This window comes from Haloarchaeobius amylolyticus, from assembly GCF_026616195.1.
In the GTDB taxonomy this organism is placed as follows: domain Archaea; phylum Halobacteriota; class Halobacteria; order Halobacteriales; family Natrialbaceae; genus Haloarchaeobius; species Haloarchaeobius amylolyticus.
In genome coordinates this window covers 827958-935550 of sequence record NZ_JANHDH010000002.1, presented here as the reverse complement: position 1 = coordinate 935550, position 107593 = coordinate 827958, and the positions used below count along the sequence as shown (strand labels likewise).

At 68.1% G+C, this 107593-nt stretch carries 120 protein-coding genes and 4 tRNA genes (2 of these 124 only partly in view); 65 read left to right on the top strand and 59 right to left on the bottom strand.

The genetic code is table 11. The annotated features are described in order from the left end of the window. The 3 genes from NOV86_RS17190 to NOV86_RS17180 all read right to left on the bottom strand — a co-directional run. Positions 1-372, bottom strand: the 5' portion of a protein-coding gene (locus tag NOV86_RS17190) for a DUF7313 family protein (RefSeq protein ID WP_267642917.1). It extends 87 nt beyond the left edge of the window; 372 of the gene's 459 nt are visible here — the first part of the coding sequence; the start codon lies at positions 370-372; the stop codon falls past the left edge of the window. A 45-nt stretch (positions 373-417) separates the two neighbouring features. Continuing rightward, positions 418-1185, bottom strand: coding sequence for an NAD(+)/NADH kinase (locus tag NOV86_RS17185; RefSeq protein ID WP_267642916.1), 768 nt, complete (start codon positions 1183-1185; stop codon positions 418-420). 72 nt (positions 1186-1257) lie between these two features. Next, a complete protein-coding gene (locus NOV86_RS17180; protein ID WP_267642914.1) occupies positions 1258-2586 on the bottom strand; it encodes a M28 family peptidase in 1329 nt (442 codons plus the stop codon). A gap of 243 nt (positions 2587-2829) precedes the next feature. On the opposite strand from NOV86_RS17180, the gene pdhA reads away from it, so the two are divergent. After that, positions 2830-3861 carry a pyruvate dehydrogenase (acetyl-transferring) E1 component subunit alpha gene (gene pdhA / locus NOV86_RS17175; RefSeq protein ID WP_267642913.1) on the top strand — a complete coding sequence of 344 codons (1032 nt, stop codon included), beginning with the start codon at positions 2830-2832 and terminating at the stop codon, positions 3859-3861. 22 nt (positions 3862-3883) lie between these two features. Here pdhA and NOV86_RS17170 read toward each other — a convergent pair whose 3' ends face one another. Further along, on the bottom strand, positions 3884-4147 hold the full coding sequence (locus NOV86_RS17170; protein ID WP_267642911.1) for an MTH865 family protein: 264 nt from the start codon (positions 4145-4147) through the stop codon (positions 3884-3886). 56 nt (positions 4148-4203) lie between these two features. Beyond that, positions 4204-4689, bottom strand: coding sequence for an Lrp/AsnC family transcriptional regulator (locus NOV86_RS17165; protein ID WP_267642910.1), 486 nt, complete (start codon positions 4687-4689; stop codon positions 4204-4206). Positions 4690-4881: 192 nt separating this feature from the next. Between NOV86_RS17165 and NOV86_RS17160 the strand changes: the two genes are divergently transcribed. From NOV86_RS17160 to NOV86_RS17140, 5 genes are all read left to right on the top strand, one after another. Then, complete coding sequence (locus NOV86_RS17160) at positions 4882-5823, top strand: DMT family transporter (protein WP_438266726.1); 942 nt, start codon at positions 4882-4884, stop codon at positions 5821-5823. A 104-nt stretch (positions 5824-5927) separates the two neighbouring features. Beyond that, positions 5928-6980, top strand: a complete 1053-nt coding sequence (locus tag NOV86_RS17155) for a M42 family metallopeptidase (RefSeq protein WP_267642908.1) — start codon at positions 5928-5930, stop codon at positions 6978-6980. 44 nt (positions 6981-7024) lie between these two features. Beyond that, the gene (locus NOV86_RS17150) at positions 7025-7573 is read left to right on the top strand and encodes a plastocyanin/azurin family copper-binding protein (protein ID WP_267642907.1); all 549 of its coding nucleotides are present in this window, start codon (positions 7025-7027) and stop codon (positions 7571-7573) included. Positions 7574-7618: 45 nt separating this feature from the next. Then, a complete protein-coding gene (locus tag NOV86_RS17145) occupies positions 7619-8308 on the top strand; it encodes a potassium channel family protein (protein ID WP_267642905.1) in 690 nt (229 codons plus the stop codon). After that, positions 8309-9982, top strand: a complete 1674-nt coding sequence (locus tag NOV86_RS17140; RefSeq protein ID WP_267642903.1) for a TrkH family potassium uptake protein — start codon at positions 8309-8311, stop codon at positions 9980-9982. Positions 9983-10138: 156 nt separating this feature from the next. On the opposite strand, the gene NOV86_RS17135 is transcribed toward NOV86_RS17140, so the two are convergent. Further along, positions 10139-10327, bottom strand: coding sequence for a hypothetical protein (locus NOV86_RS17135; protein ID WP_267642901.1), 189 nt, complete (start codon positions 10325-10327; stop codon positions 10139-10141). A gap of 108 nt (positions 10328-10435) precedes the next feature. Next, complete coding sequence (gene pan1, locus NOV86_RS17130) at positions 10436-11653, bottom strand: proteasome-activating nucleotidase Pan1 (RefSeq protein WP_267642900.1); 1218 nt, start codon at positions 11651-11653, stop codon at positions 10436-10438. Positions 11654-11846: 193 nt separating this feature from the next. On the opposite strand from pan1, the gene NOV86_RS17125 reads away from it, so the two are divergent. From NOV86_RS17125 to rad50, 3 genes are all read left to right on the top strand, one after another. After that, positions 11847-12110, top strand: coding sequence for a MarR family transcriptional regulator (locus NOV86_RS17125; protein ID WP_267642895.1), 264 nt, complete (start codon positions 11847-11849; stop codon positions 12108-12110). Positions 12111-12318: 208 nt separating this feature from the next. Continuing rightward, the gene (mre11, locus tag NOV86_RS17120; protein ID WP_267642894.1) at positions 12319-13683 is read left to right on the top strand and encodes a DNA double-strand break repair protein Mre11; all 1365 of its coding nucleotides are present in this window, start codon (positions 12319-12321) and stop codon (positions 13681-13683) included. Beyond that, the gene (rad50, locus tag NOV86_RS17115) at positions 13680-16352 is read left to right on the top strand and encodes a DNA double-strand break repair ATPase Rad50 (protein WP_267642892.1); all 2673 of its coding nucleotides are present in this window, start codon (positions 13680-13682) and stop codon (positions 16350-16352) included. The genes mre11 and rad50 overlap by 4 nt, the downstream gene beginning before the upstream one ends. On the opposite strand, the gene NOV86_RS17110 is transcribed toward rad50, so the two are convergent. The 3 genes from NOV86_RS17110 to NOV86_RS17100 form a co-directional block, all read right to left on the bottom strand. Then, positions 16349-16780 (bottom strand): DUF7346 family protein, encoded by a 432-nt coding sequence (locus NOV86_RS17110; RefSeq protein ID WP_267642890.1) that lies wholly within the window; start codon positions 16778-16780, stop codon positions 16349-16351. The genes rad50 and NOV86_RS17110 overlap by 4 nt on opposite strands. Positions 16781-16804: 24 nt before the next feature. Next, positions 16805-17260 carry a DUF7322 domain-containing protein gene (locus NOV86_RS17105; protein WP_267642889.1) on the bottom strand — a complete coding sequence of 152 codons (456 nt, stop codon included), beginning with the start codon at positions 17258-17260 and terminating at the stop codon, positions 16805-16807. A gap of 114 nt (positions 17261-17374) precedes the next feature. Then, on the bottom strand, positions 17375-17548 hold the full coding sequence (locus NOV86_RS17100; protein ID WP_438266723.1) for a DUF7331 family protein: 174 nt from the start codon (positions 17546-17548) through the stop codon (positions 17375-17377). A gap of 166 nt (positions 17549-17714) precedes the next feature. Here NOV86_RS17100 and NOV86_RS17095 point away from each other — a divergent pair, with 166 nt between their 5' ends. The 5 genes from NOV86_RS17095 (at position 17715) to NOV86_RS17075 (ending at position 24634) form a co-directional block, all read left to right on the top strand. After that, positions 17715-20495, top strand: coding sequence for a DNA-directed DNA polymerase (locus NOV86_RS17095; RefSeq protein WP_267642886.1), 2781 nt, complete (start codon positions 17715-17717; stop codon positions 20493-20495). Positions 20496-20649: 154 nt separating this feature from the next. Next, positions 20650-21564, top strand: coding sequence for an ABC transporter ATP-binding protein (locus tag NOV86_RS17090; protein WP_267642884.1), 915 nt, complete (start codon positions 20650-20652; stop codon positions 21562-21564). A gap of 59 nt (positions 21565-21623) precedes the next feature. Continuing rightward, on the top strand, positions 21624-23054 hold the full coding sequence (gene sufB, locus NOV86_RS17085; protein ID WP_267642882.1) for a Fe-S cluster assembly protein SufB: 1431 nt from the start codon (positions 21624-21626) through the stop codon (positions 23052-23054). 14 nt (positions 23055-23068) lie between these two features. Further along, positions 23069-24280, top strand: coding sequence for a Fe-S cluster assembly protein SufD (sufD, locus tag NOV86_RS17080; RefSeq protein ID WP_267642880.1), 1212 nt, complete (start codon positions 23069-23071; stop codon positions 24278-24280). A gap of 102 nt (positions 24281-24382) precedes the next feature. After that, on the top strand, positions 24383-24634 hold the full coding sequence (locus tag NOV86_RS17075; RefSeq protein ID WP_267642878.1) for a hypothetical protein: 252 nt from the start codon (positions 24383-24385) through the stop codon (positions 24632-24634). A 6-nt stretch (positions 24635-24640) separates the two neighbouring features. On the opposite strand, the gene NOV86_RS17070 is transcribed toward NOV86_RS17075, so the two are convergent. Further along, complete coding sequence (locus NOV86_RS17070) at positions 24641-26281, bottom strand: alpha-amylase family protein (protein WP_267642876.1); 1641 nt, start codon at positions 26279-26281, stop codon at positions 24641-24643. A gap of 149 nt (positions 26282-26430) precedes the next feature. Between NOV86_RS17070 and NOV86_RS17065 the strand changes: the two genes are divergently transcribed. Together NOV86_RS17065 and NOV86_RS17060 are read left to right on the top strand one after the other, a co-directional pair. Continuing rightward, positions 26431-26928 (top strand): ferritin-like domain-containing protein, encoded by a 498-nt coding sequence (locus NOV86_RS17065; RefSeq protein WP_267642874.1) that lies wholly within the window; start codon positions 26431-26433, stop codon positions 26926-26928. A 37-nt stretch (positions 26929-26965) separates the two neighbouring features. Further along, on the top strand, positions 26966-27400 hold the full coding sequence (locus NOV86_RS17060) for a metal-dependent transcriptional regulator (protein WP_267642873.1): 435 nt from the start codon (positions 26966-26968) through the stop codon (positions 27398-27400). Positions 27401-27412: 12 nt separating this feature from the next. Here NOV86_RS17060 and NOV86_RS17055 read toward each other — a convergent pair whose 3' ends face one another. Next, positions 27413-27820: a hypothetical protein gene (locus NOV86_RS17055; RefSeq protein WP_267642871.1), complete on the bottom strand. Its 408-nt coding sequence runs from the start codon at positions 27818-27820 to the stop codon at positions 27413-27415. Between the two features lie 234 nt (positions 27821-28054). On the opposite strand from NOV86_RS17055, the gene NOV86_RS17050 reads away from it, so the two are divergent. From NOV86_RS17050 to NOV86_RS17035, 4 genes are all read left to right on the top strand, one after another. Continuing rightward, complete coding sequence (locus NOV86_RS17050) at positions 28055-30478, top strand: methyl-accepting chemotaxis protein (protein ID WP_267642869.1); 2424 nt, start codon at positions 28055-28057, stop codon at positions 30476-30478. A gap of 48 nt (positions 30479-30526) precedes the next feature. Continuing rightward, a complete protein-coding gene (locus NOV86_RS17045) occupies positions 30527-31279 on the top strand; it encodes an HNH endonuclease (protein ID WP_267642867.1) in 753 nt (250 codons plus the stop codon). A 40-nt stretch (positions 31280-31319) separates the two neighbouring features. Then, positions 31320-31422 (top strand) — tRNA-Gln (locus NOV86_RS17040). A 300-nt stretch (positions 31423-31722) separates the two neighbouring features. Next, complete coding sequence (locus tag NOV86_RS17035) at positions 31723-31911, top strand: DUF5786 family protein (RefSeq protein ID WP_267642866.1); 189 nt, start codon at positions 31723-31725, stop codon at positions 31909-31911. 105 nt (positions 31912-32016) lie between these two features. Here NOV86_RS17035 and NOV86_RS17030 read toward each other — a convergent pair whose 3' ends face one another. Beyond that, positions 32017-32976, bottom strand: a complete 960-nt coding sequence (locus NOV86_RS17030; RefSeq protein WP_267642865.1) for a DUF3179 domain-containing protein — start codon at positions 32974-32976, stop codon at positions 32017-32019. Between the two features lie 92 nt (positions 32977-33068). Further along, on the bottom strand, positions 33069-33797 hold the full coding sequence (locus NOV86_RS17025) for an alanyl-tRNA editing protein (RefSeq protein ID WP_267642863.1): 729 nt from the start codon (positions 33795-33797) through the stop codon (positions 33069-33071). 116 nt (positions 33798-33913) lie between these two features. Between NOV86_RS17025 and NOV86_RS17020 the strand changes: the two genes are divergently transcribed. Further along, entirely contained in the window at positions 33914-34609 is a 696-nt protein-coding gene (locus NOV86_RS17020; protein WP_267642862.1) for an HD domain-containing protein, read from the top strand. 22 nt (positions 34610-34631) lie between these two features. Here the strand turns inward: NOV86_RS17020 and NOV86_RS17015 are convergent, their stop codons facing one another. The 3 genes from NOV86_RS17015 to NOV86_RS17005 all read right to left on the bottom strand — a co-directional run bounded on the left by NOV86_RS17015 (position 34632) and on the right by NOV86_RS17005 (position 36858). Next, positions 34632-35321: a LysE family translocator gene (locus tag NOV86_RS17015; protein ID WP_267642861.1), complete on the bottom strand. Its 690-nt coding sequence runs from the start codon at positions 35319-35321 to the stop codon at positions 34632-34634. A 67-nt stretch (positions 35322-35388) separates the two neighbouring features. Beyond that, positions 35389-36129 (bottom strand): TMEM165/GDT1 family protein, encoded by a 741-nt coding sequence (locus NOV86_RS17010; RefSeq protein WP_267642860.1) that lies wholly within the window; start codon positions 36127-36129, stop codon positions 35389-35391. A 39-nt stretch (positions 36130-36168) separates the two neighbouring features. Further along, positions 36169-36858: a metal-dependent transcriptional regulator gene (locus NOV86_RS17005; protein ID WP_267642859.1), complete on the bottom strand. Its 690-nt coding sequence runs from the start codon at positions 36856-36858 to the stop codon at positions 36169-36171. A 191-nt stretch (positions 36859-37049) separates the two neighbouring features. On the opposite strand from NOV86_RS17005, the gene NOV86_RS17000 reads away from it, so the two are divergent. Further along, positions 37050-37193, top strand: coding sequence for a DUF7560 family zinc ribbon protein (locus NOV86_RS17000; protein ID WP_267642857.1), 144 nt, complete (start codon positions 37050-37052; stop codon positions 37191-37193). Between the two features lie 19 nt (positions 37194-37212). Here NOV86_RS17000 and NOV86_RS16995 read toward each other — a convergent pair whose 3' ends face one another. Then, the gene (locus NOV86_RS16995; RefSeq protein ID WP_267642856.1) at positions 37213-37662 is read right to left on the bottom strand and encodes a pyridoxamine 5'-phosphate oxidase family protein; all 450 of its coding nucleotides are present in this window, start codon (positions 37660-37662) and stop codon (positions 37213-37215) included. Positions 37663-37723: 61 nt separating this feature from the next. Beyond that, positions 37724-38380 (bottom strand): helix-turn-helix domain-containing protein, encoded by a 657-nt coding sequence (locus NOV86_RS16990; RefSeq protein WP_267642855.1) that lies wholly within the window; start codon positions 38378-38380, stop codon positions 37724-37726. A 157-nt stretch (positions 38381-38537) separates the two neighbouring features. Between NOV86_RS16990 and NOV86_RS16985 the strand changes: the two genes are divergently transcribed. Continuing rightward, positions 38538-38900, top strand: coding sequence for an ArsR/SmtB family transcription factor (locus NOV86_RS16985; protein WP_267642853.1), 363 nt, complete (start codon positions 38538-38540; stop codon positions 38898-38900). A gap of 25 nt (positions 38901-38925) precedes the next feature. Here the strand turns inward: NOV86_RS16985 and NOV86_RS16980 are convergent, their stop codons facing one another. After that, positions 38926-40125, bottom strand: coding sequence for a threonine synthase (locus NOV86_RS16980; RefSeq protein WP_267642852.1), 1200 nt, complete (start codon positions 40123-40125; stop codon positions 38926-38928). A gap of 109 nt (positions 40126-40234) precedes the next feature. On the opposite strand from NOV86_RS16980, the gene NOV86_RS16975 reads away from it, so the two are divergent. Continuing rightward, positions 40235-41509 (top strand): NAD(P)/FAD-dependent oxidoreductase, encoded by a 1275-nt coding sequence (locus NOV86_RS16975; RefSeq protein ID WP_267642851.1) that lies wholly within the window; start codon positions 40235-40237, stop codon positions 41507-41509. Positions 41510-41525: 16 nt separating this feature from the next. Here NOV86_RS16975 and NOV86_RS16970 read toward each other — a convergent pair whose 3' ends face one another. The 3 genes from NOV86_RS16970 to NOV86_RS16960 all read right to left on the bottom strand — a co-directional run bounded on the left by NOV86_RS16970 (position 41526) and on the right by NOV86_RS16960 (position 43910). Beyond that, positions 41526-42233, bottom strand: a complete 708-nt coding sequence (locus NOV86_RS16970; RefSeq protein WP_267642849.1) for a metallophosphoesterase — start codon at positions 42231-42233, stop codon at positions 41526-41528. Next, entirely contained in the window at positions 42220-43167 is a 948-nt protein-coding gene (gene artA, locus NOV86_RS16965) for an archaeosortase A (RefSeq protein WP_267642848.1), read from the bottom strand. The genes NOV86_RS16970 and artA overlap by 14 nt, the downstream gene beginning before the upstream one ends. Before the next feature lie 110 nt (positions 43168-43277). Continuing rightward, on the bottom strand, positions 43278-43910 hold the full coding sequence (locus tag NOV86_RS16960) for a J domain-containing protein (RefSeq protein ID WP_267642846.1): 633 nt from the start codon (positions 43908-43910) through the stop codon (positions 43278-43280). 76 nt (positions 43911-43986) lie between these two features. Here NOV86_RS16960 and NOV86_RS16955 point away from each other — a divergent pair, with 76 nt between their 5' ends. Both NOV86_RS16955 and NOV86_RS16950 read left to right on the top strand, forming a co-directional pair. Then, a complete protein-coding gene (locus NOV86_RS16955; RefSeq protein WP_267642845.1) occupies positions 43987-44928 on the top strand; it encodes an alpha/beta fold hydrolase in 942 nt (313 codons plus the stop codon). A 53-nt stretch (positions 44929-44981) separates the two neighbouring features. Continuing rightward, positions 44982-45293 (top strand): hypothetical protein, encoded by a 312-nt coding sequence (locus tag NOV86_RS16950; RefSeq protein ID WP_267642844.1) that lies wholly within the window; start codon positions 44982-44984, stop codon positions 45291-45293. A gap of 54 nt (positions 45294-45347) precedes the next feature. On the opposite strand, the gene NOV86_RS16945 is transcribed toward NOV86_RS16950, so the two are convergent. The 6 genes from NOV86_RS16945 to NOV86_RS16920 all read right to left on the bottom strand — a co-directional run bounded on the left by NOV86_RS16945 (position 45348) and on the right by NOV86_RS16920 (position 48893). Next, the gene (locus NOV86_RS16945; protein WP_267642843.1) at positions 45348-46109 is read right to left on the bottom strand and encodes a proteasome assembly chaperone family protein; all 762 of its coding nucleotides are present in this window, start codon (positions 46107-46109) and stop codon (positions 45348-45350) included. 5 nt (positions 46110-46114) lie between these two features. Further along, the gene (locus NOV86_RS16940; protein WP_267642841.1) at positions 46115-46297 is read right to left on the bottom strand and encodes an RNA-protein complex protein Nop10; all 183 of its coding nucleotides are present in this window, start codon (positions 46295-46297) and stop codon (positions 46115-46117) included. Then, positions 46294-47094, bottom strand: a complete 801-nt coding sequence (locus tag NOV86_RS16935; RefSeq protein ID WP_267642839.1) for a translation initiation factor IF-2 subunit alpha — start codon at positions 47092-47094, stop codon at positions 46294-46296. Before NOV86_RS16935 ends, NOV86_RS16940 begins: the two co-directional genes overlap by 4 nt. Further along, entirely contained in the window at positions 47091-47264 is a 174-nt protein-coding gene (locus NOV86_RS16930; protein WP_267642838.1) for a 30S ribosomal protein S27e, read from the bottom strand. Before NOV86_RS16930 ends, NOV86_RS16935 begins: the two co-directional genes overlap by 4 nt. A gap of 4 nt (positions 47265-47268) precedes the next feature. After that, positions 47269-47550 (bottom strand): 50S ribosomal protein L44e, encoded by a 282-nt coding sequence (locus NOV86_RS16925; RefSeq protein ID WP_267642837.1) that lies wholly within the window; start codon positions 47548-47550, stop codon positions 47269-47271. Positions 47551-47630: 80 nt separating this feature from the next. Further along, positions 47631-48893, bottom strand: a complete 1263-nt coding sequence (locus NOV86_RS16920; RefSeq protein ID WP_267642835.1) for a coiled-coil domain-containing protein — start codon at positions 48891-48893, stop codon at positions 47631-47633. A 147-nt stretch (positions 48894-49040) separates the two neighbouring features. On the opposite strand from NOV86_RS16920, the gene NOV86_RS16915 reads away from it, so the two are divergent. Next, positions 49041-49310, top strand: a complete 270-nt coding sequence (locus NOV86_RS16915; RefSeq protein ID WP_267642834.1) for an HAH_0734 family protein — start codon at positions 49041-49043, stop codon at positions 49308-49310. Position 49311: 1 nt separating this feature from the next. On the opposite strand, the gene NOV86_RS16910 is transcribed toward NOV86_RS16915, so the two are convergent. Next, positions 49312-52023, bottom strand: a complete 2712-nt coding sequence (locus NOV86_RS16910) for a DUF2298 domain-containing protein (protein WP_267642833.1) — start codon at positions 52021-52023, stop codon at positions 49312-49314. 97 nt (positions 52024-52120) lie between these two features. Between NOV86_RS16910 and NOV86_RS16905 the strand changes: the two genes are divergently transcribed. From NOV86_RS16905 to NOV86_RS16895, 3 genes are all read left to right on the top strand, one after another. Beyond that, positions 52121-52903: a glycosyltransferase gene (locus tag NOV86_RS16905; RefSeq protein WP_267642831.1), complete on the top strand. Its 783-nt coding sequence runs from the start codon at positions 52121-52123 to the stop codon at positions 52901-52903. Then, the gene (locus tag NOV86_RS16900) at positions 52896-53372 is read left to right on the top strand and encodes a GtrA family protein (protein WP_267642829.1); all 477 of its coding nucleotides are present in this window, start codon (positions 52896-52898) and stop codon (positions 53370-53372) included. Before NOV86_RS16905 ends, NOV86_RS16900 begins: the two co-directional genes overlap by 8 nt. A gap of 116 nt (positions 53373-53488) precedes the next feature. Then, a tRNA-Met gene (locus NOV86_RS16895) sits at positions 53489-53563 on the top strand. A 246-nt stretch (positions 53564-53809) separates the two neighbouring features. Here NOV86_RS16895 and NOV86_RS16890 read toward each other — a convergent pair. Further along, positions 53810-54013 (bottom strand): hypothetical protein, encoded by a 204-nt coding sequence (locus tag NOV86_RS16890; protein WP_267642828.1) that lies wholly within the window; start codon positions 54011-54013, stop codon positions 53810-53812. 122 nt (positions 54014-54135) lie between these two features. Here NOV86_RS16890 and NOV86_RS16885 point away from each other — a divergent pair. After that, positions 54136-54210 (top strand) — tRNA-Met (locus tag NOV86_RS16885). Between the two features lie 118 nt (positions 54211-54328). Here the strand turns inward: NOV86_RS16885 and NOV86_RS16880 are convergent. From NOV86_RS16880 to NOV86_RS16870, 3 genes are read right to left on the bottom strand one after another with little or no spacing between them, the layout of a single operon-like run. Further along, a complete protein-coding gene (locus NOV86_RS16880) occupies positions 54329-55747 on the bottom strand; it encodes an ABC transporter ATP-binding protein (RefSeq protein ID WP_267642826.1) in 1419 nt (472 codons plus the stop codon). Continuing rightward, positions 55744-56886, bottom strand: coding sequence for an ABC transporter ATP-binding protein (locus tag NOV86_RS16875; RefSeq protein WP_267642825.1), 1143 nt, complete (start codon positions 56884-56886; stop codon positions 55744-55746). The genes NOV86_RS16880 and NOV86_RS16875 overlap by 4 nt, the downstream gene beginning before the upstream one ends. Beyond that, the gene (locus NOV86_RS16870) at positions 56886-58499 is read right to left on the bottom strand and encodes an ABC transporter permease (RefSeq protein ID WP_267642823.1); all 1614 of its coding nucleotides are present in this window, start codon (positions 58497-58499) and stop codon (positions 56886-56888) included. The genes NOV86_RS16875 and NOV86_RS16870 overlap by 1 nt, the downstream gene beginning before the upstream one ends. Before the next feature lie 262 nt (positions 58500-58761). Between NOV86_RS16870 and NOV86_RS16865 the strand changes: the two genes are divergently transcribed. Further along, positions 58762-59775: an ABC transporter permease gene (locus tag NOV86_RS16865; RefSeq protein WP_267643124.1), complete on the top strand. Its 1014-nt coding sequence runs from the start codon at positions 58762-58764 to the stop codon at positions 59773-59775. A gap of 77 nt (positions 59776-59852) precedes the next feature. Beyond that, entirely contained in the window at positions 59853-60743 is an 891-nt protein-coding gene (locus NOV86_RS16860) for an NAD-dependent epimerase/dehydratase family protein (protein ID WP_267642822.1), read from the top strand. A 39-nt stretch (positions 60744-60782) separates the two neighbouring features. Here the strand turns inward: NOV86_RS16860 and hpt are convergent, their stop codons facing one another. The 3 genes from hpt to NOV86_RS16845 form a co-directional block, all read right to left on the bottom strand. Beyond that, the gene (gene hpt, locus NOV86_RS16855) at positions 60783-61352 is read right to left on the bottom strand and encodes a hypoxanthine/guanine phosphoribosyltransferase (RefSeq protein WP_267642821.1); all 570 of its coding nucleotides are present in this window, start codon (positions 61350-61352) and stop codon (positions 60783-60785) included. Positions 61353-61403: 51 nt separating this feature from the next. Then, positions 61404-61868 (bottom strand): archaellin/type IV pilin N-terminal domain-containing protein, encoded by a 465-nt coding sequence (locus NOV86_RS16850; protein WP_267642820.1) that lies wholly within the window; start codon positions 61866-61868, stop codon positions 61404-61406. 106 nt (positions 61869-61974) lie between these two features. Beyond that, on the bottom strand, positions 61975-62541 hold the full coding sequence (locus NOV86_RS16845; RefSeq protein WP_267642819.1) for a DUF7344 domain-containing protein: 567 nt from the start codon (positions 62539-62541) through the stop codon (positions 61975-61977). Positions 62542-62707: 166 nt separating this feature from the next. Between NOV86_RS16845 and mbhE the strand changes: the two genes are divergently transcribed. The 8 genes from mbhE to NOV86_RS16805 all read left to right on the top strand — a co-directional run bounded on the left by mbhE (position 62708) and on the right by NOV86_RS16805 (position 70038). Then, positions 62708-65284 carry a hydrogen gas-evolving membrane-bound hydrogenase subunit E gene (gene mbhE / locus NOV86_RS16840; RefSeq protein WP_267642818.1) on the top strand — a complete coding sequence of 859 codons (2577 nt, stop codon included), beginning with the start codon at positions 62708-62710 and terminating at the stop codon, positions 65282-65284. Beyond that, entirely contained in the window at positions 65281-65790 is a 510-nt protein-coding gene (locus tag NOV86_RS16835; protein ID WP_267642816.1) for an MnhB domain-containing protein, read from the top strand. The genes mbhE and NOV86_RS16835 overlap by 4 nt, the downstream gene beginning before the upstream one ends. Beyond that, a complete protein-coding gene (locus NOV86_RS16830; protein WP_267642814.1) occupies positions 65787-66143 on the top strand; it encodes a sodium:proton antiporter in 357 nt (118 codons plus the stop codon). The genes NOV86_RS16835 and NOV86_RS16830 overlap by 4 nt, the downstream gene beginning before the upstream one ends. After that, positions 66136-67794, top strand: coding sequence for a complex I subunit 5 family protein (locus tag NOV86_RS16825; protein ID WP_267642812.1), 1659 nt, complete (start codon positions 66136-66138; stop codon positions 67792-67794). The genes NOV86_RS16830 and NOV86_RS16825 overlap by 8 nt, the downstream gene beginning before the upstream one ends. Continuing rightward, positions 67794-68444, top strand: a complete 651-nt coding sequence (locus tag NOV86_RS16820) for a Na+/H+ antiporter subunit E (protein ID WP_267642811.1) — start codon at positions 67794-67796, stop codon at positions 68442-68444. The genes NOV86_RS16825 and NOV86_RS16820 overlap by 1 nt, the downstream gene beginning before the upstream one ends. Continuing rightward, on the top strand, positions 68441-68743 hold the full coding sequence (locus tag NOV86_RS16815; RefSeq protein ID WP_267642809.1) for an MrpF/PhaF family protein: 303 nt from the start codon (positions 68441-68443) through the stop codon (positions 68741-68743). Before NOV86_RS16820 ends, NOV86_RS16815 begins: the two co-directional genes overlap by 4 nt. Positions 68744-68745: 2 nt before the next feature. Then, positions 68746-69150, top strand: coding sequence for a monovalent cation/H(+) antiporter subunit G (gene mnhG / locus NOV86_RS16810; protein WP_267642808.1), 405 nt, complete (start codon positions 68746-68748; stop codon positions 69148-69150). Between the two features lie 69 nt (positions 69151-69219). After that, positions 69220-70038: an Ig-like domain-containing protein gene (locus NOV86_RS16805; protein WP_267642806.1), complete on the top strand. Its 819-nt coding sequence runs from the start codon at positions 69220-69222 to the stop codon at positions 70036-70038. 22 nt (positions 70039-70060) lie between these two features. Here NOV86_RS16805 and NOV86_RS16800 read toward each other — a convergent pair whose 3' ends face one another. The 3 genes from NOV86_RS16800 to NOV86_RS16790 all read right to left on the bottom strand — a co-directional run bounded on the left by NOV86_RS16800 (position 70061) and on the right by NOV86_RS16790 (position 72589). Next, on the bottom strand, positions 70061-70516 hold the full coding sequence (locus NOV86_RS16800; RefSeq protein ID WP_267642804.1) for a hypothetical protein: 456 nt from the start codon (positions 70514-70516) through the stop codon (positions 70061-70063). 75 nt (positions 70517-70591) lie between these two features. Then, a complete protein-coding gene (gene coaBC / locus NOV86_RS16795; protein ID WP_267643123.1) occupies positions 70592-71785 on the bottom strand; it encodes a bifunctional phosphopantothenoylcysteine decarboxylase/phosphopantothenate--cysteine ligase CoaBC in 1194 nt (397 codons plus the stop codon). A 69-nt stretch (positions 71786-71854) separates the two neighbouring features. Continuing rightward, complete coding sequence (locus NOV86_RS16790) at positions 71855-72589, bottom strand: NAD(P)/FAD-dependent oxidoreductase (protein ID WP_267642803.1); 735 nt, start codon at positions 72587-72589, stop codon at positions 71855-71857. Between the two features lie 141 nt (positions 72590-72730). Between NOV86_RS16790 and NOV86_RS16785 the strand changes: the two genes are divergently transcribed. The 4 genes from NOV86_RS16785 to NOV86_RS16770 all read left to right on the top strand — a co-directional run bounded on the left by NOV86_RS16785 (position 72731) and on the right by NOV86_RS16770 (position 77225). Then, complete coding sequence (locus NOV86_RS16785; RefSeq protein ID WP_267642801.1) at positions 72731-73255, top strand: SRPBCC family protein; 525 nt, start codon at positions 72731-72733, stop codon at positions 73253-73255. A 63-nt stretch (positions 73256-73318) separates the two neighbouring features. Then, a complete protein-coding gene (gene trkA / locus NOV86_RS16780; protein ID WP_267642799.1) occupies positions 73319-74656 on the top strand; it encodes a Trk system potassium transporter TrkA in 1338 nt (445 codons plus the stop codon). Continuing rightward, positions 74653-76275, top strand: coding sequence for a TrkH family potassium uptake protein (locus tag NOV86_RS16775; RefSeq protein ID WP_267642798.1), 1623 nt, complete (start codon positions 74653-74655; stop codon positions 76273-76275). Before trkA ends, NOV86_RS16775 begins: the two co-directional genes overlap by 4 nt. A 50-nt stretch (positions 76276-76325) precedes the next feature. Next, on the top strand, positions 76326-77225 hold the full coding sequence (locus tag NOV86_RS16770) for an alpha/beta fold hydrolase (protein WP_267642796.1): 900 nt from the start codon (positions 76326-76328) through the stop codon (positions 77223-77225). On the opposite strand, the gene NOV86_RS16765 is transcribed toward NOV86_RS16770, so the two are convergent. Both NOV86_RS16765 and NOV86_RS16760 read right to left on the bottom strand, forming a co-directional pair. Next, positions 77222-77359, bottom strand: coding sequence for a hypothetical protein (locus tag NOV86_RS16765; protein ID WP_267642795.1), 138 nt, complete (start codon positions 77357-77359; stop codon positions 77222-77224). The genes NOV86_RS16770 and NOV86_RS16765 overlap by 4 nt on opposite strands. Before the next feature lie 58 nt (positions 77360-77417). Beyond that, the gene (locus tag NOV86_RS16760) at positions 77418-79253 is read right to left on the bottom strand and encodes an alkaline phosphatase D family protein (protein ID WP_267642794.1); all 1836 of its coding nucleotides are present in this window, start codon (positions 79251-79253) and stop codon (positions 77418-77420) included. Positions 79254-79404: 151 nt separating this feature from the next. On the opposite strand from NOV86_RS16760, the gene NOV86_RS16755 reads away from it, so the two are divergent. Next, positions 79405-79956 (top strand): GMP synthase subunit A, encoded by a 552-nt coding sequence (locus NOV86_RS16755; RefSeq protein WP_267642793.1) that lies wholly within the window; start codon positions 79405-79407, stop codon positions 79954-79956. Between the two features lie 154 nt (positions 79957-80110). Beyond that, positions 80111-81970 carry a DUF2070 family protein gene (locus NOV86_RS16750; protein ID WP_267642792.1) on the top strand — a complete coding sequence of 620 codons (1860 nt, stop codon included), beginning with the start codon at positions 80111-80113 and terminating at the stop codon, positions 81968-81970. Here the strand turns inward: NOV86_RS16750 and NOV86_RS16745 are convergent. Together NOV86_RS16745 and NOV86_RS16740 are read right to left on the bottom strand one after the other, a co-directional pair. Then, a complete protein-coding gene (locus NOV86_RS16745; RefSeq protein WP_267642790.1) occupies positions 81967-82212 on the bottom strand; it encodes a DUF3194 domain-containing protein in 246 nt (81 codons plus the stop codon). The genes NOV86_RS16750 and NOV86_RS16745 overlap by 4 nt on opposite strands. Positions 82213-82216: 4 nt before the next feature. Next, entirely contained in the window at positions 82217-82594 is a 378-nt protein-coding gene (locus NOV86_RS16740; protein WP_267642788.1) for a prefoldin subunit beta, read from the bottom strand. 327 nt (positions 82595-82921) lie between these two features. Here NOV86_RS16740 and NOV86_RS16735 point away from each other — a divergent pair, with 327 nt between their 5' ends. Then, positions 82922-84085, top strand: a complete 1164-nt coding sequence (locus NOV86_RS16735) for a hypothetical protein (RefSeq protein WP_267642786.1) — start codon at positions 82922-82924, stop codon at positions 84083-84085. Positions 84086-84104: 19 nt separating this feature from the next. Here NOV86_RS16735 and NOV86_RS16730 read toward each other — a convergent pair whose 3' ends face one another. The 7 genes from NOV86_RS16730 to NOV86_RS16700 form a co-directional block, all read right to left on the bottom strand. Further along, positions 84105-84371 carry a KEOPS complex subunit Pcc1 gene (locus NOV86_RS16730; RefSeq protein WP_267642784.1) on the bottom strand — a complete coding sequence of 89 codons (267 nt, stop codon included), beginning with the start codon at positions 84369-84371 and terminating at the stop codon, positions 84105-84107. A gap of 11 nt (positions 84372-84382) precedes the next feature. Further along, a complete protein-coding gene (locus NOV86_RS16725; protein WP_261650679.1) occupies positions 84383-84517 on the bottom strand; it encodes a DNA-directed RNA polymerase subunit P in 135 nt (44 codons plus the stop codon). Continuing rightward, entirely contained in the window at positions 84514-84780 is a 267-nt protein-coding gene (locus NOV86_RS16720; protein WP_261650678.1) for a 50S ribosomal protein L37ae, read from the bottom strand. Before NOV86_RS16720 ends, NOV86_RS16725 begins: the two co-directional genes overlap by 4 nt. Positions 84781-84834: 54 nt before the next feature. Further along, positions 84835-85032, bottom strand: a complete 198-nt coding sequence (locus NOV86_RS16715) for a hypothetical protein (RefSeq protein ID WP_267642782.1) — start codon at positions 85030-85032, stop codon at positions 84835-84837. A gap of 60 nt (positions 85033-85092) precedes the next feature. Beyond that, on the bottom strand, positions 85093-85719 hold the full coding sequence (locus tag NOV86_RS16710) for an ArsR/SmtB family transcription factor (RefSeq protein ID WP_267642780.1): 627 nt from the start codon (positions 85717-85719) through the stop codon (positions 85093-85095). A 210-nt stretch (positions 85720-85929) separates the two neighbouring features. Next, the gene (locus NOV86_RS16705) at positions 85930-86553 is read right to left on the bottom strand and encodes a hypothetical protein (protein WP_267642779.1); all 624 of its coding nucleotides are present in this window, start codon (positions 86551-86553) and stop codon (positions 85930-85932) included. 116 nt (positions 86554-86669) lie between these two features. Further along, on the bottom strand, positions 86670-87323 hold the full coding sequence (locus tag NOV86_RS16700; protein ID WP_267642777.1) for a TetR/AcrR family transcriptional regulator: 654 nt from the start codon (positions 87321-87323) through the stop codon (positions 86670-86672). Between the two features lie 107 nt (positions 87324-87430). On the opposite strand from NOV86_RS16700, the gene NOV86_RS16695 reads away from it, so the two are divergent. From NOV86_RS16695 to NOV86_RS16650, 10 genes are all read left to right on the top strand, one after another. After that, positions 87431-87832: an SHOCT domain-containing protein gene (locus NOV86_RS16695; RefSeq protein ID WP_267642776.1), complete on the top strand. Its 402-nt coding sequence runs from the start codon at positions 87431-87433 to the stop codon at positions 87830-87832. Between the two features lie 3 nt (positions 87833-87835). Continuing rightward, the gene (locus NOV86_RS16690) at positions 87836-88339 is read left to right on the top strand and encodes a DUF4188 domain-containing protein (protein WP_267642775.1); all 504 of its coding nucleotides are present in this window, start codon (positions 87836-87838) and stop codon (positions 88337-88339) included. Positions 88340-88434: 95 nt separating this feature from the next. Next, a complete protein-coding gene (locus tag NOV86_RS16685) occupies positions 88435-89565 on the top strand; it encodes a right-handed parallel beta-helix repeat-containing protein (RefSeq protein ID WP_267642773.1) in 1131 nt (376 codons plus the stop codon). A gap of 63 nt (positions 89566-89628) precedes the next feature. Beyond that, positions 89629-90537: a diacylglycerol/lipid kinase family protein gene (locus NOV86_RS16680; protein WP_267642771.1), complete on the top strand. Its 909-nt coding sequence runs from the start codon at positions 89629-89631 to the stop codon at positions 90535-90537. A 99-nt stretch (positions 90538-90636) separates the two neighbouring features. Beyond that, positions 90637-91509, top strand: a complete 873-nt coding sequence (locus NOV86_RS16675; RefSeq protein WP_267642770.1) for a class I SAM-dependent methyltransferase — start codon at positions 90637-90639, stop codon at positions 91507-91509. Between the two features lie 109 nt (positions 91510-91618). Further along, entirely contained in the window at positions 91619-92620 is a 1002-nt protein-coding gene (locus NOV86_RS23235) for a DUF4129 domain-containing protein (RefSeq protein ID WP_267642768.1), read from the top strand. 93 nt (positions 92621-92713) lie between these two features. Continuing rightward, positions 92714-93694: a DUF4129 domain-containing protein gene (locus NOV86_RS16665; protein WP_267642767.1), complete on the top strand. Its 981-nt coding sequence runs from the start codon at positions 92714-92716 to the stop codon at positions 93692-93694. Then, positions 93691-94254, top strand: a complete 564-nt coding sequence (locus NOV86_RS16660) for a DUF7269 family protein (protein ID WP_267642766.1) — start codon at positions 93691-93693, stop codon at positions 94252-94254. Before NOV86_RS16665 ends, NOV86_RS16660 begins: the two co-directional genes overlap by 4 nt. Beyond that, positions 94251-95657, top strand: coding sequence for a DUF58 domain-containing protein (locus tag NOV86_RS16655; protein WP_267642765.1), 1407 nt, complete (start codon positions 94251-94253; stop codon positions 95655-95657). Before NOV86_RS16660 ends, NOV86_RS16655 begins: the two co-directional genes overlap by 4 nt. Further along, on the top strand, positions 95657-96166 hold the full coding sequence (locus tag NOV86_RS16650) for a DUF7519 family protein (protein ID WP_267642764.1): 510 nt from the start codon (positions 95657-95659) through the stop codon (positions 96164-96166). Before NOV86_RS16655 ends, NOV86_RS16650 begins: the two co-directional genes overlap by 1 nt. 104 nt (positions 96167-96270) lie before the next feature. Here the strand turns inward: NOV86_RS16650 and NOV86_RS16645 are convergent, their stop codons facing one another. Beyond that, positions 96271-96747 carry a GNAT family N-acetyltransferase gene (locus NOV86_RS16645; RefSeq protein ID WP_267642762.1) on the bottom strand — a complete coding sequence of 159 codons (477 nt, stop codon included), beginning with the start codon at positions 96745-96747 and terminating at the stop codon, positions 96271-96273. Between the two features lie 46 nt (positions 96748-96793). Further along, the gene (locus NOV86_RS16640) at positions 96794-97675 is read right to left on the bottom strand and encodes a mechanosensitive ion channel family protein (RefSeq protein WP_267642761.1); all 882 of its coding nucleotides are present in this window, start codon (positions 97673-97675) and stop codon (positions 96794-96796) included. 176 nt (positions 97676-97851) lie between these two features. On the opposite strand from NOV86_RS16640, the gene NOV86_RS16635 reads away from it, so the two are divergent. Beyond that, the gene (locus NOV86_RS16635) at positions 97852-98808 is read left to right on the top strand and encodes a DUF8130 domain-containing protein (RefSeq protein ID WP_267642759.1); all 957 of its coding nucleotides are present in this window, start codon (positions 97852-97854) and stop codon (positions 98806-98808) included. A 48-nt stretch (positions 98809-98856) separates the two neighbouring features. Here NOV86_RS16635 and NOV86_RS16630 read toward each other — a convergent pair whose 3' ends face one another. Together NOV86_RS16630 and NOV86_RS16625 are read right to left on the bottom strand one after the other, a co-directional pair. Then, entirely contained in the window at positions 98857-99993 is a 1137-nt protein-coding gene (locus NOV86_RS16630; protein WP_267642758.1) for a hypothetical protein, read from the bottom strand. A 169-nt stretch (positions 99994-100162) separates the two neighbouring features. Further along, positions 100163-101113 (bottom strand): AAA family ATPase, encoded by a 951-nt coding sequence (locus tag NOV86_RS16625; RefSeq protein WP_267642756.1) that lies wholly within the window; start codon positions 101111-101113, stop codon positions 100163-100165. A gap of 101 nt (positions 101114-101214) precedes the next feature. On the opposite strand from NOV86_RS16625, the gene NOV86_RS16620 reads away from it, so the two are divergent. Both NOV86_RS16620 and NOV86_RS16615 read left to right on the top strand, forming a co-directional pair. Beyond that, a tRNA-Ser gene (locus NOV86_RS16620) sits at positions 101215-101299 on the top strand. A gap of 263 nt (positions 101300-101562) precedes the next feature. Then, on the top strand, positions 101563-101835 hold the full coding sequence (locus tag NOV86_RS16615) for a DUF7571 family protein (protein WP_267642755.1): 273 nt from the start codon (positions 101563-101565) through the stop codon (positions 101833-101835). A 19-nt stretch (positions 101836-101854) separates the two neighbouring features. On the opposite strand, the gene NOV86_RS16610 is transcribed toward NOV86_RS16615, so the two are convergent. After that, complete coding sequence (locus NOV86_RS16610) at positions 101855-102532, bottom strand: O-methyltransferase (RefSeq protein ID WP_267642753.1); 678 nt, start codon at positions 102530-102532, stop codon at positions 101855-101857. Positions 102533-102691: 159 nt separating this feature from the next. Between NOV86_RS16610 and NOV86_RS16605 the strand changes: the two genes are divergently transcribed. From NOV86_RS16605 to NOV86_RS16590, 4 genes are read left to right on the top strand one after another with little or no spacing between them, the layout of a single operon-like run. Then, positions 102692-103108 (top strand): hypothetical protein, encoded by a 417-nt coding sequence (locus NOV86_RS16605; protein ID WP_267642752.1) that lies wholly within the window; start codon positions 102692-102694, stop codon positions 103106-103108. Position 103109: 1 nt separating this feature from the next. Further along, the gene (locus NOV86_RS16600) at positions 103110-103802 is read left to right on the top strand and encodes a DUF7546 family protein (RefSeq protein ID WP_267642751.1); all 693 of its coding nucleotides are present in this window, start codon (positions 103110-103112) and stop codon (positions 103800-103802) included. Beyond that, entirely contained in the window at positions 103789-105186 is a 1398-nt protein-coding gene (locus NOV86_RS16595) for a hypothetical protein (RefSeq protein WP_267642750.1), read from the top strand. The genes NOV86_RS16600 and NOV86_RS16595 overlap by 14 nt, the downstream gene beginning before the upstream one ends. A gap of 2 nt (positions 105187-105188) precedes the next feature. After that, a complete protein-coding gene (locus NOV86_RS16590) occupies positions 105189-105527 on the top strand; it encodes a hypothetical protein (RefSeq protein ID WP_267642749.1) in 339 nt (112 codons plus the stop codon). Positions 105528-105552: 25 nt separating this feature from the next. Here NOV86_RS16590 and NOV86_RS16585 read toward each other — a convergent pair whose 3' ends face one another. The 3 genes in view from NOV86_RS16585 to NOV86_RS16575 are tightly spaced (at most 27 nt apart) and all read right to left on the bottom strand, a layout consistent with a single transcriptional unit that may run on beyond the window. Continuing rightward, on the bottom strand, positions 105553-106074 hold the full coding sequence (locus NOV86_RS16585) for a GNAT family N-acetyltransferase (RefSeq protein WP_267642748.1): 522 nt from the start codon (positions 106072-106074) through the stop codon (positions 105553-105555). A 27-nt stretch (positions 106075-106101) separates the two neighbouring features. Continuing rightward, positions 106102-106371 (bottom strand): cytochrome C oxidase subunit IV family protein, encoded by a 270-nt coding sequence (locus tag NOV86_RS16580; protein ID WP_267642747.1) that lies wholly within the window; start codon positions 106369-106371, stop codon positions 106102-106104. A gap of 11 nt (positions 106372-106382) precedes the next feature. After that, positions 106383-107593, bottom strand: partial view of a cbb3-type cytochrome c oxidase subunit I gene (locus tag NOV86_RS16575; RefSeq protein WP_267642746.1) — the 3' portion only. It continues 1414 nt past the right edge of the window; only the last 1211 of its 2625 coding nucleotides appear in the window; its start codon lies beyond the right edge, outside the window — the gene reads right to left on this strand; the stop codon is at positions 106383-106385.

Sequence of the window (107593 nt, the reverse complement as noted above, 5' to 3'; positions counted from 1 at the left end):
GGCGCCCTTCGGGGCACGGGGTTTCGCGTCCTTGCGGACGTCGACCTCGCGGACCTCGAACTCGAAGAAGTCGGCGAGGAACATGCCGATGATGAGCATCGAGAGGACGATGCCGCCGTGCTGTTCGACGGTGGTGTAGTAGAACGTCGCGAGGATGAGCACGACGTTCGTGGCCTCGTGGGGCAGGTAGCGCGAGAGCGATTCGGTGTCCTCGTCTTCGGCCTGCTTCACGTCGTTACGGTACGCGAGGAAGCGCGTGGCCATGTTGACCACGACGAGCACCAGCAACAGGTACTCGATCGCCAGGACCCCGCCGACGACCTCCTGGGCGAGCACCTGGTCGAGGGGTCCGAACATCGTATCTGGATCCATGTTCGTGTCTCGGTGGTGGTTCCATTAGAGTTTTTCCAAAGCGGCCTACCATCGGGCACCGCTCTCGGCCGTGCAGACGAGGGTGAGTTCGGGGCCCGCAGAGAGCGAGACGGTGACCGCGGGGCCGACCTCGCGGAGTGCGCGGTCGTCGACGCGCAGCGACACGGTCCCCTCGTCACGTTCGACGGAGAGCTGGAGGTCGTCGTCCGCGACGACCCAGTGGTCGGCCTGGATGGCGAAGGGCGCGATGGGGACGACGACGCCGGTTCCGGTCCCGGGTTCGAGCGTCGGGCCACCGGCCGCCTTCGCGTAGCCGTGGCTGCCCGTCGGGGTCGAGACGACGACGCCGTCGGCGCGGAACTGCGAGACGAGGTCGCCGCGGGACCGGACCGCGTACTCGGAGATGCGCGCAGGCTCTGCAGTCACGAGCGTCACGTCGAAGAGGGCGACCGCGTCCTCGCCGTCGATGGTCACGTCGAAGCAGCGGCGGGACTCGGTCGTGGCCTCGCCCCCGAGCGCGTGCTGGAGTGCCTCGGCGAGGGCGTGGTTCGGGACCGACCGGACGCCCCGCCCCGCGTCGACGGGCAGGACGGGCACGTCGATACCGGCGCGGACGAGGTCGAGCAGGGCCGACTCGCCGAGCGCGACGACGAACGACGGCGACGCGCCGACGAGGGTCGCCGGGTCGTCCACGAGCGGAACGCCACCGGCGTCGGCGACGGCTGACTCGGCCGCGGCGACGCGCGCAGCCTCCGGCTCACCTGCGACTCCCACCGACGGCGACGACTCCTCGTCACCCACCACGCTGTCCATGTGTCGTAGTGGCGCCCCCGCCGACAAAAAAGGCTCCACTCCGTCGTCGGGTCCGGGGTGACCCGTGTCGCCTCACTCGGACTCGTCGTAGGGCCAGTCGCCGGTGATGCGCATGCCCTCGGCCTGGTCCTCGTCCTCCAGCGCGGCCGCGATCTCGTCCGGCCGGCGGTGGGCGGCCGCGAACTCGTCGCTGGCGAGGTGGACCGCGAGGTCGCCGAGCAGGATGGCCTGTTCGCGCAGGTCGCGCTTCTCGAGTTTGTCGAGCGTGTCCGCGTGCGTGTGTCCCCAGCCGCGGCCGGTCCCGCTGGACTCGCCGTAGACGTGGTAGCCGGGGACGCCCCACTGGACGAAGGGCCAGTGGTCGCTGTGTGGGCCCTGTTTGGGGACCGCCTTGAGCGGGTGGTCGAGTCGGTCGCCGACGGTGTCGAGCGCGTCCGACAGCTCCGGGAAGCCGTGGGTGTAGAACGCGAGGTCGCGGGCCTGAACGACGCCGTCGTTGTTGAGGACCGCCTTGACGTCGTCGAAGTCGGTCTGGTCGGCCTCGTGTTCGGCCCCGACGAGCCCGACCTCCTCGGCGCCGAAGCAGACGAACCGGACGCGCGTGTCGAGTTCGTCCTCGCGGTCGGCGAGCAGGCGCGCGAGTTCGACGACCATGGCGGTGCCGGCGCCGTTGTCCATCGCGCCGGTCGAGATGTCGTGGGCGTCGACGTGGCTCGTCACGAGGACCGCCTCGTCCGTGTCGGGGCCGAGTTCGGCGTGGACGTTCTGGCTGGTCGCGTCGTCCGTGGTGGCCTCGACCGAGACGGTCACGGCCTCGCCGTCGTACTGCCGGGCGAGCTGTGCGCCGGTCTCGGCGGCGACGCCGACGGCCGGAATCTCGCCGATGGGGTCCTCCTGCGTGCCGACCGAGCCGGTCGGCGGGAGGTACCCTTCGACGTGGTTGCGGTAGACGAAGGCGGCGGCGCCCGCCTCGACGGCGTGGTAGTACTTCTCGCGTCGGTGGATGTAGCGGTCGTAGTGGTCGGGGATGTCGGACCGGACCATGACGACCTTGCCCTCGCAGTCGGCGTCCTCGAAGTCCTCGGGCAGGCCGTACCCGAGGTCGAGCAGGTCGCCGCTCGCCGACGCGCCCGGACTCCGGGGGAGCGCGATGCACTCGTGCTGTTGCGAGAAGGTCTCGTCGCCGGCGTCGACCGAACTGCTGCCCCGTTCCCAGCCCTGGATGTCGAACTCGTCGAGGTGCGCGTCGCGCGCGCCGGCCTCGGCGAGTGCGTCGCGCGTCAGCTCGGCCGCGTCCCGCTCTCCCGCGGACCCGGCCATCCGGTTGCCGACGTCGACGAGCCGCTCGAGGTGGTCCCATCCGGTGTCGCTGACGAACGTGCGGCCGATCCAGGTAGACATGGTCAGCCGTGTGGGCCCGCCACGCGTAAGGATTGCGACTCCGGCACATGGCTAACGATTTTTCATTGGAGAGTGTCGATTCGGCCGTTACTCGCAACATACTGCACCCGAGTTTAAATACTGAGTCTACTATTCCTCGCCGAAACCCTGCCGAGGCGATGTTTTATTACCTATTGGCCCTATCATCCGATAGACCCTCAGGTGGTCCTAATGTCAAGTGAGGCCCAAAATCTCGTTCGTGTTATGTCCCCGGGCGGCTCTGCCGTCGGTGACCGTCAGCTCTCGGAACAGGAGGCGAAGTCCCTCTACGAGACGATGGTGCTCGCCCGGACATTCGACGAGAAGGCCATCAGCCTCCACCGGCAGGGGCGTATCGGCACCTACGCCCCCATGCGCGGGCAGGAAGCCGCCCAGATCGGCGCGGCCGCCGCCCTCGCAGACCGGGACTACCTGTTCCCGACGTACCGCGACCACGCGATGTTCGTCCAGCGCGGTATCGACCTGCGCGAGGTCCTCCTGCACCTGCTCGGCGACGGGCAGTACATCGACCGCGAGGACCCGGCGGGCCTCACTACGTTCCCCATCACCATCCCCATCGCGACCCAGCTCCCCCACGCCGTCGGCATCGGGATGGCCGCCCAGCTCAAGGGCGACGACGTCGCCTCCCTCGTCTCCTTCGGTGACGGCGCGACCTCCGAAGGCGACTTCCACGAGGCGTTGAACTTCGCGGGCGTGTTCAACACCCCGACGGTGTTCTTCTGCCAGAACAACGGCTACGCCATCTCGGTGCCGCGCGAGCGCCAGACCGCCAGCGCGACCATCGCCCAGAAGGCCCAGGCCTACGGCTTCGAGGGCGTCCGCGTCGACGGGAACGACGTGTTCGCCGTCCACGAGGTCATCACCGAGGCGCTCGAGAAGGCCAGGAACGGCGGCGGGCCGACGCTCATCGAGGCCGTCACCTACCGCCGCGGCGCCCACACCACGACCGACGACCCCTCGAAATACCGCGACGAGGACGACGCCGCCGACTGGCTGCAGGAGGACCCTCTCGACCGGTCGCGCACCTACCTCGAGGAGGAGTTCGACTGGTCCGCAGAGGACGAGGAGGCTGTCCACCAGTGGGCGAAAGAGGAGGTCGCCGCGGCCGTCAGCGCGGCCGAGGAGCACACCGGGTACGAGCCCGAGGAGATGTTCGAGCACGCCTACGCCGAGATGCCGGACCACCTGCGGCGCCAGCGCCGCGAGATGGTCGACGAACCGCGCGTCGACCACTGACCGGCGCCGTTCCGACCGCGAGTCAGAGCAGCCCTTCTTCTCGCATCGCCGCGATCACGTCGTCGACGACCTCGTCAACCGACTCGTACGGGAACGACTGGTAGTCGGCGAGCCGGACCGCCAGCTCCATCGCGCTGTAGCGCTCCTCGCCCACCTCGAACCGCGTCTGTGGCCCGCCGGGAATCGCCGGTACGAGGTCGAAGGGGTCCGCGACGGGGTACTCCGCGGATTCCAGCGCGGCCGTGAGCTGGGCCCGGAGTTCGCGCTCGACCGCGTCGTCGTCCATACCTGCGGGTCGGGCGTGGGGGCGCAAAAACGTTCCCCGCGTGCCGAACTGGGGGGTCAGTCCTCGGTGAACTCATCCAGCAGCGTCTCCAGACTGTAGCTCTGGAGCCCGCGCGGGTCGTCCCACAGCGTGTCGATGACGTAGGTGGAGTTCGTGCGCTGGACCTCGGGGACCTCCTCGAAGTCCCGGATGATGCGGCCGACCATGTCGCTGTCGCGCAGGCGCGCGATGGCGATGAAGTCCGTCTCGCCCATCGTCGAGAACACCTGCGTGACGCCCTCGATGTCGCGCAACTGGTCGGAGACGACCTCGTGGGGGCCGCTGTAGTCGGCCAGCACCTCGACGATGACGGTGACGCTCAGGCCGAACGCCTCCTTGTCGATGTCGTAGAGGTCGTTCTCGACCACGCCGGCCTCCTTGAGGTTGTTCAGTCGGTAGTGGATGGTCGACACCGGGATACCCGTCTCCTCGTGGAGTTTCTCGGGACTGCCCGTCCCCAGTTCGGCGATGGCCTTGAGCAAGCGCACGTCGCGTTCGTCCATTGCGTGAGGGGTCGGTAGCCACCGTAATGAACGTTCGGCACATTCTGTTTCGAACCAGATTCGAATATAATCTAGATTCTCGTAGATACTGTTTACAAACCCGAATATTCTCACTATTCAGACCACTAATTCTGTTCCCCTTGCGCAACTCTTTAATATCGGCAATCGTCCGTAGTTGCAGATACGAACATGATTCACGCGAACCTTTGGAGAAGACTTTCAGATACGAGCGGAATGTTCCTGATTCTCGCAATCCTCTGGGGGACCTCGTTCGTCGCCATCGAGGTCGGTCTGCACCACTTCCCACCCATCCTCTTCGCCGCGTTGCGGTACGACGTGGCGGGGCTCATCGTCCTCGGGTACGCCCTGTACTCGACGGACCGCTGGCGTCCCCGGACCCGCCAGGAGTGGCTCCAGACGGCCGTCACCGCGGTCTTCGTCTTCGCGGCGTACCACGCCCTGCTCTACATCGGCGAACAGCACATCTCCGGGGCGGTCGCCGCGGTCGTCATCAGCCTCTCGCCCATCCTGACCGCGGGCTTCGGGAGCGTCCTCAAGGTCGACGACCCGCTCCAGCCACTCGGGGCCATCGGGTTCCTCTGTGGCATCGCGGGCGTCGTGGTCGTCGTCCAGCCGGAACCGGGTACCGCGCTCTCGAGCAGTCTCATCGGCGTCCTCCTCGTCTTCATCGCGGGGACCAGTTTCGCGCTGGGGAGCGTCCTCACCCGCCCCCTGCACACCGGCCTCCCCGTCCAGACGATGGAGGGCTGGTCGATGCTCCTCGGCGCCGGGCTGCTCCACGTCGTCAGCCTCGGGCGCGGCGAGTCGTTCGCCGCCATCGAGTGGACCGGGACCGCGGTCGTCTCGCTGGCGTACCTCACCCTCGTCTCGGGCGTCGTCGCCTTCCTGCTCTACTTCGAGCTGCTCGACCGGCTCGGCCCGACCGAGATCAACCTCGTCGGCTACCTCGAACCCGTCGTGGCGACCGCCGTGACCTGGCTCCTCTTCGGCGACCTCGTCGACAGCACGACCCTGTTCGGGTTCGCCGTCATCTTCGCCGGCTTCGCTCTCATCAAGCGTCACGCGCTCTCCGGGTTCCTCCGTGACCGGGTGCCGGTCGGCCGCCGGTTCTGACGGCGACACACCGGCAATCGCCGATACCTACCGGTAGTGGCTCTCTGCGGCGGAACGCGCGCGTTTCGGCCTGTTTTTACGTGTCCGGTCCGGGAGTCTCTCCCATGACCTCGTTCGACTTCGACTACGACCTGCTCGTCGAACTCACGGAGACCCACGGCGCCCCGGGGTACGAGGACACCGTCCGCGACATCGTCCGACGGGAACTCGAGCCCGAGGTAGACAGCATCGAGAGCGACGGCATGGGCAACCTCGTCGGGACCGTCGAGGGTGACAGCGACTACAGCGTCCTCGTCGCGGCCCACATGGACGAGATCGGCTTCATGGTCCGCCACGTCGACGAGAACGGCTTCGTCACCATCGACGCGCTCGGCGGCTGGGACCCGCAGATCCTCCGGGCGGAGCGCGTCAACGTCCGGACCGACGACGGCGACCTCCCCGGCGTCATCGGCTCGGTCCCGCCCCACACCGGCGGCGAGGACGACGACGAGGAGCGCACGGTCCACGACGTGAAGGTCGACCTCGGCCTCCCCGCGGCCGTCGTCGAGGAGCGCGTCTCCGTCGGCGACCTCGTGACGATGGCCCAGCGAACCGAGGCCCTCGGCGAGTGCGTCTCGGGGAAGGCCATCGACAACCGCGTCTCGGTGTTCATCATGCTCGAACTCGCCCGGCGCATCGAGGACCCCGACGTGACGGTCCACTTCGCCGCGACGGTCCAGGAGGAGGTCGGCCTCCGCGGGGCAGAGGCACTCGGCGTCGACGTGGACCCCGACCTCGCCATCGCGCTCGACACGACCGTCGCGAACGACATCACCGGCTTCGAGAAGTGGGACTACATCACCGAACTGGGTGAGGGCGCGGGTATCAAGCTCAAGGACTCCTCGGTCATCACGAACCCGAAGGTCCACCGCCGGCTCCGCGCCATCGCCGAGGACGAGGACATCCCCCACCAGTTCGAGGTGCTGCCCTCGGGCGGGACCGACACCGGCGGCCTCCAGTACTCCCACGGCGCGCTCCCGGTCGGCGCGGTCTCCATCCCCACTCGCTACCTCCACACGCCGACAGAGGTCGCCCACGGCGACGACATCGCCGCCTGCATCGACCTCACGGCGGCCTTCCTCGAGACGGAGGACGGTTCGCACGACTACACGCTGTGAGCCGTATCGAAGATTTCACTACAACCCACTCCCAAGCGCCCAGTATGAGCCGCGACACAGAGGACGCGCCCGTCTCTCGCCGGCAGTTTCTGCAGGGCGTCGCAGGGGCAGCAGCCGTCGCAGCGACGGCCGACTCGGCCAGTGCACAGTCGACCAAGACGGTGGAGGTCGGACCGGGCGGCAACTACGTCTACACCCCGGGTACCGAGGACCCGCTGTACGTCGCTCCAGGGACGACCGTCGAGTTCGTCTGGAAGTCCGACAACCACAACGTGAACCCCACGAGCGTCCCCGAGGGCGCGTCCTGGGAGGGCCACAAGCCCATCGAGAACAACGGCTTCTCGTTCGAGTCCACGTTCGAGACGATGGGGACCTACGAGTACCAGTGTGACCCCCACGCCGGACTCGGCATGAAGGGGACCATCATCGTGAACGAGAGCGGCCAGGCCCCCTCCAGCGGCGGTGGCGGCGGTCCGGTCCTGCCGGACTCCGCGAAGGCGATCGGCGTGGCGACCCTCGGTGCGATGCTGTCGGTCCTCTCGCTCGCCTTCGTCTTCCTCAAGTACGGCGGCGACTACGACACGCCCGAATAATCGAGAACGGTACCTTTTCGACGGCGGGTCCTGAACCCGCGCCTGATGTACATCATCATCGTCGGGGCGGGCAACATCGGGACGCCCCTCATCGAGATCGCGACCCGCGACGAGAACGAGGTCGTGGTCATCGAGCAGAACGAGGCGAAGGCGGACGCCGCCGCCCGCCAGTTCGACTGTCTCGTCATCAACGCCGACGCGACGGTCGCCGAGACGCTCGACGAGGCCGGCATCGACCGCGCCGATGCCATCATCTCGACGACAGACCAGGACGCCACCAACATCATGGTCTGCCTGCTGGCGAAAGAGCGCGAGGTCCCCGCGGTCGTCAGCGTCGTCCACAACCCCGACCACATGAACCTCTTCGAACGTGTCGGGGTGTCGACGATGGAGAACCCGCAGCGACTCATCTCGGAGTACCTCTACCGCGCGGTCAAGCGCCCCTCCATCAAGGACTACATGAAGGTCGGGGACACCGCCGAGGTGTTCGAGATCACCGTCGACGAGGGTGCGCCCATCGCGGGCTACACGCTCGAGGAGGCGAACCAGGAGGGCGTCATCGGGCACGGCATCCTCATCGTGGCCATCGAGCGGAACGGCGAGGGTGACCCGCTCACCCCCCGCGGCGACACCGTCGTCCAGCCGGGTGACCTCCTCACGGTGTACTCCCAGCGTGGGGCTGCACCCGACGTGACCGACGTGTTCGGGCACTACGAGGACCACGAGCTCAGATAGATGCCCCGTAGTCGAACCGTCGGCGGCGTCCCGACCGACCTCGCCATCATCGCCCGCGACGTGGGGACCCTGCTGTTGATGCAGGCGGGGCTGATGACCCTCACCGTCGGGGTCGCCCTCGTCTTCGGCGAGTTCTACCCGGCGCTCGGGTTCCTCACCGCGGGCGGTATCACGGCACTGCTCGGCGAGCTCGCCCGCCGGGCGTTCGCCGACGCACCCGAGCCGAAGATGAAACACGGGATGGTCATCGCCGCCGGGGGCTGGTTCGCGACGGCCGTCTTCGGCGCGCTCGCGTTCTTCCTGGTCGCCTGGATGACTCCGGAGAGCGTCATGAACGGCTTCGTCCCGGGCGGGACGGACACGAGCGACTGGTCGGTCGTCACGGCCGGCGGCCTCGCGACGAAGTCGAGCCTCGGCTACTTCCGGAACCCGCTGCACGCCATGTTCGAGTCGATGAGCGGCTGGACCGGGAGCGGACTCACGATGGCAATCCACGAGCCGTCGCTGCCCCGCTCCGTCCAGTGGTGGCGCTCGCTCATCCAGTACGTCGGCGGCGTGGGCGTCATCGTCCTCACCGTCTCCATCCTCTCGCGACCGGGGAGCGGGAGCTACGCGCTCTACCGGTCGGAGGCGCGCGAGGAGAAGATCCACCCGAGCGTGGTCTCGACCGTCAGGACCGTCTGGAAGATCTTCGTCGGGTACACCCTGCTGGCCGTCGCCGCGCTGTTCCTCGTCATCTGGCTGGCCGAGGGCTACCCGGTCGGCGAGGCGCTCTGGCACGCGCTGAACCACGCGATGACCGGCCTCTCGACCGGCGGGTTCTCCGTGACGGACAACTCGATGGAGACGTACAACTCGCCGCTCATCGAGACCGTGCTCCTGCCGGTGATGACACTCGGCGCCATCGCCTTCCCCATCCACTACGCCATCCTCTCGGACGGGCGCTGGCGCAAACTGTACGAGGACCTCCAGACGCGCTGGCTGTTCCTGCTACTCGGGGGCGGCATCGTCGCGCTCAGTGCGCAGAACGTGCTCGTCGGGCTGGCGTCGGCGGGCTACGGTGCGACCGTCCCCTCTCCGGTGTCGGGGCTCTCGACGGCCCAGTTCGACGCCATCCGAGACGGGACCTTCCAGTGGGTGAGCGCGCTCTCGTGTACCGGGTTCCAGTCCTCGCCCATCGGCCGGTGGTCCGACGGGGGGAAGTTGCTCGTCTCGGCGGCGATGACGATGGGCGGTGCTGCCGGGTCGACAGTCGGCGGCATCAAGATCATCCGCGGCTACACCGTCTCGAAGGGTATCCAGTGGCAGTTCTCCCGGGTGTTCCTGCCGGCGAACGCGGTGGTCAACGTGGACATCGGCGACCGGACGCTCGGCCGCGAGGAGATGGACCGGGAGTTCTCCGAGGCGGCGATCGTCAGCATGCTCTGGCTCATCCTGTTGCTCGCGACGAGCCTCGTCATGGTCAACGTCGCGGGCCCCGACTTCAGCTACGCTGACGCGCTGTTCGAGGTCGCGAGCGCCCAGGGGAACGTCGGCCTCTCGACGGGCATCACCGGTCCCGACATGCCGGTGGTCGCGGAGGCGATGTTCCTGCTGAACATGTGGGTCGGACGGCTGGAGATCATCCCCGTGCTGGTGTTCTTCCGGTCGGCGCTGAAGGGCCTGAACCCGTGAGCTGGGGGCGAACAGGTGGCACCGGTCGCGGTCGTTGGTCGGGTCGGCCGCCGCGGTGCCACACACCCGCGGGACGGCGGCCGGCGCTGTTCAGGTGATACCGGGGGTGGCCGCGGCTTCGCACAAGAAGGGTCGCCTGTCCGGTGCTCGGACGACTCAGTCCTCGGCGTACAGCAGCACGCGGCCGCACTCGGTGCAGATCTTCGCCGAGACGGTCTCCCAGCCGCCGACACCGAGGAACCCACCGTCGGCGTCCTCGGGCTTGACGACCAGTTCTTTCGTGCCGGTTCCGGCTCGTCCGTCGACGAGGTCTCCGTCGCAGTCGGGACACTGTGAGGGCGGCATCGTTCTCGGCTGGTAGGGGCGCGATATTCAAACTACCGTCGCGCCGTGGCGGTCGCTCTGCGGTCGTGAGAACGGAGAGAGGAAGTCTGTGACGAGGAGGCTGCGGCGTCAGGCGAACGTCTTGGAGACGTCCGGGTCGTCCTCTTCTTCGGCCTGGATCTTCTCCCACGCGGCCTCGAAGTCGGCCATCGTGATGGTGCGACGGTCGTCGCGGATGGCGAACATCCCGGCCTCGGTGCAGACCGCCTTGACGTCGGCACCGGAGGCGTTCTCGGCCATCCCGGCCAGTGCCCCGAAGTCGACGTCGTCGGAGACGTTCATGTCGCGGGTGTGGATCTGGAAGATGATCTCGCGGCCCTCGGCGTCGGGCTTGGGGACCTCGATGAGGCGGTCGAACCGGCCCGGCCGGAGGATGGCGCGGTCGAGCATGTCGAAGCGGTTCGTCGCCGCGATGATGCGGATCTCGCCGCGGTCCTCGAAGCCGTCCATCTCGGAGAGCAGCTGCATCATCGTGCGCTGGACCTCGGCGTCGCCGGAGGTCTTGGACTCGGTGCGCTTGCTCGCGATGGCGTCGATCTCGTCGATGAAGATGACGGCGGGCTCGTGGTCGCGAGCGACCTGGAACAGGTCCCGCACGAGCTTTGCGCCCTCGCCGATGAACTTGTGCACGAGCTCGGAGCCGGCCATCTTGATGAACGTCGCGTCGGTCTGGTTCGCGACGGCCTTGGCCAGCATCGTCTTCCCGGTACCCGGCGGGCCGTAGAGCAGGACGCCGGACGGCGGGTCGATGCCGACCTCCTTGAACGCCTCGGGCTTCTCGAGGGGCATCTCGACGGTCTCGCGGACCTCCTGCATCTGCTCTTCGAGCCCACCGATGTCCTCGTAGGTCACCTCGGGGCTCTTCGTTACCTCCATCACGCGGGCCCGCACGTCGGTCTCGTTGCTGAGGGTCTTGACGATGGAGAGCGAGTTGTTGACCGCGACCCGCATGTCGGGTTCGAGTTCGTCACGCATCTCCTCGGTGACCTCGGTGAGCGCCTCCTGGTTGTTGCCGTGTTGCTTGATGATGACGCCCTCGTCCGTGAGTTCCTGGACGGTGGCGACGAACAGCGGCGATTGCTTGAGCTTCTTGTTCTCGTGGGTGAGACGCTCCAGTTTCTGCTGGTACTTGTTGTTCTCTGCGTTGGCGTCGAGGAGCTTGTCGCGCATCTCGTCGTTCTGGGACTCGAGCACGTCAAGCCGCTCCTGGAGAGCTTCTATTTTCTCCTGCTGGGACGCCTCCTCCTCGTCATAGGGAAGGTCGACGTCGTCCACAGTGTCGGTCATCACAGTGGCATTAGGTTCTGATTCTTAAGAGGCTTCGGGTGGCTCACCGACAGGGTGAAGAACCTGTCGGTAGGCCTCGTGTCCGGTGATTCTGGCCGGTCGGTCGTCGCGAATCACCGGCACACAGAATTACCGATAGGAATAATTTGATACAGCAAGTATTATTAGAGAGTATCCAGAAGGGATGGATACGATGAGCGCAACCGAACTGGAAGGGACCGAACAGACGGCCGGGAGCTGGGACGACGTCCGCGACCTCCCGCCGAGTGCGAAGCTCGTGGCCAAGGTGCTGGAGTACAACGACACGCTGACCCAGAGTCAGCTCGCCGAGGAGACGCTCCTGCCGCCGCGGACCGTCCGCTACGCACTCAACCGTCTGGAGGAGGCGGACGTGGTCAACTCGCGGTTCTCGTTCTCCGACGCCCGCAAGCGACTCTACACCCTGAACATCGAGTAAGCCGACCGACGCGCCGGCGACACCCCCGCATCGTCGGCACCGACCGCGGCGCGGCACCGTCTACCCATCCGCCGCGCCGCGGAACTGCCGTTCCATTGCGAATCCTTCTCGCTCTCCTGCTTCGAGTGCTCCCGGCGAGCGCCGTCGCCGGTTTCACTTTCACCGCACTCGCGGAACGTCTTTAGGGCATGGGGCGATAGTCCCAGCCATGACACGAGTGATCCACACTGGGGACACCCACCTCGGGTATCGCCAGTACCACTCCCCGGCCCGTCGGCAGGATTTCCTCGACGCGTTCCGACGGGTCGTGGCCGACGCTATCGACGACGACGTCGACGCCGTGGTCCACGCGGGCGACCTCTTCCACGACCGCCGCCCCGGCCTCCAGGACCTCCAGGGGACGGTCGCCGCACTGCGTGACCTCGCCGACGCCGACATCCCCTTCCTCGCCGTGGTGGGGAACCACGAGGGCAAGCGCGACGGCCAGTGGCTCGACCTCTTCGCCGACATCGGCCTCGCGACCCGCCTGGGGCGCGAACCCCACGTCCTCGGTGACACCGCCTTCTACGGCCTCGACTTCGTGCCGCGCTCGCGGCGCGACGACCTCGAATACGACTTCGCGCCCCACGACGCCGAGTACGCGATGCTCGTCACCCACGGCCTGTTCGAGCCCTTCGCGCACGCCGACTGGGACACCGAGCGGCTGCTCGAGGAATCGTCCGTCGACTTCGACGCGCTCCTGCTCGGCGACAACCACGCGCCCGGCGTCGAGGAGGCCAGCGACACCTGGGTCACGTACTGCGGCTCGACCGAGCGCGTGAGCGCGAGCGAGCGCGACGACCGCGGCTACAACATCGTCACGACCGACGACGAGGTGACCATCACCCGTCGCGGCATCCCGGACAACCGCCCCTTCCGGTTCGTGGACGTGGACCTCGCGCCCGGCGAGGGCGTCGAGCGCGTGCGCGAGGCGGTCCGCGAGTACGACTGCGAGGACGCGGTCGTCATCGTCTCCGTGACCGGGGACGGCGAGCCGGTCTCGCCGGCCGCCATCGAGGAGTTCGCCATCGACCGCGGCGCGCTGGTCGCCCGCGTGAAAGACCGCCGCGAGTTCGAGGAGGACAGCAGCGTCGAGGTGTCCTTCGCCGACCCAGACGAGGCGGTTCGCGAGCGCGTGCGTGAACTCGGCCTGAGCCAGGCCGCCCGCGACGTGGACGAGACGGTCCGCGCGAGCAAGGTCGCCGACGCGAACGTCCGCGACGAGGTGAAAGACCGCGTGCAGTCGCTGGTCGACGACGAGGACCTCGGCGCGTTCGAGGCGGTCAACGATGGCGACGCGGCCGGGAACGACGCGGGTGACGACGACGGAGCCGAGGCGACCGACGCCACCACCGAGTCCGAGGAGACAACGGCCGAGACCGGCGCAGAGCCAGCCGATGGCGACGCGGAACCAGCCGACGCCGGTGCGGAGTCAACCGGCAACGACGCGGAACCAGCCGACACCGAGGCCGCTGCCGAGGCCGCCGCGACCGGGGACGACGCCGGGCAGACCTCCATGGGTGATTTCGAATGAGGGTCGACCGCGTCCGCCTCTCGAACTTCAAGTGCTACGGCGACGCCGACCTCACGCTCGACCGCGGGGTCACCGTCGTCCACGGCGTCAACGGGAGCGGGAAGTCGAGCCTGCTCGAGGCCTGCTTCTTCGCGCTCTACGGGTCGAAGGCGCTCTCGGGCACCCTCGACGACGTGGTCCGGACCGGCGCGGACGACGCCGAGGTCGAACTCTGGTTCTCCCACGCCGGGGAGGACTACCACATCGAGCGCCGTATCCGGTACACCAGCGACCGCGCCCAGACCGCGAAGTGCATCCTCGAAGCGCCCGAGGGCACCTTCGAGGGGGCCCGGTCGGTCCGCGGAAAGGTGACGGAACTTCTCCGGATGGACGCCGACGCGTTCGTCAACTGCGCGTACGTCCGCCAGGGAGAGGTCAACAAGCTCATCCACGCCACCCCATCCGAGCGCCAGGACATGATCGACGACCTCCTGCAGCTGGGCAAACTTGAGGACTACCGCGAGCGCGCCAGCGAGGCCCGCCTCGGCGTCAACGACGTGCTCGACAACGTCCGCGGGCGCTACGAGGGGCTGGCGGACCAGATCGCCGAGAAGGAGGCGAAGGACCTCCACGCGACCCTGAACGACATCGAGTCCGACCTCGCGGAGACGAAAGCGAACATCGAGAACTTCGAGCAGCAACTCGAGACGGCGAAGGAGACGAGACAGGAGGCCGAGGACATCCTCGAGGAGTACGAGGAGAAACGCGAGAAGCTCGCGACGGTCGAGGACGACATCGAGGACCTGCAAGAGAGCATCGCCGAGACCGAGCGCGAACGCGAGGAGCTGAAGGCGGACCGTCGCGACCTGCGCGAGGAGCTGTCCGCGGCGCGGGAGACGCGAGACGACCTGGTCGCCGACACCGACCTCGCGGCCGACGTGGACGCCGAGGCGGTCGAGGGGCGCCTGGCCGAGGTCGAATCGGACCTCGACGACCTCAAAGAGCGCGTGAACGACCTCGGGAACGAACTCTCGAACCACCGCGAGCGTGCCGACCGGCTCGAGGAGGAGGCCGACGACCTCGAATCGAAGGCCGAGGGGAAGCGCGAGGAGGCCGAGGCGCTCGCCGACGAGATCGAGTCCGACGAGGCGGCCATCGCGGACCGCCGCGAGAAGGTCGACAGTCTCGAGGACGAGGTCGAGGCCGCGAAGGCGACCTTCGACGACGCGCCGGTCGACTTCGGCGAGGCCGAGGCCCTGCAGGAAGAACTCGAAGGTGAACGCGAGGACCTGCGCGAGGAACGGGCCGACCTCCAGACCGCGGTGGAGCTGCTTCGCAGCAGCATCGAGGAGGCCGAGGAGCTGCTCGCCGAGGGCAAGTGCCCCGAGTGTGGCCAGCCCGTCGAGGACTCGCCCCACGTCGACACCATCGACGAGGACCGCGAAGAACTCGAGACGAAGCAGACCGAGCTCGAATCGGTGGAGGCCGACATCGAGGCCCTCGACGAGCGCATCGACCGGGCCGAGGAACTCGTCGACGCCGAGGACGAGGTCGAGCGACTGCGCGACCAGATATCGAACATGGAGCAGCTCCTCGACCAGAAGGAGTCCGCCCTCGAAGACAAGCGCGAGCGCCGCCAGCGCCTGCACGACGAGGCCGACGAGTTCGAGGCCGAGGCCGAGGCGAAGCGCGAGCAGGCGGCCGAGGAACGCGACGCGCTGGAGGACAGCCGCGAGGCCCTGGGCGAGGCGAACGCCGAGAAGGCCACCGTCGCCCAGCGCAAGGAGACTCTCGACTCGCTCGCTGACACCCTCGACCAGGTCGCCGAACTCGAAGCCGATATCGAACGCCTCGGGGAGAAGCGCGACCTGCTCGGCGAGCAGAACGACGAACGCCGCGACACCCTCGCGGACAAGCGCGAGCGCAAGGCCGAACTCGAGGCGGCCGTCGACGACTCGCAGGTCGAGAACGCCCGGACGGAGAAGAAGCGGGCCGCCGGCTACATCGAGAAGGTCGAAGCGAAGCTCGAGGACCTCGCCGAGACGCGCGACGACCTGCAGGACCGCGCCGGCAGGGTCCGCGGCGAGATATCCGAACTGGAGGAGTTACGCGAGCGGCGCGACGACCTCGGCGAGCGCCTCGACGCCCTCGAATCCCTCTACGCCGAGGCGCAGGACCTCCAGCAGATGTACAAGGACCTCCGGGCTGACCTGCGCCAGCGCAACGTCGAGACGCTGGAACGCATGCTCAACGAGACGTTCGACCTGGTGTACCAGAACGACTCCTACTCGCACATCGAGCTCTCGGGCGAGTACGAACTCACGGTGTACCAGAAGGACGGCGAGACGCTGGACCCCGAACAGCTCTCCGGCGGGGAGCGCGCCCTGTTCAACCTGAGCCTGCGGTGTGCCATCTACCGGCTGCTCTCCGAGGGCGTCGAGGGCGCGGCGCCGATGCCCCCGCTCATCCTCGACGAGCCGACGGTGTTCCTCGACTCGGGGCACGTCACGCAACTGCTGACGCTGGTCGAGACGATGCGCACCGAGTACGGCGTCGAGCAGATCGTCGTCGTCAGCCACGACGAGGAACTCGTCGGCGCGGCCGACTCGCTGGTCCACGTCGAGAAGGACCCGACGACCAACCGGTCGACGGTCAGCCGCGGCGAGCAACCGCTGGCGGAACTGTACTAGTCGCCGGCCTCGCGCAGGATATCGACTCCCTCACGCGCGAGGTCGGTCGCGTCGTAACCGCGTTCGCCCGCGAGCCGGGCCTCCTCGACCAGCCCCGCAGCCCGGAACTCCGTGAGCAGGCCGAGCAGGTCGCTCTCGCAGAGGTCGTAGCGCCCGAGCAGGTCCCGGACCGGGACGGGCCCGTCGTCGGCCAGTTCGACCAGCAGTCCGAGCGAGCGGTCGTCGTGGGTCGCGGAGACGATGCGCCGGACCGCCGGCGAGACGGCACTCGCGGCGGTCTCCAGTGGCGTCTCGCCCTCGGCGGGTTCGAGCCGGTCGTTCTCGACGTACCGTTCCTCGCCGGTCGCCGGGTCGCGCACGAGGCTGGCGTCCCCCGACTCCTTCACGAGGAGGTAGCGGTCGCCGGAGTCGTCGCGGACTGTTCGCATGGCTGCGCGTTGGCGAAGGAGAAGTTAGTCGTTGTCGGCTGCGGAGCCGTCGGGCTCGGTTTCGGTGGTGGCAGCGTCGGCGGTGACCTCGGTGCCGTCGTCCACGTCGTCACCAGCAGTACCGTCCTCGTCGGTCCCATCGTCGTCGTCGCGGCCGAACGTCCGCGTCTGGTAGCGATAGAGGCCGTAGAGGAAGAACACGACGCCGCCGAGGAAGATGCGGCCGCCGAGGTCCCAGTTCCCCCGGAAGAGGATGTACATCCCGCCGAGGCTCACGCCGAGGATGGCGGCGTTGAACACGAGCACCATCGTCCAGAACTCGTACTTCAGCTCGCTGGGCGCGTCGGATTCGTCGGGGACGGATGGTGCCTCGGGCGCCCTGGGGACACGGACCGACGGCGTGAACTCGCCCTCGTAGTCCCGGAGGTCCTCCTCGGGGTCGTACTCCTCCGGTTCGTGCTCGCTACGCTCGTTGAACACTACGTCCAGATAGGTCGGCTCGGATGAAAAGGGTTCTGCGATACGGTCGAGGAGAGCGATAGCAGCCCTCTGGTCTCTGGAGACTCTCGTCCCTACTCGGGGACTCTCGTCTCCCTACGCCACGTCTCGGAGCGCGAACGTCTTGCTTGCTTCGAGCCACGCGAGCGGGTTCTCGGCGTCGTAGAATACGACCCCACCGTCCGTCTCGTATGTCTCGATGGATTCCGTTCCATCTGCCGCGCTCTGGTCGGGCATCGATCCGTCACCGTCGGTTGCGTGGTCGGACAAGCCCAGTCACCTCGCCCCTTGCTAAGTCGTACCACTGTAAAGGTCTTTTTGCCGTGGCAACGACATCATCCGGAGACGGCGGTGGGATTGGACTCGCACGTTCGGTCGACCGAGCGCCGGCCACGATGAACCATCCTTTTAATCGGTGGCCGCTAACGCCCCTGCAATGACCCGACAACAGGCGTCCTTCGACGACTTCGGGGAGTCGTCCGGGGACGCGGACGCGCAGGCCGACGGTGGCGACGACGCGTACGACCTCGTCGCGGAGGCGGAGGCCGTCACGACACCGGGACTGGAGAACTCCGACATCGTCGAGAGCGACGAGGCCCTGTTCCCCGACCCCGAGGGAACGGTCGAACTCGCCGTGATGCAGGTGGACTACACCGTCGAGGGGTCGGGCGACCACGAGGAACCCGTCATCCACGTCTTCGGGCGGCGACCCGACGGCACCGCCGAGCACGTGATGGTACTCGGGTTCCAGCCGTACTTCTACGCCCCTACGGACTCGCTCGACGAGGAGGAACTCGAGTCCGAGGAGGTCATCACGGGCTGGGAAGAGACCGACGAGGACGGCGAGCCCTACGAGAGCATCCGCGGCGAGCACCTGACGAAGATCTTCGGGCGCACGCCCCGCGACGTCGGGAACATCCGCGACCGCTTCGACCACTACGAGGCCGACATCCTGTTCCCGAACCGCTTCCTCATCGACAAGGACGTCCAGAGCGGTATCCGCATCCCCGAGCGCCGCGGCCGCAGTGGCGCCCTCCGGGTCCCCCACCAGGAGGTCGAGGCGACCGCGGTCGACGCGGACCCGCGCGTGAACACCTTCGACATCGAGGTCGACGACCGCAACGGCTTCCCCGAGGACGGGGAGGAGCCCATCGTCTGCCTCACCTCGCACGACTCCGTGGACGACGAGTACGTCGTCTGGCTCAACGTCGCCCACGAGGGCGATGCCGCGGTCCCCGAAGACCTGCCGAACTACGAGCCCATCGAGGGCGAGTTGGACGTGCGCGTGGAGACCTTCGACGGCGAGAGCCAGCGCGAGGCCGAGATGGCCATGCTGGCGGCGTTCGTCGACTACATCGAGGCGACCGACCCGGACGTGCTGACGGGATGGAACTTCGAGGACTTCGACGCGCCGTACTTCCTCGACCGCCTCGAGGTGCTCGACTCCGCGATGCACGACCACGACCTCGACCCGGACCGCCTCTCGCGCGTGAACGAGGTCTGGCGCTCGGGCTGGGGCGGCCCGGACATCAAGGGTCGCGTCGTCTTCGACCTGCTGTACGCCTACAAGAGCCGCCAGTTCTCCGAACTGGAGTCCTACCGGCTGGACGCCGTCGGCGAACTCGAACTCGACGTGGGCAAGGAACGCTACACCGGCGACATCGGCGACCTCTGGGAGCAGGACCCCGAGAAGCTCCTTGAGTACAACCTGCGCGACGTGGAGATCTGCGTCGAACTCGACCGCAAGCAGGACATCGTCGCCTTCTGGGACGAGGTCCGCACCTTCGTCGGCTGTAAACTGGAGGACGCCCCCACGGCGGGCGACGCGGTCGACATGTACGTGCTGCACAAGGTCCACGGGGACTGGGCGCTCCCCTCGAAGGGCAAGCAGGAGTCCGAGGACTACGAGGGCGGGGCCGTCTTCGACCCCATCACCGGCGTCAAGGAGATGGTGACGGTGCTCGACCTGAAGTCGCTCTACCCGATGTGCATGGTGACCATCAACGCGAGCCCCGAGACGAAGGTCGACCCCGAGGCCTTCGACGGCCCGACCTACCGCGCCCCCAACGGGACCCACTTCCGGAAGGACGAGGACGGGATGATCCGGGAGATGGTCGACGAACTGCTCACGGAGCGCGAGCAGAAGAAATCGCTGCGTAACGAGCACGAGCCGGGTAGCCAGGACTACGAGCGCTACGACCAGCAGCAGGCCGCAGTCAAGGTCATCATGAACTCCCTCTATGGGGTCCTGGGCTGGGACCGGTTCCGCCTCTACGACAAGGAGATGGGCGCGGCCGTGACCGCAACAGGGCGCGAGGTCATCCGCCACACCGAGAAGGCAGCCAACGAGATAGACTACCAGGTCGCGTACGGTGACACCGACTCCGTCATGCTGGAACTCGGCAGCGACATCTCCGTCGAGGAGGCCATCGAGCAGTCCTTCGAGATAGAGGAGCACATCAACGCCTCGTACGACGACTTCGCCGCCGAGGAGCTGAACGTCGACATCGCGGGCGGCGAGGAACACCGCTTCCAGATCGAGTTCGAGAAGCTCTACCGCAGATTCTTCCAGGCGGGCAAGAAGAAGCGCTACGCCGGCCACATCGTCTGGAAGGAGGGCAAGGACGTCGACGACATCGACATCACGGGCTTCGAGTACAAGCGCTCGGACATCGCGGCCATCACGAAGGAGGTCCAGCACCACGTCATCGACCAGATCGTCCGCGGTGCCAGCGAGGACGACATCACGGAGTACCTCCACGGCATCATCGAGGACTTCCAGAGCGGGAACGTCAGCTACGACGACATCGCCATCCCGGGCGGTATCGGCAAGCGCCTCGACGACTACGACACCGACACCGCCCACGTCCGCGGCGCGAAGTACGCGAACATGCTGCTCGGGACGAACTTCGACCGCGGCTCGAAGCCGAAACGGCTCTACCTGCAGAAGGTCCACCCCGAGTACTTCCGTCAGCTCGAGGACGCCGGCGAGTTCGACCCGCAGCGCGACCACCTCTACGGCGAGTTCAAGCGCGACCCGGACGTCATCTGCTTCGAGTACGACGACCAGGTACCCGAGGCGTTCGAGGTCGACTACGACAAGATGCTGGAGAAGACGCTGAAGGGCCCCATCGCCCGCGTCATCGAGGCGCTCGGCATCTCCTGGGACGAGGTCAAGTCCGGCCAGCAGCAGACCGGTCTCGGGAACTTCATGTAGGGGCAAGGCTCGCCTGTTTTTCGGCCGACCGAAAACTGTGCCACAGTTTACCAAACGAGAAAATTATTTCTGCATTCGAGAATCCAAATCAGGGTATTACGCAAGTATTATGGGGCCGACCCCCTTTCGCTAGGACGATAAGAGGTAGCTCAGAATGGCACGACTCGAACTTACAAACCTTCACGCGAAGGTTGCAGAAGACGACGGTGAGAAGATTCTCGATGGTGTCGACCTGGAGGTCCGTTCGGGCGAGATCCACGCCCTGATGGGTCCCAACGGCTCCGGGAAGTCCACGACCGCCAAGGTAATCGCCGGCCACCCGGCCTACGAGGTGACCGACGGTGAGGTCCTCCTCCACCTCGAGGAGGGCGACTTCGGCGAGGACTTCGAGATCCCCGAGGACAAGCGTACCTGGAACCTGCTCGACCTGGAGCCGAACGAGCGTGCCGCACTCGGCATCTTCCTCGGCTTCCAGTACCCCGCAGAGATCGAGGGCGTCACGATGACGAACTTCCTCCGCACGGCCCTCAACGCCAAGCTCGAGGAGCGCGAGGAGCTCTTCGAGGACGACGACGAGGCCGACGACGAAGCAGAGGAGGAGGCGGGCTACGACACCTCCCCGATGGAGGGTCCCGCCGACGAGGGCGACATCGGCGTCGCCGAGTTCCAGCAGCTCCTCCAGGAGAAGATGGAGCAGCTGGACATGGACGAGAAGTTCGCCCAGCGCTACCTCAACGCCGGCTTCTCCGGCGGTGAGAAGAAGCAGAACGAGGTCCTCCAGGCCGCCATCCTCGAGCCGAGCATCGCCGTGCTCGACGAGATCGACTCCGGGCTGGACATCGACCGCCTGCAGGACGTCTCCCACGGCATCAACGCCCTGCGCGACGAGGTCGGCACGGGCATCCTGCAGATCACCCACTACCAGCGTATCCTCGGCTACGTCGAGCCCGACCACGTCCACATCATGCTGGACGGGCAGGTCGTCATGAGCGAGGGTCCCGAGCTCGCCGAGAAGCTCGAGGACAAGGGGTACGACTGGGTCCGCGAGGAGGTCTACGAGACCGCGTAACCGGTACTGGCTAGCACAGGGTAGATACGTACCCAACCGTAATCAACAACCATCAAACCATGAGTTCAGATCAAGACCACCTCAAAGAGACAGACACCGAGGCTCGCTTCGAGTTCAAGAAGGAGCAGAAGTCGGCGTTCCAGACGGAGAAGGGCCTCACGGAGGAGACCATCCGGCTCATCTCCGAGGACAAGGACGAGCCCGAGTGGATGCGCGAGCGCCGCGTTCGCGCACTGAAGCAGTACCAGAAGATGCCGATGCCGACGGACTGGCCCGGCCAGCCGGACCTGTCCGAGCTCGACATCGGCGAGATCGTCCCCTACATCCGCCCCGACGTGGAGACGCGTGGCGGCGCGGACAACTGGGACGACCTCCCGGACGACATCAAGGACACGTTCGAGAAGTTGGGCATCCCGGAGGCCGAGCGCAAGGCGCTCTCCGGCGTCGGTGCCCAGTACGAGTCCGAGATCGTCTACCAGAACATGCAGGAGCAGTGGGAGGAGAAGGGCGTCATCTTCTGTGACATGGACAAGGCCGTCCAGGAGCACGAAGACCTCGTCAAGGAGTACTTCATGACGAAGTGCGTCCCCCCGTCAGACAACAAGTTCGCCGCACTCCACGGCGCCGTCTGGTCCGGCGGCTCGTTCGTGTACGTCCCCGAGGACGTCACGGTCAACATGCCGGTGCAGGCGTACTTCCGCATGAACAGCGAGGGGATGGGCCAGTTCGAGCACACCCTCATCATCGCCGAGGAGGGCTCGGAGGTCCACTACATCGAGGGCTGTTCCGCCCCGAAGTACGGCAGCCACAACCTCCACTCCGGCTGTGTGGAGGTCTTCGTCGGCGAGGACGCCCACGTCCAGTACTCGACCGTCCAGAACTGGTCGAAGAACACCTTCAACCTCAACACGAAGCGTGCCATCGTCGAGGAGAACGGCACGATGGAGTGGGTCTCCGGCAGCATGGGCTCGAAGGCGACCATGCTCTACCCGGCGACCATCCTGAAGGGCCGCGGCGCGACGGACAACCACATCACCATCGCGTTCGCCGGCAAGGGCCAGAACATCGACACCGGCGCGAAGGTCTACCACAACGCGCCCGACACGAAGTCGACCATCGAGTCCAAGTCCATCTCGAAGGACGGCGGCCGCACCAACTACCGCGGCCTCGTCCACATCGCCAACGGCGCCGAGAACTCCTCGACGTCGGTCGAGTGTGACGCGCTGATGTTCGACAACGAGTCCACCTCCGACACCATGCCGTACATGGAGATCCAGGAGTCCAAGGTGGACGTCGCCCACGAGGCGACCGTCGGCAAGATCGGCGACGAGGACGTCTTCTACCTCCAGTCCCGCGGACTGGACGACGACGACGCCAAGCAGATGATCGTCGCCGGCTTCATCGAGCCCATCACGGAGGAACTGCCCATCGAGTACGCGGTCGAACTCAACCGCCTCATCGAACTTGAGATGGAGGGTAGCCTCGGGTAATCCCGAGAATTGACATGAGCACACAGGTACACGCCAACCTCACACGAGACCAGGTGGAGCAGATTTCGACCGAGCTGGACGAGCCCGAGTGGCTCCTCGAGACCCGTCTCGAGGCGCTCGCGGCGCTCGAGGACCTCGACATGCCGAGCGTCATCCGGACGCCCGGCCGCGACTGGACGAACCTCGCGAACCTCGACTTCGAGGGCTTCGTCGACCCGCTGAACGCCGCCCAGGACAAGGAGCGCGTCAGCGCCGAGGGCATCGAGGTCCTCGAGTGGTCCGAGGCCGTCGACCAGCACGAGGAACTCGTCGAGGAGCACTTCGGCAGCGTCATCGACCCGCAGGAGAACTACCTCACCGCGCTGTCGACCGCGCTCTTCACCGACGGGACCGTCGTCTACGTCCCCGAGAACGTCGACGCCGAGGACGTGAAGATCCGGACGCACATGAACAGCCAGTCGCTGTTCAACTACACGCTCGTCGTCACGGAGCAGAACGCCTCCGTCACCATCCTCGAGCGCCAGTCCACGGGCGAGGAACTCGAGGGCGAGCGCTACTACAGCGGGCTGGTCGAGGTCGCCGCCGGCGAGAACTCCCACGTCCAGTACGGGAGCCTCCAGAACCTCGACGAGGAGACGTACAACTACACGCTCAAGCGCGGCACCGCCGACACGTACGCCACGGTCAACTGGATCGAGGGCAACATCGGCTCGCGACTCACCAAGTCCAGCGTCGAGACGACGCTCGACGGTGACAGCTCCGAGACCCACATCGTCGGCGCGTTCTTCGGCCACGACGACCAGCACTTCGACGTGAACAGTCGGGTCTGGCACCGGGCCGAGCACACGACCGCCGACCTCGTCACCCGTGGCGTCCTCGACGACACCGCCCGCTCGGTGTACGAGGGCGTCCAGGACGTCGGCCGCGACGCCTGGGACACGTCGAGCTACCAGCGCGAGAACACGCTGATGCTCTCCGACGAGTCCGAGGCCGACGCCTCGCCGAAGCTCATCATCAACAACCACGACACCGAAGCGTCCCACTCGGCCACGGTCGGGCAGGTCGACGAACAGGACATGTTCTACATGACCTCCCGCGGTGTCGACCCGAAGTCCGCCAAGAACATGCTCGTCGAGGGCTTCTTCGTGCCGGTCCTCGAGGAGGTCGCCGTGGACGAACTCCGCGACGACCTCGAGGAGCTCATCTCCGAGCGCCTGCGCGGGTAAGACGGTCTTCGTTCTGCGGTTTTTCTCTCTCGTCTCCGGTCAGACAGTGACGACGCTGCCCGGCCGAACGCTTTTCACATCGGCAGAGACACAGGTACTGTCATGGGTCGACTCGTGACCGGGCTCGCCGTCTTCGTCGACGCCGCCCCGTTCGCCCTGTTGCTCGGGGCCGTGACGTACCTCGGCGGGCAGTCATCACTGGGAGCCACGCGGGCGGGTGCGATGGCGGTGGTCGTGACCCTCGTGGTCCTCCTCCTGTTCGGCCTCGTGAGCTACGTGAAGTATCGAGGCGCGAAGAAACGGTTCTGGCTGGTCAGGACGACCGTCGACACGGTCTGGCTCTGGGGCTGGTAGCGCAGTTCAGTCCCAGTGGCTCTTGTCGCCGCGCAGCCAGACGTAGTCGCAGGCGTCGAGGAGGAACGTCACACCGCCGTCCTCGACGTGGTAGTCACCGGGGCCGAGCTCCTGCGTGGTGTCGGCGTCGGGCACCTCCCACTGGAGCACCGACTCGCGGGACTCGTCCGCGAAGTTGTGCGCGAAGATGAACGCGGTGTCGTCGGTGTCGAGGCGGTGGACGAACACGTCCCTGTGGCCGGAGTCGGCGATGTGGAACGAGCCGTCGACCAGCTCGAGGTTGTCCTGGCGGGTCGCGACGATGCGCTGGATGCGCGAGAGCAGCGATTCGGGGTGCTCGCGCTGGTCGGCGACGTTGATGTGCTCGTAGCTGAAGCGGCCGTGGGCGATGGGCGGGTTGTAGCAGTCCTCGCGGTCGGCCTCGGAGAACCCGCCGTTCTCGCTGTCGTCCCACTGCATCGGGGTGCGGACGGACTCGCGCTCGTCGAGCCAGAGGTCCGACCCCATACCGATCTCGTCGCCCGAGAGGATGACGGGCGTACCGGGGTACGAGAAGAGAAGGCTGTGGGCCATCGCGATGCGGTCGTGGTCGCCGTCGTAGAGGTCCGCGAGGCGGAGGCGGTGGCCGCGGCCGAAGATCCACGAGGAGTCGTCGTCGGGGCCGAAGTACTCGCGGGCGTGCTGGAGCGCGTCGTCGGGGAGTTTGAGCAGGTTCCACTCGTCGTGGTTGCGCAGGAAGTTCGCCCAGTGGCCCACGTCGGAGATGTCCGGGAGGATCTCGTCCGCGCGGTGCAGCGGCCAGGTGTCCTTCACGCCGGCCGCGTAGGTCATGTGGGCGTTGAGGACGAAGTTGAACAGGAGGTCGAAGGTGTCGCCGTCGCCGAAGTAGTGGTCGAGGTGTTCGGGCTGGTCGTCGGCCTCCGCGAGCAGGATGGCGTGGTCCTTCTCGGCCTTGACGACGTCGCGCATCTCCTTGAACAGCCAGATACCCTCCTCGGTCCCGTTGTGGCCCTTCTGCATCAGCATCGGGTGGGCGGCGTCGATCCGGAAGCCGTCCGCACCTTTGTCGAGCCAGAACCGCAGGATGTCGTGCATCTCGTCGCGGACCTTCGGGTTCGCGACGTTCAGGTCCGGCTGGTGGTGGTAGAACTGGTGGAAGTAGTGCTTGCCGGCGACCTCGTCGTAGGACCAGACGCCGTCCTCGTACTCGGGGAAGATGTTGATGGTGTCGTAGGCGTCCTCGACGTGGCTCGTCCAGAGGTAGTAGTCGTGGTACTCCGATTCGGGGTCCTCCCGGGCCGCCTGGAACCAGCCGTGGTCCATGGAGGTGTGGTTGAAGACGACGTCGGTGAGCACCCTGATACCGCGCTCGTGGGCCCGGTCGGTGAACTCCTCGAAGTCCGAGAGCGAGCCGAGTCGGTCGTCGACGTCGCGGTAGTCGGCCACGTCGTAGCCGTTGTCACGGAGCGGACTCGGGTAGAACGGGCGCAGCCAGATGCAGTCGACGCCGAGGTCGTCGATGTAGTCCAGTTTCTCGATGAGACCCCGGAAGTCGCCCCAGCCGTCGCCGTTCGAGTCGTTGAACGTCTTCACGTCGAGCGTGTAGACGACCGCGTCCTCGTACCAGTCCTGTCCTGTTCCAGTCATTGTCCGTACTGACCGGAGCCTGCGGGTTGAGCGTTACGCTCGCGACAGTGTGGCTCTCTCACAGGCCACACACCGCCGGTCCGGGCGGCCGTCGGGACACGTTTCGAGAGTCAGCAAGAGTTAGGTAGCCACGCCCCCGCATGTCGGGTATGAGTCTGGGTCAGCGTGTCTCGACGGACCACCAGCTAGCGCGCCTCCTGCAGATCGGCGCGGTACTGGAGGAGGTCGTCGAGTCGCGTGCCTACCACCATCTCGACTCCTTCGGGGACGAGTCCGACCAGGTCGACGAGGAGATCAGAGACCTGCTCGAACACGCCGCCGAGGAGTCAGCAGAGCACCGTGACCGCCTCGAAGCACTCATCGAGGAACTCGAGGCCGAGACAGTCCCGTACGAGGAGATCAACACCCTCGTCGAGGCGAAGTACGCACAGACGAAGCCCGAGGACTTCGACGGCCTGCTGTACGACCAGCTCTGTAACGAGGAGACGGCGTACAAGTTCTACGACGACCTCATCGAGGCCATCGAGGCGAGCGACAGCGACTTCAGCATCGACCGCGACCGCGTCCTCGACACGCTCCGGAGCATCCGCGAGGAGGAGGCCGAGGGCGTCGAGGAGGTCGCGACCATCATGGAGGAGCGCGAATGACCGCCAGCAGCGGACAGCGAACGACGGGGGCTGACCGATGAACACTGCAGACCAATATCTCAAGGCGATCTACCTGGTGCAACGGATGAAAGACGGCCCGGCAGCGACCGGCGCGCTCGCCGACATGCTCGACGTCTCGCCCGCCAGCGTCAACGAGATGATCGGGAAACTCGAGGAGCGCGAACTCGTCGACCACGAGAAGTACAAGGGGGCGACGCTCACCGACGAGGGCATCCGGCGCGCCGAGGAGGCCCTGCAGACGTACTGCATCATCGAGCGCTTCCTCGCGAACGTCCTCGAGGTCGAGAACTTCCGCGAGGAGGCCCACGCGCTGGAAGCCGTCATCGACGACACCGTCGCAGAGCGCCTCGACACCATCATCGACCGTCGCTCGGAGTGTCCCGACTGCTTCGACGCCGAGGCGGACAAGTGCTGTCACCTCGAACTCGGCGTCAGCGAGACCGCGGACTGAGACCCGCGCTTTTCAGAGCCTGTCCATGTCGTCGGCGCCGCCGGGGACTGCCGCGCGGAGCGCCACGAGTCCCCGACGGACGCGAGCCGAGAGCGACGCGGAGGAGTCCCCCAGTGACGACCCGCCGACCGCCGACCGCTTCGACGACGACAGACCCGGCGAACCCCGGCGGCCGCCGTCTCCTTCTCGCCCCGTCGTTCCCAGGTGGTCGCGACCCACGACCGCCAGCGCGACCAGGGCGGTCGTGACCAGGTAGTACACCGCCGCGCCGGCCATCGAGTCGCCGAAGAACGTCAGCTGCACGCTTATCTTGAGCAGCAGCGCCCCGACCAGCAGGAGGAGTCTGTTGACCGGACCGTACAGTCCGGTGAACAGGTCTCCATCGTCCAGGTATCGGGGGCCATCAGAACGTGTTGCCATCTCTTTTCCGTTGACTCCGCGCTCACTTCAAAACCCGTCAGACGCCCGTGAGACGAGGTTTCAGCAGTTCTGAACGTCGCGGAACGTGGAACGTTTCGCCAGCGGACAGGTCGTGAACCGGGGGGTCGTCGCGAGGCCGTCGCTACTGTCAGGAGCGACGACAGGTTCGATTCGCTAAAATCGTGATGAAGTATTACACTATATTTTTGTACTAACAGCTATATCGTCATCGGTATGCTTGGGATGTTGCGACGTGTCATTCCGCGGTTCGTCCGTCGGAACTACGCGCTGAAGTTCGCAATCGCGCTGGTGGTGCTCGGCGTCTCCGTGGGCGGCGTGGGCATCGCGGCCACCGACCAGATGAGCGAACAGATACAGGCCGACGCGAACGAAGAGTACGCGACGCTCGCAGAACAGGAAGCACGCGCCCTGTACGCGTGGAACCAGCAGCAACGACAGATCGTCGAGTCGGTCGCCCGCGGGACGCCGACAGACGAGTCGACCGCCAACGTCACCGACTACCTCGAGGTCGAGAAGGAGGGATTCACGGGCTCCGGCGCCGGTGACTCCGCGAACCTCCACTACGTCGACCGCGCGTCCGGCGAGGTCGTCGCGAGCACGAAGTTCGGCCTCGCGGGAACCCCCGTCTCCGAACTCAACGGCTCGTGGACCGAACGGCTCTCCGGCGGGAGCGAGACCGTCATGACCGGCGCCTACTCCAGCGAGAGCACCTACGGGTCGAACGTCCCCCGGTACGCCTTCGTCACGACGAAGGACCTGCCCGAGGACATGGCGCTGGTGTACGCCGTCCCGCTCCAGGAGTACGTCGGCAACCTGCAGGGGAGCGACGGGAGCGGCACGACCCTCGTCGTCGACCGCTCCGGGTCGGTCGTCTTCGAGGAGACCGGCTCGCACCTGCTCACGCCCTACGGCGAGGACACGGACGCGCTCCAGAACGGCCTCGCGCTCGACCCCGGCCAGAGCGATGCACTCACCGCCGGGCCACCGACCGGGAGCGTCCTGACCGACGGCACCGCCTCCGGCGTCGACGGGACCGAGTACGTGGTCGGCTACTCGCCGGTCGCCAAGACCGACTGGGTCGTGCTCGTCCACACGCCGACCGAGGAGGCCTACGGCTTCGTCGGCACCGTCTCCCGGTACGGGAAGTACGCGACCGTCTTCGGCGTCGTCCTCATCGGCCTCGTCGGCGCGGTCCTCGGCCGCAACACCGCGAAGTCCGTCGACCGCCTCCGCGCGAAGGCCGAACAGATGGAGAACGGTGACCTCGACGTCGACTTCGAGACCGGTCGCATCGACAACATCGGTCGCCTCTACGACGGGTTCGCCGAGATGCGAGACGCCCTGCGCGAGCAGATCGCCGAAGCCAACGCCGCCCGGGAGGCCGCCGAGACCGCCCAGGCCGAAGCCGAGCGCATGAACACCCACCTAGAGCGCAAGGCCGACGCGTACAGCGCCGTCATGGCGAGCTGTGCCGCCGGCGACCTCACCGCCCGGATGGACCCCGAGAGCCAGAACGAGGCGATGACCGACATCGCCGTCGCCTTCAACGAGATGGTCGCCGAGATCGAGTCGACCACCGCCGAGGTCAAGACCTTCGCCCAGGAGGTCGCGACCGCCTCCGAGGAGGTCACCGCCAGCGCCGAGGAGGTCCGCGGCGCCAGCGAACAGGTGACCGAGTCCATCCAGGAGATCTCAGACGGCGCCGAGCGCCAGAACGAGGAGTTCCAGGCGGTCTCCCACGAGATGGACTCGCTGTCGACGACCACCGAGGAGATCGCCGCCTCCTCCAACGAGGTCGCCGACCTCGCCGAGCGCACCGCCGAGACCGGCCGCGACGGCCGCGAGGCCGCCCAGGCCGCCATCTCCGGCATGCACGACATCGAGTCCCAGTCCGCCGAGGCCGTCGACGACATCGCCGCCCTCGCCGACGAGATGGACGAGATCGACGAGCTCGCCGAGTTCATCTCCAGCCTCGCCAAGGAGACGAACATGCTGGCCCTCAACGCCAACATCGAGGCCTCCCGCGGCGGCGAGGAGTCCGGTGACGGCTTCGCGGTCGTCGCCCAGCAGGTCAAGGAACTCGCCGCCGACACGAAGGAGGCCGCCGAGGACATCGAGGAGCGTCTCGACCGCATCCAGACCCAGACCAGCCGCACCGTCGACGGGGTCGAGGCCACCCGGAGCCGCATCGTCGAGACCACCGAGGCCGTCGACAACGCCGTCGCGGCCCTCGACGAGATCGCCGGCTACGCGACCGAGACCAACACCGGCATCCAGGAGATATCCGCCGCCACCGAACAGCAGGCCGCCTCCACCGAGGAGGTCGTCGGGATGGTCGACGAGGCCGCCACCATCTCCGAGGAGACCACCGCCGAGGCCGAGAACGTCGCTGCCGCCGCCGAGGAACAGACGACCGCCCTCACCGAGGTCAGTGGCAGCGCCAGTTCCCTCAGCGAACAGGCCTCCCGCCTGAGCGAGGCCCTCGACCGCTTCGACACCGACGTCCCCGACGCGACCCCACCCGAGGCCGAGTCCCTCGATTCGGGCGAAGAGTTCGTCTTCGCGGAACCCACCGGGGACGGTCAGGACGACTCCTCCGCCGACGAAGCCCGGCCTGACCCCTCGGACGACGACTGACCCCCTCGCCGTCTCACCCTTCTTATCCGATATCGCCCCAGGGCCGGCATGGACTGCCCCACCTGCGGGAGATCCCTCGCCACCGAGGCCGGTATGCGCCAGCACCACACCAAGGTCCACGGCGACCCCCTCCCGAACCGCGACTGTTCGGGCTGTGGCGAACGGTTCTACGACCCGAAATCACGCCGCGAGTTCTGTGACGACTGCAACCCGAATCTGGGCGCGCACAACGGGAACTGGCGAGACGCGAGGGAGGAAGCAGCGTGTGTCCTCTGTGGGACGACGTTCGAGTACTACCCCTCGGAGAAGGAGGGCGTGTACTGTAGCGAGTGTGTCGCGGAGGCACCGGGGCTGCTCCCGGAGAACCCGATGGACGACGTAGAGCCTACCGTCGTGTCCTGTGAACGCTGCGACGATTCGGTCCGGGTCCCCCCGTCACGTACCACCGGGAAGTCCTACGGCACCTTCTGCTCGGTAGCCTGCTACGGCGACTGGCTCTCCGAGAACGTCGCCGGGGAGGCACACCACCAGTGGGAAGGTGGGGCGCTCGTGTACGGGGCTGGCTGGTGGCGGGTCAGACAGCAGGCGCTCGAACGCGACGAGTACACCTGCCAGCGATGCGGGACCGATGCCGACGACCTCGGACAGAATCCGGACGTTCACCACATCGACCCGGTCCGTTCGTTCGACGACCCGACCGATGCTCATTCGCTCGAGAACGTGGTCACGCTCTGTCGGCCCTGCCATCGACGCGTCGAAGACGGTGTGGTAGCCGTCCCCGGTCCGTCCGACGAAAAGTAATCTTATTGTACGCTGATTTCCAACTCACGAGCGCAGTCGCAGTCCCGTGGTGTAGTGGCCAATCATAATGGCCTTTGGAAGCGTCTGGATATTCCCATCGCTGAAGCGAGCCATTGACGGCGGTTCGAATCCGCCCGGGACTATAATAACAAATTTTACACTTATTCCCACCTCCCCGCTCCGTCAAGTGGGGACGCTACCTAGTCTCTGACGCTAACCACTCGGAAGTCTACTCTTCGCTGTTCTGGCACCTCACCGTCCCTGTTCGCGAAACTGGGCCCGATACTGTCCATCGTCGGGAGACTCCGCCTGTGGCGCTCTGGTCGGCCGCGAATCGGGGGCACCACCGTGATGACGGGACCCCGTCTCGTGGCACGAATTCGCACGCCAGCGAAGTCGATAACGGTCCTTTTTCATGGCTGCTTCCCGTCTCTTCGAATCCAATGGGATTCGGCAGCTACGACGAGTCCGAGCAACAGGACCAGGACAACGACATCGACGAGGACGACGCGGTCACCGTCCACGAGCACGACCACGACGGGTCGGTCGAGTTCGAGCCGAACATGTCGAACGAGGAGCTGGTGGACCAGCTCCAGCACATGAAGGGCGACGGCGACGACGACGACGACTGACTGGCCACCCGTTCCCCGGACGACGAGTGCCGGGCGGGTCGTGATTCCGGGGACGCGCTGATTCCGGTGCCATCTCTGTTCTCGACCGCGAGACGACGGTAGGGGCTACTGCTGGGGTTGGTAGAAACTGTCCGGGCCGTGGTCGTCCTGCCAGGCGAACGCAAAGAGCCGCCGGGCTGGCAGTCTGTCGAGGCTTCTGCCGTCGTCGCTCTCGCCGGTCGCGCCGTCCCAGGTCGTCCCGTCGGCGGCGAACGCGCCGTCGTCGGCCGGCTCGAAGGCGTAGCCGGGGTCCGCGAAGGCGTGGATTCCCTCGGGTGTGACGAAGACGACCGCGTCGGTCTCGCCGACGGTCGCCTGTGCCACACCGCCCGACTCCTCGATACGGTGGAGGGGGAACCCGAGGGCGTCGTCACCGTCCTCGACGCCGAGGACGACCGTCTTCGGGTCGATGTCGTCGTCGCGGTCCCACTCCCGGCCGCCGGTCCCGCGGTGGGCGCCGAGGCCGAAGCCGTCCATCTCGAAGTAGTGGTCGTATGGGTCGGCGTCGTACTCCGGTTCCGCGGCCTCGCCGCCCTTCTGCCCGGCCTCGGTCTCCCCGCCGGGACGCGCCAGCACCTCGCCGTCGGGGTGGGACTCCCGGAAGCGACGCACGGGGACCATCGCCGCCGGGAGGACCGTGAGGTCGGTGCCCTCGTACTCGCCGGCGATGGCGGTGCCGAGGCTCTGCTTCCACTCCGATTCGGTCTCGCGGTCGTACATCACGAGGTCGTCGTCCGCGAGCTTGCCGGAGACGCCGAAGGTCAGCCGCTGGCCGTCGACGACCCGGTCGTACACCACGGCGCTGCCACAGAGCGGGCACCAGGTGACGGCGATGGGGTCGCCGTCGCGGTCCGTGTTGACGATCTCGTGGTAGTGCAGGTACCGGATTGGGTACGCCCGGGGCGTGTCGCCGTCGACGACCACGACCTCGTCGTCGGGGTCACCGTCGTACTCGCTGGCGGGGCGGAACTCCGGGTCGTCGACGCTCGGGATGGCGTCGGGCGGGAGGACCTGTCTGACGTTCATACGGGGAGGGTGCGCAGGCAGGTTGCAAAAGCACACCGGGCGCGTGCGGGCGGGGCGTCAGTGCGGTCGCTGGCGCGGCCAGTCGGCCAGCCTCAGTCCGAGAGTTCGAAGTAGATACGCTCTTCCTCGCTCCCGCGCGTCTCGCGCCCGGTCACGGTGACGGTCCCGATGTCGCCGGTGGTCGGGACGTGGGTGCCGGCACAGGCCGTCCGGTCGAAGGGCTCGTCCGCCGGGGTCTCGCCGGCGATCTCCACGATGCGCAACTCGGTGATGGAGTCGGGCAGCAGGTCGATGCGGGTCCGCTGGGTGTCCAGACGCTCTTCGGCCACCTCGCGGTCGAGTTCGTACCACGTGACCTCGCGGTCGTCGTCGACCAGTTCGTTCAGCCGTGTCTCGATGTCCGCGAGGTCGGCCTCGTCGAAGCGGTCGTAGGCGCAGTCGAGTCGCGCCCGGTCGGCGTACACCTGGTTGCCTGTCGTCGCGGCGTCGAACTCCTCGAGCAGGAGCGCCGAGAGGAGGTGCTGGGCCGTGTGGTAGCGCATGTGGGCGAACCGGCGGTCCCAGTCGAGTTCGCCGGTGACGGTCGTGCCTGCTTCCGGCGGGGTGTCGGCCACGGTGTGGTAGATGGTGTCCTTCTTCTGGACGTCCGTGACCGCCCAGGTCTCGCCGTCGGCGGCGAGCGTGCCGGTGTCGTGTGGCTGGCCGCCACCTGTCGGGTAGAACGCGGTCCGGTCGAGGACGACCCGGTCGTCGAGGGTGCGCTCGACCGTCGCCTCGAACTGTCGGATAGACGAATCGTCGAGATGGAGCGGTTCCGTCATCGTGCGGTCCGAAGCACCCGAGAGACTTAATCTACGGTGTCGTAACGCCTAAGAGTCGAACAGACCTTTGTACGGGTAACAATGACTACGGAACGCTTTTCGCGGGGTGATTCTCTATGGGTGTCGAGATAAAGGAATCCCGCGTCACCGACCAGGAGTTCGAGGCGATGAAAGAGTTCGTCTACGACTACCTCCTCGCCAGCGTCGAGAACGAGGACGAGGGCGGCCGGATGCGCTGGTACCCGTGGCACTCTGCTGAATACCGCCACAACCACATCCTGAACGTCGTCGACCTCGCGACCAAGATCGCCCGCCGGGAGGGCGCGGACGTCGACGTGACCCGCGTCGCTGCCCTGTTTCACGACATCGCCAAACTCGACGCCGACCAGGACGTCCACGCCGAGGAGGGTGCCCGGGTCGCCCGGACCTACCTCGAATCCCAGGGCGAGTTCCCGGCGTCGTTCATCGACCAGGTGTGTCGCTCCGTCGAGCAGCATTCCTACCAGGGCGACCTCTCGGACCTGCCACTGGAGACGCAGTGTCTCATCGAGGCCGACATCCTCGACAAGGTCGGCGCCAACGGAACCGCGCTGATGCTCCTCCGGATGGGCTACGAGGCCCGGACGCACATGGACGCCGCCGAGATGGTCGAGCGCGTGCTCGAACGCGGCAAGGACGCCGCCAAGCGCATCGAGTCGGACGCCGCCGAGAGCATCGCCCACCAGCGCCTCAAGCGGGTGAAGTGGTTCCGCGAGTGGCTGGAGGAGGAGGTCTCGGAGATGGAGCGCGACGAGCACGACTTCGACATCTGAGGGCGGTTCCTTCTCGCCCGGGTCACAGCAGTGCGACCAGCGTCCCGCTCGCGTCGGCGAGGAAGTAGAGACCGAAGCCGGCCAGGACGAGAGCGCTGCCGCCGGCCACCACGGGGGCGAAGCGGTCGACCCGGCGCCCGATGGAGACGAGCGTCGCCGGGAACCCGGCGACCCAGACGAGGATGCCGAGGAAGAAGCCGACGATGAGCGTCGGGCTCCCCGCCTGCACGACCAGGGCCCCCGCCAGCTCCTGGCCGACGTAGGGGACGTTCGCGAACACGTCGATGGCCTCGTCGTCGAGCATGTGGACGCCGACGGTGAGCCAGAAGACGATTTGGTACGGGTTCGTGAGCGCGAGCACGAACGCCTTCTGGAAGCCCTTCTGGTCGTCGGCGGTGTCCGTCTCGACGAACGCGCTCGCGGAGCGAGCGTCCTCGAAGGCGCCGTAGGCGAAGTAGAGCATGAGGACGCCGCCGGCCGCGACCATCAGGCCCCGCAGCAGCGCCGACCGGTCGACGACCGCGACGACGCCGAGGTACGCCAGGACGAAGAAACAGGCGTCGGCCGTGAACGCGCCGAGGCCCGCGCGGACGCCGGCGACCCAGCCACGCACGACGCTCTCTTCGGCGATGATGGCGTTCATCGGTCCCGGCGGGGACGCGAGGGCGAACCCGAACACGAGGCCGATGAGCCCGGTCGTGAGGAGGGACATGCGGTTCCATCCGTCAGGCCGACACAAAAACACACCGTCTGCGGCGTCCCCTGCAGCCTTCGTGCGGTCACACCAGTGCCAGGACGGCGTCGAGGACCGCCGTGAGCTGGCTCGCGACCATCTCGACCAGCGTCTCCCAGACGGAGAAGCCGGTCACGACGCTCTGGAGCGTGTCGATGCCGAAGAACGCGAACAGCCCGGCCGAGAACAGGTGGGCCAGGCGCGCGTCGAAGGCGTTCGAGAACCGGTAGAACAGCAGGGCGTTGGCGATGCTGACCGGGATGATGGCGAGCATCTCGCCGACCCAGATGGCCGAGGTGGCGCCGTACTCGATGGCCAGCCCGATGGTGACGAGCTGGGTCTTGTCGCCGAACTCGCCGACGGCCATCATCCCGAAGATGGGGAGCCAGCCGCCGAAGTACTGGGGCACCTCGTGGCCGAAGACGTCGAACGTCTCGTCATCGTCCATGCCGGCGAAGCCGCCGTCGGTCTCGACGCTCTCGGGGTCCGCCGGCGACCCGGCGGCCTCGTCGCTGGCCGGCATCGACCGGTAGAGCAACACGGCGAACAGGCAGAACAGCAGGCCGCTGATGACGGTCAACACGACCGGCGGGAGCGCCTGCTTCACCGCGTTCCCGAACGCGATCTCCAGGGCTGTCCAGCCCGCGAAGGCGGTCCCGGCCGCCGAGACGACGACGGCGGGGTGATAGCGCGTCGAGAGCCCGGCGATGATGAACTGGACCTTCTCACCCGGCAGGACGGCGAGCTGTGCGACGAACGCGATGGCGACGATCTCGAGGTATTCCATCTGTATCGATGACTCTGGTGGGCCTCTCCGTGTCGGTGCTCAGGCGCCGCCGGTGGCGCGTTCCGGCTCCTGCCCGACCGGTTTGACCCGGATAGAACTCGCGACGGCGTCGGGCAGGCTCTGCTCGTGGCCCTCGACCGCGACGGTCACCATACCGAAGGGCGCCACGTCGACGACCTCGACGACGGTCCCCGGCACGATGCCGGCCTCCTTGAGGTACCGCAGTTCCTCCTCGTCGCGGTCGCTGACGCGGGCGATCTCGACTCGGGCCCCCTCCTCGTGTTCCGAGAGTGCGGTCAGGGTCCCCTCCTCGGGCGGCGAGAGGTCGGCGCCGGGGATGGGGTCGCCGTGGGGGTCGACGGACGGGTTGCCGAGCACCTCGGCGACCCGGCGCTCGAACTCCTCGGAGATGTGGTGTTCGAGCACGTCCGCCTCCTCGTGGACCTCGGACCAGTCGTAGTCGAGGTGCTCGGTGAGGTAGGCCTCGAGCAGGCGGTGGTGCCGGAGGACCTCGAGGGCGACGGTCTCGCCCTCCTCGGTGAGTTCGACGCCCTTGTACTTCTCGCGGTCGACGAGCCCACGGTCGTCGAGCTTCTCGATCATGCTCGTGACCGTCGGCGACGTCACGCCGAGGTACTCCGCGATCTGCGAGGTCGTGACGGGCGTCCCCTCGTGTTCCTGGAGGTGATAGATGGCCTTCAGGTAGTCCTCCATGACGTCGCTGAGCATTCCTACCCGGGATTAGAAGCGTCTAAACCTAAAGTTCTGCGGTAGGCTACTGGTAGGAAGCCACCATCGAGAGCGCGAGAAACGAGGTTCACGGGGCTCTCCTCGTCGTTTTCGCCGGGTGGCCGGAGCGTTCCTATACCCTCGATATGATGGGTACCTTTTATTGGGGGCCGGTCGCCAACGTACAGGTAATGAGTAGCACCGGCAACTACCGGTTCGAGTGTCCGGAGTGCGCCGAGAACATCGAGGTCAACGAGTCCATGAAGGAGGCCATCCAGGCCAGCGGCTGCATCATCTGTGGGACCTCGGTCTCCGACCAGGAGTTCGACCAGTAAGCCGCCGAGCCGTCGCTCTTTAGCCCTCGACCGTTCGCGTCCGCTTCCCGGTGAGCCGTATCGACTCCAACCGATTGATGTGGAACTCCAGTTCCTCCTTCGATTCGTCCCAGATGTCGAACTCCGGCGTCCGGGACTCGCCCAGCTGCTCGACGACCTCTGGCGTCAGGTCCGCACGGGGGATCTCGACGAGGTCACCCGTGGCGATGACGCTCTCCGAGCGCTCGCCGTCCTCGTCGTAGACGACCAGCCGTGCCGGACACGGCTCGTCGAGGTAGTCGGTCTTGGTGCTGCCCTCGCGGAACCCGAGCCTGAGATAGAACTCGCACGCCTCGGCGTCGTAGCCGTACGAGACAGGAAATGAGTACGGGACGTCATCGTCAGCGACGGAGAGGACGCCCGTTCCCTCGGGCCCGAGGAAGGCGTCCATCTCGTCGCGCGTCATATCGACGGTACGTTTGTCTGCCATCGCTCTCGTCGCTAACTCGGGGAGACGACTACGTAAATGTGCGGGACTGCGGCGCCTGCGGTCAGTTCGCCAGGATGGTGCCGAGGAGCTTCGACTGTGCGGCCGAGAGGTGTTCCGACAGCGTCGACCGGGAGATCCCGAGTTCGTCGGCGACCTCGCCGCCGTTGGCTCGTTTCGGGTGCTCGAAGTAGCCCATCTCGTGGGCCGTCTCCAGCACCTCCTGCTGGCGCGCCGTCAACTCGCCGCGGTCGACGAAGATCAGGTTCTCGTCCGAGGCGTCCCCCTCCGACCGGAGCAGTCGCTGGACGTCGAGGCTCGGGTAGGTCCCGCGCAGGTCGCCGACGACGTCCTGTAGCGTCTCCATGTCCGGCGCGTGGAACGTGACGAACAGTGATTCCTCGCGTGCGTGCACGTCGACGACCGGACAGTCGAAGCGCTCGATGCACTCGCACGGACAGAACCGTCCGAGCTCGCGCTGGAACCGGTACGCACTCTTGGATCCGTACGCGAACACCTCGGTCACCTCGTCCGTGAGGGCCACGTCGTCGAGTGTCGCCTCGTCGTCGAGCATGAACTCCTCGGTGACCCCCCCACCGTCGACCGGGTTCACCGACTTCGAGACCGAGTAACTGGCGCTGCCAGTCGCCTCGGTCGCACCCGCGACGGGGCACCCATCGGGTGACTCGATTCGGACCTCCGCACGGATGCCTTCACCCATGCATTCCCTCTGGGTGGGGGCCCTCTTAATGTCTATGTCCCACTGATTCGGGTCGCGGGTCGGATTCCAGCTATCCGAGGGTACTTAAACCACCCCTCATATCGTGGGTAGCTATCCGTACCCCTCCAGCAGGTATACACTGGTAGAGAGACACCCCATGTCCGTCGAGACTTCCACGTTCGAAGATGCCCGTGCCGCCGGTAGCGCAGACCCGATGAACGTCGACGCCGACTCGCTCCTGTCGGCGCTCAACGACGCCGACTGCCGCGCCATCCTCAAGGCGGTTCGCGAGGAGCCGCTGTCGGCCAGCGAACTGTCGGAGTCGTGTGACCTGCCGCTCTCGACGACGTACCGCAAGCTCGAACTCATGACCGACGGGGCCATCCTCCGTGAGCAGACGCGCATCCGGGCCGACGGTGCCCACGCCAAGGAGTACGAACCCCGGTTCGAGAACCTCACCCTCTCGGTCGGCTTCGACGACGAGGACGGGGTCGCGGTCGAGCCGGCTGCTGCGGACTGATTCTGCAGAGAAGGGGTTCGTCGCCTCAGATGCCCTTGCCCATCAGGTGCGAGCGCAGCACGTCGTCGTCCTTGTTCCCGGTGCCCGTGTTCATCAGGACGATGGTGTCGTCCTCGCCGAACTCGCCGCGCCGGGAGAGTTCCCAGGCGCCCGAGGCCGCGGCGGCACACGTCGCGCCCATCTCGAGGCCCTCGTTCTGGGCGACCGTGATGGCCGAGTCGAGGATGTCCGGGTCGCTCGTGGCGACCGCCCCACCGTCGGACTCGCGGATGGCCTCCAGGATCCACGGGCTCGCGCCCGGGTTCGGGATCTCGATGCCGCCACAGATGGTGTCCGGGTGCTCCCACGGCTCGTGTTCGTCCCGGCCGTCCTCGTAGGCGGTGACGATGGGCGCACAGCCCTCGGCCTGGGCGGCGTAGAAGCCGGGCACCTCGTCGGTCAGCTCGAGGTCGTGGAACTCCGTCGCGGCCTTGTACATCCCGACGAGGCCGACGCCGCCGCCGGTCGGGTAGACCACCGCGTCCGGCACGTCCCAGTCGAGTTGCTCGACGAGTTCGTAGTACATCGTCTTCTTGCCCTCGTGGCGGTAGGGCGTCTCGAACGTCTGCAGGGAGTACCAGTGGTCGTTCTCCTCGTCGTCCATGGCGGCCTCGAAGGCCTCACCGGCGTCGGAGATGCGCCCGCCGACGACCGTCATGTCGCCGCCGTGGACGTTCACCATCGCCTTGTTCGTGAAGCCGGCGCGGGCCGGGAGGAAGACGTGCGAGTCCATGTCCGCCCGGGCCGCGTAGGCCGAGGCGGCCTGCCCGGCGTTCCCCGCGGAGGCGAGTGCCACGTCGGTCGCCCCGTGCTGGGCGGCCGCGGTGACCGCGACCGTCTGGCCGCGGTCCTTGAACGTCCCCGTGGGGTTGCGGCCCTCGTCCTTGATGTAGACCATGCCGACGCCGAGTTCGTCCGCGAGGTCAGGACACTCGACGAGCGGGGTCGCGCCCTCGTCCATCGAGACGGCCGCCGAGCGCGGGAACGGGAGCAGTTCCTCGTAGCGCCACAGCGAGTCGAACCGGCGGGAGTCGAGGTCGTCCCGCCAGAGTTCGAGCGAGTCGTAGTCGTAGGCCGGGTCGAGGATGCCGCCGCAGTCGGGGCACCGGTGGGTGGCGGTCTCGGCGTCGAAGCGCTCGCCACACGACACACAGTCCAGCCCGACGAAGGCGTCGGTCGTCTCCATACGCCCGGCTTGGGGGGCGGGTGACTAATCGCTGTCCATCGCCCGCCGACGGCGAGCCAAAATACTGAGTCCCCGGGGGTTTTGACCCCCCACCCCCCTAGGAACGCGTATGGAAGACGACGACGAGGTTATCGTGGTCGGTGGGGGCCTCGCCGGACTGGTGGCGGCCCGTCACCTGGCCGACGCCGGCGCGTCAGTTCGGCTGTTCGAGCGAGCCGACTCGGTGGGTGGCCGGGTCCGGTCCACGCACGAGGAGGGGTTCATCTACGACCGGGGGTTCCAGGTCATGTTCACCGCCTACCCGGCGGCTCGCCGGGAACTCGACTACGACGCCCTCGACCTCCGGGCGTTCACCGCCGGGGCCTGCATCTGCCGGCCCGGCCACCGCTCCATCCTCTCGGACCCGTTCCGCGACCCCGGGTCGCTCACCGAGTCCATCTTCAACCGCGACGTGACGGTCACGGACAAGGTCAACACCCTGCGACTCAAGCGCGAGCTGACGAACCGTCCGACCGAGGCCCTCTTCCAGGGCCCGGACATGTCCATCCGGGAGTACCTGCAGTCCCGCGGGTTCTCCCGGAAGTACCTCGACAACTTCGCCGCCCCCTTCTACGGCGGCATCACGCTCGACCGCTCGCTATCGACCTCGAAGCGGGTCTTCGAGTACACGTTCAAGATGCTCTCGGCCGGCAAGACCGCCGTCCCGGCCAGCGGGATGGGCGAGATAACGGCCCAGCTGGCCGAGCACGCGACGGCGGCCGGCGCGACCGTCCAGACGGGACAGCAGGTCGAGACCGTCCAGCACGACGGGGAGGGCGCGACCGTCGACCTCGGCGGCGAGACCGTCTCGGCCGACGCCGTCGTCGTCGCCACCGACCCCGCCGAGGCCCGGTCGCTCACCGGCGTCGAGGCCATCCCGACCGACGCCCACAGCTGCGTCACGCAGTGGTACGCCATCGAGGATACCGGTGACCTCGACGCCGGCAAGCGCCTGATGCTCAACGCCGAACCCGAGGGACCGAACCAGCTGGTCGACCACACCATCGTCGCTCCGGAGTACGCGCCCGACGGCACCCGGCTCCTGAGTGGGACCTTCCTCGGCGAGCGCGAGGAGTCCGACGAGGAACTCGCCCGCATCGCCCACGAGACGCTGGCCTCGTGGTACCCCGAGCGCCAGTTCGGCGGCTTCGAGTTGCGCCACACCGACCGCATCCCGTTCGCGCAGTTCCAGCAGCCACCGGGCTTCTCCGAGACGCTGCCGGACGTGCGCGACCCTGCCGGGCCCGTCTACCTCGCTGGCGACTACACCCGCTGGTCGTCGATCCAGGGTGCCATGGAGAGCGGGACTGACGCGGCCGACGCGGTCCGGGCGGACCTCGGCTGATTCCTCGAATACCGTTCTACAGCAGTCGCCTGAACTCGCCCAGCGGCGGGAACCGCAGGGTCTCGTCGCCCGACTCGTCGCGGACGATGGGGTGGAACCGGTCCGGGTCCGTGACCAGTGGCGTCTGGAAGTCCGAGCCGCGCATCCGGTTGACCGTCATCCCCGCGGCGAGGGTGGTGAAGGCGGGGAGGACGAGCACGTCGCTCCCCCGGTAGGCGCCCGGCCCGTACAGGAAGCAGGGGTGGGTCCGCCCCTCGATGTCGATGGTCGGGTGGTCGTGGCCGACGACGTACCGGTCCGCACCCGGCTGAGGTTCCTCGTGGCCGTGACACACCACGGTCCCGTCGTCGAGTTCGACGGCGTCCGCGACCGGCAGGTCGGCGACCCGCTCCGCGACGCGTTCGAGTTGCGTGTCGTGGTTCCCAGACACCAGCCGGAGGTCGGCCTGTGCCGTCACGCGGTCGGCGAGGTCGGCGAGCGCCTCGCGTGCCGGGACCGGGACCGTGGTGAACGAGTGGAGCACGTCGCCGGCGAAGACGACCGTCGCGGGGTCGAACCGGTCGAGCAGGCCACCGAGCCGGTCGGCCATCCCGGCGCCCTCGTTCAGGGGGAACTCGACGCTGGAGGCGTGAGCCTTGCCGAGGTGGAGGTCCGCGAGGACGAGGGCGTCGGCGGCGGGGAGGTACGCCGCCCGGTCGGCGAACGAGCAGTCAGTCGCCGCCATCGACCTGCCCGCCGTCGGCGCGGACCGGGTCGTTCAGGTCGAGGGCGTCGGCGAGGTCGTACTCCTCGCCGGTCGCGACGAACAGCACCTCCTCCAGCACGCCGAGGAGTTCCGGCAGGACGTGGACGACGGCCCACGTGATGCCGACGAGAGCGAACACCGAGAGCGTCTGGGAGAGCACGCTGTGGGCGAACCAGAACGAGGTGTGGTTCTCGGGGACGCCGGCCGTCGTCGCCAGCCAGAGGATGGGCCCCTGGGTGAACCAGCCCTTCCCGGCGGCGATGGCGACGAACACGTTCCGGACGAAGTTGAGCACCCAGATGACGCCGATGGCCAGCGCGAAGGACTGGAGCTTGCGCCGGAGCGGTGCCTCGACCGCGACGATGAGGCCCGCGAAGATGGCCATCGAACCGATGCCGGTGCAGGCGTAGACGATGTACGTCGAGAACTCCGAGAAGACGAACATGTTGAGGTAGCCGTACTCCGGCCCGGTGGTGAACTCGGGGTTGTAACCCAGGAGCTGGATACCCCACAGCGTCTCCCGCGCGACCTCCTCGATGAGGGCGCGCCGGACGAACGGGATGGCCTGCGTCGGGTGGTAGATGAGGCCCATGACGCCGACGGCCTTCGAGAGGGTCACGAGCCGTTCGCGGCCCTGGAGGAGCAGGTAGCCGGTGTAGATCGACGCGGGGACCGCGAACAGCGCGAGACCGCCCTCGACGAAACTGCGCACCTCGAACGCGAAGTGGGGGAAGACGGCGAGCCAGAACACGCCGAAGAGGACCCACGTCCCGGCGAGCCAGTACGTGGCGACCCGACGGTCGAACCGGTCTGCGACCGCACCGACGAGGAACGCCGCGATGACGACCCACGCGAGCAGGTCCGGCGTGGACATCCCGAACACGGTCGGGAGTGCGGCGAGATGGGGGAACATGTCCGGGAGAACGGAGAGAACGCATAAAATCTTGTTGCCATCCTGTCGCGCAGTTACCGGTGCGTTACCGTCGCTACGGTCGTTTCTCGGCAGTCTTCACCGGTTCGTCGTCAATCGGCGGCGTGCTCTTTGGCCGTCGTGTACGCCTCGCGGACGCGCCTGAACGACTCCTCGCTCCCGCCGTGGTCCGGGTGGACCTCCATGACCTGCTCGCGGTAGGCCGACCGGACCTCGTCGCTCGACGCCGACGGTGGCAGGCCCAGCGCCCGGAACGCCTGCTCGATGACGTCGTCCTCGTCCGCCTCGACCTCCCAGTCGAGTTCGGGTACCTCGAAGGGGAGGCGCGCGCCGAGGTGGTGGCCGTGCATCTCGTGCTCGCAGAGCACGGCGTAGGTGTCGGTCTGCTGGATGCGGAAGAAGGCGTGGGCGTCGAAGGTCACGGCCACGTCCCGCGACGGCAGGTAGAAGGCGACGGTGTCGCCGGCGACGGGGTGGTCCTCGGCGTACTGCTCGCCGATGGCGTCGAGGTACCAGCGGATCTCCTGGCGGCGACGCGTCTCGCTCGAGACGCGCCGGCCGGCCTCGCGCGCGGTCTCGGCTGGCTCGGGGAAGAGGTACTCGCCCGCGACGAACATCGTCGCCGAGAGCACCGCGAACAGCGCCCCGAGCGACAGGCCGGCGAGCAACCACGACGGGAGCGTCGTCACCCAGCCGAACCCGGCGTCTACCACTGGCAGTGCCACGGGCCAGAGTATGTCGTGGTCGGTAAAGAGTTCGTTGGAGCAAGCGACTTCTTCACCGGCGACCTATCAGCTAGATATGGATTCAGCCGCCCCCGACGCCGCCACGACCGCCGACGAACCGACCACCACGACCGAACACGGCACCGCGTCGACCGACCGGGCCACCGGAACAGCCACCGAGACGCGTCCCCGGTCGCGGTACCTCGACCTCGCACACGTCCGCCTGCACTACCTCGCGGCCGGCGAGGAGACCGACCCGCCCGTCGTCCTCCTCCACGGCGGCGGCCTCGACGAGGCGCGCCTCTCGTGGCGTCACCTCCTGCCCGCCCTCGCCGACGAGCACCACGTCCTCGCCCCCGACTGGCCGGGCTACGGGTCGAGCGGCCCCGCCAGCCGGCAGCCGTCGCTCCGGTACTACGCCGACGTGCTCGCCGAGTTCTGCGACGAACTCGGGCTGGAGCGCGTCTCGCTGGTCGGCATCTCGATGGGGGGCGGCATCGCCCTCCAGTTCGCGACCGACCACACCGACCGCGTCGAGAGACTGGTCCTCGTCGACAGCTACGGCCTCGGGACGAGCGTCCCGGGTGGCCGGCTCGCCTACTGGTTCACCCGCGCCGAGCGGCTGAACCGGGCCCTCTGGTGGCTCTTCAGCCACAGCGACCGTCTGGGCCGGCGCTCCATCCGGAGCATGGTCGTCGAGGGCGACGACGACCTCGAGGCCGACGCCCTGGCCGCCCTCCAGCGCCCCGACGTGGGCGAGGCCTGGCACGCCTTCCAGCGCCACGAGGTGACGCCGACCGGGCTGCGGACCGCCTTCCTCGACCGACTCCCCGACCTCGACGTGCCGACGCTGGTCGTCCACGGCGAGCGCGACCCCCTCGTGCCGGTCGACTGGGCCATCCGCGCCCACGCCATGCTCCCCGATGCGGAGCTGTTCGTCCTCCCCGGCTGTGGCCACATGCCGCCCCGGGAGCGACCCGAGTCGTTCGCGGACCGGGTCCGGGCCTTCCTCGGGTAACCGAGTCCCCGGTTACTCCCGCCGTTATCGTCGTCGCGACCGTACCCTCACTGATGACGCTCGCCGAACAGCTCTACTCGCTCCTGCTGGTGGCCTGGCTCGCGTTCGCCCTGTACGGCCTGTTCGCCTACCAGCGGGGCAGCTGGGCCTGGACCGACATCCGCGTCGGCCTCGTTGGCACCGTCCTCTGGACCGCCTTCGCCGCGACCGAACTGGTCGACGGGCTGTTGCTCCAGGCGGTCCTCGTCTCGGCAGGGCTGGCGCTGCTGGCGCTGTACATCCGGAACAGCCGGGAGGCCGCGACCGCGGCCCCACCGGCGCTCGAGGCGGCACCCGAGGGCGAGTCGGACCCCGCCGCCGACTGAGTAACAAAGTGACTGGGCCGTCGCTGTGTGCGCGGTTCGCGAGCCGGGCCGACGCTACCCGATGTAGCGCAGGTCGTCGTCGCTCGGCACGCTCGCCTGCTGTTGTTGCTCCATCTCCTGTATCTTCCCGATGACCTCCTCCATCTCGTCGGCGCGCTCCTCCAGCGAGGCGTAGTCGAGGTCCATCTCGAAGCGCTCCTCGAGGATCTCGAGGACCGCCTGCGCGCTCTTGGGGTCGACGAGGTAGCCCGAGGTCTCGCCCATCAGGCAGGCTGCATCGAGGTCGCGGCGGCGGCCCAGCCCGAGGACGAGCCCGGAGACGCCGACGATGCCGCCGGCGGGTTCGTCCTCGCGGAACTCGACGCCGAGGTCCTCGAGGTCGCCCTTCAGCGACTCGTCCGTCGCGGCGCCGAGCACCGCGTACTCCTCGATGAGTTCGCCGGTCGGGACGCCGCCGAGGGCGTACGCCGACTCGCAGCCGAACTCCTCGGCGAGGTCAAGGACGGCCGAGGCGAGCCGGTAGTGGCCGTCGTTGCTCTGGGCCTGGTGGTCGCCGGTCAGGACGAGCAGGTCGCGCCCGTCCGTCTCGACCGCGTGGAACTCCAGGTGGGTGAGTTCGGCGATGCCCTCCTCGTCGACGTCGACCTGCGGCGGCAGGTCGTGCGAGTAGACGCGGCGGACGAGTTCGCCGTCGTGCTGGTCGAGGATGTGCTCGGCCGCGAGCTTGCCGACGTGGCCGACGCCGGGCAGTCCCTCGACGAACACCGGGTCCGAAAGCTCCGCTTCAGCGACGTGCTCGATGTCGAGTGGCTCCATACGGCCTACTCGCGGGCGGCGCGCTTAAGAGCGCGTCGGTACTCGCCGTATGGGTCCGCGGGGTCGAACGGGGCCGGCGCGCTGTTGACGGCGTCGGCTCCGCAGTCGGGACAGGTGTCAGAAAGCGTGTACACCGGGCGTTCGTGGCTGTCGCGCCACGCCGCACACACCCGGATGTCCGATTTCATTCGTCGTCGGACCGTCGCTCGCGGTGGTACTCGCCCGTGCCGCCGCGACTCTCGATCTCCGCTCTGGCGCGTGCTGCGGCCTCCTCGAGTTCGGATTCGGCCGTCTTGTAGTTCGGCGCCTTGACCTTGATGCGGTACTCCGGCGAGCCGACGTAGGTCACGTCGAGTTCGACCTCGTCGGGGACCTCGCCGTTGCCCTCGGCGGCCTGCAGGGCCTCCTTCACGTCGTCGACCCCGTCCGGGTTCGGACAGCGCAGGTCGATGTAGCCGGTGACGTTGACGTAGGGCACGGAGACGTTCTCGCGGGCCGTCTCGACGACCTTCTCGATCTCCTCGTCGGTCAGGTCGGCGTCCGCCAGCGCGTTCGGGCCGTGGATGGCCGCCTGCTCGAAGCCCTCGTAGAGGCTGCCGTACTCGCTCAGGAGTTCGTTCGCGACGGAGGCGTACTGCTCGTCGCTCACGTCCTCGCCGAACGCCAGCAGCATCCAGTTGTCGGCCTTCTGCTCGTTCTTCCACTCCTGGATCTTGTCGGAGCGCTGGTGGTTGTTGACGTCCTTGATGGAGAGGTCGATCTGCTGGGACCCCTCGTCGACGTCGAGTACCTTGCAGACGACGGTCTGGCCCTCGCGGACGTGGTCGCGGACGTTCTTGATCCATCCGCTGGCGACCTCGCTGATGTGGACGAGGCCACGCTTGTCCTCGTACTCCTCGAGGTCGACGAAGACGCCGAAGTCCTCTATCTCGTCGACCTTGCCGACGACGAGTTCACCGGAGTCGGGCCAGCCGCTGTACTTCATCGTGCTTCGACCGTCTCGATGACGTCGTGCGGGATGTCGGCCTTGCCGCCCGTGGGCGTGGCCAGCGTCGTGCCACAGACCGCACAGTTGACGTCGGTCGAGGCCTTCCCGAACACGACCTGTTCGTTCTCACAATCGCTGCACTTGACCTTGTAGAAGCTTCCTGCCATGGTTCTACTCCTGGAACTCCAGTCGACCGGTGCGCCATCCCTCGCGGAGGTGCGCCTTGCCGCACTCGCCGCAGCGGTACTTCAGGTCCGTCTTCTTGGTGGGCTTGTCGCCACCGGGGACCTTCGAGAAGCGACCGGCGTTACCGATGGTCTTCTTCCCCTCGCGCTGCTTGCGCTGGTCCCGCTTCATACCGGTGGTGCGACCGGTACGGACCTTCTCGACCTCGTGTTCGTGGTGCTCGTTACAATGTGGGCAGTACGTGTTGAAGCGTCGTGGCATCTGCATAGATATCGGCCTTACGGTCGATTTGGCCACGGTCCTTTAAAACGCATTTGGTTCGGGCCGGTCGGAGCCGTGGATGGGTCTCACTCGGCCGACCCGGCCGCGTCGCCGTCGGGTGACTCGCCGTCGGTATCGTCCGTCTGGCCGGCCGACGCCGACGCCCGGCCCTGGAACGCCTCGCCGAGCTGTGCGCGCCAGGCCTTCGTCTCTTCGAGCCCCGCCGCGAGGTCGTCGAGGCGCTCGTCCAGGGCGTCGATCTCCTCGGCGAGCGCGGTGGCCGTCTCCTCGACGTCGTCGTCCACGGCGTCGAGGCGTCCCTGCACCCGTTCGAGGTCGCCGGCGACGCCCACCAGCTGGTCCTCCATCGAACCCAGCCGGTCGTCGACCGTACTCAGCCGCCCGTCGACGGTCTGAAGCCGCTCCTCGACGGCGTCCAGCCGGCTCGTGACGGTCGCGAACTGGTCCTCCAGTGCGTCGAAGCGCGCCGCCACGTCGGCGTGGCCGCCGCTGGCGTGGTCGAGTTCTCCCTCCACGTCGTCGACCCTGTCCGCCGTGTCGTCGAGTCGCTCTTCCGCGTCGCGGACGCGGCCCGCCGTCCGGTCCAGCCGGTCCGCGGTCTCGGCCAGTTCGTCCGAGGCCGCCGCGAGGTCGTCGCGCACCCGGCTGATGTCCGCCTTGAGTTCGACCACCACGTCGCTGGCGGTCCCGTGCTCGTCGATGAGCGCCTCCAGTCCGTCCGCGTACGCGGCGAAGTCCTCGAGTCGGGACTGCAGGTGGCGAAACCGGACCTCGTCGCTCCGCGCGATGGCCGGCGCGATGTGGTCCCGGAGCGTCTCGAGCTGCTCGGCGTCGACCGCGCCCGACTCCAGAGCGGTCACGAGCGCGTCGACGACGGCCTCCTCGTCGGCATCTGTCGGGCGAACCGGACCGGGCCGCGAGGCCGCCGCCTCGGCCGCAGCGTCGTGCGACCCCGTCGGTTCGACCGGGTCGACCATGTCGATGACCGGCGGTTCGAACACGGACTCGACCGACCGCGGGTCCGCGGTGGTGACGACGTAGCTCGTCGTCACGCTCTCGCCCCCCTGGACGATGTCGACGAGGGCGACCCGCCTGCCGCCCTCCTCCAGTAGCCAGTCGCCGTGGCCCGCCCCGTCGAGGTTCAGGGACTCCAGCGGGAACCCCGGCCCGAGCGACTCGACCAGCCGGACCGCGGCCGCCCCCTCGCGCGTCGACGTGACGCGGTATCGCACCGTCATCGTCTCGTCCCCCGGTTCGATGCCCTTCTCGACCTCGATCCCGTCCTGTACAGCCGTCGTGGTGTTGCTCAGCCCATCTGTGTGCGTCATTCCCAACCCCGTGGTTGGCGTCGATTCGACGCGGACCCACTTTAATTTCACTACGGTTGGAACGTCAACATGTCTGCCGGGAACCGCCCGAGGGCCCGCATCGGCGGCTTCGATACGCTTAATTGGACGGTGTGCAAACGCCCGAGCATGAAGCGCCTCATCATCCACGGGGACCCCGGCATCCGGAAGGACGCCATCATCAGCTACGACGGTGGGGAGGAGGTCCGTTGTTTCTCCATCAGCCGCAACGGCGAATGGCACGGCCCGGACGAGGTCCAGCTGTGGTGCATCGTCGGCGACGAATCCGAGAGACAGGACTTCGACGAGCAGAACTACATCCCGCACCACCTCGAGGTCGACCGCGTCGACGCCGAGACGGTCGACGTCATCAAGGCGAAGGGCAAGCTCTCCGTCTGAATCAGCGACGCAGCCGCGATTCTTCTGCGCCGACCGCCAGCGACGACCGGTTCAGTGCCGACTGTTGCTGTGCCGATTGCTTCTGTGCCGACCTGTCCAGCGCCGACTGGTCGACCGCGTAGATGCGCACGTCGTCGAACGTCTGCACGAGCGTGAGTCCCTGCGCCTCTGACAGCCCCGACACGTCGTAGTGCTGGCGCTCGTGCGGGCCGACGTAGACGTACTGGGCGTCGTACTTCGCCAGCACCGCAGCGCGGGTGATGGTCTCACCCTGGTACTCGACCTGCCCCTCGTACACCGCCTCGACCTCGGCCATCCGGAGCTGCCACCCCGCCTCGGTGTGGTAGTTCGAGGCGTGGCCCCAGCCCGCGATGGTCGGGAGCCCGGTCAGGCTCGACACGCCACTCACGAGCGGCGTCGCGGGCGAGTTGATGCTGTAGATGTGGACCGTGGTCGGGCGCTCGACGACGACCGGCCGACCCTCCTTCTCGTCCAGCCACTCGATGGCGGCGTACTGGTCCGGGTAGTTCTCCTGGGTCCACTGCTTGGCGTCGAGCGTGTTCGCGTCGTGGCGGTCGAAGTGCGAGGCGAGCGCGAGCCCCCCGTAGAGACTCGTCGAGACCACGAGGACGACGGCGAAGAGGACCGCGCCGGCCCGGAGGAGCCGTGCCTTGTCCGAACCCCGTCGTGCCGCGAGGCGGTCGCCGATGCTCCACTCGGGCCACTGCCGGGCGACCACGTCGGTCAGCATGACGCCGACCGCGGTCCCCCACAGGATCCACACCTGCATGTAGAACTTGAACACGGTGTTGAACCGGCCGCTCCCGGCGCGCTCGGAGACGTAGACGAACTCGACCATCGTGACCAGCCCGATGGCCGCGACGACGAGCACCGTCTCGTAGCCGAGGTCGCGGTCGAGCCGGAGCAGTATCCAGCCCAGCACCAGTGCCGGGGTGACCGCGGCGAGCACCACGGCGTCGAGCAGCCACGCGATGCCGGCGAAGACCGCGAAGCCGACCGCGGTGAGTGCGACCATCCGGGTCTCCTCGTCGAGGTCGGCGACGACCGCCCCGACCGCGACGAACAGGGTCGCCCCGTAGACGCCGAGTCGCATGGCGGCGTCGCCCGCGGCGAAGGCGAGGACGACCGCGAGCCCGAACAGGACGCCACCCGGCAGCAGGTCGCCGTCGCGGAGTTGCGTGAGGGCGGCGACGCCGACGAGGGCGACGGCCACCGTCGGCACCGGGACCCAGCCGACGAGGGCGTTGGCGACCGCCGCCAGCGCGAGCAGGGCGACCGGCGCGCCGAAGCCGAGGTCCAGCGACCGGCCCGGCCTGATGCGCGGCGCGAGGTACGAGACCGTCACGAGCAGGAACGCGCCGTGGACGAGCAACAGGCCGGCGAGCCCACTGCGCTCGGGGAACAGCGCGAGCGACTGGCCGCTCGTCGCGCCGGTGAAGAACGGGAGCGCGAACAGGAAGCCGCCGACCCCGACCGCGATGCCGACGGTCCCCGCGGCCAGCAGCCGGGTCGCCTCGGCCGCGACGGACGACCCCTCGACGGCCGCCTCGACCCGGTCCCAGACGCGGGCCGGGTAGACGCTCGCCGGGTGCGGGGCGGCGAAGATGACCGCGAGCGTCGTGACGCCCGCGACCGAGGGATAGCTCCAGGTGTTCACGATGGCGAGCCAGCCCGCGAGGACGGGCGCGCACACGAAGAGGTACACGCGTCGGCGCCAGACCTGCGCCGCCGGCGTGAGCCAGTAGGCGAAGGCGACGGCGGCCGCGAGCATGAGCAGGTGCGTACTCGTCATGTGCGCGTGGAGGTCGCCGTTGAGGAACGAGAACAGCGGGAACTCGTTGATGGTGTTCGGGATGACCCGCGAGGCCGGCCAGTAGTTGAAACTGTCCGGACCCGAGGCGAGGCTGAACTTGCTCCAGGTCGCACCCAGCGCCTCGATGCCCTCCATCCCGGGCCGGTCCGGGTTCGTGTCGACGGGGGTCTTCATGCTCTCGGGGAGCAGCCAGACCACGAGCCGGGCGAGGGGGGTGAGGTTGCTCGCGAAGCCGACGAAGAACAGGGCCAGTGTCCCGGCCGCGAGCCGGGGCAGGTCGCGCTCGGCCGCGACGTTCCACGCCAGCCCGAAGGCCGCCGTGACGAGCGCACCGTAGAACGTCGCGAGCGCGAGGTTGTACGCGTACCGTGCCGCGATACCGGTCAGGGTCGCCAGCTGGGCGCTGACGAGGTGCCCGCCGTAGTAGTACTGGACGCGGTCGCCCGCGTACCAGAAGTCCTCCGGCGGGAGTTCGGTCGACCGGACGAGCGTCTTCAGCAGGCCGAAGTCGAGGTACTTCTCGCCGCCGCCGGCGACCACCGCCGGCTGGGCGTTCCGGACGAGCACGACGAGGCCGAAGCCGACCGTGAAGACGGCGAGGCCGGTCGCGACCCGGCGCCAGTCGGGCTCGAACCCGCGCGAGAGCGCGACCGCCGAGCCGCCGCCGAGGACGACCAGGGTCGCGACGACGCCGGGCCAGCCGAACGCCACCTGCCCGACCCAGTAGCTCGTGACCCCGAGCACCGCGAGCGCGACCGGGAGGGCGAGAGTTCCGCCGCGGTCCGAGAGTGGCGAGAGGAGGAGCGCGGAGAACGGGGCGGCGACGACTGTCAGGCCCGCCATCGCCGCGAGCCAGAGGACGACCAGCCCAATTTCCATACCGGTGAGTCGCGGGTGCGCCGGCTAAGGACTTTTCCCTTCGGTCGCTGTGGCGAAGCGAACCCTTTTACTCCCCCCGGCGACCCTTCACGAAGTAATGCAACGGTCAGTCGGAGTCGTCGTCCCCGCCTACGACCCCGTTGTCGACAGACTCGTCGACTACCTCCATGCCCTCCAGGACCGACTGGACCCCGACGCCCTCCTCGTCGAACTCGACTCGCCCGACGACGCGACGCTCGCCGCCCTCGAGGACGCCCCCTGCACCGTCCACGCGGTCGACGCGCGACGTGGCAAGGGCGCGGCCATCACCTGCGGCTTCGAGCACCTCGATACCGACGTGCTCGCGTTCGCCGACGCCGACGGGGCCACGCCCGCCGCCTCCATCGTGGACGTGGTCGACCCGGTGGTGGCCGAGCGCGCCGCCCTCGCGGTCGGCTCGCGACGCCACCCCGACGCGGACGTCCGGTCCCACCAGACGGTCGCCCGTCGCTACCTCGGCGACGGGTTCGCCTTCCTCGCCCGCACCCTCCTCGACGTCGACCTCTACGACTTCCAGTGCGGTGCGAAGGCCATCGACCGCGAGGCCTGGCAGCAGGTCCGCGGCCACCTCTACGAGGCCGGCTTCGCGTGGGACCTCGAACTCGTCGCGATGACGAACGCCCGCGGCTTCCGCATCGCGGAGGTCCCGGTCACCTGGGAGGACCAGCCAGAATCGACGGTCTCGCCGGTCGGGACGACCATCGAACTCGCGGTCTCGCTCGTGAAGTCGCGCCACCGCGCGAAACGGCTCACGGGGAACCCCATCCACTCGTTCATCTCGAACCGTCGCTCGAACACCCACCCGCTGGTGGAGCGCCTCGCCACGGAGTCCGATGAGTGACGACGCCGACCTCCGGGACACCGTCGACGACCACGTCGACTCGCTGACCTCGGGCGTCCGCTTCGGCAAGTTCGCCTCCGTCGGCGTCATCGGGGCCATGTTCGACGTGACGACCGCGACCGTCCTCAACGAGTTGAACGTCTTCCCCGAACTCGCCGTCTTCATCGGCATCGAGGTCGCCGTCGTCGTCATGTTCCTGCTCAACGACAACTGGACGTTCGCCGAGCAGGGTGCGGCCGGGGTGGTCCCGACCCTGAAGCGACTCGCGCGCTCGAACGTCGTCCGGGCCGGCGGTATCCTCGTCCAGCTCGGTACCTTCTGGGTCGTCTTCCGGGTCGTCGCACTGGACGTCGACCTCCTCGGGCTCGACCTCTGGTTCGTCTTCGCGAAGGTCACCGGCATCGGCGTCGGGATGCTCGTGAACTACGTCGCCGAGAGCCTGTTCACCTGGCGGGTTCAGCACGACTGAACCGGCCGTATTTTTCGGTGTCGAACGCCCGGAAATCACCGCAGAGCGGCAGGGAGAAACTCACACACGGCGCTGTAATCACAACCCTTAACTAGTGCACCGGGCTACGTGTTGGTAGCGGGATGGGATAGCCAGGAGATTCCGGCGGGCTCATAACCCGCAGATCGGTAGTTCAAATCTACCTCCCGCTACTTTTCAGAATTCAAACGGTGAGCGAGACGTACGTCGAGCGAACCCTGCATTCTGAAAGTAGAACTGTGGTAGTTTGAACCAGCGAGCGCCGCTACGTGGCGCGAGCGAGGTTCAAATCTACCTCCTTTCCTTCCATCGAGCTGCAACAGAGGAGTGCGGCGACTGCCGAGCAGGCATTCTGTTCAGCTGGAGAGGTTCAGTTCTCACACCAATTTTTCCCGATGCTGACCAGTCCACAGAGCCGGTCACTCCTCGCCCAGCATCGACACGGCGTACGCGATGAAGACGAGGGCGATGGCGAAGTCGACGCCTGCCGGCAAGGTCCAGTCCACGACACCGCTCCAGAGGGCGAGGCCGTGGGCGATCAGGGCGAGACTCAGCCCGAGTATCACGGCGACGCGCAGCCAGCCGGCGACCGCCCGGACCGTACTCGTGACGCTGGCTTGCATACTCGAGATTGGTCTCTCGAGAGACATAAATCCGGGTGTCGGGCCAGTCCCTCACGAATGTCGCTGATGGAACGGACTTCGAACTCATAACCCTTATCAGTGGGACGGCGGTACGAAGAGGTAGCGGGATGGGATAGCCAGGAGATTCCGGCGGGCTCATAACCCGCAGATCGGTAGTTCAAATCTACCTCCCGCTACTTCTACGACGAACAACGACGAGGAGCGAAGCGACGAGTCCGTGAGTCGTGAAGTCGTCACCGTAGTTTGAACCAGCGAGCGAGGTCCAAATCTCTCCCGCTACTTTCCCGGCCTCGGTCAGTCGTCCGCCGAGACCTCGTTCTCGACCGTCCGCTCGCCCTCGACGAGGTGGCAGGCCGCGGTGTGAGCCGCGCCGACGCGTTCGGTCGCCGGCGAGTCCTCCTCGCAGGGCGTCCAGAACTCATCGGCCAGAAGGTCGGTCGCAGCGTCGGTGTCCTCCGCGAGCACGAGGTCGATAGCCTCAGAGACCGTCGCTTCGGCCTCGCCGTCGCCGAGTTCGTCGGGGAGGTCGAACTCGTTTCGCAGCGCGTCCTGGAGTTCGGCCTGCGAGAGGCCGTCCTCGGAGTCTGCGCCGGTGCGGGCGACGGCCAGTTCGACCACGCCCTCGCGGTCGATGCCGCCGCTCTCGACCTGCTGGCGGAAGTCGAGGACGCGGCGCCACTGCTCCTGGGGGAGGTCCACGTCGTCGGGCTGGATGACGACGGGGCAGCGGGTGTGGAACCGGCAGCCGGAGGGCGGGTTCTCCGGGCTGGGCACGTCGCCGGTGAGTTCCATCCCGAGGCCGCGCTTGCGCGGGTCGGGTTCCGGAATCGAGCCGAGCAGGGCCTTCGTGTAGGGGTGCTGTGGGTTCTGGAACAGCTCCTCGGTGGGGGCGACCTCGACGATCTCGCCGAGGTACATCACGGCGACGCGGTCGCAGATCTCCCGGATGACGCCCATGTCGTGGCTGATGAACAGCATCGACAGGCCGAAGCGGTCCTGCAGGTCGCGCATGAGCGAGAGGATCTCGGCCTGGATGGACACGTCGAGCGCAGAGACGGGTTCGTCGGCGACGACGACCTCGGGGTTGACCACGAGCGCGCGGGCGAGAGCGATGCGCTGTTTCTGCCCGCCGGAGAACTCGTGTGGGTAGCGGTCGTAGTCGACCGCGTCGAGCCCGACGCGGTCGAGCAGGTCCTCGACGATGTCACGGCGGCGCTCTGCGTCGTCCATGCCGTGGACGATGAGCGGTTCGGCGACGGACTCGCCGACGGACATCCGCGGGTCGAACGAGCTCGTCGGGTCCTGGAAGATCATCTGGGCGGAGCGCCGGAACCGCTTGAGCTGGGTGTCCGAGAAGCCGAGCACGTCGCGCTCGTCGCGGTCGGCGTCGCTCTTGCCGCCGCCGAGCAGGCCGCCCAGCGAGGACCGGTCGCCACCGGCCGCCGGCACGTCGCCGTGGTAGAGCACCTCGCCGTCGATCGGCTCCTCCAGCCGGAGCAGGGAGGTGGCGGCGGTGGACTTCCCGCAGCCGGACTCGCCGACCAGCCCGAGGGTCTCGCCGCGGTAGAGCGTGAAGTCGATGCCGTCGACGGCCTTCACGCGGCCCACCTCGCGACGCAGCAGCCCCTTCGTGATGGGGTAGTGCTTCTTCAGCCCGCGGACGGTGAGCAGGGGCTCGCGGTCCTCGGGCGTGGATGGCGTGTCGTCGCTCATCGCGACTCACCTCCGTCGTCCGCGGCCGGTTCGGCGGGTGCGCCGCCCTCTGCGGTGTCCGTCCCGCCGTCGGTCCGGCCGGACCCCCAGCCGGTCGTGGCCTCGTCGTCCCAGCCCTCGGCGCCGCCGGTCTCGCCGACCGGGCCGTTCCGGACGGTGCTGGCGTCGTAGCCGGCCTGGTAGTAGATGCAGGCCGCCTCGTGGCTCTGGCTGCCGTCGGCGACCGGGACCAGCGGCGGGTGGTCGCCCTCGCGGCAGTCGTCGATGGCGTGCGGACAGCGGTTCGCGAACCGGCAGCCGTCGGGCGGGTGCTTCGGGTCCGGCAGGGTACCGGGGATGCCCTCCGCGCCGCTCCGTCGGCCGGGCAGGCACTCCAGCAGCGCCTTCGTGTAGGGATGGGACGGGCTCTCGAATATCTCGTACACGTCGCCGGTCTCCATGACCTTCCCGGCGTACATCACGACGACGCGGTCGGCGATCTCCGCGACGACGCCGAGGTCGTGCGTGATGAGCAGCATCGCCATCCCGTACTCGTCCTGCAGGTCGCGCAGCAGGCGGAGTATCTGGGCCTGGATGGTCACGTCGAGCGCGGTCGTGGGCTCGTCGGCGATGAGCAGGTCCGGGCTGGCCGCGATGGCCATCGCGATGACGACGCGCTGTTTCTGCCCGCCGGAGAACTCGTGGGGGTAGTCGTCGATGCGCTCGCCGGCCTTCGGGATGCCGACCCGGTCGAGCAGGTCGATGGCCCGCGTCCGGGCATCCGCTTTCGAGACGTCCTCGTGCAGCCGGATGGCCTCGATTATCTGTTTCCCGACCGTGTAGACCGGGTTGAGCGACCCCTGCGGGTTCTGGAACACGTGGGCGATGCGGTCGCCGCGGAGCGTGCGGAGTCGCTTCGCCGACAGCCGCGAGAGGTCCTCGCCCTCGAAGCTTACGCGGGACGCCTCGACCTTTCCCGGTGGCTCCCGGACGAGTCGCGTGATGGACTCGCTGGTGACGGTCTTCCCGGACCCGGACTCGCCGACGATGCAGACCGTCTCGCCGCGGTCCACGTCGAAGGAGACGCCATCGACCGCGTGGACCGTGCCGCCGTCGGTGTCGAACGTGACCGAGAGGTCACGCACCTCGAGCAGCGACATCAGGCACCACCTCGCGGGTCCAGCACGTCGCGAAGTGCGTCTCCCAGCACGCTGAACGAGAGCACCGTCACGGCGAGGAAGACGACCGGGATGGTCGACATCCACCAGCCGTCGGGGAGGAACTTCAGCGCGATGTTGATGGTCTCACCCCAGGAGATGAGCATGATGTTGTTCAGGTTCAGGAAGGCGATGGCCGCCTCCGCGAGGATGAGCTGGGGGATCTGGCGCGTCACCGACGTGAGGACGGTGTTCGAGACGTTGGGGAGGATGTGATGGAACATGATTCGGAAGGTACCGGCACCGGCGCTCTCTGCCGCGGTGATGTAGTCCTCCTCGCGTCGCTGGAGTACCTCCGAGCGCACGAGGCGGGCCGCCCCGCCCCACGAGAGCAGACCGAAGACGAGGACGAGGACGAACAGGCTGCGCCCGAACACGTGGACGGTGATCATGTAGACCACGATGGCGGGCACCGTCTGCTGGATGTCGACGTAGCTCATCAGGAGGTCGTCGACGACGCCCCCGACGTAGCCCGCGACCGTGCCGGTGAGGGTCGCGATGGGGACGATGAGGACCGACGAGATGAGCGCGACCTGCAGGGCGATGCGCATCCCGTCGAACACCAACTTGAGCATGCTCTTGCCCCAGCGGTTCGTGCCGAGGGGTTCGGCCCACGAGCCGTAGCAGCCCCCGGAGACGGCCGCCGCGCCCTTGCAGGTGGTGGCGACCACGCCGGTCGCCAGCGGGTCGAACCCGAGGAAGCCGTAGAGGACGGTCTGGACGAGGCCGAACCCGGCGAGGAACAGCACCGCGACGGCCGCCCCGACCACGCCGAGGCCACGGAGGGTCTCGCCGCCGAGGCCGAGGTCGGTAGAGGCGGCCCACCGGCCGACGGCGAGGACGCCCGCGAGGACGCCGGCACCGGCCGCGACCGTGGGCGAGGCGACCGGGAAGACCGAGAACAGCACCGCCAGCGGGGTCGCCACGAGGAGCGCGACGAGGCCGAACCGGGCGATGGCACCGGTGATGGGTGCGATGGCCGCCAGCTCGCGGTCGCGGTCGAACTTCGCCAGCAACACCCAGGCCGCCAGCAGGGACACGCTCGCGAGGACGAGCAGCGTGAACAGGTCGATGCGGCCCAGCGGCGTGGCGAACGAGACCGGCGGTTGCGAGGTCTTCGAGACGCGCGTGGACGGGCGCCCGACGATTATCGTCCCGACGACACCGAACACGAAGAAGAAGACGAGATAGCCGAGCGCGAACGTCGCCGACTTGTTCTTGCGCAGTTCGGCCGCGTACCGTTTCGCCCGGTCGAGGTCGGTCGCGAGGGGCAGGAGGACGTAGAACCCGAACACCAGCAACGACAGGACGAACAGCCAGTCGATGCCGCGGACGTCCCACGTGAAGGGGTCCTGCAGGCCCTCCTGCAGCCCGACGTTGTGGAACAGGGGTTCGGGCGCGACGACGAAGGCGTCGTAGAGCAGGAGAGCGAAGACCGCGGTCACGCTCAGCAGGAACAGCGCCGTCCGGCGGGTCACCAGCCCACCGGACGACTCGACTGCGTCCCAGTCGATGGTCTCGAACCGGGCGCGGTCGGAACTGCTACGTGTCGCCATCCGTGGGCACCTCCAGGGTCGCAACGAGAGGACGGAAGGTCATTCTTGGGCCATACGTCAGTCCCTCATCGTAAATAACTACCAAAATGTCAAACGAGCTTTTGACATTCGACCCCGCCCCCGTCGGTCGGTTTCGGGCCATCCGGGCCGGAACGGCACCCCCATTTAAGGGTTCGCTGGGTGACGAGAGACAACAGATGCGCTCCAGATCTACACGATACGCGACGGGCCCCACCCCGACAGGAGGTGTCCGGCCGTGAGCATGCGCCGGAAGCTCCTCCGCCGGGGGCTGTTCGCCATCTTCTCGGTGTACCTCGTCATCAGCGTCGCCTTCGGCGTCATCGCCCTCACCAACGACCCGAACGTCGGGTCGGTCGCCTACGGCGCGATGACGACCGGGGGAGACGTCAACGAGGCCATCGAGGCCTACCGCGAGGCGAGGAACCTGAACGACCCCCTCGTCCAGCGATGGGCGAACTGGATCGTCGGCATCTCGACCGGCGACTGGGGGATCTCCTACACCACCGGCGAACCGGTCCTCGACGTCATCGGTGACCGGGCGGGCATGACACTGGCGTACCTCGTCCCCTCCATCGTCCTCGCCGCCTTCTTCGGCATCAGTTTCGGCCTGTTCGCCGCGTTCCGCCAGCACACCTTCAGCGACAGGCTCGTCACCACGGTCGCCTACCTCGGGCTGGGGGTACCGAACTTCTGGCTGGCGTACATCCTCGTCGACGCCATCGTCAACCAGCACAGCGTCATCGGCTTCCCCTACCCGATACAGACCAGCGAACTGTTCCACCTCGGGTTCACGATGCACTGGGGACTGCTCCCCGGTCCCGAGGTCACGACCACGCAGGCGTACTTCCTGCTCCCCATCGCGACCCTGACGACCGCCCTGTTCGCCGGGCAGTTGCGCTACGCCCGCGCGGAGTCGCTGGAGTACATCGACACCGAGTTCGTGAAGATCGCCCGCGCCAAGGGCGCCGGCCCCATCCGCGTCGCCAGGCACGTCCTCCGGAACGCGGCCATCCCGCTGGTCTCGCTGTTCTTCACGGACATGCTCAGCGTCCTCGTCCTCAGCGTCTTCGTCATCGAATCGGTGTTCAACATCGACGGCCTCGCCGCCCTCATGCTCGAGGCGGTGAGCGCCCGCGACATGCCACTCATCCTCGGCGTGACGATGGTCGTCGCGTTCGTCGGCATCGCGGGCAACTTCGTCCAGGACCTCGCCTACACGGTGCTGGACCCGCGCGTCGGAAACGACGCGGACTGACCCCGTCCCGCCCCATCCCTCGGGTCGTCTCGCCGATGACACCGCTCCTTATCCGTCCCGGCGCGGACGTGTGACCCATGACCGAGACCGTCGCAGTCACCGGTGGCAACGGCCGGGTCGGACGCAACATCCTCCGGCACCTGAACGAGGCAGGGTACCGGACCGTCGACCTCTCGCGGGGGAAACGCGACGAGGAGCACTCGGACGCCTACCTCACGACGGACCTGCTCGACGCGGGCGAGGTCTACGGGTCGCTCGCGAAGGCCGACGCCGACGCCGTCGTCCACCTCGGGATGCTCCCGACGCCCGACGTGACGCCGGGGTACCGGACCTTCGAGAGCAACGCGATGTCCAGCTACCACGTGCTGGAGGCCGCCGGCGAACTCGGCCTCGAGACGGCGGTCCTGGCGTCGAGCTTCAGCGCCATCGGCGGCGGCTTCGAACCACACCCCATCACCGTGGACTACCTGCCCGTCGACGAGGCCCACCGCCTCACCCCCTCGAACCCATACGCCCTCGGGAAGCAGACGCTGGAGGTCATCGCCGACGGGTTCGCGCGTCGCCCCGCGGACCGCCCCCGGACCATCACCTCGGTCCGGTTCCCCTGGGTCGTCGACGACGAGATGGCCCGGGAGACGTTCGTCGAGGCCGACCGGACGCTGTCCGGCCTGCGCGACTCGGAGAACTTCCACACCCAGCGCAACACGCTGTTCACCTACGTCCACGTCTCGGACGCGGTCGACCTCGTCCGGCGCGCCGTCGAGGCCGACTTCGACGGCCACGAACCGGTCTGGGTGTCGGCCCCGGACACGAGCGCCGAGACGCCCACCCGCGAGATCGCCGCCGAGTTGTTCCCGGACGCGGAACTCCGAGGGCTCGGGGACGGCGACTACGCACCGCTGGTCGATACCACGAAAGCAACGGAACTCCTCGGCTGGGAACCCGGGTGGAGCTGGCGCCAGCGCTAGGTGCGATTGCGCCGCGAAGAACGAGGTCCGGAGGCCCGGTCAGTCGTCGCCGTCCTCGTCGACGATGACGACCTCGCCGTCGATCACGTCGACGTTGATGAGCGTCTTCACGTCGTAGGGCGAGTCGTCGATCTTGTTCTCGCCGCCGACCTTCTTGATGACCGCGACGCAGTCGACCACGTCGGCCCCGATGTCGTCGAGTGCGCCGAGGACCGCCGCGAGCGTGCCGCCGGTCGAGAGCACGTCGTCGAGGACGAGCACGCGGTCGCCCTCGTGGACGTCGTTGATGAACATCTCGTTCTCGGAGTAGCCGGTCTGCTGGGCGAGCGAGACCTCACCCTCCAGGCCGTACTCGCGCTTGCGGATGACCGTCAGGGGGATGTCGGTCATCAGGGAGACGGCCGTCGAGATGTGGATGCCCATCGCGGCCGGTGTGACGATTTTGTCGACCTCTTCGAGGTCGGCCTTGCGGATGATGCGGATGACGATCTCCCGGAGGAGTCCGGGGTCGAGCTGCGGGACCCCGTCGCTGATGGGATGGACGAAGTAGTGGTACCCGTTCTTCTCGATGATCGGCGCGTCGAGGAGGGACTCCTTGAGTTGGTCCATGTCGTAGGTCGGGCGAAGCAGCGTTAAAAACTGACGATTGTGCCGCCGGGGTCACGGGACGGTCTTCGTCCCGAGTATCGAGGAACTGTCGCCCTTGCGCCAGACGACCTGGACCGTGTCGCCCGAGGAGACCAGGCTGGTCGAGCCATTCAGCGCGACCCGGTTGCCGCCACGTATCTCGCCACCGTCGTTCCACCCGTCGGAGCCTTCGACCGCCCACGAGTTCTGGGCGCCTTCGTTCCACGCCACCGTCCCGTTGATGAACACCTCGACGTTCCCGGACTCGACATCGTCGCCGCCGCCGTGGGTGAGGTTCACGTACTCGTCACCGGCCCCGTCGACGGCGAAGTCGTATCCGACGACGACGTTCGGGGACTTCTGGGTCACCTGCGACCCGATGTCGAGGACGAACGCCCCGACGGCGGCGGAGAGCACGACCGTCACGGCCACCATGAGTACGACACCGATGACCGGCGAGAGCGCGTCGTCGTCGGTTACGAGGGCCCGGAGTTGCATCTGGTGCGAGTTGGGGGTACGCTTGTATAAATAGAACGGCCAAGTGGGTGGGCGAGGCGCGCGAGTGCGTGCGACTCGTGTATTCGGGAGACCCGGTCGAGGCGGCTCACTCGAGCTCCAGTTCCGGCGGAATCTCGAGGTCGCCCAGACGCATGTTCTGCTCGTAGTAGATGTGGATCGCCGCGGAGACGGTGAACGACACCGAGATGAGCATCGCCCAGGCCACGTCGGGGAGGACGGTGAAGGGGTAGACGTTGCCCCAGACGGCCGCACAGAGCGCACAGCTGACCGCGCCGAGCGAGAGGTAGTACTCGCGCCAGGGGAGTTCGCTCCCCGGGACGATCTCCAGGTAGATGGAGAGGTCCTTGGTACGCGTCGTCGGCTGGATGAGGCCGTCGTCGGAGTCGTACTCGATGATGTTGGCCTCGGCCATCCGGGGGAGGTGGGTCTGCTGGAGGGTCGTGTACACGCGCTTTCGCTGTTCGGAGGTGACCTCGTCGCATGGTGTCCGGTACTCCCAGGCGGCGACCTGGGTCGCGAGTTCGCCCAGCTCGACGGGTTCGCCGACCCGTTTCAGGTACTGGAGGACGAACCGGCGTCGCTGGTTGCGGAGGACGTCGAATATCTCACCTTTCGAGAGCTTGCCATCGACGACAGTCGTCTGGCTACTCATGGCCACCTCGACACACCGGAGTCGCGCTTGCCCATCTGTAATCACAGCCGCGGTGCATCGTACCCTATCGTGCATCGGGGTCGTACATAACGTTTCGTACTGTCGGATGCCGACACGTCCGCTTTAAGAAGACATAAGTCCGGGTCCTCGCACGTTTCGAGTAGCAATGACACCGGACCTTGCGGTCCTCCTCGCCCTCGTTGGCCTGCCGTTCCTGGGCGCGGCTGCCGTCCCCGTGGTCTATCGTGGCCTCGGGGAGCGGACGGCGTACTTCGCCGCCGCGGTCGCGCTCGTCTGTCTGGGACTCGTCTCCCAGCTCTACGGGACACACGGCGCCGCCGGGGTAGAATGGATACCGACACTCGACGTCTCGCTGCGGTTCTACGTCGACGGACTGTCGCTGCTCATCGCCACGCTGGCCACCGGGGTCGGCGTCGCCATCCTCACCTACTCGGGTGGGTACATGCACGGCGAGCCGGGGCAGCCGAAGTACTACGCCACGCTGCTGGCGTTCATGGGGTCGATGCTGGGGGTCGCGCTCGCGGCCGACCTCATCACCCTGTTCCTGTTCTGGGAGCTGACGAGCCTGACCTCGTTCCTGCTCATCGGGCACTACACCGACCAGGACTCCTCGCAGTACGCCGCGCGCAAGTCCATGCTCATCACGGTCGCGGGTGGGCTGTTCATGCTGGTCGGCTTCGTCATCCTGCACACCGTCAGCGCGGACGCGCTCGGCCAGGCGACGTGGGCGCTGTTCGGTGGCGAGAACGCCATGCTCGGCAGCGCGGAGAACGCCGAAGCGATGCGCGCCGCGATGGAGGAGCAGGGCGTCTTCTGGCTCGTCCTCGCGCTCGTCGGGGTCGGCGCGGCCGCGAAGTCCGCACAGGTCCCGCTGCACATCTGGCTGCCGAACGCGATGGAGGCACCGACGCCGGTCTCGGCGTTCCTGCACTCCGCGACGATGGTCAAGGCCGGCGTCTACCTCGTCGGCCGCGTGCGTCCGCTGTTCCTGCCGGAGGGGGCACACCCCGGGAGCCTCGAACTGTGGACGCTCGCGTTCGCGAGCCTCGGCCTGCTGACGATGACCGTCACGGCCATCCTCGCGGTGTCGGCGACCGACATCAAGGAGCTGCTCGCGTACTCGACCGCCTCCCACCTCGGCCTCATCGTCGCCGGCTTCGGCTTCGCGGGCCACCTCGGCGCGGAGACGGGCGCGTTCCACATCCTGAACCACGCGCTGTTCAAGGCGACCCTGTTCCTCGTCGCGGGTATCATCGCGCACGAGGCAGGCACCCGGAAGATAGCCGAACTGGGCGGCCTGCGCGAGGACCTGCCCGTCACGGCGGTCATCGCCGCGGTCGCCGCGCTCGGGATGGCCGGCGTCCCGCCGTTCAACGGCTTCTACTCCAAGGAGTTCCTGTTCCACGCGGCGTGGGAGACGGGTGCGGCCTCGGGCGGTATCTACTGGCTCATCCCGGCCGTCGCAGTCTTCGGGAGCGTCTTCACGTTCCTCTACTCCATCCGCTTCCTGATGCTGTTCTTCGGGGAGAAACCGGACGAACTGGGGCACGTCCACTCCCCGCCGCTGCCGATGCTCGCCCCGCCCGCGGTGCTGGCGACCCTCGCTGGCGTCGTCGGCGTCGTCGGCATCACCTCGACGTTCGGCGTCCACCTCGGCCCGCTCAACCACTTCGTCGGTGAGGTCATCCACGCGGTCGAACCGGTCGGCGCCGAGGGCGAGGCCTTCAGCTACTACCTGCCGACCTCGCCCAAGCCGTGGGCCGGCATGAGCGCGCTCACCATCGTCCTGGGCGTCGCGGCCTACCCGCAGTACGACCGGCTCCACGACGGTATCCGGTCGCTCCTGCGCGGGCCGGTCCGGGCGAACTGGTGGTACGACAACGGGACCGAGGCGCTCAACCCCGGCAGTGACCGCCTCCGCGGGCTGGTCCAGAACGGCCTGCTTCGCACGTACGCGACCTGGACCGTCGCGGCGTTCGCCACGCTGACCATCCTCGGCTACGTCACCGCCGGCGTCTCGCCCGACCTCCCGACCTCTCTCGGGTCGGCACTCCCGCTCGTGCTGGTCGGGACCGTCCTCGTGGTGACGGCGGTCCTGTTCAGCAACGCCTCGCTGGAGACCGCGACCGGCGTCGCGGGCGTCCTCGTCGCGGCCGTCGTGGCCGTCTTCGCCTGGGCGGTGTTGCTCCAGGACGTGAGCCTGACGACCTCGGTGCCGGTCGTGCTCGTGCTCTCGCTGGCCGTCGTGGCCGCGCTCGCGGTGAGCCGGGCACCCTCGCACATCGCGGGCGTGCTCACGCTCTCCATCCTCGGGTTCATGGTGGCGATATTCTTCATCCTCGCCAACGCGCCCGACCTCGCGCTCACGCAACTGGTCGTCGAGACGCTCGTGCTGGTCATCTTCCTGCTCGTCCTCGACAAGTTGCCGGCGTTCTACGGCCGGTGGGACCGGATGCGGGTGCTCCGCGACGGGGCGCTCTCGCTGGTCGTCGGCGCGACGGTGTTCGTCACCGTCCTGCTGACGACCGCGGACAAGCCGGACACCATCGCGACCACGCTGGCGGCGGCCTCCTACCCCGAGGCCGGTGGGACGAACATCGTCAACGTCATCTTGGTCGACTTCCGGGCATTCGATACGATGGGAGAGATAGCGGTCGTCGCGATGGCAGCGCTGTCGGTCGTGACACTGGTCGCCCTGCGCGAACGAGGTGGGACCGAATGAGCTACAGCGACGACACGACGGTCATCGCCCGGACGGTGGCGCGCATCGTCGTGCCCCTCATCCTGGTGACGGCCGTCGCCCTGCTGTTCCAGGGTCACAACCTCCCCGGCGGGGGCTTCATCGCGGGCGTCCTCACGGCCGCCGCGTTCGCCCTCGTCTACGTCATCTTCGGGCTCGACTACCTGCAGGAGACGTTGTTCGACCGCGACGTGGAGGCCTCGCTGGGCATCGACCGCCCGGCCATCGTGACCGACTTCCGGAGCATGTTCGGCATCGGGCTGCTCATCGCCTCGATGAGTGGCCTGGCGGCCATCGCCTTCGGCGACGCCTTCCTCAACCAGGTCGACGACACCTACTACGGTGCGGGCCTCGGCGTCGTCGGGGACTTCGTCTTCGACACGCTCTTCCAGATACACTGGGCGACCGCCTTCGCGTTCGACCTCGGGGTGTACCTCGTGGTCGTCGGTGGCCTCCTCACGATCCTCTCGGTGGTGGGTGGCGAATGACGGAGTTCGTCCTCGCGACCGTGCTCGGCCTCCTGTTCGCGCTCGGGACGTTCCTCGTGCTCCGGCGCGACATCGTCCGCGTCGTCTGGGGCGTGAGCATCATCTCCCAGGCCGCGAACATGTACCTCGTCACGATGGGCGTGATGGAGGGAGCCGTGCCGGTCCTCGGCCACCACGGCGAGGGCGCGGCCCAGGTCACGGACCCGCTGGTGCAGGCGCTCGTCCTGACCGCCATCGTCATCGGGTTCGGGACGACCGCGTTCGCGCTCGTGCTGACCTACCGCGTCTATCAGGAGAACGGGACCATCGACCTCGTCGAACTCGGCAACGGAGGTGAGCCAGACGATGTCTGAATACCCGGTCGCCGTCATCGCACCGGTCCTCGTCCCGCTGGTGACCGCCATCCTCGCGCTGGTCGCCCACCGGACGAAGCGCCCCCAGCAGGCCATCAGCCTCGGCGGCGGCGTCGGCTACGTCGCCGCGGTGGCGTACCTGTTCCAGCAGGTCCAGGCCGACTCCGACGCCATCATCACCTACCAGGTGTCGAACTGGGACGCGCCCTTCGGCATCTCGCTGGTCGCCGACGACCTCGCGGTGTTCATGCTCGCGCTGGCCGCGGTGGTCTCCATCGCCGCGCTGGCGTTCTCGATACTGTACATCGACGGGGCCGCAGAGCGCGTCTCCTACCACCCGCTGTTCCACTTCATGCTGGTGGGCGTGAGCGGGTCGTTCCTCACCGGCGACATCTTCAACCTGTTCGTCTGGTTCGAGGTGATGCTCATGTCGAGTTACGTGCTGGTCGTGTTCTACTCCGGCCCGCAACACACCAAGGCCGCACTCCAGTACGTCACGCTGAACCTCGTCGGGAGCGCGCTGATGCTGGTCGCCATCGGCGGCCTCTACGCGACGACCGGGACGCTCAACATGGCCGACCTGGCGCGCCGACTGGCGGACCCGGCCGCGTTCGACATCGCCAGCATCGCGCCGGTGCTCGGCCTCTCGGCGGTCCTGTTCGTCGTCTTCGCGCTCAAGGCCGGCATCGTCCCGTTCCAGTGGTGGGTGCCCGCGGCGTACCGCGCCGCCCCCGCCCCGGTCGCGGCGGTGCTCGCCGGCGTCGTGAAGAAGGTCGGCGTCTACGCCATCATCCGGCTGTACTTCACCATCTTCGCGAACGCGGACACGAGCGCGCTCGACCTCGGCCTGCCCGGCCTCGCGGGCGACTCGATGCTCGCGTTCTTCGGGCCGGTCCTGTTCGTGATGGCCGGCGCGAGCATCCTCGTCGGCGGGCTCGGCGCGGTCAACCGCGACAACGTCGACGACCTGCTCGCGTACTCCAGCATCGGCCAGGTCGGGTTCATCGTGCTCGGCCTCGCGTTCGCCGCGACGGCCATCGCCGGCGGGTCCGCGGGCCAGCCACTCACGGCCCCCGAGCCGTACGGTGACCTCGCGGTGCTCGGTATCGCGGCCGCGCTGGTCTACTCGCTGAACCACGCGCTGGCCAAGGGCGCGCTGTTCCTCGTCAGCGGCGCCATCAACTCGGCCGTCGGCTCCATCGAGTTCGACCGGCTCGGTGGCATGGCGAACCGGCTGCCGTACCTCTCGGCGGCGTTCTTCATCGCCGGGCTCGGGCTGGTCGGCATCCCGCCGCTGCTCGGGTTCTTCGGGAAGTTCCTCGTGTTCGACGCGGCGGTCAACGCCGGCTCCGGCGCGGGGGTCGCACTGGCGCTCGCCGGTGCCATCCTCACCATCGCGTACTTCACGCGGGCCTGGAACCGGGCCTTCTGGGGCGTCTCCTCGGAGGCCGTCGACGTGGCGACGCGCCCGACCGGACAGGTCGCCATCGTGCTGTTCCTGGCCGTCTCGGTGCTCGTGGTCGGGGCAGTGTTCGACCCGGTCGTCGCGGCCGCCATCGACGCGGCGCAGGCGGCGACGAACACCGACGCCTACATCGAGGCCGTCCACCTCACCGACGGCCTCACCAGCGGGAACGGAGGTGGTCACTGATGTCCGAGACCGACTCGACACAGCCCGAGGCGCACGAATCGACCGGACGGACGCGCAAGTGGCCGAGCATCGGGGTCGCACTGGCGGTCCTCTGGCTGTTCGTCCGCGGCGTCCACTTCATCGACGAACCGTGGCTCGCGGTCGGCGAGTTCATCCTCGGTCTGGTGGTCGGGCTGCCAATCGCCTTCGTCTTCCGGCGGTTCTACGCCCGCACCTACGGCCTGAGCCGCACGGTCCAGATACTGCCGGCGGCGGTGGCCTACGTCGGCCTGTTCGTCTGGGAGCTCATCACGGCGAACTACGACGTGGCAAAGCGCGTGCTCTCGCCGAGCATGCCCATCCACCCGGACGTCATCGAGGTGCCACTGCGCGTCGAGACCGACGTGGCCGTCACCACCATCGCGAACTCCATCACGCTCACGCCAGGGACGCTCACCATGGACTACGACGAAGACCGGAACGCGCTGTACGTCCACGCCATCGCGGCGCGGGACGAGGAATCGATCGTCGAACCCATCCGGCGCTGGGAGGACTACGCGCTCGTCATCTTCGACGAGCGCCGTAGTCCCGGCTCGCCGGTCCCGGACCCGGAGACGCCGGCCGGGGAATCACCCGTCGCCTCGAAACAGCGGTCCGGAGGTGAACAATGACCGCGGCCGCCGGAGCCGCCGGCCCCGCGTGGCTCGGCCTCGTCGTCCAGCTGGCACTCGTCCTCGCCAGCACGGTGACCCTGCTGTGTGCCTACCGGGTCATCCGCGGGCCGTCGACGCCCGACCGCGTGGTCGCACTCGACACCATCGGGACCAACGTCGTCGCCATCGCCGTCCTCTGGGCGATGGCCACGAACCGCGGCCTGTTCATCGACGTGAGCCTCGTGCTCGCCATCATCGGGTTCATCAGCACCATCGCGGTGGCACGCTACGTGACCGAAGGGGACATCATCGAGTAACCATGGCACTCGCAGCTACCATCCAGTACGCGGTCGTCGCAGCGCTCGTCCTCGTGGGCAGTTTCTTCCTGCTCGTGGGGACCATCGGCCTCATCCGCCTGCCCAACGTGTACAACCGGATGCACGCGACCAGCAAGGCGACCACCCTCGGCGCGGCCTCGATGTTCCTCGCCGGGTTCGTCTACTTCGGCGGCCAGGGCGTCGGCCTGGAGTCGCTCGTGGGCATCCTGTTCCTGTTCCTCACGGCGCCGACCGGCGCGCACATGATCTCCCGGTCGGCCCGGAAGATGGGCATCGACTTCCTCGAGGAGGTCCGGTGGCCCATCCAGGGCGCCGGCATCGACACGACGGGCCAGCCCGGCCAACCCGGCCAGTCCACTGACTCGGCAGAGACGGACGACGACTGACGACCCCCACGACTGGGACCCCCGGGCCCGTGACAACTGTTTTCCACGCGATGGCCGAACCGGCGAGGTATGGCTCTCCTCTCACCCGAGGTCGTCCGGACGCTCCTCCTCGGCTCGCTCGGCGGGCTGGCCTACCTCGGGCTCGTCGTGGGGTCCATGACTCGTGTCTATCCGGACGAGCGCCTGACCGACTGGCTGTCGCCACAGACTGCCGACCGCCGCAGAATCGCCTCCCTCGCCGGCGGTCTCTGGTTCACGGGGTTCGTCGCCTCGTCGCTGTTCCTCGGGGTCGGCGCGATTCTCCCGGTCGGCCTCCTCGCGCTCGACTACCTCCTGTTCGTCGCCGACCCACACGGGGGCGGTGACACCAGGGGGCCGTTCGTCCTGCTCGGCTGGCCCGCGTACGTCGTCCTGTTCGGCGTCTTCGGTATCGTCGAGTACGGGTCGTTACTGCTGGTCGCCGGCGCCCCACCACTGGCGGCGACGGCGAGGGACATACTGGTGGGGACGCTGTTCGCGGCGATGGTCGGCGTCGGCCTGTCCGTCGCCCTCCCACTCTGGCGTGTGCTCCCGCTCTCGCATTCGCTGCCGATTCAGATAGAGAACGACGGCGAGTCCGCCCACGAGGTCACGGTCAGGGTCGTCGATACGACAGACGAGACGACGGTCTCCGCGGAGACGATACGGCTGGGAGCCGGCGAATCCGTCAGCATCGAGGACGCCGTCACGCGACTCGGCCGGTACCGGATCGAGGCGACGCTTCCCGATGGGACGACCGACGAGTACGTGTTCGAGCCGAGACGGCGGGCGAGCGTTCGTGGGGTCGTCGTCTGGATAGACGGCGAACTCGGGGGCTTCCGGGTCGTCGGGCAGGGGTCAGGTCCCTGAAAGACCACCTCTGCTGCGTGCCTCACGGAACCACCTGGTCGTACACCCACAGGTCTATCCGGTAGAACCCCCGCTTCGCTCGGACTGCGACAGCATCGGCGCCGTACATCTGTTCCTCACGATACGGTCCCAGCGCATCCTCCATCACGTCACCCAGCAGCGCCATGAACGCCTCCGCGCCTGCATCGCGACACGTGACTGCACGCCCGTGCTGGACCCCGAACCTGAAGACGAGCCTCGACTGTTCGCGCAACTCGCCGTACGTGACCACCGCGGTGGAATCGGCGACCGAACCTCGCGGGCCACCCACGTCGAGCACTGCGACACGCTCCTCGGGAGAACAGGCGTCGGCCGTCCGGAGCCACTCCGGCGGGTCCTCGACGGTGAACTCCGGGTGGGAATCGTCGCTAATCGAGACACAGCCAGCGCCAAGCGTCACGAAACCGCCGACACCTGCGAGGACCCTGCGTCGATTCACACCATCGAATTCTATCAGAACTGTCAAAAAGACTCCCCAGACTGCAACGCGGATTTCACCGCGCTCGAACCCGACTCACGGCAACGTCGCCGCCAGTGCCTGCGCGACCTCCAGCCCGAGGTCGTCCTTCGGCCCCCTGTACTCCGAATACGCCTGCTGGTGCACCAGCAACGCCCGCGTCTCGTCGCTGCCCATGACGCTGGCGTCGTTGGCGACGACGAAGGCCAGTCCGGCCCGGTCCAGCGTCTTCCGGGCGGCCTCGACCATCTGCTCGTCCTCGCCGCTGGTCTCGGTCTTGAAGCCGACGATGCGGAGGTCCGGGTACGCCTCGCGGACCGTGTCGATGAGTTTCGGCGTGGGCGACAACGAGAGCGTGAGTTCCTCCTGTCCGGAGCGTATCTTCTCGTCGCTCGCCTCGACCGTGTAGTCGCTGATGGCAGCGACGGAAACCAGCGCGTCGGCACCCTCGCAGGCGTCGAGGGTCGCCTCCAGCATCTCGCCCGCGCTCTCGACCGAGACGAGGTCGGCGTAGGGCACGTCCGAGACCCCGGCGCCACCGGTCAGGGGATGCGGCCCGACGGTCGCGTGGACCAGCGTCACGTCGGCCCCGAGGACGTGGGCGGCCCGGGCGACCGCCCGGCCCATCTTGCCCGAGGAGCGGTTCGTCAGTAGCCGGACTGGGTCGACCGACTCCGCGGTCGCGCCGCTGGTGACGACGACCTCCTTTCCGGCGAGGGGCGACTCGCCGGTCGCGCGGGCGACCGCGAGGGCGATGGCGTCCTCTGTGGCTATCTTGGCCTTCTCCTCCTCGATTCTCGGGTCGACGAAGTCCACGCCCCAGCCCTCGAGTTTCTCGATGGCTTCGAGGACGCCGGGGTGGTCGTACATCGGCTCGTGCATCGCGGGTGCGACGACGACCGGGATCCCGGCCCCGATGGCGGTCGTGGCGCAGGTCGTGACGGGCGTGTCGTCGACGGCGTGGGCGATCTTCCCGACCGTGTTCGCCGTCGCCGGCGCCACCAGCAGCACGTCTGCCCACTCGTCGCGCCCGCAGAGTTCGACGTGTTCGACCTTGCCCGTAATCTCGGTGACGACCTCGGTGTCGGTCGCGAACTCGACCGACCACGGGTGGATGATGCCCTGCGCGCTGTTCGTCATCACCGCCCGGACCTCGGCCCCCCGGCGGCGCAACTCGTGGGCCAGCTCGACCGTCTTCACGGCCGCGATGGAGCCGGTCACGCCGAGGGCGACGTTCACACCGTCGAGCATGCTCATGGCACCCGGTTCGGGCGCATGGGTTACGGGTGTGTCGGTCGCGTGTCGAAAGCGGTCGAAGAATCAGTCGATGTCGTCCGGGTCGACGCTCGGGTGCATCCGCGGCTCGTCTTCCAGGGGTTCGGCGTAGGCGCGGTTCGCCTCGCGGGCAGCCTCGTCCCGCACCAGGCGTTCCTCGTCGTCTATCTCCGCACAGCCCGGCGGCACGTCGCGGCCCCGCCCGGTGAAGTACCCCTTCGGCGTCACCCAGTCGTGGTAGAAGTTCACGTCGGACTCGTGGACGATGGTCAGCCCGACGGTCGCACCGTGGCCGGCACAGACGATTGCCTGGTGGTACTGGTCGGCGAGGCGGCCCGCGGCGTAGATGCCCTCGACGTTCGTCCGGCCCGCGTGGTCGACCTCCAGGAACGTCTTGCTCCCGCGGTCCTCGGTGTCGACGCCGAGGCCGTCGAGGTAGGAGGCGTCGGACCAGGAGGCGGCGACGATTCTCCCCGCGGTGAGTTCGGCGTCGTCGTCCACCGTCACGGTGAAGCCCGATTCGAGGTCGCCGGCCACGTCGGTCACCCGGCCGGTGAGGAACTCGCAGCCGGCGTTCCCGGCCTGGGCGCGGGTCTGCTGGTGGAACCGGCGCGCGTCGACGCCCTCGGGGAAGCCCGGGAAGTTCTCCAGGTGCGCGTTGCGGTAGAGGATCGATTCGCCGTCGTTGACGACCAGCGTGTCGAGGCCGGCGCGGGCGGTGAAGATACCCGCGGAGAGGCCGGCGACACCGCCGCCGACGATGCAGACGTCGCAGTCCATGCGCGACTCTCGGCCGGGACCGGACAAAAGTCGTGCTCTTCCGGGCGTCCAGAGGGCCGAATCGCACCGTTCAGCCGTGGTGAGACCGGACGACGGTGTGCCGACGGAAAGGCTTACGTGGTGAGTGAGAGTAACACGGCTGTGGAACGTATCGAGGTCACGACGGTCGTCTATCTGCCGCCCGAGGAAGTCTACGAGTTCCTGCTCGACTTCCCCCGGTACGCCCGCTACTCGAAGTACCTGAAGGACGTCGGCCAGGACGGCGACGGCGGGCCGGGCACGCGCTACGACCTCCACTTCGCGTGGTGGAAACTGACCTACACGGCACGCTCGGAGGTGACCGGCGTGGAACCGCCGAACGTCATCGACTGGAAGATCATCAAGGACATCGACGCGACCGGCCAGTGGCACGTCGAGTCCGTCCCCGAGCAGGCACCCGACGAGGACACGCCGGCCTCGGAGGTCACCTTCCTCGTCACCTACGACCCGGAGTCGGCCCACGCCGGCAACATCGACATCCCGCGGTTCGTCTCGCTCGCCTGGGTCATCGAGAAGGTGAAACCGAAGGTCAAGAAGGAGGCCCAGCGCATCGTCGAGCGCATCGTCGCCGACCTCGAGGGACAGCGCCGCTCGGTCGACCTCGAGATAACGACTGCCGTGGACTGACCGAATAACAATCCTCTTGTCCTCCCCCTGTCAAGCGCGGACTATCTAGCGAGACCAGTCTCTATGCGTGTAATCGTCATCGGAGCCGGAGAGGTGGGCTCGAACATCGCCGCGAGCCTGTCCGAAAGTCACGAGGTCGTCGTCATCGACACCGACGGCGACCGCGTGGAATCGCTCACCTACGAACTCGACGTGTTGCCCATCGAAGGCGACGGGACCTCGCTCTCGACGCTTGAGGAGGCGGGCATCGGAGAGACGGATATGCTCATCGCCAGCACGGACCGCGACGAGGCGAACATCGTCGCGTGTTCGACCGCCAAGACCTGTGGCGACCCCTTCACCATCGCCCGGGTGAAGAAGACCGACTTCCTCAACACCTGGCAGGGGTCGAAGGGGGCCTTCGGCGTCGACTTCATGGTCTGTACCGACCTGCTGACCGCCCAGTCGGTCGTCCGCATCGCCGGCCTGCCCGGCGCACAGGACGTGGACTCCTTCGCGAACGGCCGGGTCCGGATGGCCCAGTTCGAGATCACCGAGGACTCGACGGTCGCGAACCAGACCGTCCAGAACGCCGACCGCTTCGAGTCCCTGACGTTCGCGGCCATCATCCGCAACGGCGACGTGACCATCCCACGTGGGGAGACGGTCATCGACCCCGGCGACCAGGTCATCGTCATCGGGAGCCCCGAGAGCGTCCGCAAGTTCGCGACCTCGCTCACGCCCGCGAGCACGCTCGACTCCGCCGACGAGGTGTTCATCATCGGCGGCGGCGAGATCGGCTACCAGGTCGCGCGGCTGTTCGAGGCCCGCGGGGTGACGCCCCGGCTCATCGAGCACGACCCGGAGCGGGCCCGCCTGCTCGCGGACCAGCTCCCCGGGAGTATCGTCCTCGAGAACGACGCGACGAACATGGACTTCCTCGTCGAGGAGCACATCGACGACGCGGACCTCGTCGTGGCCGCCCTCGAATCGGACGAGAAGAACCTGCTCGTCTCCCTGCTCACGAAGCGCCTGGGCGCGCGCCGGACCGTCGCCATCGTCGAGAACGGCAACTACGTCGAGCTGTTCGAGGCGGTCGGCGTCGACGTGGCGGTCAACCCGCGCGAGGTGACCGCCGAGGAGATCACCCGGTTCACCCGCGAGGAGCACACCGAGAACGTCGCCATCATCGAGTCCGACCGGGCGGAGGTACTCGAGATCGAGATCGACGGCGACAGCCTGCTCGCCGGGCGTTCCATCCGGGACGTGGCGGGTGAACTCCCCCGCGGGGTCGTCATCGGCGCCATCACCCGCGACGACACCCTCATCACGCCGCGTGGGAACACCGTCGTCGAGCCGGGTGACCACATCGTCGTCTTCCTCGACGCGACCGTCCTCGACGACGTGGCCCCCAGACTATGAGACTCAAGGTAGACTGGCGCGCGAGCACGAGCCTCGTCGGCCGCGTGGTGAAGTACCTCGCGGTGGCCCTCGTCGTCCCCATCGTCACGGGGTTCCTCTACGGTGACGAGTTCGTCCCGTACATCCTCCCGTTCTTCGTGACCGCGACCGTGGCAGTGGTCGCGGGAACGGCGATGGAGCGCCTCGACCCCGACCCCGACCTCGGGGCCCGCGAGGGGTTCCTGATGGTCGCCATGACGTGGGTCGCCGTCTCCCTCGTCGGCGCCATCCCGTACATGCTGGAGGGGCTGACCTACCAGAACGGCCAGTTCGTCTACCTCGTCGAGACGACGCTCCACCGGCCCGAGAACGCCATCTTCGAGACGATGAGTGGGTTCACGACGACCGGGGCGACGGTGATGGGCGACATCTCCTTCCAGACCCACTCGCGCGGGCTGATGATGTGGCGCCAGCAGACCCAGTGGCTCGGCGGCATGGGTATCGTCGTCCTCGCGGTCGCCATCCTGCCCGAACTCTCCGTCGGTGGCGCCCAGCTGATGGACGCCGAGGCGCCGGGGCCGGGCATCGAGAAGCTCACGCCCCGCATCGCCGAGACGGCCCGTGCCCTGTGGGTCATCTACGCCGGCATCACGGTGCTGGAGATGGTCCTGCTGTACGGCCTGCACGTCGTCGGGATGGCCCCGAACATGACCGCCTACAACGCCATCGCCCACGGCTTCACGACGATGGCGACCGGCGGGTTCTCGCCGGAGGCGCGCTCCATCGAGGCGTTCGCCGAGATCGTCCAGTGGGTGTTCGTCCCGTTCATGATGGCCGCGGGGACCAACTTCGCGCTGTTCTGGCACGTCTCGAACGGCGAGATACGGCCGCTGCTCGAGGACGTCGAGTTCCGCTTCTACGCCGGCATCATCGCCGTCCTCTCGGCCGTGCTGACCGGCTTCCTCTACGTCGACCCCGGCCTGTCGACCGCGGCCCAGACCGGCCTGTACGACGGCGTGAACCAGACCTTCCTCGGCTACACGTTCCCCATCACGGGCGACCTCGAGGCCTCGCTCCGGCACGCCGTGTTCCAGGTGGTCTCCATCGTCACCACGACCGGGTACGCGACGATGGACTTCAACGCGTGGGGCGGCCCCTCGCAGTACGTCCTCGTCATCGCGATGTTCATCGGCGGCTCGGCCGGGTCGACCGGTGGGGCCATCAAGATCATCCGCTGGCTCGTCATCCTGAAGTCCATCAAGCGCGAGCTGTTCTCGACGGTCCACCCCAACGCGGTCCGGCCGGTCCGGCTGCGCGGGCGGTCGCTGGACGAGCGCGCCCTGCGTGGCATCTACGCGTTCACGCTGCTGTACCTCGCACTCTTCTTCCTCTCGACGCTGGTGCTCGTGGCCGACGCCGCGGTGTTCGGCCCGGAGACCCTGAGCGTCATCGAGGCGATGACCGCGGTGGCGGCGACCCTAGGGAACATCGGGCCGGGCCTCCAGATGGTCGGGCCGATGGGGAGCTACCTGAACTTCACCCCGGAGGCGAAACTGTTCATGGTCGCGCTGATGTGGATCGGTCGCCTGGAGATATTCCCCGTGCTCGTGTTGCTGACGCGAGCGTACTGGCGGTCGTAGGCTGACACACCACACCCGGTTTTTTGCCCCCGCACGACCGAGCCTCGCGTATGCAGGAACGTTCCGCCGCCCCTGCCGGCACCGCCCCTCCCACCAGCGACGCCCCCCAGACGGTGACCCTCGCCGACGGTCGGACCCTCGCGTTCGCCGAGTACGGCGACCCCGACGGCGAACCGGTCCTCGCCTTCCACGGCCTCCCCGGGTCGCGCCACTTCGGCGGCTTCCTCGCGGACACCGCAGCCGCCGCGGGACTCCGGGTCGTCGTCCCCGACCGACCCGGCTACGGCGAGTCGAGCCCGAAGCGCGACCGGACCCTGGCCGACTGGGCCGACGACGTGGTCGACCTCGCGGACCACCTCGGATTCGAGTCGTTCGCCGTCTGTGGCTTCTCCGCCGGCGGCCCGCACGCCCTCGCGGTCGCCGCCGAGTCCGACCGCGTCTCCCGCGCCGCCATCGTGGCCGGGATGGCCCCACCCGCCGCGGACATCGACGCCAGCCGGTTCATCCAGGTCATGGCCACCCTCTCCCGGCGGACGCCGCGGCTGCTCGGGCTCATCTTCCGGGCGCAGGCGTGGCTCATGAACCGGCAGGACGACGAGGCGTTCCTCTCGTTCGTCACCGACCAGCCCATCGGGGACGTGTCTGTCCACGGCTCCCGGACGGTCGAGGCGGTGCTGGCGACCGAGTACCGGGCCGCCTTCGACCACGGTCCCGCGGGGGCCGTCGCGGACAGCCGGGCCGTCCACTCGTCGTGGGACATCCGATACGGAGACATCTCCTGCCCGGTCAGGGGCTGGTACGGCACCGCCGACGAGAACGTGCCCATCGAGACGGCGCAGTGGCTCTCCGGGGCGGTACCGGACGCGAGAATCGAACGCGTGGCCGACGAGGACCACCTGTCGGTCCTCGTCGAGTCACGCGGTGACGTCTGCTCGTGGCTGTCGGGTTAACCGAGCAGGACGAACAGGGCCAGCGGCAGGCCGAACAGGAGGACCGTCATCACGGCGAGGATGGCACCGTAGCCGCCCAGCACGCCGGCCGCCGAGAGCCACGACGGGTGCTCGTAGTCGATGGGGAGTTCCATACTGCCATGAACTTTCGCAGGGTGCTTAGTTTCACCGGTCGTGACCCCCCGACGACGGTCAGCTCTTCCCGCGCCGGTACTCGTCGGTCACGTCCTCCAGCCGGACCTCGCCGGCGGGCACGCGCTGGGCCGTGATGAGTTCTCGCGGTGCATCGGGCGAGTCGACCGACTTGTCGACGCTGTAGCCGACGTAGGTGCAGTCGTCCTCGGTGAACGTGACGACCGAGTAGCCCCAGTGGTGGCTGTCGAAGAACTCGATGTGGGGGTTCTGGAGGGTGACGGCCTTCCGGAGGATGCGCTCCGTGGGCTTGGCCAGCGGCCCCTCCGTCAGCCCGACGGCCTCGGCGACGTTCAGGCTGGTGAGCGCGGGCGTCATGAACTCGACGCCGACGCGCTTGTCCTCGTCGACCGGCCCGACGAGTTTGTGGTCGAGGGCGTCGCGGTACTCGGTCTGCTGGTAGCCCGCGATGTAGCAGTGCATGTCCCCGGTGATGGTGACGAAGTTCTCCACGTCGCGGGCCGCGAGCGCGTTCATCAGGTACTGGCGCTCCCGGCGATAGCCGTCCCAGCCGCCCTGGACCGGGTAGAGCGTCGCCGGGCCGGCCCCGACCTTGAACGGGAGGGTGAGGACCTCGTCGGACCAGACCGTCCAGGTCGTCTTCTCCTGTGTCTCCTCGACCTGCTCGAGGAACCACTGCAGCTGGGACGGCCCGAGCATGGTCCGGTCCGGCGGTTCGCGCTCGGGCGCGGTCGCGCGCTCGGTCGGCAACAGCAGGTCGCGCTCTGCGGTCCGGAACAGGCGCTCGTCGGTCATGACGAGCGAGACGAGGTCGCCGAAGTCGAACCGTCGCCAGAGCCGGAACCGGTCCTGCAGCCGGTCGGCCTCGTGGTCGTACTCGATGCGGGCGGGCATGTACTCCCACCAGGCGTGCATCGCGTCGGCCGCGAGCCGGGTCATGAACTCTGGGTCGTCGCCGCGGGGGTGGTCGGCGGCCGGGGCGTCGGCCTCGTAGTCCCAGTGGACGTCGTTGGCGATCTCGTGGTCGTCCCACGCCGGGATGATGGTGTGCTGTTCGAGAGCCTGCTGGAGGAAGCGGTCGGACTTGTACACCCGGTAGAGATAGCGGTAGTCGTCGAGCGACTCGACGAGGCTGTAGCCGCTCGGGAAGTCCTTCTCGCGCCCGGGGTACTCCGGGGCGAACGGGCTCCTGAAGTGCCCGTCGGCGGACTCGTAGATGAAGTCGCCGACGTGGACGATGAAGTCGATGTCCGCCTGGGCGATGTAGTGGTACGCCGGGTAGTAGCCGTTCAGGTAGTTCTGGCAGGTGAGGACCGCGAGCGAGAGTTCGTCGGGCGAGTCGTCGGCTGCCGGGAGGGTCCGACACCGCCCGACGTTGCTCGCGGTGTCGCCGTAGACGAACCGGTAGTAGTAGACGCTGAAGGAGTCGAGTACGCCGTCGAGGTCGACCTTCACCGTGTAGTCGTGGGCCTCGATGGCCGCGCTGTCCTCGAGGACGCCGCGGTGGACGACCTCGGTGAAGCCTTCGTCTTCCGCCACCTCGACCGCCAGCGGGCGGTCGTTGTCGAACACCTCGGGGTCGATGCGCGTCCAGAGGATGACGCCCTCGCTGGTCGGGCCGCCGCTGGCGACCGACTGCGGGAACGTCCCGTCCGCCGGCTCGTCGGGGTCGAACTCGAAGACGCTCGGGTCGTCTGGCTCCTGCGGGTCGCGGGCGAACGCGAGGTCGTGACGCGACAGCAGCGACAGCAGTTCGTCGTGGTCGGTCGAGGCCGGTGCCCGGCGGACGAACTCGGTCCGGTCGTCGGGGTCGCTGGTGGTCGGCTCGTCGTCTCCGACCGGGTCGTCCGTCCCGGCCACGTCCTCGTCGGTCATTGCGGTCTGGGTTGCGCCCGGGAGGTGTTGAAGCTATCGCGGCTACCAACCCACCAGCCGACCCGCCATCCTGCCCGGGAACCTGCCCGTTCGTGTACATCCGCGACCTGTTTCGGACCGTTTTTGAGCACGGGCACGTAACCCGGCGCTAATGACGCGAATCGTCGTCGTGGACAACCACGGGCAGTTCACCCACCTGGAGCACCGCGCGCTCCGCGACATGGGTGTCGACAGCGAGGTCGTAGACAACGAGACGCCGCCGAGCGAGGTCGAGGCGGACGGTATCGTCCTCTCCGGGGGGCCGGAGATGGACCGCCGCGGGAAGTCCGGCGAGTACCTCGAGGCAGACGTTCCGGTGCTCGGCATCTGTCTGGGCATGCAGATAATCGCGCACGAGCTCGACGGCGAGGTCGGCTCCGGCGACTACGGCGGCTACGCCGACGTGACCGTGGACGTGCTCGACGAAGACGACCCCCTCATCGGGTCGCTCTACCCCGAGACCCGCGTCTGGGCGAGCCACGCCGACGAGGTGAAGGAGGTCCCCGAGGGCTTCTCCATCACGGCGAAGAGCGACGTCTGCGGCGTCGAGGCCATGTCCGACCCCGAGCGCGACCTCTACGGCGTCCAGTGGCACCCGGAGGTCTCCCACACCGCCGAGGGTGAGGAGGTCTTCGAGAACTTCGTGGCGTTGTGCGAGCGCTGAGGGGACGCAGGTACGAGCGCTAGAGGGCACATCGTGCGAGCGCCGAGGCGGCCGCGAGCCCGAGCGTGGCGCGGTCTCGCCGGCGAACAGTAGCGCTCCCCTGTCGAACGTAGTCGGAGTCCTTTTAATACACCACGTGAACCTGTAATCCATAATGACGGCGACCCAGGGCGACCTGGCCAGCATGTCGCGGTACATCTTCCGGGCACCCCGCTGGTACAAGAGTCTGGCCTTCGCGATGGTGGTGGCAGCCGTGACGGGCATCGGCGTGTTCGAGAACACCTTCTGGCTGGAGGACCTCTGGCAGGGCGTCTTCTTCATCGGTATCCCCACGTTCGCGGCGTCGGTGCTGACGAGCGTCGTCGACCAGCGCCTGGGCGGGCAACTCACCGCCAACCGGGCGTCCCTGCTCGCCCTGCTCTGTGAGATCATGGTCGTCGCGATACTCGCGGTCGGGGGCGCGGTCGCGCTGGCGACCGACCTCGGCCAGAACTTCGTCTTCGACGTGCTCTACGTCGGTCTCGCGTCCATCTTCGCGTTCCGGCTGCTCATCGTCGCGGCCATCTCCCAGCACTCCATCCCGAAGGCGGCCATCCCGGCGAGCATCCAGACCGCCGCGGCCGCGGTCCTCCTGTTCGTCTACAGCGGGACGCTCCGGTACATGGACGCCGGCGGGCCCATCCTCGACGCCTACCTCTCCCGGCCCGAGCAGGGCCCGACGACGCTCGGGGCCATCCTCCCCGGCGACTTCGTCATCCTCGCGCTGCTCTGTCTCCTCTACGGCGCCGCGGTCTGGCTCTTCCTCGTCATCATCGACCGCCCGTGGAAGCGCAGCCTCGGCGTCTCCGTGCTGGACTTCCTCGGCGGGTTCATCGGCCACATCGCCGACGGGACCCGCGAACTGGAGGACTTCTTCGAGGAGCTGGGCGAGGAGGCCCTGGTGCCTGTCACCGTCCTCGCCTTCGAGCGCGAGGACGGCACCGAGAAGGCCCGGTTCGTCCTGCCGATGATCCACCCCGGGCCGATGGGCGAGATCGGCGGCGGGAACCTGCCACAGCGCGTCGCCCAGTCCGCAGACGGCCTCGCGTTCCCCCCGCACGCGACCGCGGGTCACGACTTCAACCTCGTCACCGAGCGCGAGGTCGACACCATCCTCGACGCCGCTGCCGACGCCCACGACCGTCTCGAGTTCGGGACCACCGCCAGCGAGAGCGTCCGCACCCAGGTCGGCGACGCGAAGATGCTGGCGCAGGCGTTCGACGACGACATCCTGCTCGTGAGCACGCACTCGCCCCGGTTCGCCGACGACGTGGACTACGCGGTCGGCCTCTCGGCCGCCGCCGAGGCCCGGTCGGGCGGGTTCGACGAGGTGCTCCTCGTGGACGCCCACAACTGCAACAACGGGCTGAAGGGCGACGACCTCGGGCACGTCACGCCCGGTAGCGAGCGCTCGTTCGACATGATGCAGGCCGCCGCGCGGGCGGCCGAGCAGCTCCGCGACGCGCCACAGCACCCCGTCGAGGTCGGGACGGCCTGGACGGAGACCGACTGGGAACCCACGGACGGCATCGGCCCCCTCGGCGTCAGAATCGCCTGTGTCACGGTCGCCGACCAGACCACTGCCTACGTGCTGGTCGACGGGAACAACATGGAACCGGGGCTGCGCGAGCGACTCATCGAGGCGCTCCCCGACGAGGTGGACGCGGCCGAGGTGATGACGACCGACACCCACATCGTGAACAAGGTGGAGTCCTCGAACCAGGTCGGCGAGGCGCTCGACCAGGACGACCTGGTCGACCTCGTCACCGACCTGACTGGACAGGCGCTCGCCGACCGTGAACTGGTCTCCGTCGGGATGGAATCGGAGCGCGCCCGCGTCACCGTGTTCGGCAACGATAGAACGGAGACGCTGGCGAGTCACGCCAACGCGATGGTGTCGATGGGCGGGGCGCTCGCGGTGTTGATGGCGATGGCCGCGATGGGCCTGAGTATGATCGTCTTCCTGCTCTCCTAGGCCTCGTCCTCGGCGAACAGCTCGTCGACCGCACTGCGTGCCGCGAGTGCGGCGTCCTCGGCGACCTGCTCCGACTTCGCCTCCTCGCCCGGCACGTTCAGGTAGACGTCCACGTCAAGGACGCCCTCCTCGAACGTGACGGTCACGTCCATGTCTTCGACGTCCGACTGCTTGAATCGCGAGAGGATGAGTCCCTCGGCCGCTTCCGCGGCCGTACGCACGACCTCTTCGTCGGTGGGCATGCGCTTACGCGCCGCCTGCGCCGCCCATACCGCCGCCCATGCCGCCGAGCATCTCCTGCAGTTCCTGCTGGAGCGACTCGAACTGCTGCTGGACGCGCTCTTCCTGCTTCTCGAGGGTCTCGACGCGGATCTCGAGGCTGGAGACCTTCTCGTCGAGGGCCTCCTTGGCCTCCTCGTAGTCGGTGGCGACGAAGAGCTCACCGACCTCGCGGAACATCTGCGTGTCCTCGTCGATGTTCTCGAGCTCGTCGAGCGCGGTCTGGGCCTCTGTCAGCTGCGAGTCCGCGGACTGCTTCTGCTGGGCGACCTGCTGTGCGGTCTCCTGCAGGTCCTGGAGTTCCTCGATCTTCTCCTGTGCCTCCGGCGGCAGATTTCCTTGCATACACCGACCGACGGTTTCCGGCCTGAAAAACCCCCGCTTTCGAACTCGCCCCCCGCCACCCCACACAATCGCCGTGAGAACGCCTGTCACACCGGATGCGGGACCGCGCTGCACCGGTCGGCACCGCGGTTCGCTCCCGGTTCGCGACCCCTCGCGCCCTCCGCCGGCCGGCGCCAGAGCCTTGCCGAATAGGCCGTGCCCTCTTGCGGCTGGCGTCGGACATCTAACACGAGTACCCGGCCGACGCTTCGGTCGCTCCCGCTCGCGCAGTCACAGCCGTCACGTCGCTGGCCGCCCCCGCTGGCCCTGACTCGAGGTCCTACGCCAATGCGAACTATCGACATCACCGACGCCGGTGCGGACCCGGACGGCGAGACGGAGATCGACCCCGTCGTCCGGAACCGCGCCGCCCCGAACACGCGACTCGTCTTCCCGCCCGGGCGATACCTCGTCGGCTCGCTCGGCGAACTGACCGCAGACCGCCTCGAACTCGTCGCGCCCGAGGGGGCGACGCTCGTGCCCCGGGACCGGACCGCCCCGGAGCGGCTCGTCACCCTCGCCGGGCGCGAACAGCGCCTCGAGGGGTTCGACTACGAGGTCGAGGACTGCCGGGTGGCCCCGGCGGTCCACGTCCGGAGCGACGCGACCATCCGGAACTTCGCGGTGCGTGGGCCCGCAGGCGTCAGCCCGCACTACGAGCCGTCGGACCAGGGCCGTGACGCCGTCTCGATGTTCAACGTCAAGGACGTCCCCGCCGGTTCGACGTTCCTCGCCGAGTCCATCTACATGGGTGATGGGGTCGGGCGGAAACGGGACGCCCGCCGCGGCTGGTACCTCTCGGGCAACGACGGTACCGTCGAGTTGCGCGACGTGACCCTCGCCGGCTGGGCCGAGAACACGGTCTACGGGACGTACGCCAACGGCCAGGACGCGAACGCCCGCTCTATCTACCGGAACGTGACCTGCCAGAACACGAACATCGGCATCCGGACCTCCGGCGACACGCTCGTCGAGGACTCCGTGTTCGTCCGGGACGGGTCGGTCCCGGCCCAGGGCTGGAGCGGCGCCCGCCGCCAGCGCGGCATCTGGATCGAGGGCGGCAAGTCCGCCCACCCCGACGGGACGACGACCATCCGGAACTGCGAGTTCCTCTGGGAGTCGACCGCCGCCGACCAGTCCGGCCAGCCCCTCGTCTGCTACCCGCCACCGAGACGCATCGAACTCAGCGGCCTGCGAATCAACAACCAGCACCCGTCGTGGCCCACGTTCGAGCTGGACCCACACGACCGCCGCCCGGTCGAGCTCGTCGTCGAGGACGTCCACGTCACCCAGCGAAACAACCGGCCGGTGTTCCGGCTGCGGGGCGACCACGACATCGTCAGGGCGAGGAACCTGCACGTCGACGCGGACGGGCCCCTGTCGGATACGCGGTCCTCGCAACTGGCCCGGGCGGTCGAGAGCCACGACCCGGACCCGACGCTCACGGAGTAGGGGTCGGAACAGAATAGACTCAGGACGAGGCGGCGACGCCGCAGTCGTGTACCGTCTCCGCGACTTCGACGAGGCGGATCCAGGTGTTCACGCCGGCCCGCAGTGCGACGAGGTCGGCGGCCTCGACGACGACGGTGACGGTGTCGCCGGTCCGGGAGAGCGTCGTCGTCGACCGGTCGCCCTCTATCTCGCCGACCTCCTGGGCGACGCTGCGCTCGACGATGCGCGCGACGGCGTCGCTGTCGTAGGTGAATTCGAGGGTGGTCTCGTGCGAGAACGAGGGCATCGTCGTCGACGTTACTCGACGTCGACGGTCTTGATGTCGGTACTGCGCTCTTTCAGCAGCACGCGGTGTCCGCAGTACGGACAGCGGACGCCGCCGTAGGAGTCGAGCGTCACGTCACGCTTGCACCGCGAGCACTTGTAGCTCATTCGTCTTCTTCGGAGAGCGCGGCGCGGATCGACCGGCGGACGGTACGGCCTGCGGGCGTCTCGGGGCGGTAGGTACCGCCGGTGAACTTCTCACCGGTCTCCTCGTTCACCCAGATACCCGTGCCGAGGCGCTTGACGTTGTCGCCGTCGACCTTGGAGTTGCGCATCTCGTCTTCGATCTCCGCGACGCGGCGTCGGGAGACACGCCCGTAGCGAGCGCCGAATCGGCCGGCGCTCCCCGTCTTTCCTTTCTTCTTGGCCATGATACCCGTTCGTACCGCCAGCGTGCAAATAAACCTGTTGAGTTCGCACCGGGCTCACTCGAGCGCCGGGGCCGCGACGACCTCGTAGACGATGAGACAGAACGCCAGACAGAGTCCGAGGACGGTGAACTGGACCCATTCGACGGGCGCGGCCGCCGCCGGCAGGGTGATGGCTCGGAGTCCACGCTCCAGCAGGAGTCCCGAGAGGACCAGGGTCGGGATGGTCGTGAGGACGACGTCGGCTCGTCGCATCGTATGTAATGAGATGTAATTAGAGAGAAAAAGGGATTGGGGTTCTGACGGGTTTCGCAGCTATCTCGGTCGGGAGAACGGCCTAACGTAGAGGACGACCAGCACGGTGAGCAGGGTCAGCGCGAGGAGACCACCGGCGAGGAACGCGAGCTCGGGGGCGAGGAGCGGCTGGCTGGCCGCCGACCCCGCGGGCTGGCTCGCGTCGGTCGCGGCGATGCCGGCCACCTCCGTGACCGGCTCGGACCGGGCGAGGTCGTCGAGTAGCCGCGCCAGCACGAGGGTCGCACCACCGAGGACGAGTGCGACCGCCAGGACGCGGGCCAGCAGGTCGCGGAAGATGGAGCGGTCCGAGGGCGAGCTGGCCATGACGAGCACGGCGCGGGCGCAGGGCGCGTAGACGTTCATCGCGGAGCCCTTCTCGGAGTACCAGGTGTCGACGACCTCGATGAGGCCGGCGTTCTCCATGTTCGTCAGGTGGTAGTGGACGTTCTGGAGCGTGGTTCCGGTGACCTCGCGGAGGTCGGCAGGTGTGTGGGGTTCCTCGTAGAGTGCTTCGAGGATGGACCGGGCGGTGGCACTGGAGAGCGTGGCGAACACCTCGTCGGCTGTCTCGTCCGTCAGCCCGACGAGCTTGGACTGGTCCGGCTCGTGGACGACCGGACGCTTTATCGGGAAGATGCGACCCATTGGCTGGAAGATACGTCGTGGAGGGGTATTCGGATTTCGTTGCATCAAACGCGCACTGAACGGGGAGGTGTCGGGTGGATGGGGCTGGTGACTGGTTCGGGTCGACTCGGCAGACGGTTCAGGTTGGGTTGACTCGGCAGATGACTCGGGGTGGATTGGCAGACTGTCTGGGTGGAATCGGGTTGCAGGGGACTGGTCACGCCCCAGGTCCTAGAAGAAGAACCCGAAGAGGCGTGCGAACAGGTGGAACGGGTTGAGGTCGAACCGGCTCGGCGCGACGTCGAAGTCGTACCAGGCGGCGTGCTCGGGTGCACCCGCGCCGGAGACGGCGGCCGTCGCGTGGTCGTCGGCGGGCACGAGGATCTCGATGCCGACGTCACCGTCCATCGCGGGCGGGAGCTTCTCGGGCAGCGGTTCCGCGGTGGGCAGTTCACACGGGGCGCGGATGCAGACGATGTCCGGTTCGGTCGGGATGGGTTCGTCGCCGCCACGGACGCCGGACTGTTGCATCAGGGGCACGTCGTCGACGAACTCGTTGATGGACTCCTCGACGGGACCCTCACGCCAGTCGGGTTCGGGGTCGGTCGGTCGGACCGGGTCGGTCCCGTCCGGGTCGGTCGGGAAGGCGTCCGGGTTCACCGGCTCGGCCTCGCCGCCGTCTTTCTCACCGTCGGTCGCGTTCTCGTCGTGGTCCCCGTTACAGGGGCTGTCCACGCCGACGACGCAGATGCCGACTGTCTGGTCCCCGTCGGCCGCAACCGGGCTGGCACTCAGCGCGAGTGCACAGACCAGGGCGACCGTGAGGAACGATACGAATCTGAATCGGTGGTTCATCGCATCTGTACAGAGGGCACGAACAGATAACTGGGTTGTCAAGTATGAAAGCGCCATTTGACGCATCCGGCGGCGACCTCGCCCCGACGCCCCACCCGGCTGGGGAGTCCCGACGGTCAGGCGGGCTGATAGGACGCCGGCGCGTCGACCCCCTCGGCGAGCACGTTCTCGCGCAGGTACGCGAACAGGCGCTCGCGCACCTGCTCGCCGAGGTCGCCCATCCCGAGCGCCATGACCGCGCCGGCGCTGCCGTCCGTGGTCACGAGCAGGTACGCCGCGGTCGCCTCGGGGTCGAGGTCCTCGCGGAACACACCGGCCTCGACCCCCTCGCGGATGACCGAGGCGAGCGTCTCGTGGACGCGCTCCTCGTACGAGCGCAGCAGGTCGTGGAACCGGTCGTTGAAGGGCGCGTGTGCCAGCAACTCCATGATGGCGACGTTGATACCGCGGTCCACCTCGTCCTCGGGGTCGCCGAGCAGCGCGTCGCACAGGGCGAACAGCCGGGTGACAGGGTCGGCGTCGGCCGCCGCCGAGAGGCGCTTCGAGTCGCGTTCGACGCTCCACTCGAGGAAGGCGACCACGAGGTCGTCCTTCGAGTCGTAGTGGTAGTAGAGGCCGGCCTCGGAGACCGACGCCTCCGCGGCGACCTTCTTGGTCGTCAGGCCCGCGTAGCCGTGCTTCGCCAGCGCCCGCAGGACCGCCTCCATGATGTCGACCTGCGTCTCGCTCAGGTCCGTCTCCTCGTCACTGCCGGCCTCGCCCGTGGGCATGTCACCCGATTGCGAGGGAGTGAGTAAATACTCGGTGGAAGCCGAGCGTACTTAGTGAGTGTTCACTCAGTAGTTTTATCTCCCTGCGGCCCCACGGTCCACACGAGATGCACACGTCACACTCGCGGTACCAGGATGTGGAATCGCTGCCGGGGGTCGTCGCCGGGCTGGTCACGGTCGGCGTCCTGACCGTCGCCTTCGGCCTGCTCGCGCTCGGGGTCCCGTTCTTCTGGGTCGCGTTCCCCATCGGCTTCGGGGGCGTCCTCCCGCTCGCGGTCGGGCTGGCGAAGCGCCGGGAAGACGCAGACGGTCGCAACCGGGCCGGGGCCGCCGAGTCCGGGACCGGGTCCGACCGGGCCCTGCACCGGCTCCGCGAACGCTACGCCGCGGGCGAGCTCTCCGACGCGGCGTTCGAGCGCCGGCTGGAACGCCTGCTGGCCACCGAAGACGGGATAGACCAGGGTATCGACAGCGACGCCGGCATCGGGCCGAAGCGCGGGCGGGAGTGAGCCGTGCCCGTCGACGAGCGACGACTCACCGCCGAGTACGACGGCGACCTCGTGGTCTTCCTCATCGGGATGCGCGTCAACGCCCTCTGGCGGGTCCACGAGTGGCTCCCGGTCTTCCTCGCGATGCCGCGGATGCTCCGCGAACTCGAGGCCGACCCGGAGTCGGGACTGCTCGCCTACCGGACCCTGCTGTCGTGGCGGTCCGTGACGATGGTGCAGTACTGGGACGCCTTCGACTCGCTGGAGGAGTACGCCCGGGACGACGAACAGGCACACCGTCCGGCCTGGGCCGACTACACCCAGCAGGCCGGCGCGTCGGGATCGGTCGGCATCTGGCACGAGACCTACTGCGTGCGCGAGGGCGAACACGAGTCCGTCTACCACAACATGCCGGCCATCGGACTGAGGGAGGCGGGCGAGCGTCGGCCCGCGACCGGCAGCCGAAAGCGGGCCGCCTCCCGGCTCGGGAACACGGGTCCGACCGGCGAGGAGACCGGCGCAGACTGACGCCGCCTCGGAACAGCCTCGAACCCCTCGAATTCGAGTGATTTCGGCCGTACAGGTACCGGCTACGCTATCTCTCCTGCGAGACTGGGTCTAGCATGGTACAGACGTCCGCCCCTGCCGAGCACGCTGTCGCCCGCCCCCCGCGAACCGTGACCCGGCGACGCCTCCTCGCACTCGCCGGAGCCGGCGTGAGCTTCGGCGCGCTGGCCCGGCCAGTCGCTGCTGCTGCGGTATCCCCTGCCATCATCCCGGCCGGCGCAGGCCGCATCCGGCTCACGGGCGCCGGCCAGCTCTACGTCCTCGACGGCGACGTCGAGGGCCCGCTCGAGATCGCCGCCCCGGGCGTCTCGGTCGACGGGAACGGCTACACCATCACGCCGCGCCGGAACGGCGTCGGCGTCGACGTCGGCCGGTCCCGCGGGGTGTTCCTGCAGGACCTCCGCATCGTCGGCGGCCGGGCCGGGGTTCGCGCCCAGAACGCCCGCCGGCTCGGGGTCCGTGACGTCTGGATACGCCGGTCGGGCGTCGGCGTCGACGCCGAGGACGCCTCGGTCCGGCTCCACAACCTGCACGTCGTCGGGACCCGGCGCTCCGGACTCCGCCTGAAGGACGTGCGGGCGCGGGTCTCGGCGACGACCGTCGATGGCTGCGGCCGCCGTGGTCGCGCCTCGGGCGTCGTCGCCGACACCGAGCAGGACCTCGAGTTCCGCCGGTGTCTCGCCCGTGACAGTGGCCGCCACGGGTTCGTCCTCGACGGCGACGACGAGGCCGCGCTGTCGGTCTGGCGCTCCGGCGCGATAGACAACCGGGGCGACGGCTTCGACGTCGAGGACTTCACCGAGACGGAACTCCGGTGCAGCGTCGCCCTCGGCAACGGCGGGTCGGGCCTCGACGTGGACAACGACGGGCGGCTCACGATGGTCCGGGTGAGCGCCGTGGGGAACGACGACCACGGCTTCGAGGTCCGGTCGCGCGACCCCGCCCGGCTGTTCGGCACGACCGCGTTCCGCAACCGCGACGGGAACTACCGGCTGCGGGGACCCGTCTTCCGGTCGGCCGTCCAGGGCCCGGTCGGTGGCCGGTGTGCGCCGCGCGCGGTCGCCCGGGCGCTCCACCGCCAGGCCCTCGACGCAGAGAGCGCGGGCGTCACCGGCTCGAAGCCGGGGACCGGCTGGCTCGACGAGTTCGAGACCGGGCCGGAGGCATCGCCGAGCCCGACGTTCTGACCGGTCGACAGGTCTTCCGACAGAACACAGCCCTTCTAAACCAGCCCCCCGTACTGTCGCCCAATGCAGGTCGGTTCCCGCCGCTGTATCCTCAACCCCGTCAGTGGGAGTGGCGACCACGCCCAGTACGTGACCCGGCTCCTCCGTGCCCGCGGCTTCGACGTCGTCGAGACCGAGGTGGCCGGGGACGCCCGCCGCCTGGCCGAGGCGGCCGGCGAGGAGGCGGTCTCCGAACTCGCGGTCTGTGGCGGCGACGGCACCGTCAACGAGGTACTCCGCGGCCTCGACGACGCCGGCCACCTCGAGTCCGTCACGCTGAGCGTCGTGCCCGCCGGGACCGCGAACATCCTCGCGCGAAACGTCGGCATCGAGTCCATCCAGCAGGGCGTCGCGGTCGCGGACACCGGCGAGAAGCGCACCGTCGACCTCGGGATGGCCGGGGACGAACCCTTCGCCGTCTCCTGTATCGCCGGCCTCCCGGCCGACGCGAGCGTGGCGGCCTCCAGCGACCTGAAGAAGCGCTTCGGGACGCTCGCGTTCCTCGTGACCGGCGTCCAGGAGGCGATGACCTTCGACGGCCTCGACATCCGGGTCGACGCGACCGCCGACCACGGCGAGCAGAGCTGGGACGGCGAGGCCGCGTGCCTGCTGGTCGGGAACGCCCGCCGGTTCGTCGGCGAGGGCGGCCAGGGCGACATGGAGGACGGCCTGTTCGACGTGGCCGTCGTCGAGCAGATGCCGACGCGCTCGCTGGTCGCCGAGGCCATCGGCCACCGCCTCCTCGGGCAGGACACGCCGGGCGTGACCCACATCTCGGCCAGCGAGGTGACCGTCGCCGGCCATACCGCCCCTATCACCTTCTCTCGCGACGGCGAGTTCAGCGAGCACGAGCAACTGACGCTGTCCGCCCGACCGCGGTCGCTCGAACTCCGCGTCGGGCCCGGCTACGAGCCGTCGCCGGACTGGACCTGACGCGGCCAGCACGCCGCCGGCTAGCTCAGCAGCGATCGCCCCGTCACCAGCCGGCGACAGCCAGCCCAGAATTTTCCAGAATCGTTATCAGTCGCGAGTATGATAGACCGTACTCCCGCCATGCCGCCCACAGAGGACCCCGATACCCCCGAGAGCGACGACGCGGCGACCGCCACCGGGACGGCCGGCAGCGCCGACCGGTTCGCCAGCACGGAACCGTACTACGCCCGGTACCGACCCCGGTACGGCGACGACCCCATCACGTACCTCGTGGACCGGTTCGACGTGGACCGGACGAGCCGCGTCCTCGACCTCGGCTGTGGCGCGGGCCAGATCGCCATCCCGATGGCGGCCCACGCCGGGACGGTGGTCGGGATGGACCCCAACGAGGCGATGCTCCGCGAGGCTCGGGCACAGGCCGACGCCGCGGGGCAGGCGAACGTCGAGTGGGTCCAGGGGGCCGACGGCGACCTCCCCGGCGATATAGAACAGGACAGCCTCCGCCTGACCACGATGGGGCGGTCGTTCCACTGGATGGACCAGCCCCGCACCCTCGACCACCTCCGCGACCTGCTCGAACCGGGCGGCGGGGTCGCCCTGCTGACCGACGGCGAGTGGCTCACCCACGGGACCGAGGACCACTGGCAGGCCGGTGTCCACGCCCTCGCGGCCGAGTACCTCGACGATATCCCGGAACGGACCGGCCCGGTCGCGGAGTACGACGACCCGTGGGACGAACTCCTCGAGGCCCACGGCTTCACCGACGTCGAGACCGTGACCTTCCCGTACGAGCGCGAGTGGGACCCGGACAGCGTCGTCGGCTACGTCTTCTCGCTCTCCTTCTGCTCGCCTGCGCGCTTCGGCGACGACAGGGACGCGTTCGAGACAGCCCTGCGCGCGTACCTGCGCGACCACGAGGCCGAGACCTTCGTCCAGCACGGCGCGGTCGAGGTCATCTCCGGGCGACGGTAGTCCCGGGACGACGGAACCCCGGCACGCCACCCCCGAGGGGGCCACGAAGGCATCAGCGTCGACTGTACCTAGCGAAACGTTCTCGTGGGTGACGGGCTTACCGTCTCGCGTGCAGCGGGAGAAAGCAGTCCCGGTCGTTCTCGCACTCGTCTGCGTGTTCGCGCTGGCGTTCGCGGCCGCGACGCTGGTCGAACCCGACAGACCCGGTGGGGGTGGGTCATCGGTCGTCAACCCGAACGACGACACCGCGACCGACCGGAACGGCGAGGACGGGTCGAGTTCGCAGCGACCCCTGACCGAGCCCGGCAACCTGTTCTTCGCGCTCAACCTCTGTGTCCCGTTCCTGTTGAGCGCCGAGTTCTTCGCGCTCGTCGTGGTGGTCACGGCCGCGGTCTGGCTGTACGTCCAGCGCACGAAGGACGGGTTCGCGGCCACCGGGCTGGTCGGCGCGCTCGGGTTCCCCGCCTTCTTCCTCTGGTTGCTGCTGACGAACTGTAACCCGAAGAACGACCCCGAGCAGCTCTCCATCATCCCCTCGGACGTGACCGACCCGACCGAGGGCGTCTCCTCCTCGCTCGGGCTGAGCCAGAACCCAGGGAACGTCACCCCGGAGGTCGCCCTGCTCATCCTCGCGCTCGTCGTGGCCATCGTGCTCCTCTTCCTCTGGGTCGCGCTCCGGGGCGACGACGAGGACCCCGACGAGGAGGAGCTGTACGAGGCCGAGGTCGCGTCGCAGTCCCCGCGCCAGCGGATGGCCGCCGTCGGGGCCGCCGCGGGCCGGGCCGCCGACCGGCTGGAGGACACGACCGCGGTCGACAACGAGGTGTACCGGGCGTGGCGCGAGATGACGACGCACCTCGACGTGCCCGACCCGCAGTCGAGTACGCCCGCGGAGTTCGCCGAGGCGGCCGTCGCGGCGGGCATGACCCGCGAGCAGGTCGACGAACTCACCGCCCTGTTCGAGGAGGTCCGCTACGGCGGCGAGGCCCCGACGAGCGACCGCGAGACGCGAGCCATCGACGCGCTCCGGGCCATCGAGGCGGCCCACGCGACGGGTGGCTCCGGTAGCTCCCCGGCGGGCGAGGACGGCGCGACGCCCGGCGACGACTGAGTCCGGGACGGCTACGGGCCGGCCCGACCGATGAGTCAAGCCACCGTTTGACAATCCGGCACCCCTAAGTGACGTTTCCAGCTAGTGGTGGTCGTGAAACAAAGGAACGTGGGCATCGTGGTCGTCGCCATCTGTTGTGTCCTCGCCATCGCCATCGCGGCGGGGACCCTCGGCGAGACGACCCAGCCCGGGGGGAGCGGGGGTGACGCGTCGCCGGTGGACGCCGACGGGGTGACGACCGAGACGAACACCCAGTCGGGGAAGACGGTGACCGAGACGACCTCACAGCAACAGCCGCCGCTCCGTCAGGAGTGCCCCTCCTCGAAGCTCCCGTGGTGGGTCGGCGTCGGGCTGGTCGCGGTCACCGCGGCCGTCACCGGTGGAATGTATCGGCGGTACGACGGCGTGGTCGCCATCGCCTCGTTCTTCGTGGTCGCGGTCGTGCTGGCGTCGCTCTCGCCGTTCCTCTTCGTCTGTCCGTCCGCGGACACCCCGCAGACCGAGCGACAGGGCGCACCCGGCGAGACCCCCGACCAGAACGGCGAGGGTGACGGCTCCGGCTCGGGGACCGGCAGTGGCGCCGACGACCGGACCCAGCAGACCTTCGACGTGCCGCTGCTCCTGCTCCTGGGTGGCGTCGGCATCCTCGCGGTGGTCCTCGTGGGCGCCTGGTCGGTGAGCCGGGACGACGAGGAGGACGACGAGGACGTGTTCGCGGAACCGCCCGGCGAGGAGGACGCGGACCCCGACCCGGCCGACACGCAGGACATCGCGACGGCCGCGGGCGAGGCCGCAGACCGCATCGAGTCCGACGCGGACGTGGACAACGAGATCTACCGCGCCTGGGTCGAGATGACCCGGTACCTGCCCGTCGACCACCCCGAGACGAGCACGCCCCGCGAGTTCGAGCGCGCCGCCGTCGAGGCCGGGATGGCCCCAGAGGACGTGCGCGAACTCACGGACCTGTTCGAGACGGTCCGGTACGGTCACGAGGCGGCGACGCCCGAGCGCGAGCAACAGGCCGTCGAAGCACTCAGGCGTATCGAGGCCCACGAGGAGGGTGAGACGCGATGAAACTCCGCACCATCCTCTCGGTCCTCGGGGTCGCCATCGCCGGCGTGGCGTTCGCGCTGGTGCTGTTCCCGCAGGTCGCCGCGGGGATGTCGATGGGCGAGGCCATCCTCGTCGTGCTCGGCGTCCTCGCGCTGGTCCAGGGGGTCCGCATCGGCGCCTCCCGGCTGCGAACCCGGTACGTGCAGGCGGAGACGCCGGACCCGGAGCAGTCCCAGGAGCTGCCGACGCCCGGCGACGAGTTCGACGACCTGCTCCGCGAGGCCGGGGGCGACCGCCGCCGGATGGACAGCCGCGAGCAGGTCGCGACCCGGCTGGAGCGCGCCGCCATCGCCACCATCGCCCGGACCCAGAGCTGTTCGCTCTCGGAGGCGCGCCGCCGGGTCGAGTCCGGCGAGTGGACCGACGACCCCTACGCCGCCGCCTTCTTCACCGGCGAACTCGAGGGTGGGTCGTTCCTCTCGCGGGTCGACCTCTTCGGGGGCACCCGCTCGCAGTACCACCGGTGGGCCGTCCACGCGGCCACCGAGATCGCACGCATGTCGGAGGAGTTCGACAGATGAGCAAGTCAGTGACGACCGACGCCGAGGAATCGACCGGACGCGACGAGGGGAGTGCCGACAGCGGCCACCAGCCAGCAGCCGCCAGTGAGGCCGACGCCCCGGGCACCGACGCGGTCCAGACCCAGCGCGTCATCACCGACACGACCGAGGCGACGAACCACTGGCGCGGCGTCGCCGCCGTGACGCTCGTCGCGGGCGCCGTCGGCGTCATCACGCGCCAGCCCGCGCTTCTGCTCTCGGCGGTCGTCGGCGTCGGCTACCTCGCCTACGCTCGCATCACCGAGGCGCCGCCCGTGACCCTCCGCATCACCCGCGAACTCAGCGACCCCGCGCCGGACCTCGGCGACGAGGTGACCGTGACTGTCCGCGTGACCAACGACGGGAGCCAGATGCTCCCGGACGTGCGACTGGTCGACGGCGTGCCCGAGGAACTCTCGGTGAAGGACGGCTCGGCCCGGCTCGGGACCGCACTCCGGCCGGGCGAGACCGACTCGTTCTCCTACACCGTGACCGCCAAGCGCGGCACCCACGAGTTCAAGACCTGCGAGGCCATCGTCCGCGGCTGGTCCGGGTCCGAGGAGACCCACACCCGCTTCCGGACCGGCGGCGACATGGTGTGTACGCCCTCGCTCGAGGCGACGATTCCGGTCCCACTCCGCAAGCAGGCGTCGCAGTACGCCGGGCGCGTGAACACCGACATCGGCGGCGACGGCGTCGAGTTCCACTCGACCCGCGAGTACCGCCGGGGCGACCCCCTCTCGCGGGTGGACTGGAAACGGTACGCGCGAACCGGTGACCTCGCGACCCTGCTGTTCCGCGAGGAGCGCGCCGCGACCGTCATGTGCCTGCTCGACCTGCGCAAGGAGGCCTACGTCCGCCGGGACGAGGAGGGCCTGCACGCGGCCGACCTCGGCATCGACGCCGCCGGACGGGTGTTCACCGCGCTGCTGGACACGGGTGACCGGGTCGGCATCACCGCGCTCGCCCCGCAGTCGGTGTGGCTCCGGCCCGGCCTCGGTAACGAGCACCGCGCGAAGGTCGAGGAACTGTTCGCCCACCACCCGGCGCTCTCCTCGGAGAAGCCGACCGGCTACTTCTCGGTGACGCTCGGGGTGCGCAACCTCCGGAAGCGCCTCCCCGGCGACGCCCAGCTGGTCTTCTTCACGCCGCTGTGTGACGACGACGCGGTGCAGGCCGCCCGCCTGCTCCACGCCCACGGGCACAAGGTGACCATCGTCAGCCCGGACGCCACCGACCGCGAGACCATCGGGCAACGCATCGCCCGCGTGGAGCGACGTAACCGCATCACGGAACTCCGCCAGGGCGGCATCCGCGTCATCGACTGGGACCCGGAGGAAGGGCTCGCGAACGCCCTCGCCCGCGGCTCCCGGAGGTGGGCCTGATGACGGCCGAGATCGACCACCGGCCGGCCCGGCTCTCCGCGATGGTCGCCCTGGGCGCCGGCGCCTTCGCCGCGCTCGCGGCCATCCTGACCGCCTCCGTCGGCGTGCTCGGGGGCGCCCTCGGCATGCTCGCACTCGCCCCCGGCGTGGTGCTCGGCTCCCGCCGACTGGTCCACCTCGGCGCGGTCGGCCTGCTCGCCGGGCTGGTCTTCGCCGGCGCGACGGGGACCGCGCCCTCGGCCGAACTGCTCATGCTCGTCGGCACGACCGCGACCGTCCTCGCCTGGGACGTTGGCCAGAACGCCATCGGCCTCGGCGAGCAACTCGGCCGCGAGGCCGAGACGACGCGGGCAGAACTGGCACACATCGGCGGGTCGGCCGTGGTCGGGACCCTGACCGGCGGCGTGGCCTACGCGGTGTACCAGGTCGCGACCGAGGGCCAGCCCGTCTCCGCGCTGGCGTTGCTGTTGCTCGCCGTGGTCATCCTGACGACGGCGCTGCGGCAGTAGGCACGGTACACGCCCACCGGAACCCGAGGTTCCAGCGCGACGGACCGACACAGGGTGTCGACCCACGACGATTAGTCGGCGTGGCGGCGAGGGGCGAATCGACGTTACTCGAGTTGTTTCTCCATGATGATCTCGTCGTAGTCCCGGTACTCGAGCGGGTACTCGCCCGTCTCGACGTAGCCACGGCGACGATAGAACCCGGGGAGGTAGGGATGCGCTCCCGGCGTCGTGAGCCAGATGGTCTCGTAGCCACCCTCGCGGACGACCGTCTCCGCCCGGCTGACCAGGTCGCTCCCGAGGCCCTCGCCCTTCCAGTCCTCGTGGACGCCCAGCCGGCTGAGCTTCACCCTGTCGGGGCCGGTCGGTTCGAGTCTGACGCCCCCGAGGACCGCATCGTCGGCGGCGGCGACCGCGACGAGGACCCAGTGGTCTCGAATCCACTGCTCGACCTCGGACTCCTCGACCGACGCTGCCTTCGCCGGGAACCCGAGTTCGCGGTTCTCCTGGTACGCACTCCGGTACACTCGCGCGAGGTCGTCCGCGTCGGCTGGTGTCGCCTGACGGATGCGGAAACCGGTCATAGGCGCCTCCATTCTCTCGCACGGGAAATGCCTTGCCGGGGCGGGGTCAGTCGTCCGCCACCGCCTGCAACTCACCGGCATTCGTGACCTCGAGCCCGCCCGAGAGCTCCGTGTTCGGGTAGGGCATGTCGATGCCCTCGGCGTCGAAGCGGTCCTTGACCCGCTCGACGAACTCGGTACGGACCGCGCCGTAGCTGCTCTCGTCCGGGTCGATCCAGATGCGGCCCTGCAGGACGACCGCCGAATCGCCGAGGTCGGTGACTGGGGCGGTCGGCGCTGGCTCCGCGAGCACGCCGTCGATACTCGCGCCCTCCTCGACGATGACCTCCCGGGCGAGCTCCACGTCGTCGCCGTACCCGATGCCGAAGTTGTAGGTCACCCGGCGGGTCTCGTTCGCGACGTTGTTCACCACGGCCGTCCCCGCGAGGTCCGCGTTCGGGACCGTCACGAGTTCGTTGTCGAAGGTGTCGAGTTTCGTCACGCGTAACTCGATCTCCCGGACGACCCCGGAGTTCCCGTCCCACTCGATCCAGTCGCCGACCTCGAACGGCTCGTCCTGGATGATGAACACGCCGGCGACGAAGTTCGCGATGAGGTCCTGTGCGGCGAAACCGACGGCCAGCGCCAGGGCGCCGGCCAGCGTCGCGAAGGCCGCGAGCACGACGCCGAACCCGGCGACGGTCGCCGCCAGGGCGACGGCGACCACGGTCGCCACCACCCCGGCCGTGCTGACGGCCAGCCCGACGAGGGTGTCGTCGTAGCCCCGCCGCCGGAGGGCGCTTCGCGTGGTGCTGGTCGCGAACGACTTCCCGACGACGTAGAGGACGGCGAAGACGACGACGAACAGGACGACGGTGACTGCCGCGTCGACGACCGGGTCGACGTACTGCTGCGGGTCGAATGCTGACTGTTGCTGAAGTGGTATCATGGCACACGACCAGATACGACGGATTCCCGTAAGTATCTACATGTGAAACGTACCATGGATTCGAAACGCCGGGGTGCGAGCGAGCACGTCGAGACGCGGCAGCGACGACTCGAACGCTACAATCGCGCTTTCAGCTACCTGAAGGGCTTTCAGCCGTCCACCCGAACCGATGACATATGCGCCGCCGCAACGTCCTCGCCTCCCTCGGTGCGACCCTCGTCGCCGGCTGTACGACCACCCTGACGGGTGACGACCCCGCGACCACGACCACCACGGCCGGAGACCCTCCGACCGACACGCCGGCCGGAACAGGTGGCACGACGGCCGAGTTCACCGTCTCGGAGTTCGACCTGGCGACGACGAAGGTCGGCCCGACGAAGCCGTACTACCTGCGAATCACGGCGGTCTACTCTGCCGAGGCGGTCGAACGCGAGGAGGGCGACCAGACGGTGATGGACGTCTCGGAGATCGAGAACCCCGAGCACCGGGCAGTCGTGAAGGAGATACTCAGCGAGGGGAAACTCTGGCGCGAGGCGGTTCCGGACGGTCTCCAGGCGCTGACCGAGCGCGTCGACTTCTTCACCTGGGAGGCGAACACGGACAGCGACGACACGGCCAGCCACTGGGGGGTCGCCGTCTACCAGGCGGACCCCGACGGCGACCCGGCCCTCCAGTTCGACGCCGAACTCGTCGACGACCACCTCGCTCCCGGCGACCCGGGAGTCATCGCGTTCTCCCTGACGAACACGGGGGACCAGACGCAGTCGGTCTTCAGCGGGACGGTACCGCCCTTCTCGGTCCTGTTCGCCGATGGGCCCCGCGACGACCAGCGCGCCCTGCTCTGGCGAGACTACACCGAGGAGGGCTGCGTGAGTTTCGCCGAGGTCGACGGCGAGGCGACACTGATGACGTGCTCCATCGGCATCTCGACGCCGGTCGAACCGGGTGAGACCATCGAGAAGGAGTACGAGTTGCGTCCCGCGTTCGAGCACGACGCACTGCGCGAGTTGGCCTTCGACGCGCCGGGCCGCTACACCGTCGCCGAGACGCTCAGCTACGAACGCGATGGGGTCGGGCAGGGCCCGTCGACCGAGGTCGACTGGCGCGTCGAGTTCGAACTGGAGTCGTCGTGAGTGTCGGGAGTTCCGGTGCGCCAGGGTGACGCCGGCTCACGAGAGCCGTCAGCGCAGACCACCGATGCGGTCGAAATAGAAGTTGTCCCCTCGCCGGGCAGTCAGCGCGTAGGTGCTATCGAGCGTCGCAGGGCTCGCATCGGACGGTCGAGAGCCCCGTGAGAGACCGGCGTTCACGTAGCCCCCGTCTCGTGACCCCCCTGGCCTGTACAGATACATCGGTGTGTTCGGTTCGACCGGCGACTCCAGGATACGACTGAACCCACCACCCTCGCCGCTGTCGTCGACGACGACGGTCGTGCCCGGCTCCAGCCGGTTGCCCGACTGGACTTCGAACCGGACGTATCGCGAATCGTCCGTGAGTGTCGCCGTGACGTCGGGGACCCGCTCTTCGGCCGTCGAGAGCCACGACGGCGCTGTGAGGGCGACCTCCCCCACCCGGTCGATGGTGTAGTGCGTATCGTAGGCGAACTCGCCGACGCCCTCGTCGCGAATCCGGTAGCTCGCGACCAGTTTCCGGATGATACCGCGCTCGTCGACGTGCATCTCCGCAGAGGGAATCGACAGGACCGTCCCCGGCTGGCCGTGACTCCGGCCAGGAAGAACGGATTCGTCGCCGACCGTGCTCGTCGTGACCGTCCAGATCGCCGGTCTGGAGTCGTCGACACGGGTCGGCGCGCTCCAGTCACCGGCCGCGACGAGCGGCCGAACCTCCTCCCCCCAGACGGCCGGGTCCCCCCTGCCGATGTCCTTGCCGAACGTCGCCCGGCTCCCGAGTTCCTCTCGCCAGAAGTCACCCTCGAGGGACCGGTACATCTCGATACGGCCGCCGGCATCGCTCTGCCAGCTCCCGAGGGCGGTTCCCTGGTCGCCGAGGTACTGCTGTTGCCACGTGACGGTCGAGTTCGTCCGGTCCTGCTTGACCCACTTCGCCCGGTAGCTCGTCTGGAACAGCGCCTGAACGTGGGTCGGGTAGAGGAACTCCGTGACCCCTGCTTCTGAGAGGCCACTCGGGAACGTCAGCTCGCCCCTCGTGGAGGTCGTCTCTTCGGTCTGTGCCGTCCGAGCGGTGTTGCTGGTCTGTGTGCCGGTCCCGGCCGTCGCCGCTTCCGACCGCCCCGGCGTGTCGGTAGCCCCACTCTGCAACCGCAGACACCCGGAAATCGAGGCAGCCCCCAGTCCCATCAGAAATCTCCGCCGACGCATTGGACTACCCAATCGACCGACCTGACATAATCCTAATGGCTCCAGTGGGGTGTAGGTGCCAGTTACCGTGACAGGCCGGCTGCTGCGCGGTGGGTGTGGTCCTCAAAGAATGTGTACAGTCGGGGCTCGAACCGGTCGAGACCGCGGCTTACTCGACGGTCGGTACCGGCACCGAGTCGAGCACGTTCGCGATGACCTCGCGCTTCTCGACGTTGTTGACCATCGCGTCGGGCGTCAGCACCAGTCGGTGTGCGAGCACGGGCTGGGCGACGCGCTTGATGTCGTCCGGCGTGACGTACTCGCGACCCATCATGGTCGCGTAGGCACGCGAGGACTCGAACAGGCGCTGGGTCCCACGTGGGGAGACACCGATCTCGACGCGGCCGTCCTGTCTGGTCTCGCGGCAGATCTTCGTCATGTACGTCAGCAGGTCGTCGTCGACGCGGATGTCCTCGGGGACCTGTCGGAGGTCGGCGACCTCGTCGTCGGTGAGGACGCGCTCGATGCTCGGCGACTGCTCGACGCGACCGGCGCGGCGCTGGAGGAGTTCGAACTCGCCGGCCTCGTCGGGGTAGCCGATGGAGGACTTCACGATGAAGCGGTCGACCTGCGCCTCGGGCAGGGGGAAGGTCCCCTCCTGCTCGACCGGGTTCTGCGTCGCGATGACGAAGAACGGCTGGGGGAGCATTCGCGTCTCGCCGTCGACGGTCACCTGCCCTTCCTCCATGGCTTCGAGGAGCGCGGCCTGGGTCTTCGGCGGCGCACGGTTGATCTCGTCGGCGAGGACGATGTTCGCGAAGATGGGACCCGCCTGGAACTCGAACTCGCGGGTCTCCTCGTTGAACACGTGCGTACCGGTGACGTCGGCGGGGAGGAGGTCGGGGGTGAACTGGATGCGGGAGAAGGACAATCCGAGGGCGGAGGCCATCGACCGTGCGGTCAGCGTCTTGCCGGTCCCGGGCACGTCCTCCAGGAGCACGTGGCCACGACCGACGACACCGAGCAGTACGGTTTCGAGGAACTCTCGGTCTGCGATGACCGCGTTCCCGATGGCATCGAGGACCGCGTTGCAGTCCTCGTGCGCTTGGTCTACGTCCATGTTCTCGTGACCGGGCTACTGGAATAAATTCTTGGCGGTTGTCACCTCCCCACGCGATAAATCGAAATTCATAATAAAGGCAGTCGGCAACGTGAGAGTGAGCCGAGATAGCCTAGCCTGGCCAAGGCGGTAGATTCGAAATCTACTGTCCTCACGGACTCGGGAGTTCAAATCTCCCTCTCGGCGTTTTTCCATCACAAAAACGACGAGCGTAGCGAGTCGTCTGTGATGGAAAAACCCAGTACGTAGATTTGAACCAGCGAGCGAAGCGAACGCGGAGCGAGTGAGGTTCAGATCTCCCTCTGCCGTCCGATTCTCCCTCTCGACGCCCAGTCAACCCTTTAGCTACCCAATTCTCCCGCACAGAGCCACCACCAGCACGTAGCGGTTCAGGTCGCCGCGGCGGACAGGTATTTGTGAACTCGCCGCATGGTTGCGAGTGCATCGCTATGAGAAGACCGTGCCAGAACTGTCAGGCGGTAATCGACGAGTACATCCTGGACAAACAACTCGAACCCCTGCGGGACCTCACAGTCGACGATTTCAATCTCTGCGCGGATTGCGTGACCATCGTCACGGACGCCTGTGTAGAGTGTAGCGGCGCGGTGTACGTTCCCCGGAGTCAGACGACGACGCCCGACATCTGCCCGGCGTGTCGGGCCGACCTCATCGAACAGACGGGGCAGGACCCCGGCTGGACCCGTCCCTCCGTATCTCGCTGAGCGGCCCGGCTCCGATTCGCTATTCTTTCGACGGCTGTACCCGGGTAGCGACCGCCAGTCCTTCGCCGACGGGAAGTAAGTAAGTCTCGAACGCGTCGTCTTGGCGCAGGTGGGTGAGGAACTCGGCGACGACCCGGGTTCGGTCGTTCGGAGGCTCCTCGCCGTCGAGCGTGGCGAGTAGCCCGTCGGGGGTGAGCACGTCCCCGTAGACCGCCACGTTGTCGACGAGGATGGCGCCGCCGGGGGCGACGAGGTCGCGCGCGGCCTCGAAGCCGGCGACGTAGTCTGCGGTATCGTGGTCGAGGACCACGAGGTCGAACGTGTCGGTGCGGGCCTCGGCGATGTCGAGGGCGTCACCCTGCTCGAAGGTCGCGCGGTCGGCGAGGTCGCCTCGCTCGAAGTAGGCTCTGGCATCGGCGAGGAGGGCACCGTCGCGTTCGGTGAGGACGATACGGCCATCGGGGGGCAGTGCGCGGGCGACCCAGTAGGCGGAGTAGCCGAAGCCGGACCCGAGTTCCAGCACGGACCGGGCACCGGAGAGCCGGGTACAGAGCGCGAGCGCCCGGCCGACCTCCGGCCCGACCGTCGGGAACCCGTCTCGCTCGGCTCGCGCCGTCATCGCCTCGAGGACCTCGTCGGCCGCCGGTCCCGCCCACTCGATGAGTCCTCCCACAGCCTCGGCGTGGAGTTCTGCCATAGACGCCGCGACGGTGGGCGCCCCGATAGCGGTTTGCCCGCGGCTCGGGAGCCCGTGAATCCGACCCTCCAGCCCCCACAGCCGGCCCGCCACGCCCGCGTCTGTCGCTCTGGCGGAGATAAACTTAAAGTCGATAGGTGACAAGTGATACCTAACACCATGTCACACTTCACCGGGGCGGCGCTGGTCATGGGTGGCTTCCTCGCCGCCGTGTTCGTGCTGGCCAGCGTCAGGCGACAGGCTGGCTACACGCCGACGTTCGGTGCGAAGACGGACCCAGGCTGGCAGCAGCTGCTGCAGAGCCAACTCGTCTGGACCCTCGGGTTCTTCTTCATCCTCGGGGGGGTCGCGGCCGGCGCGGTCGCGTACGTGAGCGCCGACCCGTCCGGGCAGGCGACGCTCCAGTGGCTGCTCATCGTCGCCACGGGCGGCGTCCTCGCCAGCTGGGTCGTCTACGGGACCTATCGCTCCAGCAAGAACCGGGGGCTGACGAGCGCCACGGCCGCGATGGTGAGCGCGTGGGCGTTCGGCATCCTGTTCGTGCTGGTCATCGCCGTGAAACTCATCGTGGGCTAGGATGTCCTCGAACACGGCCCGGTCCCGGCTCGACGCGCTCCCGAGCGAGCGCGTGCTCTGGCTCGGGTTGCTCTGTGCGCTGGAACTGCTCGCCGTCGTGAGCTACTTCCGGTTCACGAGCAGCGAACTCATCTCTGTGCGGTACGTTCTCTACCCCTTCGTCTGGATCAACGTCGGCCTGCTGGCGGTGGTCGCGACCGACCCGGTTCCGACCTCGCGGCGCCATCGGCGCCTCGGCATCGCCGTCGGAATCGGGTACTTCCTGCTGCTGGCGTGGTTCGCGGGGCTGGTGTCGCTGGTGCCGGCCGGGCACGACCACGCGGCCCACGCCAGCCACGGGTTCTCGCTCGCCATGCCGTCGCCGGGGTGGGGGCCGACGCTGAGTTACAGCGGGGCCGTGTTCCAGTTCTCGCTCGTCCCCTTCCGCGTCGTCGGCTACCTCGCGCTCTCGTACCTCGTCTACGCGACCGTCCTGGATTCCCTGGCGGCGAGCGCGACCGGGCTGGTCGGCCTGTTCTCCTGCGTGAGCTGTGCGTTCCCACTGCTCTCGTCGCTGGCGTCGGGGACCGCGGGCTCTGCGGCCGCGCTCGCGACCGTCTACGCCTTCGGCGTCGACCTCTCGACGCTGGTGTTCGTGGTGGCTGTGGCGTTGCTGTACTGGCGGCCGGGGGTGCCATCTCGTGGCGGGGCGTAGCCTCGACCGGCTGGTGACGGCCGGGGCGCTGCTCGCGGCGCTGGTCCTGTTCGTCGACCCGGCGCTGGCCCACGTCGGGTCGCTCGGGGGGACGCTCACCTCGGTCCCCATCCCGTTCTGGCTCGTCGTGGTGACCGGCGGCGGCATCATCGGCGCGTCGTTCATGTTCACGAGCTTCGCGACCGACCACGACCTCATCCGGAGCATCAACCGGCGTGGCATCACGGTCCCGTCACCGGCGACCGTCCGTCGCGGAGTGGTGGCGCTCGCGCGGGTCGGCAGCGTCGGCGTCCTCGGGCTGTTCGTCGTGACCGGGCTGTTCGCGCCGCAACTCGAGGCGACCGACCCGACGAAGAACCTCGCCGTCCTCGGGGTCTGGGCGGGCTGGTGGGCCGGCTACACCATCTCGGTCTACCTCGTCGGCGACACCTGGCCGGTCCTGAACCCGTGGCGGGCCATCGCGTCGGTGCTCCCGCGGGTCGGGTCGCGGTCGTGGTCGGGCGACCTCGGCGGCTGGCCGGCTGCAGTCGGCCTGCTCGCACTGGTCTGGCTGGAGGTCGTCACGCCCATCGCCTCGGACCCGCAGTTCCTGGCCGTCGTGATACTCGCCTACACGCTGGGCACGCTGGCCGGCGCGGTCGTCTTCGGCGACGAGTGGTTCCGCGAGGTCGACCCCGTCTCGCGGGTGTTCCACACCTACGGCCGGATGGCCCCGGTCCGCCGGACCGACGAGGGGATTCGGCTGTCGCTCCCCGGCGCAGCCCTCGCCCGGAGCTACGACGAGGGTACCGAGGCCGAGGTCGTGTTCGTGGTCGCCCTGCTGTGGGTGACCTCATACGACGGGCTGGTCGCGACGGCCCCCCACGCCGACCTCGTCCGGGCGGCGGTCGGCCTCGGCGTCCCCGCGCTGGTGGTGTACCTCGCGACCGCCATCGCCGGGTTCGCCCTGTTCCTCGCGGTGTACCGCCTCGCGGCGCGGCTCTCCCGGCGCAGCGCGGGGTCGTTCGTCGACCCCGCGGTCATCCAGCGCCGGTTCGTCTGGTCGCTGGTGCCCATCGCCGCCGGCTACCACCTCGCGCACTTCCTCGGGTACTTCCTGACGCTCTCGCCGGCGCTGTCGGCGGTCGCGCTCTCGCCACTGGACCCGCCGGCGACGGTGCAGGTCGCGGTCCTCCCGGGCTGGTTCGGCAGCGTCCAGCTGGCGCTCGTGGTGCTCGGCCACCTCGTCGCCATCTGGGTCGCCCACGCCATCGCCTTCGAGACGTTCACCGGGAAGCTCCAGCCCATCCGGAGCCAGTACCCCTTCGCCCTCGTGATGGTGTTCTACACGATGACCAGCATGTGGCTCGTCGCCCAGCCCTACGTCCCACCCCCGTACCTCTGACCATGGCCACCCACGACGTCGACCACCCACGACCCGCCGAATCGCCCCCCGCCGAGCGCAGCGTCCAGCAGCCCGAGACCGGAACCACGGTCCGCGACGACGAGACCGTCGCCGCCCGGTGTCGCCACTGCGGCCGGCCGTTCCCGGACGAGCAGCTCCACGCGCTCCACCTCGGCGAGCGCCACGAGGACGACCTGACCGCCGAGGAGTACGAGACGTTCGCGCAGGCCCGCGACGAGGAGGACGACGAGCTGTTCCTCTACCACCTGAAGGTCATCGCGGCGCTCGGGTCGCTGTACGCCATCGTCGTGCTCGTCTACATGATCGTGCTGTCGCTGTGAGGCCGTGGGGGCCGGCCAGCCGGACTCAGAGCGTCTTCACCATCTCCACGACGACGCCCTCGACCCCGGTCGACTCGTGACCCGAGAACTCGTGGGTTCGCTCGCGCACCGACTCGTAGCCGTGGGCCTCGTAGAACGGGACCGCGTTCGTCGAGGCGGTGAGCCCGAGCGTCTCGACACCTGCCGTCTCGCGGGCCCTGTCCTCCAGGGCCGCCAGGACGGCCGACCCCACCCCCTCGCGGGCAACCGACGGGTCGACGTACACCGCGGTGACCTCGGCGTCTGCCGGGCGCTCGTAGCCCTCCGGGGGCGTGAGCCAGAGGGAGCCGAAGGCGAGGATTCCGGGGCGCTCCTCGTCCTCGGCTTCCGCGACCACGAAGCAGCAGTCCTCGTGAGAGATGTCCTCGTACTCGGCGGTCTCGCAGCCGGCAGCCCACGCCGCGACCTGCTCCGCGGAGTAGGTCTCACGGCCGAGTTCCCGGATGGCCGCGGCGTGGACGCTGCGAATCGCCTCGACGTCGGATTCGGTCGCCTCGCGGACGTGCATGGTGAGAACGGCGGGCGGCGTCGGCCCCTAGAGGATGGAGTACGACGCCGCGGTCGTCAGCGCCAGCGCCGCCAGCAGGCCGATGAGCATCAGGGCGGTCACCGAGCGCGGTTCCCAGCGCAGGTGCTGGTAGTAGCCCGCGACGACCACGGCCTTCGCCAGCGACAGCACCATGATGACCGCGAAGGCGGTCCAGTACGCCGACTCCAGGAAGCCCATCATCTCGACGAGCGCCTGGACGGTCGCCAGTACGAACAACACCACGTATATCGCCGTGTACAGTCTGGTATGTGCCATTTTGTGTCACCTCACAGGATGTAGAACAGCGGGAACAGGAACAGCCAGACGATGTCGACGAAGTGCCAGTACAGCCCGAAGTACTCGATGGGCATCTCGTCGTCGAGGTAGGCGCCGTTCCAGGCCCGCACGATCATGTAGAGCGCGATGATGAGTCCCACGACGACGTGGAGGCCGTGCAGGCCGGTCGTCACGTAGAACGTGGTCGACGCGATGTTCGTCGAGAGGTCCCAGCCCTGCGGGAACGCCTCCGAGTGGACGTGGAAGAGGTGCTGCCACTCCAGTCCCTTGTTCACGAGGAAGGCGATACCGAGGACGAACGTCGTCACGAGCGACCCGACGACGCCGAGCCGGCTGCCCTTCTCGGAGGCGACGAGCGCGAGCACGACCGCGAAACTGCTCGTCAGCAGGATGTACGTGTTGATGAGCCCGGGCAGGACCACGTGCTCGGCCGGGATGAGGTGGTGCCACTCCGTCCAGCCGTAGGCGACGCGTGAGAAGACGAACGCGCCGATGAACGCGCCGAACAGCACCACGTCCGAGGCCAGGTAGAGCCAGACGCCGAGTTTCATGTTGCTGACGCCGGCGAACGGCCAGCTCTCGCCGAAGGGGCCTGCGGGCCCGTGGAAGGACTCGCGGGCCATCGCGATACAGGCACCGACCAGGATGATGGTGCCGACGATGGCGTTCCCGATGTAGATGCCGCCCTCGACGCCGGGGACGAAGCTCCCGTCCTGCATACCCGAGAGCCCGAACAGCAGGATGAGCGAGCCGGCGCCGATGACGAGCGGCCAGATGCTGGCGTGGCTCTCCTCGTGGCCGTGGTCCGTCTCCGTACCCGTCAGCTCGCCGCCGGGCGTCGCCGTGACCACGCCGCCGTCGGTCGCCGCGCCGCCGTCGGCCGCCGCAGCGCCGCTTCCGCCGCTCGACCCGGCCGCGTCGGCCGACTCGAACGTCAGTTTCCCGTCGGCGTAGCTCGGGATGCCGGGGAAGTTCTCCAGCGGCGGCGGCGAGGGGATGGCCCACTCCGCCGTCGAGGCGTACTCCCACGGGTTCCCGTCGACCGGTTCGCCGTCGAAGAGGCTCTTGAACAGGTTGTAGAACATAACGAGGAACGACGCACCGAGGATGAACCCGCCGATGGTCGCGACCTGGTGCCAGCTGGTCAGGCCGGGGGCGTAGTTGAACACGCGCCGGGGCGTCTCCCACGCGATGAACATCG

Coding starts and splice junctions, on each gene's coding strand:
- NOV86_RS16585 (WP_267642748.1), bottom strand. CDS start 106,074: ATGCACGTCCGCGAGGCGACCGAATCCGACGTCGAGGCGATTCGCAGC.
- rad50 (WP_267642892.1), top strand. CDS start 13,680: ATGAGGGTCGACCGCGTCCGCCTCTCGAACTTCAAGTGCTACGGCGAC.
- NOV86_RS16880 (WP_267642826.1), bottom strand. CDS start 55,747: ATGAGCGACGACACGCCATCCACGCCCGAGGACCGCGAGCCCCTGCTC.
- NOV86_RS16970 (WP_267642849.1), bottom strand. CDS start 42,233: ATGGCGGCGACTGACTGCTCGTTCGCCGACCGGGCGGCGTACCTCCCC.
- NOV86_RS16740 (WP_267642788.1), bottom strand. CDS start 82,594: ATGCAAGGAAATCTGCCGCCGGAGGCACAGGAGAAGATCGAGGAACTC.
- NOV86_RS17000 (WP_267642857.1), top strand. CDS start 37,050: ATGAGTAGCACCGGCAACTACCGGTTCGAGTGTCCGGAGTGCGCCGAG.
- NOV86_RS16845 (WP_267642819.1), bottom strand. CDS start 62,541: ATGAGTAGCCAGACGACTGTCGTCGATGGCAAGCTCTCGAAAGGTGAG.
- NOV86_RS17140 (WP_267642903.1), top strand. CDS start 8,309: ATGCCCCGTAGTCGAACCGTCGGCGGCGTCCCGACCGACCTCGCCATC.
- NOV86_RS17045 (WP_267642867.1), top strand. CDS start 30,527: ATGGACTGCCCCACCTGCGGGAGATCCCTCGCCACCGAGGCCGGTATG.
- NOV86_RS16930 (WP_267642838.1), bottom strand. CDS start 47,264: ATGGCAGGAAGCTTCTACAAGGTCAAGTGCAGCGATTGTGAGAACGAA.
- NOV86_RS16710 (WP_267642780.1), bottom strand. CDS start 85,719: ATGGGTCGCATCTTCCCGATAAAGCGTCCGGTCGTCCACGAGCCGGAC.
- NOV86_RS16720 (WP_261650678.1), bottom strand. CDS start 84,780: ATGGCCAAGAAGAAAGGAAAGACGGGGAGCGCCGGCCGATTCGGCGCT.
- NOV86_RS16805 (WP_267642806.1), top strand. CDS start 69,220: ATGGCTCTCCTCTCACCCGAGGTCGTCCGGACGCTCCTCCTCGGCTCG.
- NOV86_RS17145 (WP_267642905.1), top strand. CDS start 7,619: ATGTACATCATCATCGTCGGGGCGGGCAACATCGGGACGCCCCTCATC.
- NOV86_RS17075 (WP_267642878.1), top strand. CDS start 24,383: ATGGGTCGACTCGTGACCGGGCTCGCCGTCTTCGTCGACGCCGCCCCG.
- NOV86_RS16765 (WP_267642795.1), bottom strand. CDS start 77,359: ATGGAACTCCCCATCGACTACGAGCACCCGTCGTGGCTCTCGGCGGCC.
- NOV86_RS16775 (WP_267642798.1), top strand. CDS start 74,653: ATGAGACTCAAGGTAGACTGGCGCGCGAGCACGAGCCTCGTCGGCCGC.
- hpt (WP_267642821.1), bottom strand. CDS start 61,352: ATGGACCAACTCAAGGAGTCCCTCCTCGACGCGCCGATCATCGAGAAG.
- NOV86_RS16985 (WP_267642853.1), top strand. CDS start 38,538: ATGTCCGTCGAGACTTCCACGTTCGAAGATGCCCGTGCCGCCGGTAGC.
- NOV86_RS16770 (WP_267642796.1), top strand. CDS start 76,326: ATGCAGGAACGTTCCGCCGCCCCTGCCGGCACCGCCCCTCCCACCAGC.
- NOV86_RS16650 (WP_267642764.1), top strand. CDS start 95,657: ATGACGGCCGAGATCGACCACCGGCCGGCCCGGCTCTCCGCGATGGTC.
- NOV86_RS16935 (WP_267642839.1), bottom strand. CDS start 47,094: ATGAAGTACAGCGGCTGGCCCGACTCCGGTGAACTCGTCGTCGGCAAG.
- NOV86_RS16750 (WP_267642792.1), top strand. CDS start 80,111: ATGACGGCGACCCAGGGCGACCTGGCCAGCATGTCGCGGTACATCTTC.
- NOV86_RS17005 (WP_267642859.1), bottom strand. CDS start 36,858: ATGCTCAGCGACGTCATGGAGGACTACCTGAAGGCCATCTATCACCTC.
- NOV86_RS16815 (WP_267642809.1), top strand. CDS start 68,441: ATGACCGCGGCCGCCGGAGCCGCCGGCCCCGCGTGGCTCGGCCTCGTC.
- NOV86_RS16825 (WP_267642812.1), top strand. CDS start 66,136: ATGTCTGAATACCCGGTCGCCGTCATCGCACCGGTCCTCGTCCCGCTG.
- NOV86_RS16760 (WP_267642794.1), bottom strand. CDS start 79,253: ATGACCGACGAGGACGTGGCCGGGACGGACGACCCGGTCGGAGACGAC.
- NOV86_RS16990 (WP_267642855.1), bottom strand. CDS start 38,380: ATGGGTGAAGGCATCCGTGCGGAGGTCCGAATCGAGTCACCCGATGGG.
- NOV86_RS16850 (WP_267642820.1), bottom strand. CDS start 61,868: ATGCAACTCCGGGCCCTCGTAACCGACGACGACGCGCTCTCGCCGGTC.
- NOV86_RS16860 (WP_267642822.1), top strand. CDS start 59,853: ATGACCGAGACCGTCGCAGTCACCGGTGGCAACGGCCGGGTCGGACGC.
- NOV86_RS17095 (WP_267642886.1), top strand. CDS start 17,715: ATGACCCGACAACAGGCGTCCTTCGACGACTTCGGGGAGTCGTCCGGG.
- NOV86_RS16920 (WP_267642835.1), bottom strand. CDS start 48,893: ATGACGCACACAGATGGGCTGAGCAACACCACGACGGCTGTACAGGAC.
- NOV86_RS16580 (WP_267642747.1), bottom strand. CDS start 106,371: ATGGCACATACCAGACTGTACACGGCGATATACGTGGTGTTGTTCGTA.
- NOV86_RS16640 (WP_267642761.1), bottom strand. CDS start 97,675: ATGATACCACTTCAGCAACAGTCAGCATTCGACCCGCAGCAGTACGTC.
- NOV86_RS16600 (WP_267642751.1), top strand. CDS start 103,110: ATGTCCTCGAACACGGCCCGGTCCCGGCTCGACGCGCTCCCGAGCGAG.
- NOV86_RS16715 (WP_267642782.1), bottom strand. CDS start 85,032: ATGCGACGAGCCGACGTCGTCCTCACGACCATCCCGACCCTGGTCCTC.
- NOV86_RS16660 (WP_267642766.1), top strand. CDS start 93,691: ATGAAACTCCGCACCATCCTCTCGGTCCTCGGGGTCGCCATCGCCGGC.
- NOV86_RS16830 (WP_267642814.1), top strand. CDS start 65,787: ATGACGGAGTTCGTCCTCGCGACCGTGCTCGGCCTCCTGTTCGCGCTC.
- NOV86_RS17025 (WP_267642863.1), bottom strand. CDS start 33,797: ATGACGGAACCGCTCCATCTCGACGATTCGTCTATCCGACAGTTCGAG.
- NOV86_RS17030 (WP_267642865.1), bottom strand. CDS start 32,976: ATGAACGTCAGACAGGTCCTCCCGCCCGACGCCATCCCGAGCGTCGAC.
- NOV86_RS16695 (WP_267642776.1), top strand. CDS start 87,431: ATGCACACGTCACACTCGCGGTACCAGGATGTGGAATCGCTGCCGGGG.
- NOV86_RS17180 (WP_267642914.1), bottom strand. CDS start 2,586: ATGTCTACCTGGATCGGCCGCACGTTCGTCAGCGACACCGGATGGGAC.
- trkA (WP_267642799.1), top strand. CDS start 73,319: ATGCGTGTAATCGTCATCGGAGCCGGAGAGGTGGGCTCGAACATCGCC.
- NOV86_RS16725 (WP_261650679.1), bottom strand. CDS start 84,517: ATGAGCTACAAGTGCTCGCGGTGCAAGCGTGACGTGACGCTCGACTCC.
- NOV86_RS17050 (WP_267642869.1), top strand. CDS start 28,055: ATGCTTGGGATGTTGCGACGTGTCATTCCGCGGTTCGTCCGTCGGAAC.
- sufB (WP_267642882.1), top strand. CDS start 21,624: ATGAGTTCAGATCAAGACCACCTCAAAGAGACAGACACCGAGGCTCGC.
- NOV86_RS16685 (WP_267642773.1), top strand. CDS start 88,435: ATGGTACAGACGTCCGCCCCTGCCGAGCACGCTGTCGCCCGCCCCCCG.
- NOV86_RS17090 (WP_267642884.1), top strand. CDS start 20,650: ATGGCACGACTCGAACTTACAAACCTTCACGCGAAGGTTGCAGAAGAC.
- NOV86_RS16945 (WP_267642843.1), bottom strand. CDS start 46,109: ATGGAGCCACTCGACATCGAGCACGTCGCTGAAGCGGAGCTTTCGGAC.
- NOV86_RS16630 (WP_267642758.1), bottom strand. CDS start 99,993: ATGGGACTGGGGGCTGCCTCGATTTCCGGGTGTCTGCGGTTGCAGAGT.
- NOV86_RS16590 (WP_267642749.1), top strand. CDS start 105,189: ATGGCCACCCACGACGTCGACCACCCACGACCCGCCGAATCGCCCCCC.
- NOV86_RS16875 (WP_267642825.1), bottom strand. CDS start 56,886: ATGTCGCTGCTCGAGGTGCGTGACCTCTCGGTCACGTTCGACACCGAC.
- NOV86_RS16730 (WP_267642784.1), bottom strand. CDS start 84,371: ATGCCCTCGTTCTCGCACGAGACCACCCTCGAATTCACCTACGACAGC.
- NOV86_RS16680 (WP_267642771.1), top strand. CDS start 89,629: ATGCAGGTCGGTTCCCGCCGCTGTATCCTCAACCCCGTCAGTGGGAGT.
- NOV86_RS16890 (WP_267642828.1), bottom strand. CDS start 54,013: ATGCAAGCCAGCGTCACGAGTACGGTCCGGGCGGTCGCCGGCTGGCTG.
- NOV86_RS16925 (WP_267642837.1), bottom strand. CDS start 47,550: ATGCAGATGCCACGACGCTTCAACACGTACTGCCCACATTGTAACGAG.
- NOV86_RS17055 (WP_267642871.1), bottom strand. CDS start 27,820: ATGGCAACACGTTCTGATGGCCCCCGATACCTGGACGATGGAGACCTG.
- sufD (WP_267642880.1), top strand. CDS start 23,069: ATGAGCACACAGGTACACGCCAACCTCACACGAGACCAGGTGGAGCAG.
- NOV86_RS16755 (WP_267642793.1), top strand. CDS start 79,405: ATGACGCGAATCGTCGTCGTGGACAACCACGGGCAGTTCACCCACCTG.
- NOV86_RS16835 (WP_267642816.1), top strand. CDS start 65,281: ATGAGCTACAGCGACGACACGACGGTCATCGCCCGGACGGTGGCGCGC.
- mnhG (WP_267642808.1), top strand. CDS start 68,746: ATGGCACTCGCAGCTACCATCCAGTACGCGGTCGTCGCAGCGCTCGTC.
- pan1 (WP_267642900.1), bottom strand. CDS start 11,653: ATGACCGACACTGTGGACGACGTCGACCTTCCCTATGACGAGGAGGAG.
- NOV86_RS17015 (WP_267642861.1), bottom strand. CDS start 35,321: ATGTCCCTCCTCACGACCGGGCTCATCGGCCTCGTGTTCGGGTTCGCC.
- NOV86_RS16700 (WP_267642777.1), bottom strand. CDS start 87,323: ATGCCCACGGGCGAGGCCGGCAGTGACGAGGAGACGGACCTGAGCGAG.
- NOV86_RS16675 (WP_267642770.1), top strand. CDS start 90,637: ATGATAGACCGTACTCCCGCCATGCCGCCCACAGAGGACCCCGATACC.
- NOV86_RS17020 (WP_267642862.1), top strand. CDS start 33,914: ATGGGTGTCGAGATAAAGGAATCCCGCGTCACCGACCAGGAGTTCGAG.
- NOV86_RS17060 (WP_267642873.1), top strand. CDS start 26,966: ATGAACACTGCAGACCAATATCTCAAGGCGATCTACCTGGTGCAACGG.
- NOV86_RS16910 (WP_267642833.1), bottom strand. CDS start 52,023: ATGGAAATTGGGCTGGTCGTCCTCTGGCTCGCGGCGATGGCGGGCCTG.
- NOV86_RS17170 (WP_267642911.1), bottom strand. CDS start 4,147: ATGGACGACGACGCGGTCGAGCGCGAACTCCGGGCCCAGCTCACGGCC.
- NOV86_RS16950 (WP_267642844.1), top strand. CDS start 44,982: ATGACGCTCGCCGAACAGCTCTACTCGCTCCTGCTGGTGGCCTGGCTC.
- NOV86_RS17010 (WP_267642860.1), bottom strand. CDS start 36,129: ATGGAATACCTCGAGATCGTCGCCATCGCGTTCGTCGCACAGCTCGCC.
- NOV86_RS16615 (WP_267642755.1), top strand. CDS start 101,563: ATGAGAAGACCGTGCCAGAACTGTCAGGCGGTAATCGACGAGTACATC.
- NOV86_RS16655 (WP_267642765.1), top strand. CDS start 94,251: ATGAGCAAGTCAGTGACGACCGACGCCGAGGAATCGACCGGACGCGAC.
- NOV86_RS16705 (WP_267642779.1), bottom strand. CDS start 86,553: ATGAACCACCGATTCAGATTCGTATCGTTCCTCACGGTCGCCCTGGTC.
- NOV86_RS16975 (WP_267642851.1), top strand. CDS start 40,235: ATGGAAGACGACGACGAGGTTATCGTGGTCGGTGGGGGCCTCGCCGGA.
- NOV86_RS16865 (WP_267643124.1), top strand. CDS start 58,762: ATGCGCCGGAAGCTCCTCCGCCGGGGGCTGTTCGCCATCTTCTCGGTG.
- NOV86_RS16940 (WP_267642841.1), bottom strand. CDS start 46,297: ATGAAATCGGACATCCGGGTGTGTGCGGCGTGGCGCGACAGCCACGAA.
- NOV86_RS16645 (WP_267642762.1), bottom strand. CDS start 96,747: ATGACCGGTTTCCGCATCCGTCAGGCGACACCAGCCGACGCGGACGAC.
- NOV86_RS17165 (WP_267642910.1), bottom strand. CDS start 4,689: ATGGACGAACGCGACGTGCGCTTGCTCAAGGCCATCGCCGAACTGGGG.
- NOV86_RS16735 (WP_267642786.1), top strand. CDS start 82,922: ATGCGAACTATCGACATCACCGACGCCGGTGCGGACCCGGACGGCGAG.
- NOV86_RS16820 (WP_267642811.1), top strand. CDS start 67,794: ATGTCCGAGACCGACTCGACACAGCCCGAGGCGCACGAATCGACCGGA.
- NOV86_RS16870 (WP_267642823.1), bottom strand. CDS start 58,499: ATGGCGACACGTAGCAGTTCCGACCGCGCCCGGTTCGAGACCATCGAC.
- mre11 (WP_267642894.1), top strand. CDS start 12,319: ATGACACGAGTGATCCACACTGGGGACACCCACCTCGGGTATCGCCAG.
- NOV86_RS16905 (WP_267642831.1), top strand. CDS start 52,121: ATGCAACGGTCAGTCGGAGTCGTCGTCCCCGCCTACGACCCCGTTGTC.
- NOV86_RS17135 (WP_267642901.1), bottom strand. CDS start 10,327: ATGCCGCCCTCACAGTGTCCCGACTGCGACGGAGACCTCGTCGACGGA.
- NOV86_RS17155 (WP_267642908.1), top strand. CDS start 5,928: ATGACCTCGTTCGACTTCGACTACGACCTGCTCGTCGAACTCACGGAG.
- NOV86_RS17185 (WP_267642916.1), bottom strand. CDS start 1,185: ATGGACAGCGTGGTGGGTGACGAGGAGTCGTCGCCGTCGGTGGGAGTC.
- NOV86_RS17110 (WP_267642890.1), bottom strand. CDS start 16,780: ATGCGAACAGTCCGCGACGACTCCGGCGACCGCTACCTCCTCGTGAAG.
- NOV86_RS16900 (WP_267642829.1), top strand. CDS start 52,896: ATGAGTGACGACGCCGACCTCCGGGACACCGTCGACGACCACGTCGAC.
- NOV86_RS17070 (WP_267642876.1), bottom strand. CDS start 26,281: ATGACTGGAACAGGACAGGACTGGTACGAGGACGCGGTCGTCTACACG.
- NOV86_RS16955 (WP_267642845.1), top strand. CDS start 43,987: ATGGATTCAGCCGCCCCCGACGCCGCCACGACCGCCGACGAACCGACC.
- NOV86_RS16605 (WP_267642752.1), top strand. CDS start 102,692: ATGTCACACTTCACCGGGGCGGCGCTGGTCATGGGTGGCTTCCTCGCC.
- NOV86_RS17125 (WP_267642895.1), top strand. CDS start 11,847: ATGAGCGCAACCGAACTGGAAGGGACCGAACAGACGGCCGGGAGCTGG.
- NOV86_RS16625 (WP_267642756.1), bottom strand. CDS start 101,113: ATGGACGTAGACCAAGCGCACGAGGACTGCAACGCGGTCCTCGATGCC.
- NOV86_RS16610 (WP_267642753.1), bottom strand. CDS start 102,532: ATGGCAGAACTCCACGCCGAGGCTGTGGGAGGACTCATCGAGTGGGCG.
- NOV86_RS16790 (WP_267642803.1), bottom strand. CDS start 72,589: ATGGACTGCGACGTCTGCATCGTCGGCGGCGGTGTCGCCGGCCTCTCC.
- NOV86_RS17035 (WP_267642866.1), top strand. CDS start 31,723: ATGGGATTCGGCAGCTACGACGAGTCCGAGCAACAGGACCAGGACAAC.
- NOV86_RS16915 (WP_267642834.1), top strand. CDS start 49,041: ATGAAGCGCCTCATCATCCACGGGGACCCCGGCATCCGGAAGGACGCC.
- artA (WP_267642848.1), bottom strand. CDS start 43,167: ATGTTCCCCCATCTCGCCGCACTCCCGACCGTGTTCGGGATGTCCACG.
- NOV86_RS16745 (WP_267642790.1), bottom strand. CDS start 82,212: ATGCCCACCGACGAAGAGGTCGTGCGTACGGCCGCGGAAGCGGCCGAG.
- coaBC (WP_267643123.1), bottom strand. CDS start 71,785: ATGCTCGACGGTGTGAACGTCGCCCTCGGCGTGACCGGCTCCATCGCG.
- NOV86_RS16980 (WP_267642852.1), bottom strand. CDS start 40,125: ATGGAGACGACCGACGCCTTCGTCGGGCTGGACTGTGTGTCGTGTGGC.
- pdhA (WP_267642913.1), top strand. CDS start 2,830: ATGTCCCCGGGCGGCTCTGCCGTCGGTGACCGTCAGCTCTCGGAACAG.
- NOV86_RS16995 (WP_267642856.1), bottom strand. CDS start 37,662: ATGGCAGACAAACGTACCGTCGATATGACGCGCGACGAGATGGACGCC.
- mbhE (WP_267642818.1), top strand. CDS start 62,708: ATGACACCGGACCTTGCGGTCCTCCTCGCCCTCGTTGGCCTGCCGTTC.
- NOV86_RS17065 (WP_267642874.1), top strand. CDS start 26,431: ATGAGTCTGGGTCAGCGTGTCTCGACGGACCACCAGCTAGCGCGCCTC.
- NOV86_RS17150 (WP_267642907.1), top strand. CDS start 7,025: ATGAGCCGCGACACAGAGGACGCGCCCGTCTCTCGCCGGCAGTTTCTG.
- NOV86_RS16635 (WP_267642759.1), top strand. CDS start 97,852: ATGCGCCGCCGCAACGTCCTCGCCTCCCTCGGTGCGACCCTCGTCGCC.